Source organism: Mycetocola saprophilus (assembly GCF_000718085.1).
GTDB classification, from domain to species: domain Bacteria; phylum Actinomycetota; class Actinomycetes; order Actinomycetales; family Microbacteriaceae; genus Mycetocola; species Mycetocola saprophilus.
The window spans coordinates 629,287-744,629 of the sequence record NZ_JOEC01000001.1; the positions used below are offsets into that span (position 1 = coordinate 629,287).

The following is a 115,343-nucleotide window of genomic DNA, read 5'->3' on the forward strand; positions in this document are numbered from 1 at the left end:
GATCGAGGCCCAGGCCACCGATGCCGAACGTCGCGCGGTCGCGACCCACATCATCAACACCGGCGGGTCCCTGGGTGAAACCCTCGACGCGGTGGATGACTTCGCCGATGGGGTGCCGGGTCTCTCTCCCCGCCACTAGGAAGGCATGGCAAAGGCCGCCCGAGGTACCGGGCGGCCTTTGCCATGTGCGAGCTAGCGAGCCAGGGCGGCCTTTTCGTCCCTGTTGATCAGCGCGAGGAACACCACGGTGAGCAGTGCAATCGCGATCAGGGCGATGAAGGTGACGTTCCAGCCGAAGTTTTCCACCAGGAATCCCACCCCGCTCGAGGCCATGGTGGCCCCGATGACGTAGCCAAACAGTCCGGTGAAGCCGGCGGCGGTGCCGGCGACGTGGCGCGGGGAGAGATCCAGTGCCTGCAGGCCAATCAGCATGACCGGGCCGTAGATCAGGCCACCGATCAAGGTCACCGCGACCAGCGGCATCCAGATCGGGACGCCCTCGGGCAGCAGCCAGTAGATCGCGGTCATTCCGGCCACCGCGATCATGAAGGCGATTCCGGTCATCGAGCGGTTGCCGCGGAACACCTTATCCGAGAGCACACCACAGAGGATCGTGCCGCCGATCCCGGCGAGTTCAAAGAGCGAGAACCCGGCAATACCGCCGGTGACGCTGGCGCCACGCACCTGGGTGAGATAGATCGGTGCCCACACCAGGATGCCGTAGCGCAGCGCATAGACGCACACGTTCGCCAGTGCCAGCAGTACCATCGTGCGGTTCATCAGCACGTGTTCCTTGATCAGACTCCAGGCACTTCGGCTCGAATCGGCGCTTTCATCCACGGAGACCTTGGCCGGATCATCGCGGTACTCCTCGATCGGCGGGAGGCCCTGGGACTCGGGGGTATCCCGGATCAGCAGGAATGCAGCCAGCGCCACCACCAGCGCGACGATCGCCGGAAGCCAGAACGCCGAGGTCCAGTCATTACCCGTCAGCTGAAGCCCCAGCGCAACCAGCGCGCCGGCCCCGACGCCACCCACGTTGTGGGCCACGTTCCAAATCGAGGTCTTGATGCCACGCTCGCTGGTGGAGAACCAGTGCACCAGCACGCGTCCGCTGGGCGGCCACCCCATCCCCTGGAACCAGCCATTGATGAACATGACCGTGGCGAAGATCGCCAGCGAGGCCGTGACCGCGGGCACAAAGGCCACCGCCAGGTTGGCCACGGCCGAGAGGGCGAGGCCCAGCGGCAGGAAGTACCGGGCGTTTGAGCGGTCGGAGAGGATCGCCGAGAAGAACTTGGAGAACCCGTAGGAGATCAGGGTGGCGTTGGCGACCAGCCCGATTCCAAACTTGTTGATCTGTCCGTTGTCCTCCAGAATCGCGGCCACCAGGGGCAGGTTGTTTCGGATCAGGTAGAACCCGGCGTAGCCGATGAAGATCCCCACGAACACCTGGAGGCGCAGCCGCGGATATCGTGTGGCAATCACCTCAGGTGAGAGGCGCGGTGCGGGTGGCGGGGCCGCGAGCAGTCCCTTGGTTCGCGTATTTTGCGACATAGATCGTGTCCTTTGTTTGATGGCACGCCATCGCACTCGGGATCGGAGCCGGGCGGCGTTGCCGTCGCCAACTCTAGGCAGGATCGCTGCGGGTCCGGGGGAGCGGGTCGCACGCGGTACGTTTGTCTGTCTGACCAGACCTTTGGGGTGCGGTGCCAGCCCGGTATTACCGCGGATCTTTGCTCACGCTACGCGATAGCCGGGCATCAATGTCCGGGTGGACACCGCGGACACTGAACCGCGCTCGGGACTCCGAGACTAGCGGACCGGGGCCTCCAACAGCGCCACGCTCACCGAACCACCCTTGGTCGAGAGTTCACCCACCCGGGCGAAACCGAGCCGGGCGTGAAACGCCAGCGAACCGGGGTTTGGGGGATCGGTGTTGACCTCACAGGTGACCGTTCTCAGCCCGGCGGCGCGGGCCGCATCAAACACGGCCGCGTAGAGGACCGGTCCCAGGCCGCGGCCGCGCTCCCGTTCGGCCACCACGATCCGGTCCACATAGAGGAAGTTCTGCCCGCGGGCGGAGAACCAGGCATAGTTTTCGCTGGCGTAGGTGGCACCGGGGGCGAAGGTGATGATCGCCCCCAGAACGGTGTCCGGATCGGCGGGATCGACCACGGCAACCGCGAGATGGGCGGTGTCGATCAGCGTGCGCAGCTCGTCCAGGCTCAGCCGATTCACCGCGGGTACCGCCGCGTTGTTCAGCGCGAGCAGTGCCTCAAGCTCGCGCGGGTTGTGGGCATCCAGGAGGCGAGTCACGGCGGTCATTGGCCCAGTCTATCGGCCGTCGGGGGTGGCGAGAACTCGGCACTACCGGGAAGATCCGCGTCTCTAAAGGCCGTAATCTCGGCGTTCCCGGCTGCCCCTGGATCACAACCGAGTCGGTAGCCGAGGCTAGCGCGGTTGAGGGTCGAGTCCCGTGCGCGAGACGCTGAGGTCCCAGATCTCGCGGGCCAGTTCGAGCGTCCGCAGCTTCCGAGGGAGGCGTTCGCGCACCGGAGCGCCGCGACTGGAGAGGAACCGCGGCCCCCACATTTCGCCGCCATTGACCGTGGGATCGAGGGCGGCCCGTACGGCCGGCCAGGCACCGGCGTCCTTGCCCTGGGAGAACAGGCGCGCAGGAATCGCGCGAAAGGCGGGCCAGGGAACGTAGGGGAGCGCGGGGCGGCGATCCGGGGCCAGCTGGTCCATCGCCACACCGGGATGGGCAACAACCGAGGCAACCGGTGAGGTGGCCGCGCGCAGGCGGCGATCCAGCTCGAATGCCGTGAGCATCTGGGCGTATTTGGAGGCCGTATAGAAGGGGAGCGAGCGGTAGGGGCGGCCCACATGGTCCACGTCGCTCGGGTCGAGCCTGGCCAGCGTATAGCCGAGGCTGCCCATCGTCACCAGGCGCGATCCGGGTGTGCGCTCAAGGGCGTGGAGCGAGCGGGCGATCAGGGCGAAGTTTCCCAGCTGGTTGGTTCCGAACACCAGTTCGTCGCCGGCCACGGAGGTGTGGTGTTCAGTCTGGGGCTTGAGCCCGGCGTTGAGGACCAGTGCGTCGAGCCGGGGAAGCGCCCCGATTTCCGCCGCGGCGGATTCGATCGAGGCCGGATCAGCCAGATCCAACCGGATGAAACCCAGCCGGGCCTGCGGATCCCGCGCGGCCAGGGTTTCCAGGGCCCGGGTGGCCCGCTCCTCGCTGCGGGCGGCGATGACCACCTCGGCCCCGGTGGACGCCAGCTGTTCGGCGATAAAGAATCCGATCCCCGCGCCGCCGCCGGTCACCACAAAGGTTCGGTTGTCCTGGCGGGGGAGGCGGGCGGGATTCCACGTAGTCATGGGCTCACGTTAGCGGACATCGCGGCCAGCATGCGAGCGTTGCGGATCCGCCTCGGGCGAACGACGGGTTCGGTGTCGGTGGTGGTGCCTAGACTGGAGGCATGGAACCCACCCGCTCCGTTCGTCCGTTTGAGGTCATCAGCCAGTACACCCCGAGTGGTGATCAGCCCAACGCGATCGCCGACCTGGCCGCGCGTATTAACGCCGGTGAGGCCGATGTGGTGCTGCTGGGTGCCACCGGTACCGGTAAGTCCGCCACCACCGCGTGGCTGATTGAACAGGTTCAACGCCCCACCCTGGTTATGGCGCACAATAAGACCCTGGCGGCGCAGCTGGCCAATGAGTTCCGCGACCTGCTTCCCAATAACGCGGTCGAGTACTTCGTGTCCTACTACGACTACTACCAGCCCGAGGCCTACGTTCCGCAGACCGATACCTTCATCGAGAAGGACTCCTCGGTCAACGCCGAGGTCGAGCGCCTGCGTCACTCCACCACCAACTCGCTGCTCAGTCGGCGTGATGTTGTGGTGGTCTCCACCGTGTCCTGCATCTACGGCCTGGGTGCGGCCGAGGAGTACTTAGACGCCATGGTGGCGCTGCAGGTGGGCGAAAACGTGGGGCGGGATCGCCTGATCCGTCGCTTCGTGGGCATGCAGTACAACCGCAACGACATCGACTTCTCCCGCGGCAACTTCCGCGTGCGCGGCGACACCATCGAGATCATCCCGGTCTATGAGGAGCTCGCGGTGCGGATCGAGCTGTTTGGCGACGAGATCGAGGCGATCTACTCGCTGCATCCGCTCACCGGCGAGATTGTCAAGCAGCTGGATGCGGTCTCGATCTTCCCGGCCACCCACTATGCGGCCAGCCCCGAGACCATGCAGCGCGCGATGAAAACCATCGAGGAGGAGCTGGAAATTCGACTGGCCGAGCTCGAGGGTCAGGGCAAGCTGCTGGAGGCCCAGCGGCTGCGCATGCGCACCACCTTCGACCTGGAGATGATGCAGCAGATCGGGTTCTGCTCGGGCATCGAGAACTACTCCCGCCACATCGATCAGCGCCAGGCGGGGGAGGCCCCCAACTGTCTGCTCGACTACTTCCCCGACGACTTCCTCACCGTGATCGACGAGTCCCACGTGACCGTCCCGCAGATCGGCGCGATGTTCGAGGGTGATGCCTCGCGTAAGCGCACCCTGGTGGACCACGGCTTCCGTCTGCCCAGCGCGATGGATAACCGCCCGCTCACCTTCTCCGAGTTCAAGAACCGGGTGGGTCAGACCGTGTACCTCTCGGCCACCCCGGGCAAATACGAGATGGGCATTGCCGATGGCGTAGTTGAGCAGATCATCCGCCCCACCGGCCTGGTCGATCCGGAGATCGTGATCAAGCCCAGCGAGGGTCAGATCGACGACCTGCTCGAGGAGATCACCGCCCGCGCCGAACGAGACGAGCGCGTGCTGGTGACCACCCTGACCAAGAAGATGGCCGAGGAGCTTACCGACTTCCTCACCGAGGCCGGGGTGCGTGTGCGCTACCTGCACTCCGATGTGGACACCCTGCGCCGGGTCGAGCTGCTGACCGAGCTGCGCCAGGGTGTGTACGACGTCCTGGTGGGTATCAACCTGCTGCGTGAGGGCCTCGACCTCCCCGAGGTGTCTCTGGTCGCGATCCTCGATGCGGATAAGGAGGGCTTCCTGCGCTCGGCGACCTCGCTGATTCAGACCATTGGTCGTGCGGCGCGTAACGTCTCCGGTCAGGTGCACATGTACGCCGATAAGATCACCCCCTCGATGCGCCTGGCCATCGACGAAACCGATCGCCGCCGCGAAAAGCAGGTGGCGTACAACCTCGAGCACGGCATCGATCCGCAGCCGCTACGCAAGAAGATCGCCGATATCACCGATCAGCTGCTGCGTGAGGGTGCCGATACGGCCGAGCTGCTCGCCGGTAAGCAGGGCGATAAAAAGAAGTCGCCGACCCCGCGCCTGCGCCGGGAGGGCATCGCCGCCGAGGGTGCGGCCGAGCTGGAAACGCTCATCGCCGACCTTACCGAGCAGATGCTCGCCGCCGCCTCCGAGCTCAAGTTTGAGCTTGCCGGACGTCTGCGCGACGAGGTTCAGGACCTCAAAAAGGAGCTCCGGCAGATGGAAAAGGCCGGTCACATCTAGGTGTGAGTGCCGCCCACGAGGCCCCGCGTTTGAACACAACGTGGGGCCCCGTGTTTCCCCGGATTACGGGAAGCTGTGGGGTTAATTAGTATTGCGTGTCACCCGTTCGGGTGTCGGTCCGGGGAGGCGTAGGATGGCCCCATGTTGTCCGACTTCGACGCCGCAAAACCCTCGCGGCGTACACATGCAGATTCGCACTCCCCCAATCACGACGGTGATCCCGGCGTGATCGTGAGCCTGGATGCGAGCACCGGGCGACGCCGAGCACGGACAGCCCGGGCCTCCCGAAAAAACCGGGCGGTTTTTGCGTTGCTGGCGGGGATGATTCCGGTAGCGCTGATCGCCCTCCTCGCGCTTCCCGGTGATGACGGGGTACTCGGGTTTGTGGGGACCGATGCCCACAATCTCGAACTTTCGGTTGCCGGTGCGTTCGAGGCGAAATCCGCAGCCTCGGCGTCACCCAATCCAAAGGTCTATGTCCTCGGAGACTCCTATTCGCGAAGCAGCGGAGCCAGCGACCCTCAGCATGACAACATGCACCTGCTTGCCGCCCACTACGGGTGGACTGTGGACAACCTCTCCGAGGGGGGAGTGGGATATGGAACCTCGATTGAGGGAGACAGCAGTCAGAGCGAGTGCGGCCAGGACCGCTGCGCGTCCTATCTGGAGCAGATCGCCGCAATTCCCGCGTCCGCTCAGCGCATCCTGGTCAACGGCGGTAAGAACGAGGTCAACGTGGACGTCACCGACTCCGACTCGCACATTGACACGTTTTTTGCGCTGCTGCGCGCGGCGCACCCCTCCGCCGATATCGTGGCCACCAGCCCGATCTGGCAGAACACCGAGGAGCCCGACTCCATGGTCGCAATGCGTGAACGGGTGCAGCACGATGTGCGGACCATCGGTGGACACTACCTCGACATCGGACAGCCGTTGGTCTCGGCGCCGGACCTGCTCTATGAGGACGGTGAACACCCCAATGATGCGGGTCACGTGGCCGTCGCCGATGCGATGATCGCCGGATTTACTCGGCTGGGAGACAAGGCCTGGACCAGCGCCAAGGGCACGCCCGCGGCCACCGCGACGGCGCGTCCCTAGCGCATTGCGCCGCTGGCGGAATGCAATGTCGGTGGTCGCGCGTAGACTAATCGGGTGTCGATCCAACTGCCTGATTCCCTGAATTCGCTGAGTGTCCGTGGTGCCCGTGTGCACAACCTGCGTGACGTCAACCTGGAAATTCCCCGTAACTCGCTCGTGGTATTTACCGGCCTTTCGGGGTCGGGAAAGTCCTCGCTCGCGTTCGATACCATCTTCGCCGAGGGGCAGCGTCGCTACGTCGAGTCGCTCTCGGCCTATGCGCGCCAGTTCCTGGGCCAGGTGGATCGCCCCGACGTCGACTTCATCGAGGGCCTGAGCCCCGCGGTGTCGATCGACCAGAAGTCGACCAACCGCAACCCCCGCTCGACCGTGGGTACCATCACCGAGGTGTGGGACTACATGCGTCTGCTGTGGGCGCGTATCGGCATCGCGCACTGTCCCGAGTGTCATGAGCCGATCCAGAAGCAGACCGTGCAGCAGATCGCCGATCAGCTGATGGAGCTCGAGACGGGTACCCGCTACCTGATTATGAGCCCGGTGGTGGTGCAGAAAAAGGGCGAGTTTGTTGACCTGTTTGCCGAGCTGGTGGCCGCCGGATTCTCCCGCGCGCTGGTCGACGGCGAGCAGATCCAGCTGAGCAGCCCGCCCACCCTGAAGAAGAGCTATAAGCACGACATCTCGGTGGTGGTGGACCGTCTGGTCGCCGGTCCCGAGCTGCTGGGACGCCTGACCGACTCGCTGGAGACCGCGCTGCGCCTGACCGACGGCATCGTCCAGGTGAGCTTCGTGGATCGCGAGGGGGATGATGCCCTCCGCAGCTACAGCGAGAAGCTGTCCTGCCCGAATAACCACCCGATCTCGCTCACCGAGATCGAGCCGCGCACCTTCTCCTTCAACGCCCCGTTTGGTGCCTGCCCCGAGTGCTCGGGCCTGGGCACCCGGATGAGCGTGGACGAGGAACTCCTGGTGGGAGACCCGGAGGCGAGCATCAACGAGGGTGCGATCGTCCCCTGGTCCACCCAGGGCAAGGGCCTCTACCAGTACTACGAAAAGCTGCTGGTGGGCCTCGCCGACGACCTGGACTTCTCGCTCAATACCCCGTGGAATCAGCTGCCCAAGAAGATCCAGGAGGCCGTCCTCCGCGGCAATAACTTCTCGGTCAAGGTGCGCTATAAGAACCGCTTCGGGCGCGAGATGACCTACTCCTCGGGCTTCGAGGGTGTGATGCCGTATATCGAGCGTCAGTACCTGCAGGCCGAGACTGACACCCAGCGCCAGCGCTGGACCGAGTACCTGCGTGAGGTGCCCTGCCCGGTGTGTGCGGGTAAGCGGCTCAAGCCCGAGGTGCTCGCGGTGCTGATCAACGGCGAGAACATCTCCGATGTGGCCGAGCTCAGCCTGAGTGATGCCCGTGCCTTCATGGAGACCCTGACCCTCACCGAGCGCGAGGCGAAGATCGGTGCGCAGGTGCTGCGCGAGATCAAGGTGCGTCTCGACTTCCTGATTCAGGTGGGCCTGAACTATCTCAACCTGGCCCGCTCGGCCGGTTCGCTCTCCGGTGGTGAAGCTCAGCGCATCCGCCTGGCAACCCAGATCGGATCGGGCCTGACCGGCGTGCTGTATGTGCTGGATGAGCCGAGCATCGGCCTGCACCAGCGCGACAACCGCCGACTGATCGAAACCCTGGTGGCCCTGCGCGACCTCGGCAACACCCTGATCGTGGTGGAGCACGATGAGGACACCATCCGCACCGCCGACTGGATCGTCGACATCGGACCCGGCGCCGGCGTCAACGGCGGCCGCGTGGTCCACTCCGGTGGCTATAAGGAGCTGCTGGCAAACACCGAGTCGGTGACCGGAGACTACCTCTCCGGACGCCGGGCCATCGCGCCGCCGAGCGTGCGCCGCCCGATCGACAAGCAGCGCATGCTGCACGTGGTGGGTGCCACCGAGAACAACCTGAAGAACGTCAGCGCGGACTTCCCGCTGGGCGCCTTCGTCGCGGTGACCGGGGTGTCCGGCTCGGGCAAGTCCACCCTGGTCAACGACATCCTGTATCGGGTGCTGGCCAATAAGCTCAACGGTGCCCGCCGGGTCGCCGGTAAGCACACCCGGATCACCGGCCTAGAGCACCTGGACAAGGTCATCCACGTCGACCAGGCACCGATCGGCCGCACCCCGCGCTCGAACCCGGCCACCTACACCGGCGTGTTTGACAAGATCCGTAACCTCTTCGCCGAAACGCAGGAGGCCAAGGTTCGCGGCTACCTGGCCGGACGCTTCTCGTTCAACGTCAAGGGTGGGCGCTGCGAGGCGTGTGCCGGTGATGGAACCATCAAGATCGAGATGAACTTCCTGCCCGACGTCTACGTGGCCTGTGAGGTGTGCCAGGGTGCACGCTACAACCGCGACACCCTGGCCGTGCACTACAAGGGCAAGAACATCTCCGAGGTGCTGGACATGCCCATCGCCGAGGCCGCCGACTTCTTCGAGCCGATCTCGGCCATCCACCGCTACCTGAAGACCCTCGTGGAGGTGGGGCTGGGCTACGTCCGACTGGGGCAGAGCGCCACCACGCTCTCCGGCGGTGAGGCGCAGCGCGTGAAGCTCGCGACCGAGCTGCAGAAGCGCACCAACGGACGTTCGGTCTACGTGCTGGATGAGCCGACCACGGGTCTGCACTTTGAAGACGTGCGCAAGCTCCTGCTGGTGCTGGACGGCCTGGTGGACAAGGGCAACACGGTGATCACCATCGAGCACAACCTCGACGTGATCAAGTCCGCCGACTGGATCATCGACATGGGACCCGAGGGTGGTGCCGGCGGTGGAACCATCATCGCCACCGGAACCCCCGAGCAGGTGGCCGAGAACCCCGAGAGCTTCACCGGGATGTTCCTCAAGGAGATCTTTGAGCTGAACCCCGAGCGCTACCCGCGGGTGCTGCCCACCCCGATCGTGGTGGCCCCGGCCAAGGGTGCCGCCAAGAAGGCCACCGGGAAGCCGGCGGCCAAGACCGCGGCTGCCAAGACTGCGGCTGCCAAGACCGCGGCTGGGAAGGCGGCGGCGAAATCCTCCGCGGCCAAGGCGTCGGCGGGCGATGCCGCCGCCCCGGCCAAGCCCAAGCGGTCGCGCTCCTCCAAGGTTGTGACCACCCGGGTCGCCCCCACCAAGACCCGAAAGACGGGTTCCGATAACTAAATGAGCGACGTCCTCAGCTATCGACCAAAGGCGGGGGAGATTCCCACCAGCCCCGGCGTGTATCGGTTCTCCGACGCGTCGGGGCGGGTTCTCTATGTGGGCAAGGCCAAAAACCTGCGCCAGCGCCTGAGTAACTATTTTGCGCCGCTGCGCAGCCTGCATGAGCGCACCCGGCGGATGGTCACCAGCGCCGCCAAGGTGGACTGGACCGTGGTGGGCAGCGACATCGAGGCGTTGCAGCTGGAGTACACGTGGATCAAGGAGTTTGATCCACCCTTCAACGTCAAGTTCCGCGATGACAAGACCTACCCGTATCTCTGTGTGACCCTGGGGGAAGAGTCGCCCCGGGTCATGGTGACCCGCAATCATAAGATTCGTGGGGCGCGCTATTTCGGTCCGTATCCGAAGATCTGGGCCGTGCACGAGACGATGGATCTGATGGTCAAGGCCTTCCCGATCCGCACGTGCAACGACACCAACTACAAGCGCGCCATGCAGACCGGGAAGCCCTGTTTTGCCGGGCAGATCGGCAAGTGTGGTGGGCCGTGTTCAGGTCGGGTGACCATCGCCGAGCATCGCGAACGAGTCAACGACTTTGTCTCGTTCCTGGCCGGGGGAGACCGCCGGTTTGTGACCGAGTTCACCGCCAAGATGAAGCAGGCCTCGGCCGATCTCGACTTCGAAAACGCCGCCCGCTACCGCGACACCCTGCTCTCCCTGGAGGCCGTGCTGGAAAAGAGCGCGATGGTGCTGCGGGACTCCCTCGACGCCGACGTGTTCGGGGTTGTCCACGACGAGCTCTCGGCCGCGGTGCACCAGTTCATGGTGCGCGGAGGCCGTATTCGCGGTGTGATGAGCTGGACCGTGGACAAGGAGCTGGAGCTCTCGACCGGTGAGCTCGTGGACGGGCTGTTGCAGCGCGTCTACGCGAGCGCCGATCGGGTGGATATCCCGCGCGAGATCATCGTGCCCGAGCTGCCCGAGGACGTCAGCGAGATGGAGTCTGTGCTCGCCGAGCGGCGCGGGGCCAAGGTGCGGATCAAGACCCCGCAGCGCGGGGAGAAGGCCGCGCTGATGCAGACCGCGCAGATCAATGCGGCCGGCACGCTCAAGCTCTATAAGACCCGACGGACGGCCGACTTCGCCGCCCGATCGCAGGCCCTGGCCGATATCCAGGAGGCCATCGGGATGGACCAGGCCCCGCTGCGCATCGAGTGTTATGACGCCTCGCACCTGCAGGGCACAAACATCGTGGCCTCGATGGTGGTGTTCGAGGACGGCCTGCCGCGCAAGGACCAGTACCGCCGCTTCAACGTCGCCGAATCCACCGATGACACCGACTCGCTCTACCAGGTGCTCTCGCGCCGCCTGGCGTACCTGAGCGAGCCCGAGGAACCGGTACTGGAGGCGGCGTTGGCCGCGGGGGCGGACGAGTCCGCCAACACCGGCACCGACGCCGAGGGGGAGGCGCTGGCGCTGGCCTCGGAGATCGTGGCCAAACCCAAGAAGTTTGCCTATCCGCCGCAGCTGTTGATCGTGGACGGCGGGCAGCCCCAGGTGGCCGCCGCCAAGCGGGCGCTGGAGGACTCGGGACAGACCGGAATCCAGCTCGCCGGGATCGCCAAGCGCCTCGAGGAGCTGTGGCTGCCCGATAGCGATTACCCGGTGATTCTGCCCCGCAACAGCGAGGCGCTGTTCCTGATCCAGCGCCTCCGTGATGAGGCGCACCGCTTCGCCATCACCCACCAGCGCTCCCGGCGCAAGCGCGATATCACCACGATCCTGGGCGAGATTCCGGGCCTCGGCCCCGCGCGCATTTCGGCGCTGCTCAAGCACTTCGGTTCGGTCGCGCGGCTACGGGAGGCCGATGCCGTGGCCATCGCCGAGGTACCCGGGGTGGGGGAGAGCCTGGCCGAAACCATCGTTTCCACGCTGGCGGCGCCGCGCGAAGCATAAATTTCGACGGCAAATCCCTGGGAGTTTCCCCACGGTTTCTCCGGATTTCTCGGGCCCGCATCGATCCGATGCGGGCCCGAGACGTGTGTGCCCGGCCGGGCCTGATGGGTGCCGCCGGGCCCTGACCGGTGGTCAAGGACATCGCATTGCATCAGATATCCTGGGGTTTTTCCGGAAGCACCCCGCGTGGATGGCGAAGCCTTCCCTTCGTGCGTGGTCCGGGATAAGCTCGACGCCACGCCCGACACACACTTCCCCGGAAATCCGGGGCGACACGCCGTAACCGTGCTCGGGTGCGCGCTGTCCCTCGAACGGGGCACGTGGGATCCCACGGAAGTGCGCCGCGCCGGATATGCTAGACGATGCCCACGAACCAAGACGGGGCAGAAAGGGCAGGTCATGAACGTCCAAGCCGAAGGAACACCCCAGCAAGAGGTGCTCATCGTTACCGGTATGTCCGGTGCGGGGCGATCGACCGTGGCCAATGCTCTCGAAGACCTTTCCTGGTACGTGGTGGACAACCTCCCGCCGCAGATGCTGCGTCCGCTGATCGACCTGGCCGAACGGGCCGAGGGGGCGATCCCCAAGATCGCCGTGATCGTGGACGTGCGTGGCCGAGACTTCTTCGGCGACCTGCAATCGATGATCCAGAGCCTGCGCGAGGGCACGCTGTTGCGCGTTTTGTTCCTCGATGCGTCGGATGCGGTGCTGGTTCGACGCTTCGAAGCGGTCCGCCGGCCGCACCCGCTGCAGGGCGGCGGCACCACCCTGGACGGAATTGCATCCGAACGTGCACGTTTGGCCACAATTCGTGAATCCAGCGACCTGGTGATCGATACCTCGGAGCTCAACGTCCACCAATTGGGCGGCAAGGTCCGCGACTATTTCGCGGCCGAAGGCACCCCCGGCGTCACCCTCACGGTGATGAGTTTTGGTTTCAAATATGGATTACCGCCGGACGCCGATATGGTTGCAGATGCACGTTTTATTCCGAACCCCTTCTGGGTGCCGGAGCTACGCCCCCTTACCGGGCAGGATGCTGCGGTCAGCGAATACGTGCTCTCCCAGCCTGGAGTCGAGGAATTCGTCTCCGGCTACCTGAACGTGCTGGAGCCGGTACTTACCGGCTACCAGCGTGAAAACAAGCGGCACGCCATGCTCGCGATCGGCTGTACGGGTGGTAAACACCGTTCCGTCGCCATCGCGACCAAGATTGCCGCTGCCCTGGCCGCGTCTCCGGGCGTCGCAGTGAGCCTGTCTCACCGCGACCTGGGGCGCGAGTAGTACCGGGCAGAACTTACCCTTTCAGAGATTCAACGATTGGAACACGCGTGGCATTGACCGACGAGGTCAAGAAAGAACTCACCTCGGTTGTCTCACCCAAGACAACCGTGCGCGCTGCGGAGCTCACCAGCATCCTGCGCTTTAGTGGCGGACTTCACCTGATTAACCAGCGACTGGCCATTGAGGCCGAGGTTGACACCCCCGAGCTCGTACGCCGGGTCCGTAAGGACCTGGCCGAGCTCTTCGGCATCCGCAGCGAGGCCGGCCGGATGGCCCCCTCGGGATCGCGCCGGAATGAGTTCTTCCTCATCCGCGTGCTGGACGGCGAGACCCTCGCCCGTCAGACCGGACTCATGGACCAGCGTCGCCGTCCCGTACGCGGACTCCCCAACCGGCTGACCACCGGTGGCCGCGAGGAACTTGCCGCCATCTGGCGCGGTGCCTTCCTCGCCCGAGGAACCCTCACCGACCCGGGTCGCAGCGCGGCCCTGGAGATCACCTGCCCGACCGGCGAGTCCGCGATGGCCCTGGTGGGCGCCGCGGGTCGCCTCGGCATTCCCGCCAAGGCCCGCGAGGTGCGCGGCATCAACCGCGTGGTCATCCGCGACGGCGAGGCCATCGGTGCCATGCTGATCGCGATGGGTGCAGCGGGAACCGTGGCCGAGTGGGAGGCCCTGCGCCAGCGCCGCGAGGTGCGTGCCACCGCCAACCGCCTGGTGAACTTCGATGACGCCAACCTGCGCCGTTCGGCCCAGGCCGCCGTGGCCGCCTGTGCTCGCGTGGAGCGCGCAATCGAGATCCTCGGGGACGAGATCCCCGATCACCTCAAGTACGCGGGCCAGCTGCGTCTGAGCCACCGCGAGGCCAGCCTCGACGAGCTGGGTCAGCACGCCGAGCCGCCGATGACCAAGGACGCGATCGCCGGGCGTATTCGCCGCCTGCTGGCCATGGCCGACAAGCGCGCCTCGGACAAGGGCATTCCCGGTACCGAGGCCAACCTTCCGGTAGACATCGACGCGTAGTTTCGGCTTTTTTCTCGATATCGAGAAATATTCGGGGGCAACCGGCGGTTGCCCCCGATAGGCTGAGTATGTGACTCAGTGGTTCGTCACACTGAGCACGAACCCCACACAAGAGGAGATAGGTTTATGGCTATTTACACCCTTCCCGACCTGGGCTACGACTACGGCGCTCTGGAGCCCGCAATCAGCGGTGCCATCATGGAGCTCCACCACTCGAAGCACCACCAGGCGTATGTAACCGGCGCCAACACCGCCCTGGAGCAGCTCGCCGAAGCGCGTGACTCCGGCAACCTCGCGAACGTCAACAAGCTGCAGAAGGACCTCGCGTTCAACCTCGGCGGACACATCAACCACTCGATCTTCTGGACCAACCTGTCCAAGGACGGTGGCGACAAGCCCGTCGGCGAGCTGGAGAGCGCAATCAACGACTTCTTCGGATCGTTTGACAAGTTCCAGGCTCACTTCACCGCCGCCGCACTGGGTGTCCAGGGCTCCGGCTGGGCCGTTCTGGCCTGGGATGCAGTGGGCCAGCAGCTGATCGTTCAGCAGTTCTTCGACCAGCAGGCAAACTTCCCGGCCGGGATCATTCCGATCCTGATGCTCGACGTCTGGGAGCACGCTTACTACCTCGACTACCGCAACGTCCGCGCCGACTATGTCAAGGCGTTCTGGACCATCGTGGACTGGGAAAACGTGCAGCTGCGCTTCGAAAACGCACGCTCGAACGCAAACGGACTCCTGGTACTGTCTTAAGGGACAGAGAAGTCCCGGATAGCACTCGCTGTCCGGGACTTTTTCGTTTGCGCACTGTTCACCACAGAAAAATAGCAGCGCTTCGGCGCTCCAGCGACAGGAGAAATCCTTTGACCGTCAAGATCGGTATCAACGGCTTTGGCCGTATTGGCCGTAACTACTTCCGCGCCGCCCTCGCCAAGGGTAGCAACATCGAGATCGTCGCCGTGAACGACCTGACCGACAACAAGACCCTCGCGCACCTGCTGAAGTACGACTCCATCACCGGTCGCCTCGATGCAGAGGTTACCTACAACGAGAACGAAATCGTTGTCAACGGCAAGGCCATCAAGTCCTTCGCCGAGCGCGACCCCGCCAACCTGCCCTGGGGCGAGCTGGGCGTGGACATCGTGATCGAGTCCACCGGATTCTTCACCAAGGCCGAGCTGGCTCAGAAGCACATCGATGCCGGCGCCAAGAAGGTTCTGATCTCGGCTCCCGCCTCGGGCGACGCCGCGACCTTCGTGATGGGTGTCAACGAGCACGAGTACGACCCGGAGAACCACCACATCATCTCCAACGCGTCCTGCACCACCAACTGCCTGGCCCCGCTGGCGAAGGTCTTCAACGACAACTTCGGCATCGAGACCGGTCTGATGACCACCGTGCACGCGTACACCGCCGACCAGAACCTCCAGGACGGCCCGCACGGCGACCTGCGTCGCGCCCGCGCCGCAGCCGTCAACATCGTGCCGACCTCGACCGGTGCCGCCAAGGCTATCGGCCTGGTTCTGCCCGAGCTGAAGGGCAAGCTGGACGGCTTTGCTCTGCGCGTTCCGGTACCCACCGGTTCGATCACCGACCTGACCGTGACCACCTCGCGTGAGCTCACCATCGACGAGATCAAGGCCGCCTACAAGGCTGCCGCCGAGTCGGGTCCGCTCAAGGGCATCCTGAAGTACACCGAGGACGAGATCGTGTCCAGCGACATCGTGACCGACCCGCACTCCTCGATCTTTGACGCCGGTCTGCTGCGCGTCCAGGGCAAGCAGGTCAAGCTGTCGTCCTGGTACGACAACGAGTGGGGCTACTCCAACCGTCTGGTAGACCTCACGGTCTACGTCGCGGATAAGCTCTAACCACCACCTAGCAGCAAAGGAACCCCGCGAGCATGACGCTTCGTACTCTGGAATCCCTGGGAGATCTCGCCGGCAAGCGCGTGATCGTCCGCTGTGATCTGAACGTCCCCCTGTCGGAGGGCAAGATCACCGATGACGGCCGCATCCGTGCGTCCCTGCCCACGCTCAACACGCTCATCGAGCGTGGTGCGCGGGTTGTGATTGTTTCCCACCTCGGCCGCCCCAAGGGCGAGCCGGAGGACCGCTATAGCCTCGCGCCGGTGGCCGCTCGTCTGAGTGAGCTGCTGGGCCGTGAGGTGGCCTTCGCGTCGGACACCATCGGTGCCTCCGCCGCCGAGGCCGTCGCGGGCCTCGAGAACGGATCCGTTGCGCTGCTGGAAAACCTGCGCTTCAACGCCGGTGAGACCGCGAAGGACGACGCCGAGCGCGCCGCCTTCGCGGCCTCGCTGGCGCAGTTCGGGGACGCCTTCGTCTCCGATGGCTTCGGTGTTGTCCACCGTAAGCAGGCGAGCGTCTATGAGCTCGCCGGTCTGCTGCCCAGCGCGGCCGGACTGCTGATTGCCGCCGAGCTGGATGTGCTGGATCGCCTCACCGAAACCCCCGAGCGCCCCTACGCGGTGGTGCTGGGTGGTTCGAAGGTTTCCGACAAGCTCGGCGTGATCGGCCACCTGCTCCCGCGGGTCAACCGTCTGCTGATCGGTGGCGGCATGCTCTTCACCTTCCTGGCCGCCCGCGGCTACAAGGTCGGTTCGAGCCTGCTTGAGGCCGACCAGATCGACACCGTGCTGGGCTACCTGGCCGAGGCCGAGAAGCTCGGCGTTGAGATCGTGCTGCCCACCGATGTGATCGTCGCCGAGAAGTTCGCCGCCGACGCCGCACACGAGGTTCGCCCGGTCGAGTCCATCGAGGACACCGCCTTTGGTGCCGCCGGCATCGGACTGGACATCGGTCCGGACACCGCCGCCGCATTCGCCCAGGCAATCGCCGGTTCCAAGACCGTGTTCTGGAACGGCCCGATGGGCGTCTTTGAATTTGATGCGTTCGCCGGGGGAACCCGTGCGGTCGCCGAGGCTCTCACCCAGGTGGATGGCCTCAGCGTGGTGGGTGGTGGCGACTCCGCCGCCGCCGTCCGCGCACTCGGCTTTGCTGACGATCAGTTTGGCCACATTTCAACCGGCGGTGGCGCGAGCCTCGAATTCCTCGAGGGAAAGCGCCTGCCTGGACTGGAGGTCCTCGGATGGTAGCCACCCGTACCCCGCTCATCGCGGGTAACTGGAAGATGAACCTGGATCACCTCCAGGCCATCGCGTTTGTTCAGAAGCTCGCCTGGGCCCTGGACGACGCCAAGCACAACGAGGCCGACGCCGAGGTTGCGGTATTCCCGCCCTTCACCGACCTGCGTAGTGTCCAGACCCTGATCGCCGCCGACAAGCTGAAGATCGCTTTTGGCGCGCAGGATGTGTCGACCCAGGAGTCCGGCGCGTACACCGGCGAGATCTCGGCCGCCTTCCTGGCCAAGCTCGACGCACAGTACGTGATCATCGGTCACTCCGAGCGTCGTACCCTGCACAACGAGGGTGACGACGTGGTGGCGGCCAAGACCGCCGCCGCCCTCAAGCACAACCTGGTTCCCGTGATCTGCGTCGGTGAGACCGCCGAGGACCTCGAGAAGCACGGCCCGAGCGCCGTTCCGGTTGCTCAGTTGGAGGAGGCCCTGGCCTCCGTCTCGGCCGACTCGGACATCGTGGTGGCCTATGAGCCCGTCTGGGCCATCGGCTCGGGTAAGGCCGCGACCCCGGAGCAGGCCGAGCAGGTCTGTGCCGCGCTGCGCGAGAGCCTGCGCGCCCGCCTGGGTGACGCGATCGCCGATCGCACCCGCATCCTCTATGGTGGTTCGGTCAAGGCCGCCAACATTGCCGGGTTCATGCGTGAGCCCAACGTGGATGGTGCCCTGGTTGGCGGTGCCAGCCTGGACGTGGACGAGTTCGCCGGTATCGTGCGCTTCCGTCAGCACGTCGGAAGCTAGTTCCCCCACGAATTTTTCGGTCCCGGCAGAAATGCCGGGACCGATTCGTATGTGAAGCGCGTCGCCTGGTCCCGAAAGGGCTCCGGAAGCGATAAGCTGATTCCGTACGACCGCGAACCTGGTTTGCGGTCACGTTATACTTGACCGGTTCGCGTGGATGCGCGTTCGGCACATGAAAGGTCCTTCGTGGAGATTCTTCAGATCGTACTGCAGGTGCTGCTGGGCATTACCAGCCTCCTGCTCACCTTCCTCATCCTGCTGCACAAGGGTCGCGGAGGCGGTCTTTCCGACATGTTCGGTGGCGGTGTTTCGTCGAACCTCGGTGCATCCGGTGTGGCCGAGCGTAACCTGAACCGGATCACCGTGATCCTGGGTCTGGTCTGGTTTGTGTCGATCGTGGCCCTGGGCCTGATCACGAAGTTCCAGTCGGTTATCTAACTTTCCGCACTCTGCATTTCTAAGTCTGAGCGGCACAAGGAGTAAACATGGCTACCGGAGGTAGTGCAATTCGGGGTTCTCGCGTCGGTGCGGGCCCCATGGGTGAACAGGACCACGGCTTCCACGCCGACCGCGTGGCGGTGTCCTACTGGGACGCGCTGGGCAACCAGACGGTTCGGTACTTCGCGGCAAACCTGCCCGACGAGGAGATCCCCGAGACCATCGACAGCCCCACCAGCGGTCTGCCCGCCGGCCGGGACAAGGAAAACCCGCCGGCTCTGGCGAAGCTTGAGCCCTATAAAACCCACCTCGCGTATGTGAAGGAGCGTCGCACGGAGGAGGAGGCCGCCTCGCTGCTCGAGGACGCGCTGACCGCCCTGCGGGAGCGTCGCGGTACCGCGGCCCCTAAGAAGTAGTTTTATCGCCAGAAGCGCCCCGGGAGGAACCTCCCGGGGCGCTTCTGCATGCCCGCAAACGAGGCCGCCGGGCAGTACCTCAACGACCAGGTTAACGAGCGCCTGAAATCGGCGCTGGGGAGCGCACGGCCGCTGCCGATCGCCCGCCTGCACTTCAACCGCACCCAGAAGTACCTGGGTCTGGTGGACGCGGACAAGAACGAGACCCGCATCCCGATCGAACACCCCACCGAAATCTATGCCCACGCCGATGCGCTGCGCGAGACCGTGCGCCGCTACCACGAGGTCTAACAGCCCACACAAAAACACCGCGGCCCCCGTTCCCAAAGGAACGGGGGCCGCGGTGTTGGGGGCCCCTAGTAGGACTGAGCGATCAGGTCCTCGGGCACCTCCGAGGCGGCAGCCTCATCCACGAAGAAGACGGTGCGACGACGGCCCTTGACACCCGCGATCGGCACATCCGCATAGGAGGCACCGGCCAGGGCGAGACCCAGCGGCGACGCCTTCTCCGCACCGGCCAGCTCGACCCACACGCGGCGGGAGGTGTTGATCGCGGTACGGGTGAGAGTGAGCCGCTCGCTCGGCGGCTTCGGCGAGTTGCGTACCGGCAGGACCGTGTGGTCTTTGTCCAGTACCTCGGTGAAACCGGGGAACAGCGAGGCGGTGTGACCGTCGGGCCCGACACCCAGGAAGGTGATGTCGAAGCGGGGCAGGTTCGAGTCGCCATCGGCGAAACGAGCCAGCTCCTCGGCATAGGCCACGGCGGCGGCATCCAGGTCGAGTCCGGCATCCGATGCGGGCATCGGGTGAATGTTCTCGGCCGGGATGGTCAGGTGATCCAGCAGAGCCGAATACGCCTTCACGTCGTTGCGGTCCTCGTGGCCGGCGGGCACAAAGCGCTCGTCGCTCCACCAGAAGTGAACACGAGACCAGTCAACGCTGTCGCGCGCGGCGGAAGCATTGATGGATTCGAGCACCGCGATCCCCACACGGCCACCCTCCAGCACAACGTTTACACGATCGTATTCGTCGAGCAGGTCGAGGGTTTTGGTGAGGAAGCGTGCGGCCAGGGAGGCCGTCAGCGCTTCTGCATCCTTATGAATGAGGACGCGGCGTTCGTTGGTCATCGTTGATCCCTTACTTTACTTCGTGGTGGACTCGGCCAGCAGTTCGGCCAGTCCGGTGGTGATTACATCGCCGTACAGTGCGTCCGGGTCGAGCCGGCGCAGTTCCTCGGCGAGGCAGTCGCGCAGGCTGCGGCGGGGCAGAGCAATTTCGTGCTCGGGCTGACCCGGCAGCTTCAGCGTAGCCGACGTGCTGGTGAACGGACGAACGATCGACACCTCACCGCTGTCGCGCACGAGGGTCACCGAGTGAATTCCGGTGTCGTGCGAACCGCGCTCGGTCTCGACCTGCTCCACCGGAGCCTGCAGCGCACGGCGCAGCCAAGCGGCCAGCAGGATGGTCGAGGGGGAGTCGGAGGCACCCGAGACGATCACCTTGGTGACCGGCTCATACGGCGGCTGGTCCAGCGCCGCGGCGAGCTGAGCACGCCACAGGGTCAGACGGGTCCACGCGAAGTCGGTGTCACCGGCGGTGTAGGTGGTGGCACGCGTGTTCAGCGTGGCCAGCACGTCCTCACCGATCGAGGCGTCGGTGATCCGGCGCTGCGCCATGCGACCCAGCGCGGTGTGCGCCACGTCGGCCGGAGCCTTGCCGGGCCACCAGGCCACAACCGGAGCGTCCGGCAGCAGCAGGCCGGTGATCAGCGATTCCTCGCTGGTCGCGACCGCGCCGAAGACGCTGAGGATGATGACCTCGCTGGCACCGGCGTCGCCACCGACGCGGATCTCCGCGTCCAGACGATCAACGCTGCCGGGGGTGACCTCGTTGGAGACCACGATCACGCGCATCGGGTGCTCACGCGATGCCTCATTGGCGGCGTGAATTGCATCCTCTTCCTGACCGTGCTCGGAGCTGATCACCAGGGTCAGCACGCGACCCAGGGCGACGGCACCGCCGTCTTCGCGCAGGGTTACCAGGCGCTTGGCCACCGCACTGACGGTGGTGTCGGGCAGTTCGACGATCATGGGCGTCTCCAATTCCGGCCGTCACGCTGCAGGAGCTCGTCGGCCGAAGCCGGTCCCCAGGATCCGGGCTGATACTGATCAAGCGGGCCACCCTCTGCGGCCCAGAACTCCTCGATCGGGTCGAGGATCTTCCAGGAGAGCTCAACCTCCTCGTGGCGCGGGAACAGGGGCGGGTCGCCCAGGAGAACGTCGAGAATCAGACGCTCGTAGGCCTCGGGGCTCGCCTCGGTGAACGCGTGACCGTAACCGAAGTCCATGGTCACATCGCGCACCTGAGTGCTGGCACCGGGAACCTTCGAACCAAAACGGATCGTGACACCCTCGTCCGGCTGGACGCGGATCACGAGGGCGTTCTGGCCGAGCTCGGCGGTCTGGCTCTCCTCGAACAGGTACTGCGGTGCACGCTTGAAGACAACGGCGATCTCGGTCACACGACGACCCAGACGCTTACCCGCACGCAGGTAGAAGGGCACACCGGCCCAGCGACGGGTGTTGATGTCGAGGCGCATCGCGGCGTAGGTCTCGGTGATCGACTCGGGGTTCATGCCGTCCTCGTCGAGGAAACCGGGAACCTGCTCGCCACCCTGCCATCCGCCGGCGTACTGGCCGCGGGCGGTGGCGGTTGCCAGGTCTGCGGGCAGACGCACCGCGGCGAGAACCTTCTCCTTCTCGGCACGCAGATCCGCGGCGTCGAACGAGTTGGGCTCCTCCATCGCGGTCAGCGCGAGCAGCTGCAGCAGGTGGTTCTGGATCACGTCGCGGGCGGCACCGATACCGTCGTAGTATCCGGCACGACCACCCACGCCGATGTCCTCGGCCATGGTGATCTGGACGTGGTCTACGTGGTTGGCGTTCCACAGCGGCTCGAACATCTGGTTGGCGAAACGCAGCGCCAGGATGTTCTGAACGGTTTCCTTACCGAGGTAGTGGTCGATGCGGAAGACCGAGTCGGCGGGGAACACGGACTCGACCACGGCGTTGAGCTCGCGGGCGGTCTTCAGGTCCGAACCAAACGGCTTCTCGATGACCACACGACGCCAGGAGCCTTCCTTCTGGTCGGCCAGGCCCGAGCGGCGCAGCTGCTCGGTCACAACCGGGAAGGCCTTCGGCGGGATCGACAGGTAGAACGCGTAGTTACCCATGGTGCCGCGTTCGCGGTCCAGGGTCTCCACGGTCTGCTTGAGGCGGTCAAATGCCTCGTTGTCATCGAACTCTCCGGGAACGAAGCGGATACCCTGCGCAAGCTGGTCCCACACCTCTTCCCGGAACTCGGTCCGGGAGTGCTCCCGGACCGAGTCGTGCACTACCTGCATGAAGTCCTGGTCTTCCCAATCACGGCGGGCGAACCCGACCAGGGAGAAGCCCGGGGGCAACAGCCCACGGTTCGCCAGGTCGTAAACGGCCGGCATGAGTTTCTTACGTGACAGGTCTCCGGTAACACCAAAGATGACCAGTCCGCTCGGGCCGGCGATTCGGTTCAATCGCCGGTCCGAGCTCAGCCGGAGCGGATTAAACTCCGGCGTAATATCCACGGGGGACATGGGACTCCTAGAAGGTTTTGCGAGGGGTTGTTAGCGCGCGATGGCGGCGAACAGGGTTTCGATGGTGCTGGCCGGGTCGGTCAGGGTGAGGGTTACGACGGGACGACCGTGGTCGGCCAGTACGCTTGCGTCACCCTGCGCCTGAGCGGCAATCAGCTCACCGAAGGTGAACGGACGCTCCGGGATCTCGAGGTCCGCGGGGGCGGTCTCGGTGATCTGCAGGAACACGCCCACGGCCGGTCCGCCCTTGTGGAACTGACCGGTCGAGTGCAGGAAGCGCGGGCCCCAACCGAAGGTGACCGGACGACCGGTTACCGCGGCGAACTGGTCGCGGACACCCTGCAGCTGCGGGTTGGCGACACGGTCTACGTAGGCCTGCACGGAGAAGTAGCCATCCTCGGGCAGGGTGCCGATCAGGGCATCCAGAACCTCGCGGACGGTGGTGGCGGAGCCGATAATCTCGGCCGGGCCGCGCACCTCGATACCGGCGTCCACAAATGCGGGCGCGGTGGGCTCGGGGCGGGAGTCCAGCAGACCGCGGGTAGCGATCTTGGCGGACTCCACGTCGGGCTGGTCGAAGGGGTTGATCCCCAGCAGGCGACCGGCCACAACCACCGCGTACTCCCACACCAGCAGCTGAGCGCCGAGGCTTCCGCTGACGAGGATCTCGCCCTCGCGTGCGTGGTTGTCGAAGTGGGTGTGGGCGTTGTCCACCAGGCGCACGATCTGGGTGTCCGCGTAGTCCGCGGTTACCTCGGTCGAGAGCGGCTCGAGCACAACCGGCAGGACGCCGGTGCCGAGCTTTCCGGTGGACTCGGCGATCAGCTGCTCCACCCAGTCGCCGAAGCCGACGATGTGGCTGCCGTCGGTGACGATGCCCAGCTTGCTGCGGAATGCGATGGCCGCACCGAGCACCAGGCCCGGGTTGGTCTCGTTGTCCACGGCGAGCTCAACCGAGATGGCCTCGGCCTCGTTGAGCAGCTCGTCGATGTCCGCACCGGCGAGGCCCGAGGGGACCAGGCCGAACGCGGTCAGGGCCGAGTAGCGGCCACCCACGTTGGGGTCCGCGTTGAAGACGGTGTAACCGGCCTCACGTGCGGACTTGTCCAGCGGGGAACCCGGGTCGGTGACCACGATGATGCGCTCGGTCGGGTCGATGCCCGCCGCGGTGAACGCAGCCTCGTAGGCGCGACGCTGGCTGTCGGTCTCCACGGTCGACCCCGACTTGGAGGACACCACGAGGGCGCTGGTCTCCAGGCGGTCGTTCAGCGCGGCCAGGATCTGACCGGGAGCGGTCGAGTCCAGGATGGTCAGCGGGGCGTCCAGGGTGTTGGTGATGACCTCGGGGGCCAGCGAGGACCCGCCCATGCCACCCAGCACGATGTGGTTCACACCGGCCGCGCGCAGCTTGTCGCGCAGCTCGATGATCGGTGCCACCAGCGGACGCGAGACCGAAACGGCCTCGGTCCAGCCCAGACGGATGGAGGACTCGGCCTCGGCGTCCGCGCCCCACAGGGTGGGGTTCTGGGCGGTGATACCCGAGGCGACCAGGTCGGCTACCAGGGTGGGAACGGCTTCTTCTACGGCTGCCTTGACGGTGCCGGAGAGGTGGATTTCGAAGCTCACTTCGAAGCCTCCAGAGCTGCGTTCACGGTGTCCAGCAGTTCGTTCCAGGAGACGATGAACTTCTCAACGCCCTCCTTCTCGAGCTGAGCGGTGGCCTCGTCGTAGGACACGCCTGCGGCGGCTACTGCGTCCATGATCTCGTGAGCGGCGGCGTAGGCCACGGTCACGGTGTCACCGGTGATGACGCCGTGGTCGGCGGTAGCCTCGAGGGTCTTCTCCGGCATGGTGTTGACAACACCGGCGGCAACCAGCTCGGTCACGTACAGGGTGTCGGGCAGAGCGGCATCCTTGACACCGGTCGAAGCCCACAGCGGACGCTGCTTGTTGGCACCGGCGGCCAGCAGACCGGCGGCACGCTCGGAGGCGAACTCCTGCTCGAAGGCCTCATAGGCCAGCTGAGCGTTGGCAACGCCGGCCTTCGACTTCAGGGCCACGGCCTCGGGGGTGCCCACGGCGTCCAGGCGAGCGTTGATCTCGCTGTCCACGCGCGACACGAAGAACGAGGCAACCGAGTGGATGCCCGAGATGTCGATGCCCTTAGCCTTGGCCTGCTCGAGACCGGCCAGGTAGGCGTTGACCACGGCGCGGTAGCGCTCGAGCGAGAAGATCAGGGTCACGTTGACGCTGATGCCCTCGGCGATCACGGCGGTGATGGCCTCGAGGCCCTCAACGGTCGCGGGGATCTTGATCATGGCGTTGGGACGGTTGACCTTGGCCCACAGCTCCTTGGCCTGCGCGATGGTCGCGGCGGCGTCATGAGCGAAGCCCGGCTCGACCTCGATCGAGACGCGGCCATCGAAGCCCTTGGACGAGGCGTAGATGTCGGCAAAGATGTCGCTTGCGGCGGCAACGTCGTCGGTGGTGATCTCGAAGACAGCCTTCGATGCGTCAACACCGGCAGCCTTGAGCTCGGCAACCTGCTCGGCGTAGCTCTCACCGTTGCTCAGGGCACCGGCGAAGATGGTCGGGTTGGTGGTCACACCGACAACGTTCTTCTCGGCGATCAGAGCCTGCAGGCTGCCGGACTGGATGCGTCCGCGGGACAGGTCGTCGAGCCAGATGCTGACGCCGGCCTCGGACAGGGCGGCGGTACGTTCGTTAGTCATTGAATCTTCTTCTTTCCTGTTCAACGCCTACGCGTTGAGCGAGTCCTTGGCCGCGGCCACAACGGCCTCGGTCGTGATACCAAACTTGGTGTACAGGGTCTTCTCATCTGCCGAAGCACCGAAGTGCTCCAGGGAGATGGAACGTCCACGGTCGCCAACAATTCCCCGCCAGGTGAGGGCGATACCGGCCTCAACCGAAACGCGAGCGGTGATAGCTGCCGGGAGTACCGACTCCTGGTAGGCGGCGTCCTGCTCGGCGAACCACTCGAGCGAGGGGACCGAGACGACGCGGGCCTGGATGCCCTCGGCTGCCAGTGCGGTGCGAGCCTCAACGGCCAGCTGCACCTCGGAACCGGTGGCGATCAGCAGCACCTCGGGGGTACCGTTCGGAGCCTCCAGCAGCGTGTAGGCGCCGCGAGCGGTCAGCGATGCCGATGCGAAGGTTTCGCCTTCGGCAGCACCCTCGCCACGTGCGTACACGGGGAGGTTCTGACGCGACAGGGCGATACCCTGCGGTGCGGTGTGACGCTTGAGCATCTCGAGCCACGCGTGAGCGGTCTCGTTGGCGTCGGCCGGACGGATGATGTCCAGGTTCGGGATGGCGCGGAGCGCTGCGAGGTGCTCAACCGGCTGGTGGGTCGGACCGTCTTCGCCGAGGGCGATCGAGTCGTGGGTCCAGACGAAGATCGGGGCGATGTTCATCAGGGCGGCCAGACGGACGGCGGGACGCATGTAGTCGGCGAACTGCAGGAAGGTTCCACCGAAGACGCGGGTCTTACCGTGCAGGGCGATACCGTTCATGATTGCGCCCATGGCGTGCTCACGGATACCGAAGTGCAGGACGCGACCGTAGTCGTTACCGGTCCACGCGTTGGTGGAGTGCTCGGCGGGAACAAACGAGGGGGCACCCTCGATGGTGGTGTTGTTCGAACCGGCGAGGTCGGCCGAGCCACCCCACAGCTCGGGCAGAACCGAGGCGAGGCCGTTGATGACCTTACCCGAGGCAACACGGGTCGAAACCGAAGAGCCACCCTCGAAGACCGGCAGAGCGGACTCGATGTCGGCGGGCAGTTCGCCAGCCTCGAGGCGAGCCAGCAGTTCGGCGCGCCCGGGGTTTGCGGCGGCCCAGGCGTCAAAGCGAACCTGCCATGCTGCGTGCAGCTCGGCACCGCGTGCCACGGCACCGCGGGTGTGGTTGATGACGTCCTCGTCCACCTGGAAGCTCTGCTCCGGGTCGAAGCCCACAACGGTCTTCAGCGCGGCGAGCTCCTCGGCACCCAGCTTGGAGCCGTGGATACCACCGGAGTTCTGCTTCTTGGGGGAGGGGTAACCGATGATGGTCTTGAGGATGATCAGCGAGGGCTTCTTGGTCTCTGCCTTGGCAGCCTCGATGGTGTCGTTCAGTTCCTGAACGTCCTCGACGTACTCGCCGTTCTTCTTCCAGTCGACGATGCGCACATCCCAGCCGTAGGCCTCGTAGCGCTTGGCGACGTCCTCGGTGAAGGCGATGTTGGTGTCGTCCTCGATCGAGATCTGGTTGGAGTCGTAAATGGCAATCAGGTTGCCAAGCTCCTGGTGGCCGGCCAGTGAGGAAGCCTCGCTGGTCACGCCCTCCTGCAGGTCACCGTCTCCGGCAACGACGTAGACGAAGTGGTCGAAGGGGCTGGTGCCGGCTTCGGCCTCGGGGTCAAACAGGCCACGCTCGTAGCGGGCGGCGTAGGCGAAGCCCACGGCCGAGGCGAGACCCTGACCCAGCGGGCCGGTGGTGATCTCCACGTGGTCGGTGTGACCAAACTCGGGGTGACCCGGGGTCTTCGAGCCCCAGGTGCGCAGTGCCTCGATGTCGGCCTTTTCCAGGCCGAATCCGCCGAGGTACAGCTGGACGTACTGAGTGAGGGAGGAGTGGCCGACCGACAGCACGAAGCGGTCGCGTCCCAGCCAGTCCTGGTCGCTCGGGTCCTTGTGCATGACCTTCTGGAAGAGGAGGTAGGCGACCGGTGCGAGGCTCATTGCCGTTCCGGGGTGGCCGTTACCGACCTTTTCTACGGCATCCGCCGCGAGAACGCGAGCGGTGTTAACCGCCTTGTTGTCGATGGGATCCCACTTCAGAGCTGCCAAGATTATTGACCTTTCCTAATCGAACCCGGTGGCCTGGGTTGGCCGCCGTGGCTGAGCGAACTGCGTGTCGCGCACGGCGCCGCCCCCGAGGCGGGCACTACGACGGAGTGCGGGTCCGGGGGGAAGGGCGTCGCGTTATTGCGAGCGTCTACCAGTATAGGGAGTTCCGCTCCCGATAGCGGGGGAGTTCGGGCGCGCGTGCACGGTTGGTCGCCCGAAACCGATCCCGTAGGATGGGCGAGTCGAGTGAAGAGGTATATAGAACTAATGGACGTCGCAGAGTTGACCCCCGTCGCCACCGAGAAGATCGGTGCCAAGCGCAAGGTACGTGCCTACATCGCGCTCACAAAACCCCGTGTTATGGAGCTTCTGCTGGTGACCACGGTCCCGGTGATGATCCTCGCTCAGGGGGGTCTGCCGACCCTCGGGCTGGTCCTCGCCACGGTCATCGGCGGCGCGCTGAGTGCGGGTTCGGCCGGGGCGTTCAACTGCTATTTCGACCGCGATATCGACCGCGTGATGAACCGAACTCAGGGTCGACCGCTTGTGACCGGAGAGGTCAGCCCGCGCGAGGCGCTGGTCTTTTCCTGGGTCCTCGCGGTGGTTTCTACGGTGTGGCTGGCCCTGACCACCAACCTGCTGGCCGCCGCACTCTCGGTCGCGGCCATCGCCTTCTACGTGCTGATCTACACGCTGTGGCTCAAGCGTCGCACCGCTCAGAACATCATCTGGGGCGGAATTGCGGGCTGCTTCCCGGTGCTGATCGGGTGGTCCGCGGTCACCGGCTCGCTCTCCTGGGAGCCCTTCATCCTCTTCGGTGTGGTGTTCCTCTGGACCCCGCCGCACTACTGGCCGCTGTCGATGAAGTACCGCGAGGACTATCGCTCGGTGGGTGTCCCGATGCTCGCCGTGGTGCGCGGACGCGCGCAGGTGGGCCTGCAGGTCATCCTGTACGCATGGGCCACCGTGGCCTGCTCGCTGCTGCTGATTCCGGTGGGCAACATGGGTATCGTCTACAGCGTGGTGGCGGTGCTGGCCGGCGGCTGGTTTATCTTTGAGACACACCGTCTGTATAACCTCGCTATTCGTGGCGCGGCGGCGAGTCCGATGCGTGTGTTCCACGGTTCGATCTCGTATCTCACGCTGGTGTTCCTCGCGGTGGGTATCGACCCGCTGCTGCACTTCTAGGGCGAATCTGCACGTTCGTGCAGCACGTTTCGCGCTTTGGGTATCGGGCGGGTCGATTTTGCTGCACATACGTTCAGTGCTCCTGAACCAACGTGAGCCCGAATCGGGACCGTGGGTACCCAGACAAAAGGGCGGTGGCCCCCTCCGAAGAGGGGACCACCGCCCTTTATCGTTGCCGGGTTAGGCGCGTGCTGCCTGCGGCTCTGTTGACACCTGCTCGGGTTCGGGGATCGAGGAGCGGGTGTCCAGCATGACCCGGGTAGCCAGGGCGATCACGACGCCGGCCAGGACCATGTGGGTACCCACCATGATCTCCGGCAGTCCCAGGCGTGACTGGGCGATGCCCAGGACGATCTGGGCGACCTGTCCCACCAGCAGCCAGACGACCGGCTTCACCGGGTAGCGCAGGCGCAGTCCGATGATCAGGATCAGGACTGTCGAGGCAAACATCAGGTAGCCGGGCCAGGAGTGCAGGTGCTGCATGAACTCGGGGTTCAGGCCGTTGCGGGGCACGTTGGCGTCGCCGGCGTGCGGACCCGATCCGGTGGTCAGGATGCCCATGACCGCGGCCAGGGCCACCAGGAAGGTCATGATGTGGGTGAGGATCCGGTAGGGCGCCGCGCTGCGCTTGGGGCCGGCCGCTCCCTTATAGGCGCGGTAGACCAGCGCCGTGGTCAGGCCCACCAGCACCAGCGAGATCACGAAGTGGGCACCCACCAGGTAGGAGTTCAGGCCGGTCAGCACCACGATGCCGCCGAGCACCGCCTGCAGTGGGATGCTCATGCCCTGGGCGAAGGTCAGCCAGAACAGATCGCGGCGACGCTTACGCAGGTTCCACACCGACAGGAAGGCGCCGATGGCGATGATCACCAGCACGAATGTGAGCGTGCGGTTACCAAACTCGATGATCCCGTGGATGCCCATCTCCGGGGTCGAGGTCAGCGACTCGGGGGTGCACTTGGGCCAGGTGGGGCAGCCGAGGCCGGACCCGGTCAGGCGAACGGCGCCGCCGGTGCCGATCAGCACCGTCTGGAAGATCAGCGAGAGCCAGGCGAAAACACGAACCGGTCGGTTCACGCTCTGCGGCAGCCAGTTTGTGATCCGCTGATAGAGGCTTGGTGTCGGCCGGGAGGTCGTGGTCACGGGAATCGGTCCCCATCCTTAGTTAACGGTGCGGCTCGCGGTAATCACCCATGCGGAAATATGCCGGAACCTATAGAATACGAAGAGTTCGAGTAGTTGTCTGCGTCTGGCACGTTGCATGCCAGCCGCAGGCCAGGTACTGAAACCCCCTTGAACTAATTGTAGAGACGCCGGAGAGCGTCTCGCGCCACCCCCCTCTCATGCCCGCGCCTGATAGCGCATCACCGTGAGGGAATGCCAGGTACGGAAATTCTGTTACCGGCAGGTAGAAAAGAGGTAGAGACATGTCAGACGTGCTCATTGACCGTCCCGAATTGGACTCCCTGGGAGTTTACGAATTCGGATGGTCCGACTCGGATGCGGCGGGTCAATCCGCCAAACGAGGAATCTCCAAAGAGGTCGTTGCCAACATCTCGAACCTCAAGAACGAGCAGGACTGGATGCTGCAGCGACGCCTGAAGGCCCTGCAGATCTTCGAACGTAAGCCGATGCCCGCCTGGGGTGCCGACCTCTCGGCCATCGACTTCGACAACATCAAGTACTTCGTCCGCTCGACCGAGAAGCAGGCCCAGACCTGGGAAGACCTGCCCGAGGACATCAAGAACACCTACGAGAAGCTGGGTATCCCCGAGGCCGAGCGTCAGCGCCTGGTCGCCGGTGTGGCCGCCCAGTACGAGTCCGAGGTGGTGTACCACCAGATCCGCGAGGACCTCGAGCAGCAGGGTGTCATCTTCCTGGACACCGACACCGCGCTCCGCGAGCACCCCGAGTTCTTCGAGGAGTACTTCGGTACCGTGATCCCCTCGGGAGACAACAAGTTCGCCGCGCTGAACACCGCCGTGTGGTCGGGTGGCTCGTTTGTGTATGTCCCCAAGGGTGTCCACGTGGAGATCCCGCTGCAGGCCTACTTCCGGATCAACACCGAGAACATGGGTCAGTTCGAGCGCACGCTGATCATCGCCGACGAGGGCTCCTACGTCCACTACATCGAGGGCTGCACCGCCCCGATCTACAAGTCGGACTCGCTGCACTCGGCCGTGGTGGAGATCATCGTGAAGAAGAATGCCCGCGTTCGCTACACGACCATCCAGAACTGGTCGACCAACGTGTACAACCTGGTTACCAAGCGCGCCATCGCCGAAGAGGGTGCCACCATGGAGTGGATCGATGGCAACATCGGCTCCAAGGTCACCATGAAGTACCCGTCGATCTACCTCACCGGTGAGCACGCCAAGGGTGAGACCCTGTCGGTGGCCTTCGCCGGTCCCGGTCAGCACCAGGACACCGGTGCCAAGATGATCCACATGGCCCCGCACACCCAGTCGACCATTCTGTCGAAGTCCATCGCCCGTGGCGGCGGCCGCGCCGGATACCGCGGCGAGGTTCGGGTGGACGCCAACGCGCACCACTCGAAGAACACCGTGGCCTGTGACGCCCTGCTGGTAGACCGCATCTCCCGTTCGGACACCTACCCGGCGATCGACATTCGTGTGGATGACGCCGAGCTGGGTCACGAGGCCACGGTGACCAAGGTCTCCGAGGAGCAGCTGTTCTACCTGATGAGCCGCGGCCTCGAGCAGGATGAGGCCATGGCCATGATCGTGCGCGGCTTTATCGAGCCGATCGCCCGTGAGCTCCCGATGGAATACGCACTCGAACTCAACAAGCTCATCGAAATGGGCATGGAAGGATCCGTCGGCTAAATGACGACCACATCCCCTGCAACCAGCAGCACCGAAACCGAACAGCACGGGTTCAAGGCGCACAGCGATGGCGGCGACGCCTTCGTGCCGGTCCAGACCCGTTCCGAGCGCTTCGCCTCGACCGATGTGGCCGCCTTCCCGGCGGTCACCGGTCGCGAGCCCGCCTGGAAGTACACCCCGGTCGCGCAGCTTGCCGACCTGATTGATGGCGAGCTGGACGGATCCGAGTATTCGTTTGAGGCGCCCGCCGTCGACGGTGTCGCCGTGGCCTGGGTGGGCCGCGACGATAAGCGGATTGGCACCGCCGGTACTCCCGAAAACAAGGCCGCCGCCAACGCATGGACCGCGTTTGAGAAGGCCCTGGTCATCTCGGTCACCGGCGAGGAGGAGAAGACCTTCCGCCTGCACCGCACTGCGCTGGGTAACACCGCCCGCGCCGCGCACACCGTCATCGAGGCCGCGCCGCACTCGCGCGCCCTGGTCATCCTGGAAAACGCCGGCCAGGCCGCGCTGACCGAGAACATCGAGATCATCGTCGGCGACGGCGCTCAGCTCACCGTGGTGAGCGTTCAGGAGTGGGCGGAGGATGCCCGCCACCTGGCCGAGCACTTCGCCGAGATCGGTCGCGACGCCAAGCTGAAGCATGTGGCCGTGACTCTGGGTGGCAAGATCGTCCGGGTCAACCCCTCGACCCACCTGGGCAGCCAGGGAGCCGACATCGAGTCGCTCGGTGTGTACTTCGCCGACGCGCACCAGCACCTCGAGCAGCACGTCTACGTCGACCACGACGCCGAGAACACCCGCTCCCGCGTGAGCTATAAGGGTGCACTCCAGGGCGAGGGCGCGCACACCGTCTGGATCGGCGACGTGCTGATCCGCCAGACCGGAACCGCGACCGACTCCTATGAGGAGAACCGCAACCTCGTGCTCAGCGAGGGTACCCGCGCCGACTCGGTGCCGAACCTCGAGATCGAGACCGGCGACATCGCCGGCGCCGGTCACGCCAGCGCCACCGGTCGTTTCGACGACGAGCAGCTCTTCTACCTCATGGCACGCGGCATCGCCGAAGCCGATGCCCGTCGCCTCGTGGTGCACGGCTTCCTGGTGGAGATCATCCAGCGCATCGGCGACGCCGAGCTGGGTGAGCGCATCGAGGCCGCCATCGAGCGCGAGCTTGCGGCGGGTGACCTCCAGTCGTGAGTACCCGTGTTTGTGCCCTTGCCGATCTGACCCTCAACCAGGCCCAGCGCGTGGTGGTCGACGGCACTCCGATCGCACTCGTGTTGGACGCGCAGGGTGAGGTCCACGCAATCGGAGACACCTGCACCCACGGCGATATTTCCCTCGCCGAGGGGTTTGTTGAGGGGGAGACCCTCGAGTGCTGGGCCCACGGGTCCGCATTCTCGCTGAAGACCGGCAAGCCCCTGACCCTTCCCGCCTATGAGCCCGTCCCGGTATACGCCGTGGAGCTGCGCGATGGCGACATTTTTATCGACCCGACCGTAACGAAAGAGATCTAGCGCCATGTCAGTACTTGAGATTCGCGACCTGCACGTCAGCGTGGAAACCGACCAGGGCACCAAGCCGATCCTGCGCGGCGTAGACCTGACCCTCAACTCGAACGAGACCCACGCCATCATGGGCCCCAACGGCTCCGGTAAGTCGACCCTGGCGTACACCATCGCCGGTCACCCGAAGTACACCGTGGACTCCGGTTCGATCACCCTGGACGGCGAAGACGTCCTGGAGATGAGCGTGGATGAGCGTGCCCGTGCCGGCATCTTCCTCGCTATGCAGTACCCGGTGGAGATCCCCGGCGTGACCGTGTCGAACTTCCTGCGCACCGCCAAGACCGCCATCGATGGTGAGGCTCCGGCGATCCGTACCTGGATCAAGGACGTGCGCACCGCCATGGACAACCTGCGCATGGACAAGGTGTTCGCCGAGCGCAACGTCAACGAGGGTTTCTCCGGTGGAGAGAAGAAGCGTCACGAGATCCTTCAGCTTGAGCTGCTCAAGCCGAAGTTCGCCGTACTGGACGAGACCGACTCGGGCCTCGACGTTGACGCGTTGAAGATCGTCTCCGAGGGTGTCAACCGCGCCCAGGAGAACACCGACCTCGGCGTGCTGCTGATCACCCACTACACCCGCATCCTGCGCTACATCAAGCCGGACCACGTGCACGTGTTCGTGAACGGTAAGGTTGCCGAGCAGGGCGGCCCCGAGCTGGCCGACCGTCTGGAAAACGAGGGTTACGACCGCTACCTCCAGACCGCCGACCAGGCGTAGGCTAGACCCATGTCTACCACCCTGAGCCCGGCCCGTTACGACGAGGTCACCGAGGCGCTCAAGGACGTTATGGACCCCGAGCTCGGGGTGAACGTTGTTGACCTCGGCCTGATCTACGACCTCGGATGGGATGATGAGAACAACGCTCTCATCATCCACATGACCCTCACCTCGGCCGGCTGCCCGCTGACCGATGTGCTCGAAGAGCAGACCGGTGAGGCACTCGATGGCGTCGTGGAGGCGTTCCGGATCAACTGGGTCTGGATGCCGCCGTGGGGTCCGGAAAGAATCACCGATGACGGCCGCGACATGATGCGAGCCCTCGGCTTCGCGATGTAGTTTGCCCCTCAGAACCCCGCTCACCATGTGGTGGGCGGGGTTTTGTGCGCTCCTATGCCGGTAAGCTGGCAGCATGACTTCCCGTACCGGCCGCGAACAGCTGCACGATTCCATCCGCGACTATGAGGCCGGCGATTTTCCGGTGGACCGCATCATCGACTGCGTCTGTGCCTGCGGCAACGAGGTCTTCGCCCTCGGCTATGACGATGAGCAGGGCGTGGCCGTGCGGCTGTGCTCGAAGTGCGACACCGAGGTTGCGCTGCTCGACTCGGCCGACCTGCTGGACCGCGCCGACTCCGACATCGAACTCGATGCCGCCGAGTGCACCTGCGACGGCACCGACTTCACCGTGGCCGTGGGCTTCGCCATCGAGGGCGAGGACGTGCGCTGGGTCAGCGTGGGCCTGCGCTGCGAAGACTGCGCGATCGCCGGCGTCTACACCGACTGGGCGATCGACTACAGCCCGAGCCTGCACCTGCTCGAGCGGGTCTAAGCGCCCACAACGTCGCCACAACACAGCACAGCACGGCAACGGCGTTGGCCGTGTTCGAGTTGATCCCGGACACGGCCGACGCCGTTGGTATTGCGGTTGTCGCGTCTAGGCGGCCTTGCGCACCCAGTAGACCTCGGTGATCATGGTGTGCGAGACCTGCCCGTCCTCGGTGTTTGCGGCGATCGCCGCATCCAGTGCGGCCTCAAACGTGTCGCCCGCGGCGGCGAGGGCCGCCTGCATCTTGCTCGAGGACAGGGCGCGGCCCCGGGTGTCTTCGGGGGAGCGGGTGAGGGTCCACTCGGCCTGATAGACACCGTGATCCGAATCCGCCGGGGCGAAGGCCTCGGCCAGCTCCTGCGCGTAGGGGAAGTCGCGGTAGGTGCGGGTGTAGCCGGGGGAGTAGGCCTCGGCCAGCTCCTCCCACGCCTGGGCAAAGCCGCCGCGGGTGTAGTCGCGGTTGTTCTGGATGATTGCCAGCACACCGCCGGGCCGAAGCGCCTGGATGGCCGCCGCATAGAACCGCGGGCGATCAAACCAGTGGGCGGCCTGACCCACGGTGATCAGTGCGAGGTCACGGCGCTGCTCCAGATCCGGCTCGACCGGGGAGTGAACCCAGGTTGCCTCGGGCAGGCGCTCGGCGCCGGTGGCGACCATATCCGCGGAGATGTCCACGGCGGTGTAGTGGGCCAGCGGACCGAATGTGGGCAGCAGGTCTTCGAGGACCACGCCGGGCCCCGATCCCGCATCGAGAATGTTGAGCGGCGGCGTCGGATCCACCAGCTGCTCCAGCAGCGTGTACACGGCCCGTGGGTAGCGGGGGCGCTGCTCGTTGTAGATGGTAGCCAGACCGTCAAATACCTCGGACATGGTCAATTTCCTTCCGATAGGGGATCTGTGGCCAGTTTAGGTTTACGGGTGTGCGTCGCTCGGCGGCTCGCCCCAAATTCCCAGACATTCAATATCTATCTGGGTGGCGGATATTGCGGCGCGGGGTGGCTCGGATAGGTCTGGGGGATGCGAACGCGTAGACTGGGTGACTTACCTCGACTTTTATGGCGCTATTTGTGGTGCCTGGTTAGCAAAGGACACCCGCAGTGGCTCTCTCCGTTCAGGATCTCGAAATCCGTGTTGGCGCACGGCTACTCATGGAAAACGTGAGTTTCCAGGTTGCCGCGGGCGACAAGATCGGTCTGGTGGGACGTAACGGTGCCGGCAAGACCACCCTCACCAAGACCCTGGCCGGCGAGATTCCCGCCGCCGGGGGCACGATCAACAACCGTGGCGAACTCGGCTACCTGCCCCAGGACCCGCGCACCGGTAACCCCGAGGACCTCGCGCGTACCCGCATTCTGGACGCCCGTGGACTCGGTCAGATCGCGCTGAACATGGCCAAGGCCACCCAGGACATGGCGAGCACCGACCCTGCCGTGGCCGAGGCCGCGATGAAGAAGTACGGTAACCTCACCGACCGCTTCAACGCGCTGGGTGGGTACGCCGCCGAGGCCGAGGCCGCCTCGATCGCCAGCAACCTCAACCTGCCTGACCGCATCCTGGATCAGCCGCTCTCCACCCTCTCCGGTGGTCAGCGTCGCCGAATCGAGCTCGCGCGCATCCTGTTCTCCGACGCGCAGACGATGATCCTCGATGAGCCCACCAACCACCTCGACGCCGACTCGGTGGTGTGGCTGCGCGAGTTCCTGAAGAACTACCGCGGCGGCTTCATCGTGATCACCCACGACATCGAGCTCGTGGGCGAAACCGTGAACCGGGTGTTCTACCTCGACGCCAACCGCCAGGTCATCGACATCTACAACATGAACTGGAAGAACTACCTGCGTCAGCGCGAGGCAGACGAGGAGCGCCGCAAGAAGGAGCGCGCCAACGCCGAGAAGAAGGCCACGACCCTGCAGCTGCAGGCGGCCCGCTTCGGTGCCAAGGCCTCCAAGGCGGCGGCCGCCCACCAGATGGTCGCGCGCGCCGAGAAGCTGCTCGCGGGCCTCGACGAGGTGCGTCAGGTTGAGCGGGTGGCCAAGCTGCGCTTCCCGGATCCCGCGCCCTGTGGCAAGACCCCGATCATGGCCAAGAACCTTTCCAAGAGCTACGGTTCGCTGGAAATCTTCACCTCGGTGGACCTGGCCATCGACCGCGGCTCCAAGGTCGTGGTGCTGGGACTCAACGGTGCGGGAAAGACCACGCTGCTGCGCATGCTCGCCGGGGTGGACAAGCCCGACACCGGTGAGATCATCCCCGGTCACGGCCTCAAGGTGGGCTACTACGCCCAGGAGCATGAGAACCTGGACGTGAAGCGCACGGTGCTGGAGAACATGCTCTCCGCCTCCCCGAACATCGGCGAGACCGAGGCGCGCAAGGTGCTGGGTTCGTTCCTGTTCACCGGTGACGACGGTCACAAGCCCGCCGGCGTGCTCTCCGGTGGTGAGAAGACGCGTTTGTCGCTGGCGATGCTGGTGGTGTCCTCGGCCAACGTGCTGCTGCTCGATGAGCCCACCAACAACCTCGACCCCGCCAGCCGCCTGGAAATCCTGGATGCCCTGGCACACTTCACTGGTGCCGTGGTCCTGGTGTCCCACGACTCGGGTGCCGTGGAGGCGCTGAACCCCGAGCGCGTGCTCATTCTGCCCGACGGTGTGGAAGACCACTGGAACAAGGACTACAACGACCTGATCGAGCTCGCCTAACCGGCTCCTTGATTCACGGCCCCGGACACCTTTTTGGTGTCCGGGGCCGCGGCGTTTTCAGGTCCGGCATACTCAGCTGGATACACTGAATTCATGACTTCCGATCCCCGGCATCCCGAGAGTGCGCCCGCGCAGAAGGCCGAGTTCCACACCTGGTTTGTGGACGCGTTTGCCGGGTTCTGGCAGGGCGGCGGCGGCACCCGGATCGGCGGGCGAATCGCCGGTTACCTGCTGCTGAGTGATGCCGACGGGGTCAGTGCCGATGAGCTCGCCCGCGAACTCGATATCAGCCGCGGTTCGGTATCCTCGCACGTGCGCAAGCTTGAGCAGGGCGGCTTTGTGCACCGGGTACGCCGCCCGGGCGCGCGCACGCACTACTTTGCGATGGATGCCGATGTGTGGGGCGGATTCCTCAAGCAGGAGCAGACCTACCTCGCCAACCAGCGTGCGCTCGCCGAACGGGCCCTGGATCACGTGGCCGCCGGGGGCCTCGCCCACGAGCGCGTGCGCAACATGCGCGACTACATGGGCTGGATGGTTGATAACCGCGCGCTGGACACCGAGTGGGCGCGCTTCAAGGCTGAGCGGGACGCCCAGGCCTAGCCGCGCGCGAGCGGCACGATCAGCGGGGAACCGCTCTGCGGATCGGTGGTGATCTCGGCGGGCAGCGCAAACACCTCGCGCACCAGCTCGGCGCTGAGCACCTCCGCGGGGGCACCCTCGGCCACGATCGCGCCCTCGTGCATGACGATCAGGTGGTCGGCGTAGCGGGCCGCCTGGTTGAGGTCGTGCAGCACGGCGATCACGGTTTTCCCGGCTGTGCGCATGTCCTGGCAGCGGTGCAGGAGGTCGATCTGATGGGCAATGTCGAGAAACGAGGTTGGCTCATCCAGCAGCACGTATTCGGTGTCCTGGGCGAGGACCAGCGCGACCCAGGCACGCTGCCGCTGTCCACCGGAGAGCTCGGACACGAAGCGATCGGCAAGGTGCGCAACCCCGGTCTGTTCGAGCGCGCGGTCCACGGCCTCGGTGTCGCCCGGTGCCCACTGCCGCAGCACCGAGTGATACGGGTGGCGTCCGCGGGCCACCAGGTCACGCACCCGGATGGTGTCCGGGGCGATCGGATCCTGGGGGAGCAGGGCCAGGCGGCGCGCGATGGCCTTGGGGCGCATCCGGGCCAGATCGGTCCCGTCGAGGGTGACCGTGCCCGCGCGCGGGGTCATCGCCCGGCCCAGACTCTTCAGCAGGGTGGATTTGCCACATCCGTTGGGGCCGATAATCGCGGTGAATGCGCCGGTGGGCGGGGCCACCGAGAGGTCACCCAGGATCTCGCGTGAGCCGTAGCCCACACGCAGGTGTCGGGCGATCAGGCCGAGGGTGATTGTGGTCATAGTGTGCCTTTCCGCCATTCGCGAATCAGGAGTGCGCCCAGGTAGATGCCACCGACCCCGGCGGTGAGGATCCCCACCGGGAGCCCGCGCGCAAACGGTGCCTGCTGGGCCAGCAGGTCCGCGATCACCAGGATCAGCGCCCCGAGCAGGGCCGAGAGCCCGAGGGAGAGCGCGGCGGAGCGGGTGAGGCGCTGGGCGATCTGCGGCGCGGTGAGGGCCACAAACGAGATCGGTCCGGCCACGGTGACCGCCCCGGCCGCCGCGACCACGGCCACGACAATCGCCGCCGTACGGGTCGCGGTGATCCGGATGCCCAGCGAGTGCGCCAGCGCGTCCCCGAGCCCGATCTGGTTGAGTGAGGGGGCCAGGTTCCAGGCGGCGGGCAGGGTGATGGCCAGGGTGATCGCGATGATCCCCACCGCGCCCCAGCCCACCGAGTTGATCGATCCGGCGAGATATCCGGCGAGCTGGCTGGCCTCGTCGCGCAGCTTGACGCTGACCACGTACTGGGTCACCGCGTGGGCCATCGCCGAGACCCCGATCCCGGCGATGATGATGCGCGCCGGAGCGGCAAATCCGCGTCCGGTGGAGAAATACACCAGGGTGATGGCCAGGGTCGCGCCGATCAGTGCGCCCACCGGGGTGGGCAGGACGCCGGGCCAGAGCAGCGCGCAGATCGCCACGCCTGCCCCGGCTCCGGCCCCCAGGCCGATGACGTCGGGGCTGCCGAGCGGGTTACGGGTCACGGCCTGGAACAGCGCGCCGGAGATTCCCAGCGCCGCGCCCACGCCGATCGCGACCAGCAGGCGCGGGCCGCGCAGCGTGGTCAGGGTGAACCCGGCGGCACCCCGCGGCGGGTCAAACAGGGCCGCCGGGAGCGCCTGGGGAGCGATTCCCAGCTTTCCCATGCTCAGGGTCAGTACGGCCGCGATCAGGAGCAGGACGAGGGCGATGCCCGACCAGGCCAGCGTGCGCGGATGCACGGGGAGCGCGACCCACGGACCGATCCGAAAGAGACGCGGCGGCCGAACCGGGGTGGGGGTCGGCTTTTGCCCGGTCTGTCCGGTCTGCCGAGCTAGCCCGGCCTGTCCGGTCTGTCCGGTCTGTCCGGTCTGTCCGGTCTGCCCGGTCCGTCGAGGTTGCCTGGACTGCCGGTGCCATCGATCCAGCCGGGTCATCCGCGCACCGCCCGTCCGGCCCGCACGGCGATCAGCAGGAACGGGGCACCGACAAACGCGGTCACCACCCCCACCATCAGCTCGCCGGGACGCGCAATGATCCGCCCTACAATATCCGCGGCGATCAGGACCGAGGCCCCCAGCAGGATCGCCGCGGGCATCTGCCAGCGATGATCGGTTCCCACCAGGGCGCGCACGAGGTGCGGCACCGCGAGGCCCAGGAATGCGATCGGTCCCACCAGTGCGGTGGCTCCGGCACACAGCAGCGCGGCGGCCAGCAGGGCCCCGGCGCGTACCCGCGGTACCGAGACGCCGAGCGAGTGGGCGAGGTCATCGCCGAGGGCGAGGGCGTTGAGACCCGAGGCGAGGATCAGCGCGAGCACCAGGCCCAGGATCAGCGCGGGGGCGACTTCGGCGAGGGTGTCCAGACGGCGTCCGGCGAGGGAACCGATGACCCAGAAGCGGAACGAGTCGAACACGGCCGGGCGGGTGAGGATCATCGCCTGAATGTACGTGCCCAGCACCGCCGAGACCACGGCGCCGGCCAGGAGCAGCGGGACGATGCCGCCGCCGGTGGGGCGTCCGGCGACCAGGACCACCAGGATCACCGTCACCAGAGCGCCAACCAGCGCGACCCAGACGGTCCCGGCGCCGATTGCGGTCCCGGTGATCGCCGTCGCGGTGACCACGGCCGCGGAGGCTCCAACGCTTACGCCCAGCAGGCCCGGATCGCCCAGCGGATTGCGCGTCACGCCCTGCACGATGACCCCGGAGACCGCGAGACTTGCCCCCACCACCGCGCCGATAATTGTCCGTGGAATGCGTTCGGTGACCACGAGCCGTAGGTGTGGATCGCCGGCGCCGGTGAGTGCCTGCAGGACCTCGGCGATCCCGGTGACCCGACTGCCGGCAAAGAGCGACAGCACCGCAAGTGCGGCCAGGAGCAGGGCCAACCCCACGAGGATCAGCAGGTTGATCGGTGCCGAGCGAACGCCCAAGCGGCCGCGCCGGGAATCCCGGGCGGCCGCAGGCGTGGTGGAGACGGACGTCACTTACCGGCGTGCGCGAGCGCGGCGTCGATCAACGGAACGTAGCGCTCGAGTGCCCAGGGCACGGTGAGCGGGTTGATCATCGAGGATCCGGTGACAAACGGCTGGTCGGTCGGTGCCACCACGGCGCCCTTGGCGACCGCGGGAATTGCCGCGTAGAGCGGCTGCGCCTCGATCTCGGCGCGGGTCTCCTCATCGGAGTAGAAGGTGAAGATCAGGTCCGAGCCGGCGAGCTTATCGGCGTTTTCCAGGCCGATCAGCGCCGAGTCGGTGCCCTCGGTTTCCTCGAACGAGTTGACCACGGGGTCCACGGTGAGGCCGAGCGCCGAGGCCATGGCCACCCGCTGCTCGCCGGGGAAGAACACGCCCAGGGTACCGGGGCCGGTGGTGTAGACGTAGGAGAAGGTCACGCCCGCATACTCGGGCCGCTTGGCGTTTTCCAACTGGGTCTTGATGTCGCTCACCAGATCGGCGGCCTCGGTGGACTTGCCCATGGCCTTGCCGATCATGGTGATCTGGTCATCCCAGGTGATGGTCCAGGGCTGCTTCGGGTAGGCGATGGTCGGGGCGATCTTGGAGAGGACGTCGTACTGCTCCTGGGTCACGCCCGACCAGGGGGCGAGGATCAGGTCCGGGTCGAGGTCGGCGATGGTTTCCACGTCGAGCTCGGTGTTCCCGGTGAAGGTCTTGGGCAGCTTCCCGCCCTCCTTGGTCACGGCCTCGTGGACCCAGGGGAGGTAGCCGGTGTCGTCGCTACCCCAGGGGTATTCCTCCATGCCCACCGGGATGGTGCCGAGCGCGATGGCGGTTTCGGCGGATCCCTGCCCGAGGGTCACGAAGCGCTTGGGGGTGCCGGTGATCTCGGCGGTTCCCAGTGCGTGGGTGATCGTGACGGTGTCGGCGGAGCCGGCGGCATCGCCGGTGGTTCCCTGGGCGGAGCAGCCCGCGAGTACCAGGGTGGCCGCGGCGAGGGCGGCGGCGAAGAGCGTGCGGCGGGGCCGCTGGACGGGGCGTCGCATGTGGAGCCTTTCGGTGGGGGAGGGTGCACCTGATCGGTGACTCGGGGATCGACGCGCGCCTCGTTCCGTGTGGATGGGGCATCCGCGAACCGGGGCGTCGAACCGTGTAGTTAGTCTAGCCTTACCTCACCTGAACTTTCAAATATTTTGACACTTTGGGTGCGAGGGCAGCAAAAAACCGTGGACCCCCGACTCGGGAATCCACGGTTTTTCGGGATGGATCTAACGTTCGGCGTGAATGCGCACGTCCTCCACCTCGGCGTCCTCGACATCGGCATCGGTGAGCTTCGAGGCGCGCTTGGCCGCGCGCTTGGCGGCGCGCACCTTCTCGGCCGGATCGTCCGAGTTCACCCGGCGATACTCCTCCCGCACGGCCCAGCCGAGGAAGGTGAAGCCCATCAGCGCAAACAGGATCCACTGGAACGCATAGGACAGGTGCGGGCCCTCATCGGGCTCGGGCTTCTTCACCGCCGCCGGACGCTGCTCGCTCGGGGCCGGATCCTCGGTGTCCAGCAGACCATAAGCACCGGTGTAGATGCGCTCCTTGAGGATCGCCTCCGCCTCGGGCAGGTTGACCGTCGCCAGCTGGCCGGAGGGGGCGCCGCGTCCACGAATGGTGTCCTCGCTGGCCTTGAGGCGTGCCACCACGGTGACCTCTCCGCTCGGCGGGGCGGGCACGTGATCGGGACGCTCGGCGTTGTTACCCTGCGGGACCCAGCCGCGGTTCACCAGGAACACCTTGCCGTTATCCAGGCGCAGCGGGGTCAGGATTTCATAGCCCGGGGAGCCATCGTAGGGACGGTTGCGCACCAGGATCTGCTTATCCTCCTCATAGCGACCATGCATGGTCACCGGGAGCCAGCGATCGTTAATGTTGAACGCACTCTCCGAGGGGAGGGCCTGATCGATCTGCACCGGGGTCGCGTCGAAGTTCTTGGCCACGCGGGCGATCTCGTCCTCGCGCTCGCCGCGGCGATCCAGCTGCCAGTTGGAGAGCAGCACGCAGGCGATGGCAAACACGATCGCCACGCCCAGGTAGGCAAACCAGCGTTTTTCAAACACAAACCGCCAGCGGTTCACGGGGTCTCCTCGGGGATGAAGGGGGCCACCTCGGCCGGGAAGCCACGGGAGGTGAGGAATTCGGTCAGAAACTCGGCGTGCTCGGCGCAGGCCAGCCACACCTTGCGTCGGGTTTCATCGTGGATCTTGGGGTTGCGCCAGGAGATCTTCACGGTGGCCTCGGCGCGGCACCCGGCTCGGGAGCACTCGTGGACGCCGGGATCGCCAAACAGGCCGCCTAGCATGCGGCCCGCGCGGACGTGAGGGAGGGGATCATGCGGTCTCCGGTTTGGGGGTCGGGGTCTCCTCGGGGTGCTCATAGATGACCCAGCTGTCGGGCGTGCCCGGCTCGGGTTCCGTCGGCTGCTCGGCGGGAGCCTCCTCGGCGAAGACCGGCTGCGGCGCGGGCTCGGGGATGCGCACGGTCTCGGGCATCGAGGCGGTGGGAATCAGTCCGCCGGGGGATTCGCGGCGACCCTCGACCGCGGGCCCGGGCATATTGGCCACCAGTACCGCAAAGTAGGGGATGAACACCGCACCCAGGATGGGCACCAGCATCCACCAGCCGTGCACAAACATCAGGCTCACCAAACACACCATCCGGATAGCCATCGCGATGAAATATTGGCGCATGCGCCGGCGACGGTCTTCCTCGGGTGATCGCGGCAGTGTGGTGATCGAGGAGTCGTTCATGTCGGTCCTAAGCCTACGCTCTTTCCCGGGACACCCTAAGCTGGAAGCAGCGCGCGGCCACCGGGTGGCCCCGCCGACACGAACATTCCCTCGAATTCGCTCCGGATGCCCCCGCGCCGGCGCGGTCGAGGCCCAGGTTTCAGGAGAAAACATGACCGACCCTCGTACCGTCCTTGTCACCGGTGGAAACCGCGGAATCGGCTTTGCCATCGCCGAGGAATTCCTCGCCCAGGGCCACCGCGTCGCCGTGACCGCCCGCTCGGGCGAGGGCCCCGCGGGTTCGCTGACAGTGCGCGCCGATGTCACCGACGCCGCCTCGGTGGACGCCGCCTTCACCGAGATTGAGGCCGCCTACGGTCCGGTCGAGGTTCTGGTCGCCAACGCCGGCATCACCCGCGACACGCTGCTGATGCGCATGTCCGAGGAGGACTTCGACACCGTCATCGACACCAACCTGGGTGGATCCTTCCGCGTGGTTAAGCGTGCCTCCAAGGGGATGCTCAAGGCGCGCTATGGCCGCATCGTCCTGATCTCCAGTGTTGTGGGCCTCTACGGTGGTCCCGGCCAGGTCAACTACTCCGCCTCCAAGGCGGCCCTGGTGGGCATGGCCCGCTCGATCACCCGCGAGCTGGGTGCCCGCGGCATCACCGCCAACGTGGTGGCCCCCGGGTTCATCGAGACCGACATGACCGCGGCCCTGCCCGAGGACACCCAGAAGCAGTACAAGGCCAGCATTCCCGCCGCCCGCTTCGCCTCGCCCTCCGAGGTGGCCAAGGTTGTGGCGTGGATCGGCGGCGAGGACGCCGGGTACATCTCCGGTGCCGTGATCCCCGTCGATGGCGGTCTGGGCATGGGGCACTAGTCCCATACGCAAAAACGCGGGGCACCTCGAATCCGAGGTGCCCCGCGTTTTTCTGTGCCTAACCGCGCAGGCCCAGCAGCGGCAGAATGTCCGAGAGGTTGCGGCTACCCACGGCGACGCTCGCCTGGGCGCGCACGGCGGGCTTGGCGTCATAGGCCACCGAGAGCCCGGCGATCGCCATCATCTTCAGATCGTTGGCGCCGTCGCCCACGGCGATGGTGCGCTCAAGCGGCACCCCGAACTCGCCCGCCCACTCGCGCAGCGCCACGGCCTTAGCTTCGGCGTCGATGATGTCGCCGAGCACCTTGCCGGTCAGTGCGCCATCGATCACCTCGAGGCGGTTGGCACGCCAGCGGTTAAGTCCCAGCGAGTCCGCCAGCGGATCCAGCAGCTCATGGAACCCACCGGACACCACGGCCACCCGGCCGCCAGCCGCATGCACGCCGGCGATCAGATCGCGGGCACCATCGCTCAGCTCGATCCTTTCGCGCACCGCGTCAATCTCGGAAACACTCAGCCCTTTCAGGGTTGCGACACGCTCGCGCAGGCTCGCGGCAAAATCCAGCTCCCCGCGCATCGCCCGCTCGGTCACCGCGGCCACGTGCTCCAGGCTCCCGGCGCGCTCGGCGATCAGCTCAATCGCCTCATTTTTGATCAGGGTGGAATCCACATCCAGGATCACCAGGAAACGGGCGGGGGAGTCGCTCATGGGCTTCTGCTCTCTGTCGCAAAACGGCTATCGCCTCATTCTGGCATCAACTCGGCGACGGATGTGTCACGCACTCCCGGTGCGGAGCGATAGGCTTAGAACATGGCGAAGGTTCTGCACGTAGAAGACGTATCGGTGCTGCGAGATGGCAGCCCCATCCTGGATTCGGCGACCTGGACGGTCGGTTCCGATGAGCGCTGGGTCATCCTCGGACCCAACGGTGCCGGGAAAACCACCCTGCTGCAGCTTGCGGCCACCCAGCTGTACCCGACCCTCGGTACCGTGGACATCCTCGGCGACCGCCTGGGTCGCACCGACGTGTTCGAGCTGCGCCCGCGCATCGGATTCGCCTCCAGCGCGCTCTCCAAGCGTCTGCCGCAGGGCGAGACCGTGCTCAACGTCGTGATGACCGCCGCCTACTCGGTGACCGGTCGCTGGACCGAGGAGTACGAAAACATCGACGAGAAGCGCGCCCACCGCGTGCTGAACGAGTGGAAGCTCGACCACCTCGCCGACCGCGCGTTTGGCACCCTGAGCGACGGCGAGCAGAAGCGGGTGCAGATCGCCCGTGCGGTGATGACCGATCCCGAGCTGCTGCTGCTTGATGAGCCCGCCTCGAGCCTCGACCTCGGTGCCCGCGAAGAGCTGGTCGCCCTGCTCGGCGGCTTCGCGCGCTCGACCGAGGCCCCGGCCATCGTCATGGTGACCCACCACGTGGAGGAGATCCCCGTGGGCTTCACCCACGCACTGCTCATCCGCGAGGGTCGCATCGTGGCACAGGGTCCGCTCGCGGACACCGTGACCTCGGACAACCTCTCCACCACGTTTGGTCTGCCGATCAACGTGACCGAAACCGGCGGGCGCTACAACGCCCGCGCGGTCTAGGCCCAAGACCCGCCGGGGCGTGTTCGCACACCCCGGTATGAAGTCTGCTAAAGTTAGTAGCTGACTTAGCTGCGCAGGTTTCGCGCCGCGCGGCCAAATCCCAAGACGTTTATCGTTACCACCATCCACTATCAAGGAAGTCCTCATGAAGACCGACATCCACCCCACCTACGAAGCAGTTGTGTTCCGCGACCTCGCATCGGGTGAAACCTTCCTGACCCGTACCACGGTCAGCAGCGACAAGACCATCGAGCTCGACGGCGTGACCTACCCGGTCATCGACGTCGAAATCTCCTCGGCTTCGCACCCCTTCTACACCGGCAAGCAGCGCATCATGGACTCCGCCGGCCGCGTGGAGAAGTTCAACCAGCGTTTCGCAGGTTTCGGCGCGTAACCCGCACCCAACCTCAACCGGGTTCCTCTTTCGGGAGGGGCCCGGTTTTGTTTTGGTACGCCATTGCCGAACCGGCCCCCGCGAGGCAGGATAAGGCTATGGAAACTGCCGACCTGCTCGATGCGATTCTCGCGGCCCGCCCGCCGCTCGCGAGTGGCGAGGCCGCGCCCGCGGATGGGGATCCCGGGTCGGCCGCGACACGCCTGGGTCTCGGCGATCCCGAAACCCCCGCCGATCTGCTCGACAACCTCGCGGCCGCCACCTTCGCCGCCGCCCAGATCGCCGCGGCCGACCTGATCGCCCCCGCCGCACACACGCCCGTGACCGTCTCGCGGATGGGCGCATCCGCCTGGTTCCACGGCACCCTGCGCCCGCTGGGGTGGCTCCCCGGAAACCCCTGGAGCCCGCTCTCGGGTGGCATCCGGACCGCCGACGGATGGATCCGCACCCACGCCAACGCGCCCGCACACCGAATCGCGATGCTGGATGCGCTGGGCCTCGCCCACGACACCACCCGCGCACGCCTGGAAGCACGCCTGGCGCAGCTGGGCTCGATCGAGGCCGAGGACCGCATCGTCGGCTTCGGGGGAGCGGCCGCCCGGTTGCAGACCCGGGAGGAATGGCGACACTCGGCGCCCGGACGTGCCATCGCGTCCGAACCGTTGATCGCCTGGGAATCCACCGGCTTCCCCGCCCGCCGACAGGGTGCCCCGGACCCCGAACGGCCCCTACGCGGGGTCCGTGTGCTCGATCTGACCCGGGTCATCGCCGGCCCGGTTGCGACCCGCACCCTGGCGTTGCTGGGTGCCGACGTGCTCCGGATCGACCCACCGGACTGGTCCGAGCCCACCCTGGAATCCGAGATGCTCTGGGGCAAGCGCACGGCCCGGCTCGATCTGCGTCACCGGATCGACCGGGAGCGCTTCCTCAACCTGCTGGCCGAGGCGGACATCCTGGTCCACGGCTACCGCGCCGACGCCCTGGAGCGCCTGGGATTTGGTGAGCGAGAGCGCGCCCGAATCCGCCCGGGACTCACCGAGGTGGCCCTCAACGCCTACGGGTGGAGCGGCCCCTGGCGAGGCCGCCGCGGGTTCGATTCGATCGTGCAGTTCAGCACCGGCGTCGCGGCCATCCCCGAGGAAGGAACTGCGCCGGTCTCGCTGCCCGTGCAGGCCCTCGATCATGCAACCGGGATGCTTGCGGCAACCGCCGCCCTGCGCGGCTGGGCGCAGTCGGTACATCACGGCGAGGGGGTGCGGGCGCGCCTCTCGCTGGCCAAGACCGCGAGCCTGCTGGATTCGCGGATCGGCACCGATCCACTCACCATCGTCACGGAGTCACCGGCCCCCACAACCCGGATCGAACACACATCCTGGGGGCTCGCACAGCGCCTGCCCTGGCCAGCCGCGTCCGCGGGCATTCGGGTGGATTCGGATCATCCGGCGCGGGCGCTGGGCGCCGACGCGCCACGCTGGGGACAGCGCTAACAGGCAGGGGCAGCCCTAGCGGACTGGCCACTCCCCGGAGGCCACAAAGTTCGGGTTCTTCGAGCGGCGCATGTATTCCTGGAAGGACGCGGCCTGCTCGGCGCACCAGTCCACCTGCTTGGCGTGCAGCTCGGCGGCGCTGAGCCCCTCCAGCTTGTCGGCATGGGCGCGGATCAGGGCCTGGGCCACATGGCCGGCGGCGATCGCGTCGGAGGCGGCGTCGTGGGCATCCAGCAGCGAGACGCCGTAAAACTCGGCCGAGGCCTCGAGGGTGCGCTTGCCCTTGCGGAAGCGGTCCACGGCCTTATCGATGACCAGCGGATCCACGATCGGGGACGGGTTTTCCAGCGGCGGGTAGCCATAGCGCAGCGCCTCATGGTGCAGCAGACTGAGGTCGTAGGGGGCGTTGTAGATGACCACCGGCACGTTGGCCGTCAGTAGCTCGCGCAGCGCGGAGATGATCTCGGCAACCACCAGGGCGGCGGGCTGACCCTCGGCGCGGGCGCGCTCGGTGGTGATGCCGTGGACCGCGGTGGCCTGCTCGGGAATCTCGACCCCGGGATCCGCCAGCCAGTCGTGGTTGCGGATCACCTCGCCTCGCGCATCGAGAATGCCCACGTGCGCGCTCACAATGCGGCTCGTGGTGACGTCGATCCCGGTGGTTTCCAGGTCGAAGACGGCGATCGGCTGGGTCCAGATGCTCGTGGTGGTATTCACGTTTCTAAGCTTAGGCCGGACCACCGATACCGGTGTGGAACACGCGCCGCCCACAACGCAAACGCGGACATCCCGGGGGACATCCGCGTGTGCGTTGTGGGCCGATATGGTTAGGCGCTGGGCCGGCTCACGTGCAGCCAGAAGAAGCTCTGTGAGCCCATGGTGAGGTTCAGCGTGCCGTCCTCGTCGAAGGAGGGGAAGGTCGCCCCACCAAACAGGTCGCGGACGCGGCGACCGGCCAGGGAGGGATCGGTGATCGTGACCGGGGTCGGGTGGTGCGCGAAGCTAAACACGCACAGCACGTCTTCGGCGGGTTCGAGCTGCGGCCCCACCTTGCCCTCATAGCTGCGACGGAAGGCGAGGACCGAACCGTGGTTGGTGTCGACCACCTCGAGGGTTCCCAGGCCGAAGACCGGATGCGACTTGCGGGTGTGGATCACGTTGCGGATCCAGTGCAGCAGCGAGGCCGACTGCGCCAGCTGCGACTCGACGTTCACGCTCTGGTAGTTGTACACCAGCGACTGCACCACCGGCAGGTAGAGCTTGCCGGGGTCGGCGGCCGAGAATCCCGCGTTGCGGTCGGGGGTCCACTGCATCGGCGTGCGGGAGGAATCGCGGTCATCCAGCCAGACGTTATCGCCCATGCCAATCTCGTCCCCGTAATAGAGGAACGGGCTGCCACCCAGCGAGAAGAGCAGCGCGTGGGCAAGCTCCAGCTCGGCACGCGAATTATCCAGCAGCGGCGCCAGGCGTCGCCGGATGCCCACGTTGACCCGCATCCGCGGATCGTAGGCATACCATCCGTACATCGCCTGACGGTAGTCCTCGCTCACCATCTCCAGGGTGAGCTCGTCGTGGTTGCGCAGGAACACGCCCCAACCGGCCCAGTCGGGGATGTGGGTAACCTCGCGCAGCACCCGCTCTAGCTCCTCGGACTGCTGCGAACGCAGCGCGTAGAAGATCCGTGGCATGACCGGGAAGTCGAAGGCCATATGGCACTCGGGCTCCTCGTCGGTGCCGAAGAATGCGGCGGTTTCCTTGGGCCACTGGTTCGCCTCGGCGAGCATGATGCGGCCCGGATACTCCTCGTCCAGCATTGCGCGCAGCTTCACCAGGAACTCGTGGGTCTCCGGTTCGCCCTCGCCGTTGCCCTCATCGGACTCAAAGAGGTAGGGGACCGCGTCCAGTCGGAAGCCGTCCACCCCGAGGTCCAGCCAGAACCGGACCACGTCAAAGATGGCCTCGTGAACCGCGGGCTCGCCGTAGTTCAGGTCCGGCTGGTGGGAGAAGAAGCGGTGGAAATAGTACTGCTTGCGCACCGAATCAAACGCCCAGTTGGACTCCTCGGTGTCGGTGAAGATGATCCGGATGTTCGGGAACTTCTCATTGTCATCACTCCAGACATAGAAGTTGCCGTAGGGTCCCTCGGGGTCCTCGCGGGAGGCCTGGAACCAGGGGTGCTGATCCGAGGTGTGGTTCAGCGGGATGTCGATGATGACCCGCATGTTGCGCTCGTGGGCGCGGGTTACCAGCTCGCGGAACTCCTCGATCGTGCCAAACTCCGGCAGGATACTGCGGTAGTCGGCCACATCGTAACCGCCATCACGCAGGGGAGAGGTGAAAAACGGGGGGAGCCAGAGGGCGTCGATTCCCAGCCACTGCAGGTAGTCGAGTTTGCTGATCAGACCCTTCATATCGCCGGTTCCATCGGCGTTACTATCCACGTAGGAGCGGACCATCACCTCATAGAACACCGCGCGGCGATACCAGAGCGGTTCGCGTGCGAGGCCGGGGAGCTGGATGGGCGCAGTAAAGGTCACACTGTTCCAATCTGTGGTGCACGGGCACGATCCAGAAGGCGGATCGAACTGTCTTCCGAACGAGTCTAGGGGCAGCGGGCGGGAATGTGTTGTGCACAACACCTAAACTGAGGATGTGACTGCACCGATCTCCCCGTACCAGCCCCGACTCGACCAGATTGCGACCCGCCGCGGCGAGGTGACCCTGGAGGGGGCGCGCACCGCGTACTGGGAATATGGCGACCGGGACGCCGCGGTGACGATGGTGTTTGTGCACGGATTCCGCGGGGATCATCACGGGCTCGAGCCGATCGTTGCCCAGTTCCCCGACGCCCACATCATCGCCCCCGACCTGCCCGGGTTTGGTGAGTCCGCGGCATTTGTCAGCGGCCGTCACGATATCGAGGGCTACGTGCGCTGGCTGCGCGGTTTCATCGCCGCACTCAATCTGGACGCGCCGCCGGTGATCCTCGGCCACTCGTTCGGCTCAATTTTGGTGTCGGCCGCGGTGGCCGATGGGCAGCCGGTGTCCACCCTGATCCTGGTCAACCCGATCGCCGCCCCGGCCCTCTCGGGACCGCGCGGCATCCTCACCCGACTCGCGGTCTTCTACTATTGGGCCGGAAAGACGCTGCCCGAGGGGATGGGCTTTGCGCTGCTGCGCTCGCGAATCATCACCCGGGTCTCCAGCATCGCAATGGCGAAGACCAAGGATCCCGAGCGTCGGGCCTGGATCCACGATCAGCATGATCGCTACTTCAGCGCGTTTGCCGACCGGGCCAGCGTGATGGACGCGTTTGACACCTCGGTGCGCTACGACGTGAGCCAGTATGCCAACCGCATTCCCGTGCGCACCCTGCTGATCGCCGCCGAAAACGATGACATCACCTCGGTGCCCAAGCAGCGCGAGCTCGCCGAGAAGCTCGCGGATGCCCGCCTGGAGGTCATCCCCGAGGTGGGGCACCTGATCCACTATGAGACCCCCGAGCAGGCGGCTGCCCTCATCCGCGACGAACTGGGTCGATAAATCATGAAACGGTGCCCCCGCTCATCCCGATCAGGAGAAGCAGGGGCACCGCGCTCTTCAGGCCCGAACGTTATGCGTTGGGATTGAACGAGATACCGGCGGGCTTTGCCGCACCGAGGTGCCAGTTGAAGTTCTGGTCGTTAATCTTGATGGTTGCCGCGCCGAAGTTGGCGTTCATCAGACGGTTGCGGTAGTCCGACGGGTAGCCGTTCCAGCCCACCAGACGCGGGTAGAACCAGTTTCCGGTAACGTTTTCCACGCGGTCATCCGAGGCGTTGGCCAGACGGAAGTAGTGCGTGAAGCCGCCCTCCTTGTGGTAAACCACCTTGGCGTGGGTGCCATCGAATCGCACCTTGGAGGCGGGATCAACCTGCCAGCCGTTGTGAACCGAACGGGAGACATACTTCACCTGGTTGTTCTGTACCCAGACAACCACGTGCTCCCAGTCGTTTCGGTGCCCATTGGTGCCACCGGCGATTTCCCCGACTCCGTTGGACGCCTGGTCCTTTTCAAAGTAGCTGGCGTACATAATCGCGCACCAGCCGTTGTTGCACTTCTCCCGAGAGTAGGTGTTCGAGTTCTGCAGCTGCGGAGCGTCGTGGCAGTGGCCATTGACCGCACCGCCCAGGCCGAGTCCCGGGTTGATTTTTCCGCTGGCGCTGATCGCGGCGGTTGCGTAGCAGCCGTCGGTGTCGTAGTCATAGGCGGGTGAGAAGGTCTGTTCCAGGCCGTCCGCGTTCTGCGGAAGCGGCTGGAAAACCTCTGCCTGAGCGGTCAGCGGTGCGCCGATCGTCAGGGCCAATGCACAGGCTGCTCCCAGCAGCACGCCTGCGATCTTGTGAGCTCGGCGGGCTGAACGCGGAGCGGTGGTGGTGGCCGAAGCCGAGCCATCCAGGGTGATGGACATGTTTCTCCTTGAAGGTCGCGATGGGTGTCAGCTCGAGACTCATGCCGTCGCGACCCGCGACATTTCCCCCAGAGCCGGGGAAGACTCTTCGTCCCCCCGGGCCCAGTAAAGTGCACCCCCAAAATGCGGGTCAAGAAGTACAAAAGTGATTGTTATCTCGGGCGTGGCTATGTGCCCGCTGTGCCCAGCATTTGTATGGGCTATGAGATTTCTATGCGGCAAGTGTTAACCTGCCGGAAATATAACCGGCCGGTCAGGCGGGTGTTTTATGGCACCCGACCCACCGGCCGCAGGGGGAGAGAATGACTATCCGGCGAGGCGCTCGTCCAGCGCATGGAGGGCCGGTGCCACCGAGCCCTCGAGGACGAGGGTCGCGCGGGAGGCACCGCCGGTGGTGCCTCGGTTGATCGTGATGATCGGGGAGCCGTCGCGCCGCGCCTGATCCAGCAGGCGAATTCCGGTGTTTACGGTGAGCGAGGATCCCAGCACCAGTAGCGCGTCGGCACGGTGCACGATCGAGCGGGCGCGCGCAAAGCGGGCCGAGGGGACCGTCTCCCCGAAGAAGACCACGTCGGGCTTGAGTGGGCCGCCACAGACCGTGCACACGGGCACGGTGAAGCCGTCCAGCTCGGGCACCTCGGCATCGCCGTCGGGGTTTAGCCGGTCGGCATCCTCGGGACCCAGCTGGGCCAGCCACGGGTTTTCCCGGGCGATCTGCTCGGTGATCGCCTGCCGGGCAAAGCCCTGCTCACAGGCCAGGCACACCACCCGGTCCAGGCCACCGTGCAGCTCCACGAGTTTGCGGGTGCCCGCCTGTCGGTGGAGTCCGTCCACATTCTGGGTCGCGATGCCCAGCGCCCGGCCCGAGCGCTCCCAGTCGGCTAGCAGTCGGTGGGTCGGATTGGGTGCGGCCGCCTGCATCAGGCGTCCGCCCAGGAAAGCCCCGGCCCAGTAGCGGCGACGGCGCTCGGCCGAGGCGCGAAACTCGGGCCCGGTCATCGGCTTGCGCACGGGGGCACCGGGTCCGCGATAGTCGGGGATCCCGGAGTCGGTGGAGACGCCGGCCCCGGTCAGAATCGCCAGGCTGCGGCCCCGTAGAATATCCGCCGCGCGGTCGAGGTCTACCGAATCGGGAATGGGCACGTGACGCCTCCAGGGGCCGGGGATGGAATGATGGTCTAGCGGGGGACCAGATGATCCCCTCGTGGTGTTACATAACCACCGTAGTGAGTACAGGAGTATTTGGGTGCGCGTTATTCCCCTGGGTCCGGACGGACTCGATGAACTGGCCGATTATGCACGGCTCACGGACGTCGCCCTGCGCCGGGTGACCGAGCCCGAGGGTGGGCTCTACATCGCCGAGTCGAGCAAGGTCATCACGCGTGCCATCGCCGCCGGTCACGTGCCGCGTTCGGTCCTGCTGGCCGAGAAGTGGCTGGCCGAGATGGAACCCATCCTGGCCGACTTCCCCGAGGTTCCGGTTTACGTGGGGGATGCCGCCACGCTGGAAGCCCTCACTGGATTTCACATGCACCGGGGTGCGCTCGCCGCGATGCACCGGCCCGAACTGCCGGATATGGCCGAGCTGATTCGGGATGCCCGACGCATCGTGATCCTGGAGGACATCGTGGACCACACCAACGTGGGCGCGATCTTCCGTGCGGTGGCCGGTCTCGGTGCCGACGCCGTGCTGGTGTCGCCGCGCTGCGCCGACCCCCTCTATCGCCGCAGCGTCCGGGTGAGCATGGGCACGGTGCTGCAGGTGCCGTGGACCCGGATGCCCGAGTGGGACGACGCGCGCGAGATCCTCAGCGCCGCGGGATTCCATGTGGCAGCGCTGGCCCTCGATGAGCGCGCGGTGACCCTGGACGCGTTCTCGGCCGCGGCCCCCGAAAAGATCGCGCTGATGCTCGGCAGCGAGGGGGACGGACTCAGCCGTCAGGCCCTGCACCACGCCGACAGCACGGTGATTATCCCGATGCTGCACGGGGTGGATTCACTCAATGTTGCCGCGGCCAGCGCGGTCGCACTCTGGGAGCTGCGGATTCGCGAATAGTTTGCTGTGGCGCGCACGAAACGCTCAGGGGATGCCACATAAACTGTTTCGGTGACCCAATTCCCCCTCCGCCGAGACCGAAAATCCCGGGCTCGCAGCCGCGCCCTGCTCCGCGCACCCCTCGCGATTGCCATCGTTGTAGCGGTACTGGCCGCCTGCTACGGCGGCTATGCGATGCTTCGCCCGTTGCCCGCCTCGGCCGCGACCCCCGCGGCCACCCTAGCCACCCCCACGAGTGCGAAGGAGCCCATCGCCTGGCCCGCCAACGGCGTGGCCGCGGTCGGCGAGGTGGGATACGACGGCGTCCTGGCCAGTCACGGCTCGCAGGAGCGCACCTCGATCGCCAGCATGACCAAAACCATCACCGCCCTGGTGGTGCTGGAAAAGCTTCCGCTGGCCAAGGGGGAGTCGGGTCCGACCTATACGTTTACCGAAACCGATCAGAAGATCTACCAGGACACCGTGGCCGAGGGCGGATCCCGGGCTCCGGTAGTGGTGGGTGCCCAGGTAACCGAGCGTCAGCTGCTCGAGGGGCTGATGCTTCCCAGCGGTAACAACTACGCGATCACCCTGGCGAACTGGGCCTATGGCTCGATGGAGAACTTCCTCCCGGCCGCCCGCGCCTGGCTGGATAAGCACGGCCTGACCGATACGGTTCTGGCCGATGCCAGCGGCATTAACCCGGCCAGCCAGTCCTCCCCGCCGAACCTGGTGGAGATCGCCAAGCTGGTGCTGGCACACCCCGTACTCAGCACCGTGGTCTCCGAGAAGTCCGCCTCGATCCCCGCGCTGGGCGAGGCCGGAAACCTCAAGAACACCAACGATCTGCTGGGAACCGGCGGGGTGATCGGGATCAAGACCGGCACCACGATCGTGGCCGGAGCCTGCCTGATGTTTGCGGCCGAGCGAGAGGTCGCCGGCAAGAAGACCACGGTGGTGGGTGTGGTCATCGGCGCGGCGACCCATGAGGAACTCTTCGCCTCGGTGAGCAAGCTGCTCGATAGCACCTATGCGGCATTTGGCAAGGCCACCCTGATCAAAAAGGGTGACCCGGTGGGCTACATTCAGACCCCCTGGGGCAGCCACGCCAACGTGGTGGCCACGAAGGATGCGACCGCCGTGGTTTGGCGTGATTCCCCGATCACCCGTAAGGCCAGCATCGATCCGCTGGCCTCGGGCAAGCAGGGCGACCCGGCCGGAAAGATCACCGTGACCGAAAACGGCGTGTCCGCCGAGGTTCCGGTGGCTCTCGCGGATGACCTGGACGGGGCCTCGATCTGGTGGCGTCTGACCAACCCGATGTAGTCGGGTACAAACAACACCCCGGATTCCGTCATCGAGTGGCGGAATCCGGGGTGTTTTTTGTTGCGCGTCGGGCGGGAGTTTAGCGCTCGGGGAAGATGATCGGGGCGGCCTCGGGGCGCTTGGCGCTCACGTTATCACCCGAGCTCTGGTGGCGCAGGCGACGAATCACCCAGGGCACCAGGTGCTCGCGGGCCCAGGCCAGATCCTCGGAGCGGGCCTGCCGCCAGGAGGACTCGGGCATGGCCTCGGGACGCAGCGGCTGCAGGTCGTTGGGCACGTTCAGCGCGTCCAGCACCATCCGGGCCACGGTGTGGTGGCCGAGGGGGTTGAGGTGCAGGCGATCCGGGGCCCACATGCCGGGATCCTGAATCTCGGAGAGGGCCCACTGGTCGGCGACGATGCAGTCGTAGCGCTGGGCGACTGCACGCACGTTTTCGTTGTAGATCGCGACCTTGCCACGCAGGGCCCGCATGACCGGGGAGAAGCCGGTGTCCACCCCGGTGAACAGGACGATCGTCGCCCCGTCGCGGGAGAGGGTGCGCACGGCACCGTCGAGCTTCTCGGCGATCTCGTCGGGATCGGTTCCGGGGCGGATGACGTCGTTGCCGCCGGCGCACAGGGTGATCAGGTCCGGGTGCAGGCCGAGGGCGGGTTCGAGCTGATCGTTGATGATCTGACCGATCAGCTTTCCGCGCACGGCCAGGTTGGCGTAGGCAAAGTCCGGACAGTCGCGGGCGAGCACCTCGGCCACCCGGTCGGCCCAGCCGCGGTTGCCACCGGGGGATCCGGGCTCGGGATCGCCGATGCCCTCGGTGAAGGAGTCACCAATGGAGACCATTCGCCGCCACGGGTGAAGCTGTGATTCGGTCGCGGGTTCGGGGGTGGTCACGGGGTTCCTTCCGGTCGCTAACGAGGGTCGCCTCTAATGTACCCGGCTCGCCCGGGAAATTCCGGAGGCGGGCGCAAACTCGCTCCGGGCTCGGCAGTGTCGGAGGGTATCCGGTAGTGTCTAGTTCAGTGAGCGAAGAGTTGATGACACCGGATTCTGGTTCCGGTCCACGCATCGGAACCTCCGCCGCCGAACACCTCTCACCCTCCTTCCCGGAGCGTGCGGCGTGGGGTACGGTCAGCAAGTTGCGGGCCTGGCAGGCCGAGGCGATCGAGAAGTATTTTGAAACCGAGCCGCGCGATTTTCTCGCCGCGGCTACCCCGGGCGCGGGCAAAACCACCTTCGCCCTGCGTCTGGCGGCCGAGCTGTTGGCGCGGCGCACGGTCGAGCGGGTCACCGTGGTGGCCCCGACCGAGCACCTGAAAAAGCAGTGGGCCGATGCGGCCGCGCGCGCCGGTATCCGGCTCGACCCGAACTTCTCCAATGCCGAGCGTCGCTATGCCTCGCACTATCACGGGGCCGCGGTGACCTACGCGCAGGTGGCCGTACGGGCCTCCCTGCACCGCGAGATCACCGAGTCGCGCAAGACCCTGGTCATCCTGGACGAGGTCCATCACGGCGGCGACGCGCTGAGCTGGGGCGATGCGATCCGCGACGCCTTCGAGCCCGCGACCCGCAGACTCTCGCTCACCGGAACCCCGTTCCGCTCGGACACCGCCCCGATCCCCTTTGTGCTCTACGCCCCGGACAATAAGGGCATCCGCACCTCGGTCACCGACTATAACTACGGCTATGGCCGCGCGCTCCAAGACGGCGTCGTGCGCCCGGTGATGTTCATGGTGTACGCCGGGCACATGCGCTGGCGTACCAAGGCCGGCGACGAGATGGAAGCGCGCCTGGGCGAGGGCAATACCAAGGACATCACCTCCCAGGCCTGGCGCACCGCGCTGGATCCCAAGGGAGAGTGGGTGCCGCAGGTGCTCGACTCGGCTAATAAGCGACTGACCGAGGTTCGGCACGCGATCCCCGATGCCGGCGGGCTGGTGATCGCGACCGATCACTACACCGCGCGCGCCTATGCGGCACTGTTGAAGGAGATCACCGGCGAGGAGGTCACCGTGGTGCTCTCCGATGATGCCGGAGCCTCCGACCGGATCGATGAGTTCTCCCACGGCACCAGTCGCTGGATGGTGGCCGTACGGATGGTATCCGAGGGGGTGGACGTGCCCCGCCTCGCGGTGGGGGTCTACGCAACCTCCTCATCCACCCCGCTGTTTTTTGCCCAGGCGATTGGCCGCTTCGTGCGGGCTCGGCGTCGAGGCGAGACCGCCTCGGTGTTCCTGCCGAACGTGCCGCCGCTGATGAATCTGGCCGCCGCGCTGGAGCTCGAGCGCGACCACGCGCTGGATCGTCCCTCAAGCGACGAGGGCGACTTCTACAATCCCGAAGACGCGATGGTGGCCGCCGCCAATAAGGAGGATCGCGCCTCCGAGGAGCTCGGCCAGGAGCTGTTCTCGTTTGAGGCGATGGGGTCCTCGGCCAACTTTGATCGCGTGGTCTTTGACGGTCAGGAGTTCGGGGGCTACGCCGAACCCGGGACCGATGAGGAGCTCGATTTCATCGGGCTGCCGGGCATCCTCGAACCCGAGCAGGTTCACGAGCTGCTGACCCAGCGTCAGCAGCGTCAGCAGCGGCGTCAGGATGATCGCGAGGCCGCGGGAATCGCGCCGCCGGAGACCACTCCCGAGCCGCTGTATCGAACCCTCAAGGAGCAGCGCTCGCTGCTGAACTCGCTGGTGGGCCTCTACGCCAAGCAGAGCGGCCAGCCGCACGGACTGGTCCACGCCGAGCTGCGCCGCGTGTGTGGCGGCCCGGCGGTGCCGCAGGCCAGTGTGACCCAGCTGCAGTCGCGGATCCAGTATCTGCGGCGTCAGCTGGGGAGCCAGCGCTAATCAACTCCGACGTCCCGAAGGGAAGTCGGCGCTATGCAACTCCGGAGTCCCGCAGGGGAGTCGGACGCTAACCCTTCCCGGCATCCGCGATACCGGAAAGATGACGCGCAGGGTTGCCGCTATGCTCGATCTGTGCCGTCCACCGTCCCCTCACCCAGACCCTGGTGGCGTCGTGTCCTGACCAGCCCCGCGTTCTGGGCGCTGGTGAGTCTGTCTGCCGCGCTTCCCTGGGTGCTCACCGAGCGGGGGATGGGCCTGCCGCCGATGATACTCTCGCTCCTGGGCGGCTGGCTTCTCGGCATCGACCTCGTGAATCGAACCTTCCGGGCTCGTTCCGCCCGGGTTGGGCTCTGGATCCACGTGGCGCTCGCTGTGGCGTGTAGTGGGCTGATGATCTACCTGGTGGAGTCGGGGAGCGCCGGGCTCCGGATGCTACCCGAGCCCCTCCGTGCCCCGGCGATCATGGTGCAGTTTGCGCTCATTCCGGCCACCGGCTGGATGGTGCTGGGGGTACTCGGACGGATCACCACGGTCGCGCGACGCCCCGCCAGGAACCCGCGCACGGTACCCGAATGGGTGCAGGATAAGACCGGATTCAGCGTGGGCTTTCGCGCCGTGAGGATGCCGGTGGCCGCGCTGGTCTGGTGGGGTGTGGCGCTGGGCGTGATGGTCGCTACCGTCCTGTCGGTGCTGATCGTGACCGACGCCCTACCTCGCTGGGTCTCCACCTCGCCCATGGTGTTTCTGCTGCTCGCCGCGCTGATCGCCCTGCCCCCGTTTCTCGTTTTTCGTGGAGTCTGCGCGCTGCGCACGGTGCCTGCCTCGGTGCGATTCACCCGGGGTGCGCTGCTGATCGCCTGGGATGGGCAGGAGCGCAGTGTGCCCCTGCAGCGAATCACCCGTCTCGTCTGGTGCTCCGCCGGTGAATCGGCCCGGGTGGAGATTGCCTCCCCGGAGCTCAGCCTGTCGCTCCTGGTGAGTGTGGCCCGGCCCGGTGCCGGCGAGCTGGCTCAGCTGCCGCCGCTGCCGCGTCGCACCGAGGCGGCGCTCGTCGAGGCGGGCCTGATGCCCGTGATTCAGCGGAAATCCCGGCCCAGGCGCTCGCCGATTTCGGTATTCGAACGTGTGTTCGAATCGAATTCGAGCGCCGCTACTCCGACTCGATAGTCGGCTCGGTCCGCCGCTCCAGAAACGTGTAAACATCCGTTTCATCCACCCCGGGAAACACCCCGGTGGGCAGCGCATGGAGGAGCGTATCGGGAACCCGCGCCGCCGGGAACGTGCGGTGGGCCCAACGGGCGTGGAGAGCTTCCGGGGGTGTGCGACAGCATGCGGGATCCGGGCACCGCGAGGTAAAACGGTGGGAGGTCTCGCGCCCGCGGAACCAGCGGGTGTACTCAAACCGGGTGCCCACGCTCAGCGAGAAGCGTCCGCGTTCGGTCACCCGGATATGCGAGGTGCACCAAAACGTGCCGGCGGGTTTATCGGTGTACTGGGCGTAGGGGCTGACCTGATCATCCGCCAGGAACACCCGCCGCGCGCTCCACCAGCGGCACACGCTCTGCCCCTCGACCGCGCCCAGAACATCGCTGGGCAGAGCCGCCCCATCATTTTCATACGCCTTGACGAGTACCCCGGACTCATGGGTGCGGAGGAAGTGCACGGGAATCTGGGTGTGCCGGGTGATCAGGTTGGTGAAGCGGTGAGCGGCGGTTTCATACCCCACCCCGAAGGCATCGCGCAGATCCTCGACCGAGAGCTCACGCGCGGCCTTGGCCGCCAGCAGGCGGGGGACGGCATCGGCTTCGGGAATCAGCAGGGCCCCGGTCAGGTAGTTGGCCTCCACGCGCTGGCGCAAAAACTCGGCGTAGTCGCGCGGCGGGGTGTGGCCAAGGGCTCGGGAGGCGAGGGCCTGGAGGATGAGCGTACGCGGGTCGGTTGTGCTGGAACGCGTTATCGGGATGAAGATGCGTCCGTCCTCCAGATCTGTGATCGAGAGCGCCCCGGCGGGGATTTCCGCGTCGGTATGCAGACTAAACCCCAGGTGTCTGGCCAGCTCGCCGGTCAGGCGCTGGGAGAGTGGGCCGGAGTCGTGGTTGACGGAGGCGAGCAGCTCCCGGGCCACCAGTTCGATGTCGGGATAGTAGTTTCCGCGCGCCCGCATGTCCCCGCGCAGGGCGGCATTAGCCCGCCGCGCCTCCTCGGGGGTGGCCGCGCGCTCGGTGTGGAGTCGTTCCAACTCGCGGTGGAGACCGAGGATCGCGTCGATTGCAGCATCGCTCAGGGACGCCCGGACCGGCACCGCCGGGAGCCTCAGGTTCGCATACAGCGGCGAGCGCTGCACACGTTCCAGCCGGATCTCGCGTTCGGCCCGAGCCGAGGGTGAGTCCTCGCGCAGGAGTTCGGCGGTGGTGGTCTCCAGCGCGGCCGCGATGCGGTCCAGTTCGGCCATGCCCAGGTCGCGTCCACCGTGTTCGATCACGCTCACCCGCGAGGCGGCCCGGTCGATGCGTACTCCAAGCTCGCGGAGGGTGAGGCCGAGCGCGCGGCGGCGCTGGCGAATGCGGTGTCCTACGGTCAGTGCGTCGTACACGATGGTCCCCCGAACCCTTGGTGCCCCGAGTACACAGGGCGTTTCTGTCGTTTTCCAGAAATTTGACCGTATTTCTGCTGGGTATCCGGGATTGACCGGCCGACACCGAGCGCAAGCTGGGGACATATCCACCGGGTCGCACCGACGCGATCCAGAACAGGAGAACCTCATGACCAGCTATCCCGGCGATCAGCATCAGAGTGCCGCCGACCTTTCCGCCGACTGGGAGATCAACCCGCGCTGGGCGGGTATCCACCGCGACTACACCGCCGAGGACGTACTCGCCCTGCGTGGCAGCGTCCTCGAAGAACACACCCTGGCCGCCCGCGGTGCCCGCCGCCTGTGGGACCTGCTGCACTCCGAACGCTACGTGCCCGCGCTGGGGGCGCTCACCGGAAACCAGGCGGTGCAGCAGGTGCGCGGCGGGCTCAACGCGATCTACCTGTCGGGCTGGCAGGTGGCTGCCGATGCCAACTCCGCCGGGCAGACCTACCCGGACCAGAGCCTGTATCCGGCCGACTCGGTGCCCAAGGTTGTCCGGCGCATAAACAATGCCCTGGCTCGGGCCGATCAGGTGTCGGGCACCACCGACGGGGTGAGCGACTGGTTTGCCCCCATCGTGGCCGACGCCGAAGCGGGTTTCGGGGGCGTCCTCAACGCCTACGAGCTGATGAGCGCGATGATCGGTGCGGGGGCGGCCGGGGTGCATTGGGAGGATCAGTTGGCGAGTGAGAAGAAGTGTGGGCACATGGGTGGGAAGGTGCTGGTTCCCACCGGGCAGCATATTCGCACGCTCAACGCGGCACGGCTCGCGGCGGATGTGGCCGGGGTTCCCTCGATCATCATCGCCCGGACCGACGCCCTGGCCGCCAACCTGATCACCAGCGATGTGGATCCGCGCGATCGCCCCTTTGTATCCGGTGAGCGCACCTCCGAGGGGTTCTCGCCCACCACGCCGGGGATCGACGCGGTTCTCGCCCGCGGACACGCCTACGCCCCCTACGCCGACCTGCTGTGGGTGGAATCCGCCGAGCCCGACATCGAGCTGGCCAGGCGCTTCGCCGAGAGCATTCACGCGGCATTCCCCGGCAAGCTGCTCGCCTATAACTGCTCGCCGTCCTTCAACTGGAAGCGGCACCTGAGTGACGCCCAGATTGCCACCTTCCAGCACGACCTGGCCGATCTGGGCTACGCGTTCCAGTTCATCACCCTGGCCGGATTCCACGCGCTCAACCACTCGATGTTTGACCTGGCCCGCGGGTATCGGGACCGCCAGATGAGCGCCTATGTGGACCTTCAGGAGGCCGAGTTTGCTTCCGAGGCCCACGGATACAGCGCGACGCGGCATCAGCGTGAGGTGGGTACCGGCTACTTCGATCTGATTACCACCACACTCAATCCGGAGAGCCAGACGCTGGCGCTCGCCGGATCCACCGAGTCCGAACAGTTCCACTAGGGGGAGTCGTCATGTCCACATCCAACCGTATTCTGCTGCGCGGGGCGCGCTCGGCCGACACCGATCTGATCCTCACGCCCGAGGCGCTGAACTTCCTCGCCGACCTCCACGATCGTTTTGCGGGACCCCGGCATGCCCGGCTGTGGGCCAGGCAGGAATCTCGGGCGACCATTGATAACGGCCGCAACCTCAATTTCCTGCCCGAGACCGCGGCCATTCGGGCGGATCCCACCTGGCGGGTGGCCGGGCCGGGGCCGGGGCTCGAGGACCGTCGGGTGGAGATCACCGGACCGATCGATCCCAAACTCGCGATCAACGCGTTGAACTCCGGCGCAAAGGTGTGGCTTGCCGATCTGGAGGACGCCACGAGTCCCACCTGGGCGAATATCATCGGCGGGCAGGCGACCCTGTACCGTGCGATCCGTGGCACCCTCGACCACGTGGACCCGGCAACCGGTCGGCGCTACACGGTGGGGGATGACACTCCCACCATCGTGCTCCGCCCGCGGGGATGGCACCTGGTGGAGCGTCACCTGTCCCTGACGGATCCGGCGGGCATGCGGGTTCCCGCCGTCGGTGCCCTAGTGGATGCGGGCCTGTATCTCTTCCACAACGCCCACGCGCTGATTGCCGCCGGGCGCGGCCCCTACCTCTACCTACCCAAGATTGAAAACCACCTGGAGGCACGGCTCTGGAACGAGGTATTTGATTTTGCCGAGGAGGCGCTGAGACTCGAGGCCGGCAGGATCCGCGCCACGGTCCTGATCGAGACGATCGGTGCGGCCTTCGAGATGGAGGAGATCCTCTATGAGCTGCGCGAGCACTGCGCGGGGCTCAACGCCGGCCGCTGGGACTATATTTTCAGTCTCATCAAGACGCACCGGGAACGCGGGGTCCGCTTTGTCCTGCCGGATCGTGCCCTGGTCACGATGGATGTCCCCTTCCTGCGCGACTACTCCAACCTGTTGGTGGCGACCTGCCACCGCCGGGGTGCCTCGGCCATCGGCGGAATGAGCGCGTTTATCCCCAGCCGTCACAACCCGGTGGCAAACGAACGAGCATTCGCCGCGGTGCGGGCGGATAAGGCGCGCGAGGCGGCGGCCGGGTTTGACGGGACCTGGGTCGCGCATCCGGGCCTGGTCTCGATCGCCCGGGCCGAGTTCGACGCGGTGCTGGGAGCTAGGCCGGATCAGCGCTCCCGACTACGCCCCGATGTGAGCGTGAGCGCGAGCGACCTGCTGAACCTGGATGGGCTCACCGGCGAGGTCACCGAGGCCGGGGTGCGTGGCAACATTCGTGCGGCCGTGCACTACCTGGAATCCTGGCTTCGTGGACGCGGTGCGGTGGCGATCGACAACCTGATGGAGGATGCGGCGACCGCCGAGATTGCCCGGGCGCAGCTGTGGCAGTGGGTGCGCTATCGGGTTCGCACGAGTTCGGGGGAGACCATCAGTCCCGCGCTGATTCGTGCGGGGATTGCGGCCGAGGTCGGCGCAGGGTCGGCGCTTCCGGGGAATCGATTCGCCGAGGCGGCCGCGCTGATCGAGGAGAGCGTGCTGGGGGAGGAGTTTCCGACCTTTATCACCCTCTCCGCCTATCGTCAGTATCTGGTGGAGGAGGTCCCGCTGGCGGCCATCGAGGCGTAGCGTCCGTGGAGGAATGGCCACGTCACATTCCTGGCGTGGCCATTCAGCATAATGCCCGTGGATTACAAGGCATGTTTAGAAATGTAACGAATTGCTTGAGATTCTAATGGGCGATGCTTTCGAAGCAACCTTACTCTAGGCCATATTCACGGACCATTAATCCGCGACTGGCCCCCGCCGTTTCTCTGCCAATGTTGGACCAATAGTTCCAGCGTTCTAGTAGGTATGCTTTGCGTTCTTCAGTCATCATAACCGTGCGTTCGAACGCTGCATCAGGACTATTCAGCGCTTCGATGCCTAGTGATGGTATTGGCCCGGTGCTGTACACAGGCGAAAAAGCAAACGGGACAATTCCCTTGGTGGTTAGCTTGGCTGTGATTGATTGGCTGTGATTGTAATTTGGACTGAGCGAATCAAAACTCCGCGCGGTCTCGTCTGCCGCAAGTTGACTGTTTCGTTTAAAACGAAGTTGTTTCGGATTGTTATGCGTGCTATTCGGTCCAAACTCAGACTCGCGTCCATAGACCAAGAGGAATTGTGGAACTATAGGCCGGTCTTCGTACTTATCAACAGTAAAGAGATATTTTCTTCTGAAAATGTCTCTATTTCCTTCAGTGTTAAACCATGCGCGCCAATTGTTTAATTGGTCTCGGGCTTGGGAAAAATCTGCGGTAGGCGTGCCTTTTTTGGTGAACCAGAGCTTCGAAGGCTTCTCGATTTCAATCAGAATCGGAGTTATGAGACCGGAGCTGCGGGTCACCCACATGAAATCGGGAACGTACGAATCGCCCGCACCTACTAGAGCAGGTTGAGTGAAAAGTAGCCCCAAATCTGATCCATGATGTCCACCAGGCCCTACGTCTCCGCTGCCTCCAGGAACCATTGCTGGGTGTAACTCGAGGAATTGCTGCACTTGATTCTCTTCCGGATCAGATCCCAAAAGTTCTCTCCACTCCTCCCTTGCTTTTGTCTCATAGGTCTGCCAATCGAGAGGTAAGGGGCGCGCGGAATTATTGTCCGGTTTGAGTGATTCGAACTTGTGGGGTGCAAGGTTGTGTTCCAAAGACATGGCAAAGACAGTATCAGTGCCTAAGACAAAGAATGTTCGCGCTTGACGTCATGGACGAGTGACTGCTACCGAGGGTGCCTGGAGTTAGAGCACGACCGGTTCGGTTTCCGGATGCGCGTTCTGCTCGGTTGCCGCCGCCTCAAGCCGGCGGTCGCGACGGGAGAATAGCTGGGCGAGTAGGGCGATGAGCGCGCTCGCCGCCATCAGGATGCCGTATAGGGTCGCGACGGTGGCCAGTCCGAGCATGGGTTCCAGCGCCCCGCCCACCAGGACCGGCACGCCGAAGGAGAGGTAGCTGATCGTGTAGATCGCCGAGAGTAGACCCGCACGGTGGTGCGGTTCCACCGTGGTTGTGAGCATACGAAGCGGCGCCTGGAAGCCCGCGCCGAAGCCGATTCCGCCCACCACGCTAGCGACCAGCACCAGGGCAAACACCTCGGTGTCCACGGCGATGATGATCAGCGCCGACCCGGCAATGAGCGCCACCAGCCCGGCCAGCAGCGCGCGTCGCGGGGCAACATTGCGGGTCAGAATTCCGGTGAGCGCACCGATCAGGGTGAAGAGGCCGATCAGCAGGCCCGAGAGGAGGTGGTCGGTGAGACCGAATCGAACAACCAAAATCGAAGGAAGCAGGGCTAGGAAGAGTCCGCCCAGTCCCCAGCTGGCGGCGAAGGCACCGGCGAGTGCCCCGAAGAGCGGGCGCGAGTCGCGCGGGATCGCCAGGGCGGGACGTAGTGATGCGAGTCCGCCGGGGCGTCGGGTGACGGTCTCCGGAACCCACAGCAGGGCGATCGCGAGCAGGACCAGCAGGGTCGCGAAGGATGCGTAGACGGTCACCTCGGGATTGGGCGCCCAGCGTGCCAACATACCCGATGCCACCGCGCCGAAAGCCAGTCCGATGCCGGGAACCGCGCCGTTGAGGGTCGCGGCGAGGGCGGTGTTTCCCCGAGGTGCATTATCCAGCATGGCCGCGCCGAGGGTGCCCATCATCAAGCCCACCGAGGCACCCTGCACCACGCGCGCCAGGATGAGGGTCTCGAACCCGCTGGCAAAGATGAAAAACCCCATCGCAATCAGCAGACCGGCCAAGCCGATCGCGATCAGCGGCTTGCGGCCGATGTAGTCCGAGAGCGCTCCGGCTGTCAGCAGCGTGATCAGGAGCCCGCCCACATACACCGCAAAGACCGCGGTGGTCTGCAGCGGGGTGAGGTGCCATTCGGCGCTGTAGATCGGGTAGAGGGGAGACGGAGCGGAGCCGGTGGCGATGGCGGTGAGGAGGATCCCGGCGAGGATCCAGATCCCGCCTCGCCGCGAAGAAACCGAGGAATTCATCGAGTTTGCCTTCCTGGGGAAATAAGTACGAGAATTTTCGTACTCGAAAAGAGTACTACCAAACTCGTACTAAGGGGCAAACGGAGTATGCTGGTCGCCATGACTACGCAGATTGACCAGGTACCGAGCCTGGAGGAGCGTCTAGAGCAGCCCGAGCCGCGCGACATGAGGGCCGACGTGGTGTTTGCGGCGCTGTCGGATCCGCTGCGCATCTCGATTGTCCAGCGGCTGATGAGCGAGGGTGATGACGCCTTCCGCTCCTGCACGTGGGTCGGAATCGACCGCCCCAAATCCACCCTGACCCATCACTTCCGGGTGCTACGGGAGGCCGGTATCATCGAGCAGCGCCGATACGGGACCGAGCGTCGCAGCCGCGTTCGGATGGACGACCTGGCAGCCCGCTTCCCGGGGCTCCTGGAGATGGTGCTCGCCGCACCCCTGGGATAGCCCACCCTCCCCGCATGCAACAGGCCGACCCGACGTACTCGGGTCGGCCTGTTGCATGCGGGACGTGAACCCCTAAAGCGAGGAAAGGCCCGAACCTTGCGGTTCGAGCCTTTCAGTACTGTCTCAACACAGTGTGCGCGGAAGGGGACTTGAACCCCTACGCCCTAATACGGGCACCGACCGTTTCATCGCAACCGTGAGTGTACCCAGGGGTGAATTTCCGCGAAATTACCGGTGTTTTGCGGGGTTGTGTGATGGTGGTCCGGAGCGATCTGGTGCACATTTTGTTGACGCTTTTGCTGTACGCCGCGAGTGTCGCGGTCGCTTTACCCGAACCAGTTGAGGTGCTCTCGGCGCGCCCGCCGATTGAGCATGTATTCAAAATCGAGCGTCCTGTCTCGTTCCCCAAAACGAGGAAAGGCCCAGATCCGAAGATCTGAGCCTTTCAGTACTGTCTCAACATGGTGTGCTGCTGTAAATGGTACTGCGGGACGTGAACCCCTAAAACGAGGAAAGGCCCGAACCTTGCGGTTCGAGCCTTTCAGTACTGTCTCAACACAGTGTGCGCGGAAGGGGACTTGAACCCCTACGCCCTAATACGGGCACGCCATTCCGCCACCCGCGCGGGTAACTTCCGATTTCTCGGCTTGATCACTTTCGTGACCGGCGTTTGTTGTCCGGGCCGTGGCCGTTCCAACAGTTCCGGCATTCGGTTTGGATGCACGATAGCCTTGTGGTCATGACCGAGGCCCAGAATGACGCGGAATTTGCGCTCGATGAGACTGCAATTATCACGCGCGAACTTATCCAGATGAACACAACAAACTACGGCGACGGTGTGTCGAACGGGGAGACGGAGGCCGCCGAATACGTGGAGGCGAAGCTGCGGGCGCTCGGGCTTAAGCCGCAGTTGTTTGACGCCGCGCCGGGGCGTACGAGCGTGGTTGCGCGTGTCGCCGGTCGCAACCGGGACAAGGGTGCTCTCGTGGTGCACGGACACCTCGATGTGGTGCCAGCCGAGCCGGAGAACTGGTCGGTGGATCCGTTTGGTGGCGTGATCAAGGACGGCATGATCTGGGGCCGCGGTGCCGTGGACATGAAAAACATGGATGCGATGATCCTGACCTCCCTCGCCGATGTGCTGGAGCGGGGTGGTCCCGAACGCGACCTGGTTATCGCCTTCTTCTCCGATGAGGAAAACGGCGGCATCTTCGGGTCCCATTACCTGGTGGACAACCACCCGCACCTCTTCGCCGGTGCCACCGAGGCGATCAGCGAGGTCGGTGGATACTCGGTCACCGTGAACGATAAGCGGGCCTACCTGCTGCAGACGGGGGAGAAGGCACTGGTTTGGGCCAAGCTCGTGGCCACAGGAACGGCCGCCCACGGGTCGCGGGTGCTTGAAGACAATGCGGTGACCAAGCTCGCCCGGGCGGTCGCCGCGATCGGGTCGATCCAGTGGCCCGTGCGCCTGACCGATACCACCGAGGCGCTGATCGCCTCGCTCGCGGGCATGCTCGGGGTGGATCCGCAGCGGGTGGGTCCGGAAGAGATCGCGCTGGCCACCGGCCCGGCCGGGGCATTTATTCATGCCTCGCTGCGTACCACCAGCAATCCGACCATGCTCTCCGCGGGATATAAGCACAACGTGATTCCCGACCGGGCCGAGGCTCGGATCGACATTCGCTGCTTCCCCGGGGAGGAGGCCGAAGTCGTGGCGCAGCTGCAGGCGCTGATCGGTGACGACGTCCGGATCGAGATCTCCCACCAGGATGTGGGCATCGAAAACCCGGCCACCGGAACGCTGGTGGACGCGGTCACCGCGGCCCTCGGCAAGCACGATCCGGGTGCTCCGGTGCTCCCGTATCTGCTCGCCGCGGGCACGGACAACAAGGCACTGTCTAAACTTGACATTGCCGGTTATGGTTTTGCTCCGTTGAAGCTCCCGGCCGATCTTGATTTCCCGGCGATGTTCCACGGCGTCGACGAGCGTGTTCCCCTGGACGCCCTCGTGTTTGGCCGCGCGGTTCTCACCGATCTGCTTCTTGACTACTAATCCCCACAGAAGAAAGTACCCCTCGCGTGGAATTTATTAACGCCATAATTTTGGGCCTGGTGCAGGGCCTGACGGAGTTCCTCCCGGTCTCCTCAAGTGCCCACATTCGCATCGTGGGTGCCTTCCTCGGCACCGGTGAGGACCCCGGCGCCCGGTTTACCGCGATCATCCAGATCGGTACCGAGCTCGCGGTGATCCTGTACTTCTGGAAGGACATCGTTCGCATCATCGGTGCCTGGTGCAAGGGCCTGGTGGGGAAGGTGCCGCGCACCGATCCCGACGTGAAGATGGGCTGGCTGATCATCCTCGGCTCGATCCCGATCGTGGTGCTTGGACTGCTGTTCAAGGACGACATCGAGACCACCTTCCGCTCGCTGTGGTTCACCGCCACGACCCTGATCGTGTTCGGTATCATCCTGGGTGTCGCCGACTGGCTGGGGCGCAAGCGCCTCGAGGTCAAGGACCTCACCTACGGTCACGGCATTATCTATGGTCTGGCCCAGTCGCTGGCCCTGATCCCGGGCGTCTCGCGTTCGGGCGGCACGATCACCGCGGGCCTCGCCCTCGGATACACCCGGGCCGCCGCCGCTCGCTATGCATTCCTGCTGGCCATCCCCGCCGTGATGGGCGCCGGCTTCTACCAGGTGTACAAGGCCTTCACCGACACCTCGGGAGCTCACGAACCCTTCGGTGTGGCCGCGACCATCGTGGCGACCATCGTCGCCTTCGTGGTGGGCCTCGTGGTCATCGTGTTCTTCATGAACTACATCTCCAAGCGCAGCTACCTGCCGTTCGTGATCTACCGGATCGCGCTCGGACTGGTGCTGTTTGTGCTGCTGGGAACCGGGGTGCTGTCGGCATATGGCAACTAGCCTCGGGACCATCCCCTCGTGGACCGCACCGCGGGTACCGGCACTGCCCGGTGTCGGCGGCGCGCCGCGCATCATGAACACCGCAACCGGGGCGTCGGCGCTGGCCGAAACCGACGGGGTCGCGGGCCTCTACGTGTGCGGCATCACCCCGTATGACGCAACCCACCTGGGCCATGCCTCGACCTACCTGGCCTTTGACACGCTGCAGCGCGTCTGGCTGGATGCCGGCTACGAGGTGCACTACGTCCAGAACGTGACCGACGTGGATGACCCGCTACTCGAGCGAGCCGCCGCAACCGGCGTGGATTGGCGCGCGCTGGCCGCCGACCAGATTGAACTGTTCCGCACGGACATGGCGGCCCTCAGTATCCTGCCGCCGCGCGAGTATGTGCCGGTCACGGACACCATCGATGCGGTGGCGCTGGCCGTGGCCGAACTTCTGGAGTCGGGCCTCGCATACCGGGTCGAAACCGCCGATGCCGAGGGTGAGGACATCTACTTTGATGTCGCAGCCGCCGCCTCCAAGGGTCCCTGGACCCTGGGATCGGTGAGCGGGTACACCCGCGAGCTGATGCTGACCCTGTCCGCCGAGCGCGGCGGGGATCCCGAGCGTCCGGGCAAGCGGGACGCCCTGGATCCGCTGCTGTGGCGCGCCGAGCGGCCGAACGATCCGTCCTGGCCGGCGGCAATTGGAGCGGGCCGTCCGGGCTGGCACATTGAGTGCAGCGTGATCGCCACCGGCCTGCTGGGGGAGGACTTCACCGTGCAGGCCGGCGGGGGAGACCTGCCGTTCCCGCACCACGAGTTCAGCGCCGCCCACGCGTCGGCGCTGACCGGGGAGCCGCTGGCTCGCATCTACAGCCACGCGGGTCTGGTGGCCTTCGAGGGCGAGAAGATGTCGAAGTCGCTGGGCAACCTGGTGCTGGTCTCCAAACTGCGTGCGGCGGGAACCGAGCCCGCGGCGATTCGCCTCGCGGTGCTCGCCCACCACTACCGCAGCGACTGGGAGTGGTTCGACGCCGACCTGAGCGGTGCCGAGCGCCGCCTGGAATCCTGGCGTGACGCCGGATCGAACCCGGTAGCCGGATCGACTCTGGCGCTGTTGGAGCGCGTGCGTGCAGCCCTGCAGGACGACCTGGATACCCCGGCCGCCCTCGCGGCGATCGATGAGACCCTGGCCACGATCGATGACACCGAGCTGTTCGCCGATCTGGTGTCGGCACTGCTGGGAATCACGCTCTAAACCGATTCCCGCTCACACAAAACGCCGCCCGCAATCTGCGGGCGGCGTTTTGTGTTGGGGTGTCTTAGGCGGTGGGGGAGCCCGGGAGTCCGGGACCATCGGGGTTGTCCTGACCCGAGCCCGAGCCAGAATCGGACCCGGAGCCCGATTCAGCGCCTGAGCCGGACCCGGAATCAGAACCATCGCCGGTGCCAGAACCAGGGTCAGACTCCGGCACGGAACTGGGCTCCGCCTCCGGCACGGAACCGGACTCCGCCTCCGGCACGGAACCGGACTCCGCCTCCGGGGCGCTGTCCAGGAACCGGCGGAACTCCCGGGCGATCGCCTCGCCCGAGGCCTCGGGATCCTCAACCGTGTCGCGGGCCTGCTCCAGCTGGGTGATGTAGTTCACCATGTCGGGGTCCTCGGCGGTCAGCGCGGACACCGTCTGCTCCCACTCGGCGGCCTCGGCCAGCAGATTGCCACGCGGAATCACCACCCCCACGAGCTCCTCGATCCGATCGATCAGGGCCAGAATCGCCTTGGGTGAGGGGGTATTGTGCACGTAGTGCGGGACCGAGGCCCACACCGACAGGGTGGGAATTCCCACGGCCTCGGCGGCCACACACAGCACGTTCAGGATGCCCACCGGGCCCTCGTACTGACTGCGCTCCAGCTCAAGCTCCCCGCGAATCTCGGCGTTGTCGCTCGAGCATTCGATCTGGATCGGCCGGGTGTGCGGGGCGTCGGCCAGGACCGATCCCATCACGATGATGCGGCCGATATCGTGCACCAGCGCGGTGTCCAGCACCTCGGAGACAAACGCCTGCCAGCTTCGGCTGGGCTCGGTGCCCAGGAGCAGATAGACCTGGGACTCGTTGCTGGTGCTGGTGCGCGCGCCGAGCGATTCGGGGATGAATGCGGGCTGCGCCTCGATGCTGTCGGCGTCGCCGGTTGCCTCGCCCGGCGCATAAAACACGGTTTCGGGCCAGCGCAGCGCGCGGCGTCCCGACTCGTCGAAATAGATCGTCGGACGGGTGAATTGGAAATCGTAATAGGGTTCGGGATCGATGCGTTTCACCGGGGTCGCCGCCAGGTGTTCGCGCAGCACCTTGGCCGCCCCGGATGCCGCCTCACCGGCGTCATTCCACCCCTCGAAGGCCACCACTAGAATTCGCTCAGTCACCAGATTCTCTCCTGCATGCTCGTGCCCGTGATCGCGTCCGAGGGACGCGCGGGCGTGATTACACCCTACTGCCCGGGCCGGACCAGGTAACATGGGACCCCGTGACCACTCAGCTTCCCGCCGCAGTCCTCTGGGACATGGACGGCACCCTCGTAGACACCGAACCGTACTGGATTGCCACCGAACGGGAGCTTGTGGGCTCCTATGGTGGCACATGGACCGAGGAGGACGCCCTGCAGATGGTGGGCTCGGGCCTCTGGGAGTGTGCCGCGGTCCTGCAGAGCAAGGGCGTGGCGCTGGAACTGGATGAGATCGTGTCCACCATGACCGGCCGCGTGATCGCCAAGATCGAGGAGCACGGCGTGCCCTTCCGCCCCGGCGCGCTGGAGCTGCTGCGCGAGCTGCGGGAAAACAACATCCCCACCGCCCTGGTCACCATGTCGATTCGAACGATGGCCGAAAAGGTCATCGACATGATCGACTTTCCCGCCTTTGATGCGCTGGTGACCGGAGACTCGGTCACCCACGCCAAGCCCCATCCCGAGCCCTATCTGCTGGGTGCCGAGGCGCTGGGTGTGGACATCCGTGCGTGCGTGGCCCTGGAGGACTCGCTCCCGGGCATCACCTCGGCGGCCGCCGCCGGCACCACCGCGATCGTGGTTCCCCACGCCACGCAGGTCGCCGAAACCCCCGACTTTACCGTTTGGCCCACCCTGGAAGGGGTGACGCTGGATGATCTGAGCGCGCTTGTTTGGCGTCGCACCACCCTCAATAACACCCAGGAGATTTCTTCGTGAGCATTGTCCCCGGCACCGAGCGGGCCCTCAACTCCGGCCCCTTCCGCCTTGGCGACCGCGTCCAGCTGACCGGCCCCAAGGGCCGCAAGAACACCTTTGCGCTGGAGGAGGGTGGCGAGTTCCACTCGCACCGCGGCGTGATTCAGCACAGCGCGATCATCGGCCTGCCCGACGGTTCGGTAGTGGTGAACTCCGCCGAGGAGGAGTACCTGGCGCTGCGCCCGCTGCTGATCGACTTCGTGATGTCGATGCCGCGTGGCGCCGCGATCATCTACCCCAAGGATGCAGCCGCCATCGTCGGCGACGCCGACATCTTCCCCGGTGCCACCGTGGTGGAGGCCGGCGTGGGTTCGGGCGCGCTGTCGCTCTGGCTGCTGCGCGCGATCGGTCCGCAGGGCACCCTGAAGTCCTATGAGCGTCGCGAGGAATTCGCCGATGTCGCCCGGGCAAACGTCACCACCTTCTTTGGCTACACCCCGGAGAACTGGTCGATCACCGCCGGCGACCTCGCCGAGACCCTTCCGCAGACCACCGAGCCCGGCACCGTGGACCGCATCGTCCTGGACATGCTCGCCCCCTGGGAGTGCATCGACGCCTGCCTGGATGCCCTGGTGCCCGGCGGCGTGCTGCTGTGCTACGTCGCCACAGTGACCCAGCTGTCCCGCGTGGCCGAGGCCATGCGCGCCACCGGACGGGTCACCAACCCCAGCTCGAGCGAGAGCATGGTGCGTGGCTGGCACGTCGAGGGTCTGGCTGTGCGTCCGGATCACCGAATGATCGCGCACACCGGATTCCTGATCACCGCCCGCAAGCTTGCCGACGGCACGATCATGCCCGAGCTCAAGCGTCGAGCCTCCAAGACCGAGTTCAGCGCCGAGGACGTCGAGGCCTGGACTCCCGGTTCGCTCGGCGTGCGCGAGGCCAGCGACAAGTCGCTGCGCAAGCGTGTGCGCGAGGCCCAGGCCGCGGCCGAGTCCTCGCTGAGCCGCGATTTTGATGCGGATGCCGCACGGGACTAATCCCTCCGGTTGCACGCGGCGACGACTCGCCGCGTGCAACCTTTCCCCCTCGCGTTCAATCCTCAGCATCCGGTCACCTAGACTGGTCTGACGATCGCGTTGACTTTTCAACCGCTTCCTATTCCTGACCCAAAGTGAGGTACCGTGCGCACCACCCCCGCACTCATCGTCGCCGCAGCGCTGCTGGTTGGCGGCGGCTTGACCGCGTGTTCCACCGTTGCCCCGTCGGCCGCAGACTGCAAGCCCGCGATGTCCTCGGGGAAGGCCTCGGATGACATCAAGACCAGCGGGAAGGCCGGGTCGGTCGCCAAGGTGGAGATCCCGACCCCGCTGTACGTGGACAAGGGCAAGGGGCAGCGCACGGTTGTGCGTGAGGGCACCGGCATTCCGATCACCGGCAACCAGGTGATCACCATGAACTTCTCCCTCTACAACGGCGAGAACGGCGAGCTGCTGCAGTCCAGCGAGCAGACCGGTCCGCAGCCGTACCTGGTGAACAGTCTGCCCGAGCAGTTCCGTCCGGCGCTGGAGTGCGCTCAGGCCGGTTCTCGGATCGCATCGGCCGTGGGTTCGGAGCAGTCCGAGGGTAAGTCGCCGGCCATCGTGTTTGTGGCCGACATCACCTCGGTTCTGCCGGACCGCGCCTACGGGCGCGACGTCCCGGTTGTGGGATCGGGCTTCCCGAGCGTCGTGAGCGCGCCGGATGGTACTCCGGGTCTGACCATCCCCAAGAGCAAGGCACCCGAGGAGCTCAAGGTCGCCACCCTGATCAAGGGTGACGGTAAGGAGCTCGGCGCCAAGGACACGTTCGCGATGAACTCGACCGTGGCCAGCTGGAACGAGCGCTCGATCATCTCGACCACCTGGACCTCGAAGACCCCGCAGGTTGCCGCGCTGGACAAGCTGGGCAAGGGGCTCGCCGAGGCACTGAAGGGCCAGACCATCGGCTCGCGCGTGCTGGTGGTTGTGCCGCCGAAGCTGCAGGACCCCGCCGAGCAGGGCAACGGAAGCGCCATCATCTACGTGGTGGACATTCTGGGCACCGTCTCGGTCTAGTTCGAACTCTCGAATACGCCGCATCCCCGCACGGGGGTGCGGCGTATTTTTGTCTCGAAAACCCACCGCGCGCCGCGCCCGACACGAATCAACCACCGGCCGCCACAACACGCTAAACTGAATACGTGTTCGAATCTACTCGCGCCACCCCGCCCCGCGTTCCCGTCGAGGAACGGCTCTTCAGCCTGGTTCTTGCGCTGCTCGCAAGTGAACAGGGGCTGACCAAAGCCGAAATTCTCTCCACCGTGCAGGGATATCGCCAGCGCTTCGTGCGCGGCGGGGATAACACGTCACTCGAACGTCAGTTCGAACGCGATAAAGATGACGTACGTGAGTTGGGTATCCCGCTGGAGACCGTGGAGCCTCCGGGGGAGAGTGGCAACAACCAGCTGCTGCGCTACCGCATCCCCAAGGGTGAATACGATCTGCCTGCCGAGGTCACCTTCTCGCCGGCCGAGATCGGGGTGCTCTCCCTGGCCGGCACCGTGTGGCGTGAGGGATCGCTCTCGGATGAGTCGCAGCGTGCGCTGCATAAGCTCCGGGCGCTGGGGGTGGAGTCCTCGGATCCGCTGATCGGCTACGCGCCGCGGCTGCGCACCCGGGAGAGCGCGTTCGCGCCGCTGAACACCGCGATGGATCGCAAGCTCGAGGTTGCCTTCGACTACCTCAAGCCCGGCGACGAACACGCGCGCCGTCGCCGCGTGGCCCCGCTGGCCCTGGTGCAGCATGAGGGTCGCTGGCACGTGCACGGCATCGACCGAGACGCCGAAGAGCCGCGCACCTTCCTGCTCTCGCGCATCCTGGGCGCGGTGACCACCACGCGTCGCTCCTTTACCGAAGACAACGCGGGGAGCGCCGAGCGCGCCCTGACCGACCTCCGGGGCCTCTATGAGAGCCAGTGTGCGCTGCTGGATGTGCGCCCGAACACCGAAGCTGCCCGCCGCCTGCTCACCCGCGCCCTGGATCGCGAAGACGCCCCGCTGCGGGTGCACTATACCGATGTCAACGTGTTTGCCGACGAGCTCGCCGGCTACGGGCCCGAGGTTCTGGTGCGCGAACCCGCGGCCCTGCGCGACGCGGTCATCGAGCGACTGCGGCGGACGCTGCGCAATCATACGGCCGAGGCCGTATCCGATCGATCCGAGGGGGAGTCCCGATGACCAAGTCCACCGCCCGAGCCGGTGCCGGGCTGCAGGGGCGCGATCGACTGGCGTTTCTGCTGGTCCTGGTGCCGTATCTGATCGAGCATGAGCAGGTCAGCGTGGCCACCGCCGCCGAGCACTTCGGGGTGGGGGAGGCGCTGATCCGTGAGTCGGTCGCGCTGATCGCCGTGTCCGGCGTCCCCGGCGAGACCAGCGCCTATCAGCATGAGGACCTCTTCGACATCGACTGGGACCTGTTTGAACAGCGTGATCAGATCGTGCTTACCCGGCTGGTGGTCATCGACGATTCCCCGCGCTTCTCGGCGCGGGAGGCGGCCGCGTTGATCGCCGGGCTGCAGTATCTCTCGGCGCTCCCGGGGTCGGCCGACGACGAGGTAATCGGTTCGCTCATGTCCAAGCTGGCGATCGGCTCCTCGGGCCGCCCGACCGAGGTGGCCGTGGCCGCGAGTCCCGCCACCGCCGCCCTGGTGCCCGTGCGGGATGCCCTCGCCCAGCGCCGCGAGCTGAGCTTTGACTACCTGTCGGCCGACGGCCGGACCGAGCACCGAACCGTCGATCCACTCCGGGTGGAATCGCTGGATCGGGACTGGTATCTGCGGGGCTGGTGCCACCTGCGCCAGGCCGTGCGTACCTTCCGCATCGATCGAATGAACAGCGTCGAGATCGGCGAAAACCAGGCCCAGCACGGTGCCGACGACCTCAGCGTTCCCTCGGATTTCTTCCAGCCCTCGGCCACCGATCTGACCGTCACGATCAACATCGACACCGCCGCCCTGCCGATGATCGCCGAGTTTTTTACCGCCGACTCTCAGGTGCGCGAGGTGGGCAACCGCTCACTGGTGAACCTGCGGCTGGGGCACGTACACGGCTTCAAGCGCGTGGTGGCGGGACTGGGAGGCCTCGCCGAGGTGACCGATCCGGGAACCGCCCGCGAGGAGGTTGCGGCCTGGTCCCGGGAAGCACTGGCCGGATACGGCCTGTAATCGACCTCCCTGCGGTTCGAACGGATTCGCGGTAGACTCGAAGTGTACGTACGTGTACACCAACCAGAGGATTTCCCATGCAAAACCTGCTCGCCGGATGGCACCTGCCCGTCCTGCTGTTCATCATTCTGCTGATCTGGGGCGCGCCGAAGCTTCCCGGCCTGGCTCGCAGCCTGGGGCAGTCGATGAACATCTTTAAGAGCGAAATCCGTGCCGGCAAGAAGCCCGAGGGTGACTCCACCCCGGCTGAGCCGACCGCGGACGACGCCCCGACCAAGAACTAAGCCCGTCGTGGCGGTTAGCGCCAAGCCGGTGAAAAACCGGGAGGGACGTATGTCCCTCGGCGCGCACCTCAGAGAGTTCCGCAAGCGTCTCTTTATCAGCGCCCTCGGCATCGTCCTGGCGATGATTGTTGGGTTCATCTTCTCCCGGCAGGCGATTGCGGCAATCTCCCAACCGATCAAGCAGCTCAGCACCACCGGTACCGCGCTGCTGAACTTTGATACGGTCACCTCACCGTTTGACCTGCAAATGAAGGTGGCACTCACCATCGGTGTGGTGCTCTCCTCTCCGGTGTGGCTCTCGCAGATCTGGGCGTTCTTTATGCCCGCGCTGACCCGCAAGGAGAAGCTCTACGCGGCCGGCTTTGTGGGCGCGGCGATTCCGCTGTTCCTCGCCGGCTGTGTTGCCGGGTGGCTGGTGTTCCCGCATATAGTCGAGGTGATGGCGTGGTTTACCCCCGAGGGTGCCGCGAACATCTACCAGGCGGGCTACTACTACGACTTTGTGCTCCGGCTGATCCTGGCCGTGGGTATCGCCTTCGTGTTGCCGGTGCTGCTGGTGCTCCTCAACTTTGTGGGGGTACTGAGCGCACAGGGCATCATCGGTGGATGGCGCTGGGCCATCCTGATCATCGCGCTGTTCTGTGCCGCGGCAACCCCGGCCGCGGACATCGCCTCGATGTTCCTGCTGGCGATCCCGATGGTTGTGCTTTACTTTGGCGCCTGGGCAGTTGCCTGGATGCATGATCGACGGGTGGCCAAGCGTGATGCGGCCGCCGCCCTGGACCCGGAAGGCGCAAAATGACCACCTCGCCCCCTGAGCCCGCGGCAACCCCGATTACCGATCAGGTGTTTGATGCCGGGCTCTCGGCCGAGGTCGCCCCGGTGGTTGCCCCCGAGCGTCCCGATGTGGTCGGGCCGGTCGCGACCGCCTTCATGAAGGGTCAGAAGTTTGCGCTGGATCCGTTCCAGCGTGCCGCGGCGATCAGCGTCGAGGCGGGGAACGGCGTTCTGGTCGCCGCCCCCACCGGTGCCGGTAAAACGGTGGTGGCCGAGTTCGCGATCTTCGCGGCGATGCAGACCGCATCGCAGAAGGTATTTTACACCGCGCCGATGAAGGCGCTGAGCAATCAGAAGTATTCCGAGCTGGTGGAAACCTATGGGGCGGACCAGGTGGGTCTGCTCACCGGCGACGCCAACATCAACTCCGGTGCCCGCATCGTGGTGATGACCACCGAGGTGCTGCGCAACATGCTGTACGCGGGCTCGTCCCTGCTGAACCACCTGGCCTATGTGGTCATGGATGAGGTGCACTATCTGGCCGACCGCTTCCGCGGCGCGGTGTGGGAGGAGGTCATCATCCACCTGCCGCGCTCGGTGCGGCTGATCGCGTTATCGGCCACGGTGTCCAACGCCGAGGAGTTTGGTGACTGGCTGCAGGCCGTGCGCGGCAACACCGAAGTCATCGTCTCCGAGGCGCGCCCGGTCCCGCTGGATCAGCACGTGCTGGTGCGCGGCAAGCTCGTGGACATGTTCGAAACCGAGTTCCGCGGCGATACCCGCACCGTCAATCCCGAGTTCATTCGGATGGCGCACGGCGGGTTCCAGGGATCCTCCCGCGGCCGTGGCCGTCGGGAACGCGACCGCCGTCCGCGCCGCCCCCTGCCCGGGAGCGGCCAGCTGGATCGCGCGGGTCTGGTGGAGCTGCTGGGCGAAAGTGACCTGCTGCCGGCCATCTTCTTTGTGTTCAGCCGCAACGGCTGTGATCAGGCGGTGCGCCAGGTGCTGCGTACCGGTGTCCGGCTGACCACGGCCGAGGAACGCCGGGAGATCCGCTCGATCGTCAACGATCGCACCCGGACGCTGCGTGACGAGGATCTCGCGGTGCTCGACTTTTGGCGCTGGCGCGACGGCCTGGAGCGCGGCGTCGCCGCCCACCATGCGGGTCTGCTGCCAGCCTTCAAGGAGGTCGTGGAGGAGCTCTTTCGGCGCAAGCTGGTCAAGGTTGTCTTCGCGACCGAGACCCTGGCACTGGGCATCAACATGCCCGCGCGTACCGTGGTGCTGGAAAAGCTGGAGAAGTTCAACGGCGAGGCCCGCGTGCCGATCACGCCGGGGGAGTACACCCAGCTGACCGGTCGTGCCGGGCGGCGCGGGATCGACGTCGAGGGTCACGCGGTGATCCACTGGCGCGAGGAGCTCAACGCCGAGGCCGTGGCCTCGCTGGCCTCCAAGCGCACGTATCCGCTGCGCTCAAGCTTCCGGCCGACCTACAACATGGCCGTCAACCTGATCGATCAGTTTGGTCGCAACCGGACCCGCAACATTCTGGAGTCCTCCTTTGCGCAGTTCCAGGCCGATCGTGCGGTCCTGGGGCTTGCCCGTCAGGTCCAGGAGCAGCGTGCCTCGCTCGCGGGCTACGCCGAGTCGATGGCCTGTCACCTGGGCGATTTTGCCGAGTACTCGCGCATTCGTCGCGAGCTCACCGATATCGAACGCAAGTCCAATGAGCACGGCTCCAAGGCTACCCAGCGCCGCCGTCAGGAACGCCTGACCGAGCTGCGCGGGCAGATGCGTGAGCACCCCTGCCACCGCTGTCCCGAGCGGGAGCAGCACGCACGCTGGGCCGAGCGCTGGTGGAAGCTGAAGCGCTCCACCGACTCGCTGACCCGACAGATCAACGAGCGCACCGGCGCGGTGGCCCGGGTCTTTGACCGGGTGACCGACGTGCTCAAGGACCGCGAGTACCTGGTGAAGGACGATAACGGGGCCCTGGTGCTCAGCGAGAGCGGGCGAATCCTCAAGCGCATCTACGGCGAACGCGACCTGCTGGTTGCCGAGTCGCTGCGCCGCGGACTCTGGCGTGAGCTGGATGCGCCGCAGCTGGCGGCGATGGCCTGCGCGCTGGTGTACGAGCCGCGCCGGGACGAGGGCAACCTCGACGAGCGTGACCTGCCGGGTGGCGCGTTCCGCGATGCGCTGCGCGCGACCGAGGAGCTGTGGTCCGTGCTCGATGATACCGAGCGAGCCCATCAGCTCCCCGGCAGCGAGCCGCCGTCCACCGGTCTCTCCCACGCGATGTTTGAGTGGGTGCGCGGACGCGACCTGGATCAGGTGCTGCGCGAGGCCGATATGGCCGCGGGAGACTTTGTGCGCTGGTCGAAGCAGACCATCGATCTGCTGGATCAGCTGGCCAATGTCGCGGATCCCGAGGTTGCGACGGTCGCCCGTCGTGCGCTGAACGGTGTGCGTCGCGGCATCGTTGCATACAGCTCGGTCTGATAGAAGTTGAGGGACCCGCGCACCGCGCGGGCAGGAAGATGCGTGAATGACACAGCGGTTTATCCCCGATTTTTCCGGCGCGAGCGTGCTCGCCGACGGCCGCTGGCGGCGCTTCCTGCGCCCCGCCCCGCTGCCGGGTGAGGCCTCCCGGCTGAGCGCCGAAACACCCTGGGTGCGCTGGCCGCTGGCATTGCTGCTGGCGCTCGGTACCGGTCCGGTCCTCGCCTCGGCGTTTCCCGCGCTGGGATGGTGGCCGCTGACCTTTGTTGGCGTGATCATGATTGTGCTCGCGGTAATCGGCCGCGGGTTCTGGGCGGCCACCGGGCTGGGGATCCTCGCCGGTGTCGGCTTCTATCTGACCCTGGTGTCCTGGACCGCGCTGTATCTGGGTCCGGTGCCGTGGCTTGCGCTCTCGGTCCTGGAGGGCATCATCTTCGGACTGGGCGCCGGGTTTATCGCCGTGGTGGCCCGCCGAATCCCGCGGATTTTCTCGCCGCGGGTCGCCTGGGTTTTGACACCGCTGGCCATCGCGACCGTGTGGATCACCCGCGAGGAGGTGGCCGGCAACTGGCCCTATGGCGGATTTGCCTGGGGCCGGTTGATCCTCGCCCACGCCGAGAGTCCGTTCGGAACCCTGGTGAGCTGGGTGGGCTTCACCGGAACCTCGTTTGTGCTGGCACTGCTGCCGGTGGTATTCCTCTACCTCTGGCGCTCGGGAATCGCCCACCGACCGGCGCGTGCCCTGCTGCCCGCGATGATCGTGGCCGCGCTGCTCGCGGTGCCGCTCGCGCAGACCGAGCAGATTGGTACCAGCCGGATCGCCGCGGTGCAGGGCAACGGCCCCGCCGGGTACTTCGATAAGCGTGAACCGGGGGATGTGCTGCAGAGTCAGCTCAAGGCCTCCCTGTCGTTGCTGGATAAGCGCCCGGACATGGTGGTCTGGCCCGAGAACGGTTCGGATCTGAACCCGATGCTGGATCCGCGCGCCTCGCAGGCGCTCAATTCTCTGGGTCAGCTGCTGGACGCGCCGATCATCACCGGCACCATCACCCAGCGGGACGGCAGCTACTACAACACCTCGCTGATGTGGGAGGCGGGCCAGGGGCCGCTGGATGGCTATGACAAGGTGCGCCCGATTCCCTTTGGCGAGTATGTGCCCGACCGCTCCTTCTGGGAGCCTCTGGCACCGGACCTGATCGGGCTGATCGGGCGAGACTACACCCCGGGTACTCGGGACAACGTGTTTGACGTGCGCGGGACCATCGCGGCCATTTCGATCTGCTTCGACATCGTGGACGATAACCTGCTGCGCGAGGGGGTCGAGCGCGGTGCCCAGGTGATTCTGGCGCAGACCAATAACGCGGACTTCGGCAAGACCGCCGAGAACGAGCAGCAGCTGGCCATCGCAAGACTGCGCGCGCTGGAAACCGGGCGGGCCCTGGTGAATATTTCCACCGTGGGCACCAGTCAGACCGTGGACGCCAACGGACACACGCTGGCCGAGATTGCGCCGTATAAGCCCGGGTACATGATCGCCGACGTGCCGCTGTACCGGGGGATTACCCCGGGCGTCTCGTGGGGGCAGACCCTGCAGATCATCCTGGGCTGGAGCGGCGCGATGATGATTGCCGGCGCGCTGATCTTCGGCACCCGGCGTCGCACCCGCCCGAGCGCGACACGCGTACCCCCACTCGATTAGGAATGCGCCCGGGCCATCAGATAAAGTATTGATGTGCCCGGGAACGGGTTCACAACTCAAAAGGGCGATTGGCGCAGTTGGTAGCGCGCTTCCTTCACACGGAAGAGGTCATCGGTTCGAGTCCGGTATCGCCCACAAATTACACCCTCGAAGCTCGTTGAGACTTCGGGGGTTTTTGTTTTGACGGTGCAGATTGCGACGACGCTCGCGACCGTGAACCCCTCGCTCGGTAGAGTTTTTGAGGAGGTCAGAACGCGAGTGAAGCATCCACGGATGCCCGCGGTGTGGCCGCGAGTCTTTCCGCCCGGGTGGCGGATTGAGCCGGCGGTGGGGGCGGGCCGAGGTGCGCAACCCCGGCCCCCACCGCCTTTACCCCCGTGGAAAACAGCGTGATTCCGCGACGAAACGCCGAGGGGCCGCCGGAATTTGCGCCCCATTACCAATTGCGGATAGAGTAATGACGTACCCGGGAACGGGGACAAAAACAAAATATGCGGATGTGGCGCAGTGGTAGCGCATAACCTTGCCAAGGTTAGGGTCGCGAGTTCGAATCTCGTCATCCGCTCAGATCAAACACCGGATCGGGTTTCCCGATCCGGTGTTTTTGTGTGTGCGGACGGGGGAGCGGAGCGCTTGTTCCGTGACGCATGGGGAGTGGAGCCCGCCCGAAATCCCGGGGTGCGCACGCGCGAAACGCCCAAAATTGCCCTCGATTTGCAACCCCGCGACGGGCTTCGGTAATGTCTAAGACGTAGCCGGAGACGGCAAACAAAATGCGGATGTGGCGCAGTGGTAGCGCATAACCTTGCCAAGGTTAGGGTCGCGAGTTCGAATCTCGTCATCCGCTCGGAATAAGCCTTCGGGCCGGTCTTGCACCGACCAAGCTTTTCTCCCTACACCCTCGGGTGTAGAATAGTTTCACATTTGAGCGATTGGCGCAGCGGTAGCGCGCTTCCCTGACACGGAAGAGGTCGCTGGTTCGATCCCAGTATCGCTCACCAAGAAAAGCCCCGGATAAAGTCTTCATGACTTCTCCGGGGCTTTTTGTGTTGTGTTCGGTGGCGCCCGCGTGGCTCGGTGCGGGCTGCGTCCAGCCGGGGTGGCCGGTGGGGGAGGGGAGCCGAGATTCCTCCGTGTAAAAGACCTCTTCCGTGGGAAGGATGCGCCGTGCAGTCGAAGACACGCCCGATGCTGTTCTCGTATGACGGACCAGAAATCCGCGTAATTCCGGGGGCTGTGGGGGTATTGGGTGAGTGGATTTTGGAAAAACAACGGTGTAATTCGCTTCGGCCCCATCGTTTCCTGTATTCTATTGATGTAGCCGGAAACGGAAACAAAATGCGGATGTGGCGCAGTGGTAGCGCATAACCTTGCCAAGGTTAGGGTCGCGAGTTCGAATCTCGTCATCCGCTCGAGTGTTGGGAAGCGATCGAAAGATCGGTTACGGCACGCGGGTTTTACCCGCATGCGGTGGCGTGGCCGAGAGGCGAGGCAGCGGCCTGCAAAGCCGTCCACACGGGTTCGAATCCCGTCGCCACCTCCACTCAATAATTCAATACCTGAGCGATTGGCGCAGCGGTAGCGCGCTTCCCTGACACGGAAGAGGTCGCTGGTTCGATCCCAGTATCGCTCACAAAGAAAAAGCCCCTGAGAAATCAGGGGCTTTTTGCTTGTATTGGTACCCTGGACGTTCGTTGGCCCCCGTTCGGGTCGAGGGCTGTCGCGTGCTCAGCCGGGCCAGTACGCTGCCTGCATGAGTGAATCCACGCCGAGTCTTCTCAACCGTACGGTCCTTCCCGCGCCCTGGTCCCTGTCGATTCGGACTGTGGGGATCGGGCTCCTGGGTGGCCTGCTCTATGGGCTGCTGGGGATCTTCAGCTACACGCTGCCACACAGCGACTATGTGACGATCCGTCCGGCCATCGCGATCCTGGTGTTCCTGGGTATCCGGTTTGGACCGATCGCCGGGGGCGTGGCCGGACTGATCGGGAACCCGATCGTGGACCTGCTGCAGGGTGCCTCGATCTGGACGTTCTGGGACTGGCACCTGGCCAATGCCCTGGTCGGGGTCATCGCCGGCCTTGCTGCCCACTTTCTGCGGCCAGCCACGAGCGCGCGCGGGCGAATCATCCGGCTCAGCGTGATCTCGGTTGTTGCGCTGGTATTCGGGTTCGCCCTGACCTTCCTCGATCTCCTGCGCGGCGAGAGCGGCTCGACCTGGTGGGCGGGTTCCTATCTGCCCACCGTGGGGTGGAGCCTCGTGGTGTGCCTGCCGCTGGTTCCGGTCCTGGATAGCGGATGGCGGCCGCCATCGCCGCTCACCCGCGAGGGGCCCTCTGCGCCTTCCTCGCCCTCCGCGGCGTCCTCGCCGGCCTCCGATATGCCGGAGTAATTCACTCGCGAGTCCTTCGCGAAAACGGGTAATAGATGATTCGAAAAAAACTTTCGGAAAGCGCGACATGTTTTGTCGGCGTCTACGTCGTCTTGATCAGCAGCAACCTGAATCACGCTGCCGACCCTACCCGTTAGCTCGACGATGTGCCGGGGGCCATGTGCCCCAGGCGGGTCGAGCGCTCCCGAAGGACCCGTTATGCCCCTAAACGCTTCCGAAACCGATATCTCGACGACAACGCAGTCAACCGACGCGGCTCCCGCGCCCTCGCGGGGGTACCGTCACCGCTCCACCGGCCGGGTGATGGCCGGCGGTGCGCTGATGACCGCACTCCTGGCCGGATCACTCATCGCCGCCCTTCCTGCTCAGGCCGCCCCGATTCCCGATCCTTCCGTTTCGGCGACACCGTCCGCCGACGAGACTCCCCAGGGCCAGCCCTCACCGGCGGTTGTGAGTCCCGAGTCGACCGTGGCGCCCTCCTCCGCGCCGGAGCCGCAGGCCGCCCGGGCCGAGACGCCGATCCAGATTCCCGATGCCGCGCTGCGTGCCTGCATCAACGCGGCCATCGGTCAGCCCGCCGGCGCGGCGATTGTGCTCTCCCAGGTCTCCGACCCGAACCTGCGGCTTTCGCTGAAATGTTTGTACAGCGGGATCAGCGACCTCACCGGAATCGAAGCGGTGACCGGTGCCCGATTCATCGACGTCTCGGGGAACAACGTCTCCGATGTCAGTGCGCTGGGGGCACTGGGTCGAAATCTCACGGCCATCGGACGCACCCTCAGCGATATCCACGTGGAAAACAACCACATCGCCGACCTCAGCACGCTCAAGGACCTGGTGGTCCAGTACTACTTCTTCACCGAGCCGCAGCTGAAGGCGCTGCCGGTTGCGGCACCGCTGACCAAGATTGCCAACCCGATTCGCAACCAGGATGGGACGGTGATCGTTCCCACCTCGACCGATCCCGGGTTTGTGTATGACGCGGCCACCAACACGTTCACCTTTGCAACGCCCGGTCCCAAGACCCTGACCTGGACCAGTCCGCTCACCCCGGGCAGCCAGAACTACCCGTACAACTATTCGGGGACCCTCACCGTGATGATCCAGAAGCCCGCGGGGAACCCCGGGGACGGCGGCACCACCGCGCCCACCGATCCGACCCCGCCGGCCACGCCGGGAACGAGTGGCACCCCGGTGCCCGTGCTGCCCGTGTCGGCCGGGGGAGTGCACCCGGGATCGTCGCTGGCCTCGACCGGTCTGGATACCAGCGTGCCGCTGTTTGCCACGGCAATCGCCGCCCTGCTGGGCCTGGGTGGCCTCGCCCTGGGGCTGAACCGTCGGCGGAGGGCCGCGGTCCGGAAATAGCGTGCCTCCGACCGCGTGATCAACGGCGATCACGACACACAACCCGGGAGCGTCCCTCGCGCTCCCGGGTTGTGCGCTGTCTACGGCGTCAGTGCATACGCTCACACGGCGCGTGACGGTCGGCGGCGCGGGCCCGGAACCGATAGAATGGGCGAATCTATTTACAAGAGGAGCACAACAGGTGTCTGACGGATTCGAACGATTCCCCGACCGCAACGTTGTCGCCATGCGCGTCAACGGTGAACTGAAGGACCTCGCCACCACCCTGGAGACTACCGACGTGGCCGAGCCGGTCACGATCGATTCCGAGGACGGCCTCAACATCCTTCGCCATTCGGCCGCCCACGTGCTGGCCCAGGCGGTTCAGAAGGTCAACCCCGACGCCAAGCTCGGCATCGGTCCGCCCGTCACCGACGGTTTCTACTACGACTTCGACGTGGCCGAATCCTTCACCCCCGAGGACCTCAAGGCCCTCCAGAAGGAGATGGAACGCATCATCAAGCAGGGCCAGCGCTTCGTGCGCCGCGTCGTGACCGACGAGGAGGCTCAGGCCGAGCTCGCGGACGAGCCCTACAAGATCGAGCTGATCGGTCTCAAGGGTGGTGCCGAAAACGGTGGCGACAACGAGTCCGTCGAGGTGGGGGCCGGCGAGCTGACCATCTACGACAACGTCGACCCCAAGACCGGCGAGACCGTCTGGAAGGACCTCTGCCGCGGACCTCACCTGCCCTCGACCCGCCTGATCGGCAACGGTTTCGCCCTCATGCGCGTGGCCGCCGCCTACTGGCGCGGATCCGAGAAGAACAAGCAGCTGCAGCGCATCTACGGCACCGCCTGGCCCACCAAGGATGAGCTGCGCGCCTACCAGACCCGTCTGGAGGAGGCCGCCAAGCGCGACCACCGCAAGCTCGGTGCCGAGATGGACCTCTTCAGCTTCCCCGACGAGATCGGCTCCGGCCTGCCCGTGTTCCACCCCAAGGGCGGCATCATCCGCCAGGAGATGGAAAACTACTCGCGCAAGCGCCACACCGAGTCCGGCTACTCGTTTGTGAATACCCCGCACATCACCAAGGGCGACCTCTTCATGACCTCCGGTCACCTGCAGTGGTACGCGGACGGCATGTTCCCCCCGATGCACCTCGACGAGGTGTGCGATGAGCACGGTCACGTGACCCGTCAGGGCGCCGACTACTACCTCAAGCCGATGAACTGCCCGTTCCACAACCTGATCTTCCGCTCGCGTGGACGCTCCTACCGTGAGCTCCCGCTGCGCCTGTTCGAGTTCGGTTCGGTGTACCGCTACGAGAAGTCCGGCACCCTGCAGGGCCTGACCCGCGTGCGCGGCATGACCCAGGACGACGCCCACATCTACGCGACACCGGACCAGGTGAAGTCCGAGCTGACCTCCACCCTGGAGTTTGTGCTCGGCCTGCTCAAGGACTACGGCCTCGACGACTTCTACCTGGAGCTGTCGACCCGCGATCCCGAGAGCGAAAAGTTCGTGGGCAGCCCCGAGATGTGGGATGACGCCACCGAGACCCTGCGTCAGGTGGCCGTGGAGTCCGGCCTCGAACTCGTACCCGACCCGGGTGGGGCCGCGTTCTACGGCCCGAAGATCTCAGTTCAGGCACGCGACGCGATCGGCCGCACCTGGCAGATGTCGACCATCCAGCTCGACTTCAACCTGCCCGAGCGTTTCGACCTCGAGTACACCGCCGCGGACGGCACCAAGCAGCGTCCGGTGATGATTCACCGCGCCCTGTTCGGGTCGATCGAGCGCTTCTTCGGCGTGCTGCTGGAGCACTACGCCGGTGCGTTCCCCGTGTGGCTGGCCCCCGAGCAGGTTGTGGGTATCCCGGTTGCCGAGGAGTACGCCGAGTACCTCGAGGAGATCTTCGACCGCCTGCGTGCCCGCGGTGTCCGCGCCTACGTGGACCACAGCGATGACCGCATGCCCAAGAAGATCCGCACCCACACCAAGGCCAAGATCCCCTTCCAGCTGATCGCTGGTGAGGATGACCGCGTGGCCGGCGCCGTGAGCTTCCGGTTCCGTGACGGCAGCCAGCTCAACGGTGTTCCGGTGGACGAGGCGATCGCCAAGATCGTGGACGCCATCGAAACCCACGCCCAGGTCAACACCGCATGGCAGGACTAGTTCCCGAGAATCCGGCGGCGGAGCCCGGCATGGGCTTCGTCGCCGAACCGGACGGCAACGTGCTGGCCGGTGTTCCCGACGAGTTCCAGCGCCTGTGGACCCCGCACCGGATGGTCTACATCCAGAACGGGCAGCAGCCCGCCAAGGATGACTGCCCGTTCTGTGTGGCCCCCTCGATGAGCGATGAGGATGGCCTGATCGTGGCCCGGGGAAAGTACGCCTATGTGCTGCTGAACCTGTTCCCGTACAACAGCGGTCACCTGCTGGTGTGCCCGTACCGTCACATCTCGACCTACGATCTGGCCACGGCCGAGGAGGTCGCCGAGATCGGTGCGCTGACCCAGACCGCGATGCGCGTGATCAAGGACGTCTCCCACAACGACGGCTTCAACCTGGGGATGAACCAGGGTGAGGTTGCCGGGGCCGGGATCGCCGCCCACCTGCACCAGCACATCGTGCCGCGCTGGCGTTCGGATGCGAACTTCTTCCCGATCATCGCCAAGACCAAGGCGCTGCCGCAGCTGCTCGGCGAGGTTCGCGCCTCGATCGCCGAGGCCTGGCCGAAGGCCTAGTCCACACCCCGAACCGCCCGCTTCCTCGGAAGCGGGCGGTTTTGTGTTGCCGAAACAGTCCAAACAGCCACTTGCTTTATATTGGACTGCAATCTTCACGGGTATTGGCCTGGTTAATGCCATAGCGTAGGCGCATGACCTCAGAAAACCCCACCCAGACCACCGCCACCACCCGCGTCAAGCGCGGCCTCGCCGACATGCTGAAGGGCGGGGTAATCATGGACGTGGTGACCCCCGAGCAGGCCCGCATCGCCGAGGACGCCGGCGCCGTTGCCGTGATGGCGCTCGAGCGGGTTCCCGCCGACATTCGCGCCCAGGGTGGCGTAGCCCGGATGAGTGACCCGGACCTGATCGACGCGATCCGCGCCGAGGTGTCCATCCCGGTCATGGCCAAGGCCCGCATCGGCCACTTCGTCGAGGCCCAGGTGCTCGGCGCGCTCGAGGTGGACTTCATCGACGAGTCCGAGGTGCTGAGCCCCGCCGACTACATCAACCACATCAATAAGTGGGACTTCGACGTGCCCTTCGTGTGTGGCGCCACCAACCTGGGTGAGGCCCTGCGCCGCATCACCGAGGGTGCGGCCATGATCCGCTCCAAGGGCGAGGCCGGGACCGGCGACGTGTCCGAGGCCACCAAGCACATCCGCACCATCAAGTCGCAGATCCGCGCGCTGTCGGCTCTCAACGAGGACGAACTGTACGTGGCGGCTAAGGACCTGCAGGCCCCGTTTGACCTGGTGGTTGAGGTTGCCCGCACCGGCACCCTGCCGGTTGTTCTGTTCACCGCCGGGGGAGTGGCCACCCCGGCCGACGCCGCGATGATGATGCAGCTCGGCGCCGACGGCGTGTTTGTCGGCTCTGGAATCTTCAAGTCCGGCAACCCCGAGGCTCGCGCGGCCGCCGTGGTCAAGGCCACCGCCGCGTTCAACGACCCGGCCGTGATCGCCCAGGCCTCGCGCGGACTCGGTGAGGCGATGGTGGGCATCAACGTGTCCGACCTGGCCGCCCCGCACCGCCTGGCCGAGCGCGGCTGGTAGGACTCCGCACCGCCTGGCCGAGCGCGGCTGGTAAATCGTTTCCCGGTTCGCGTGTGTGCCCGCCTCGGGTGCACACGCGAACCCGTTTTTTGAAGGAGTGGTGACCATGACAGCACGCGTCGGAGTCCTCGCGCTCCAGGGCGGCGTATCCGAACACCTGGAGGCGCTGGGCCGGGTGGGGGCGGAAACCGTCCCCGTGCGCACACCCGCGGATCTGATCGGGCTGGACGGCATCGTCCTGCCCGGCGGCGAGTCCTCGGTGCTGGACAAGCTGATGCGTCTGTTCGAGGTGCGCGATCCGCTGATCGCCCTGCTGCGCGCCGGCCTGCCCGCCTATGGGACGTGCGCCGGCCTGATCCTCCTCGCCGATACCGTGCTGGATGCGGCGCCCGGCCAGCAAAGCCTCGGCGGTCTGCCGGTGACGGTGCGGCGCAACGCGTTTGGCTCCCAGGCCCACTCCTTTGATACCACCCTTGAGTTTTCGGGGATCGATCATCTCGTGGCCGCGACCTTCATCCGTGCCCCGCTGATTGTTGCGGTGTCGCCGGGGACGGAGGTTGTGGCAACCCTGGACGACGGATCGATCGTCGCCGCCCGCCACGGAAACCTACTGGGAACCTCGTTTCATCCCGAGCTGACCGGGGACGATTCGGTGCATCGGTACTTCCTCGAGATGGTACTTGCGGCCAAAAACGGCTGAGCGCGCCAGTCCGGATGCGAGAAGATCCCGGTCGGACCCGTAGAATAGAGGGGATATACGACGAAACGGGAGCATATGTCCGGACACTCCAAGTGGGCAACAACCAAGCACAAGAAGGCGATCATCGATCAGCGCCGTGCGAAGTCGTTTGCCAAACTGATTAAGAACATCGAGGTTGCTGCGAAGATCGGTGGTGCCGATCTGTCCGGAAACCCCACCCTGGTTGACGCGGTTCAGAAGGCAAAGAAGACCTCCGTTCCCAACGACAACATCGACCGCGCGATCAAGCGTGGCGCGGGTCTGACCGGTGAGGTCATCAACTACACCACGATCATCTACGAGGGCTACGCGCAGAACGGCGTCGCGCTCATGATCGAGTGTCTGACCGACAACAAGAACCGTGCCGCCGCCGACGTGCGTGCGGCGATGACCCGCAACGGCGGCACCATGGCCGACCCCGGTAGCGTGGCCTACAACTTCAACCGCAAGGGACTGATCGTTGTCTCGGCCGAGAACACCACCGAGGACGACGTCATGGAGGCCGTGCTTGAGGCCGGTGCCGAGGAGGTTCTCAACGAGGGTGACACCTTCGAGATCATCACCGATGTGAGCGACCTGGTGACCGTGCGTAAGGCCCTGCAGGATGCCGGTATCGACTATGAGTCGGCCGATGTCGCGATGATCCCGAACCTCAAGGTTGACGTGGACGCCGAGACCGCCCGCAAGGTGTTCCGCCTGATCGATGCGCTGGAAGAGTCCGACGACGTCCAGAACATCTACGGCAACTACGGCCTGAGCGCCGAGGTGCAGGCCGAGCTCGAGCAGGACTAGGCATCGTGAGCACTCGGGTACTGGGTGTTGACCCGGGGCTCACCCGGTGCGGCATCGGCATTGTCGATGTCGCACCGAACCGTCGGGCCACCCTCGTGCACTACGGGGTGATCCGCACCAGCCCAGATATGAGTATCGACGCGCGTCTGCTGGCCATCGCCGAGGGGATCGACGCGGCGATTGTGGAGCACGCCCCCACCGCGATGGCGGTCGAGCGTGTGTTTGCGCAGCAGAACCTCAGCACGGTGATGGGGACCGCGCAGGCCAGCGGCCTGGCGCTGTACTCAGCCGCCAAGCACGGCATCCCGATTGGGATGCACACCCCCTCCGAGGTCAAGGCCTCGGTGACCGGGTACGGTAACGCCGAGAAGAAGCAGGTGCAGCAGATGGTTGCCCGCATCCTCGGCCTGGCCGAACTGCCCCAGCCCGCGGACGCCGCGGACGCCCTAGCCCTGGCGCTCTGCCACGCCTGGGGCGGCCTGGTTCCGGTGGGCGCCCGCCCGCACGGATCCCGCACCCCGGTGAGCGCCCCCACCTCGGGCAATCTGACGCCCGCGCAGCAGGCCTGGCGCAACGCCGAACAGGCCGGGGTCGCCTCGCCGCGCAACACCCGCACCGGCCGCTTCGGGAAGTAGCGGCGACCACGCCCGCCGGAAGTTATCGCCGAGCCCGCGAGCTTTGGGTTCGATCTGCCCGCTTCCTGCGTAATATCGGGCGTGGCAGTGAGCCCGTGTCGCAGGCGGGGCATAGGCTAGGGGCGTGATTGTAAGTCTTCGCGGGACCGTGCTCAGCACCACCGCCGGCCGAGTGGCCATCGAGGTAGGCGGCGTTGGTTACGCCGTACAGATTACGCCCGAACACGCGGTACGCCTGCGTGTGGGCGCCGAGGCGTTTGTGCACATTTCGCACATCATTCGTGAGGATGCGCAGCTCCTGTTTGGATTCGAAACGGTTGAGCAGCTCGACGTTTTCGAGGTCCTCCTCGGCGTCAACGGGGTGGGCCCCAAGTCAGCGCTCGGTGTGCTCGCCTCGATGAGCCCCGATCAGATCGCCGACGCGGTGGCCTCCGAGGATGATTCCGCGTTCCGCAAGGTCACCGGCATCGGCCCCAAGACGGCCAAGCTGATTATCGTGTCCCTCGCCGGCAAGCTCGTGGCCACCCGCCGGGTGAGCGCCACCGCGACCGGATCCGCCGCCGTCAAGGCCAGCGTGATTGAGGCGTTGCTGGGCCTGGGCTGGAACGAACGCCAGGCCGTGCCCGCGGTCGAGGCCGCCCTCGCCGCGAGCGGTGACCCCGCCTCCGCTACCGTGCCCGCGCTGCTGCGCGCGACCCTGGCGGCCCTCGGACCCCAGCCGGGGAGCGGACGATGAGCGTCGAATTCGACGATGTCGCCGAAACCCTGAGCGCCACCGCGTCGGGGGACGCCGAGCTGGCCTTCGAGGGTGCGCTGCGCCCGAGTACGCTGAGCGAGTTTGTGGGCCAGCAGAAGGTGCGCGGGCAGCTGGAACTGCTGCTGCGGGCGGCCGCCCTGCAGGAGCGCACTCCCGACCACATCCTGCTGGCCGGTCCTCCCGGGCTGGGAAAAACCACCCTGGCGATGATCGTGGCCCAGGAGAGCGAGCGTCCGCTCCGGATGTCGAGTGGCCCCGCCATCCAGCACGCCGGTGACCTCGCGGCGCTGCTCTCCAGCCTGGTGCCCGGCGAGGTCCTCTTCATCGACGAGATTCACCGGATGGCGCGCTCCGCCGAGGAGATGCTCTACCTGGCGATGGAGGACTTCCGGATCGACATCATGGTGGGCAAGGGTGCCGGTGCGACCTCGGTCCCGTTGGAACTCGCCCCGTTCACCCTGGTGGGCGCGACGACCCGCGCCGGTCTGCTCCCCAACCCGCTGCGTGACCGCTTTGGGTTCACCGCACACCTGGAGTTTTACGCCGATAACGAACTCGAACAGGTGCTCGCTCGGGCCGCCGGACTGCTGGATTTGGACATCGATCGGGCGGCGCTGGCCGAAATTGCCGGTCGCTGTCGCGGGACCCCGCGTATCGCCAACCGACTGCTGCGCCGCGTACGCGACTATGCGCTGGTGCACAATTCTCGGGCCGATCTCACCGCCGTGAGTGCCGCCCTGGAGCTGTATGACGTGGATCCGCTGGGGCTGGACCGCCTGGACCGGGCCGTCATGGAGATCCTGCTTAAACGCTTCGGCGGGGGACCGGTGGGCCTCAATACCCTGGCGGTATCCGTCGGCGAAGAGGCCGAAACCATCGAAAGTGTGGTGGAACCCTTCCTGGTACGGATAGGTTTGATCATGCGCACCCCACGCGGTCGAATGGCGACCAATGAGGCCTACGCACACTTCGGGATCCAGCATCCCCACGCCCCTCAACAGGGCAATGACCTATAATTCAAGCGAACAACACACCCGAAACTTTGATCCCCGGCGCTCGCGCCGCGAAAGGCTCTGCGTAAAATCATGGACTTCATGACCGTCATCATGCTCGCCGTTATGGCACTGCTCATTTTCTTTATGTTCCGTAACGGTCAGAAGCGCAAGCGCGACCTGGCAGCCCTGCAGGAGCAGGTTGTTCCCGGCGCCGAGGTAATGACCAACGGTGGCATCTTCGGCACCATCATCTCGATCGACGATGAGAACAACAAGGTGCTGCTGGAGACCAGCCCCGGCACCATCCTCACCGTGCACCGTCAGATCGTCTCGCGCGTGGTTCCCACCGAGGAGCCGGCCGTCGAGGACGAGACCGCCGAGACTCAGCTGAACGAGGACAACGCCACCTTCGTGGGCGAGCCCGAGTTCGGTGAGCGTGCCGAGACCGCCAAGCCCAAGACCGACGAGAAGTAACGCGCCTCTCCCATCGCACGCGCCGGGGTAGTTCTGGCGCGTCCCTCCATAGAAAGCTGAGTAGCCCATTGGCACAATCACGACAGGCTCCCGTCCGCCACGGTAGGCGGGCGCTCATCTGGTTGGCGGTGATTCTCATTGCCATGTTTGGCGGTCTCGCCGCGGGAACGATGTTTGGGGACGCCTCCTGGCAGCCCAAGCTCGCCCTCGACCTGGAGGGTGGAACGCAGATCATCCTCGAGCCCAAGCTTGAGGGCGGACAGCAGGTTTCCTCGGAGCAGCTGAACCAGGCCGTGTCGATCATCCGTCAGCGTGTGAACGCGACCGGTGTGACCGAGGCCGAGGTCAACACCCAGGGTGGACGCAACATCGTTGTGTCGATCCCGGGCAAGGTCGATGAGGACACCCGGAAGCGGATCGAGTCCAGTGCTCAGCTGCAGTTCCGTTCGGTTCTGGTGGCGTCGGCTCCGACCACCACCACAACCGGCGAGGACGGCAAGGAGACGCCGAACCCCAAGCCGACCGATGACCTGTCCAAGACTCCGGCTACCAAGCCCACCGACGGGAGCGACCTGGCCTGGGTCACCCCGTACCTGAGCGCCGAGTTCCTGGCAACCGACTGCAAGACCCCGACCGGTGCCGAGAACGCACCCAAGGATCAGCCGGTGGTGGCCTGCTCGGATGACGGTACCGTGCGCTACCTGCTGGGTCCGGTTGAGCTCAACGGTGACTCGATCACCGACGCTTCGGCCGGCATCAAGACCACCTCCTCCGGTGCCAGCACCGGAGAGTGGGCCGTGAACATCACCCTCGCCGGCAAGGGCAAGGACGCGTTCACCGACGTGAGCAAGCGCCTGTTCAAGCTGTACTCGGCCAACCCCAACGACGCCCGCGCGGCCTTCGCGTTTGTGCTCGATGGCAAGGTCATCTCGGCCCCGGTGATGCAGGGTGTCATCACCGATGGTCGCCCCAGCATCTCCGGTAACTTCAACGAGCAGAGTGCCAAGGCCCTCGCCGACCAGCTGAAGTACGGTGCGCTGCCGCTGTCCTTCGGTGTGCAGTCCAGCTCGGAGATCTCCGCGACCCTGGGTGCCACTCAGCTTTCCGGCGGTATGCTCGCCGGTCTGATCGGTCTGATCCTGGTGGTCATCTACACGCTGTTCCAGTACCGTCTGCTGGGCTTTGTGACCATCTTCTCGCTCGTGGTGGCGGGAGCCCTCACCTACGCGGCCCTGGCGCTCCTCTCGTGGGGGCAGGGCTACCGACTGTCGTTGGCAGGTGTGGCGGGTATTATCGTCGCGATCGGATTCACGGCGGACTCGTTCATCGTGTACTTCGAACGTATTCGAGACGAGCTCCGTGACGGCCGTGGCCTGGAATCCGCCGTGGAGGCCGGATGGAAGCGCGCCAAGCGCACCATCTATGCGTCCAAGGGTGTGAACCTGTTGGCCGCCGTCGTGCTCTACCTGCTGGCCGTGGGTAACGTGCAGGGCTTCGCGTTCACGCTGGGTCTGACCACCGTGATCGACGTCATCGTGGTGGTGCTCTTCACCCACCCGATGCTCCAGCTGCTTGCTCGTAACCGATTCTTTGCCAGCGGTCACCCGCTGACGGGTCTGGATCCCAACGCCCTCGGTGCGATCTACCGTGGACGCGCTCAGTTCCGTACCCCCGAAATGACCGGTTCCAAGAAGGCCCTCGGGGCCAGCCGTGAGGCCCAGAAGCGTCAGACCATCGCCGAGCGTAAGCTCGCCGAGGCTCAGGCCGCCAACGGTTCGACCTCTTCGAAGGAGAGCTAATGCCCAGCCTCAACCTGACGTCGTTTGGTAACGACCTCTACACCGGCAAGCGTTCGATCAACTTCGTTGGTCGCCGCAAGCTGTGGTTCACGATCGCGATCCTGCTGGTGATCGGTTCGATCATGGTTCCCGTGGTGCGTGGCATCACGACCGGTGCACCGTTCAACTTCTCGATCGAGTTCACCGGTGGATCTGAGTTCACCGTGAGTGGTGTCACCGATGCCAACCAGACCAAGGCCGCGGACGCGGTCTCCTCGGTGGTTCCCTCCGCCGTCTCGAAGGTCAGCGAGGTGGGCGACCACGCGATTCGTGTGCAGACCGACCAGATGACCTCGGATGAGTCCAGCCAGGTAGCCAAGGCGCTGGCCAGTACCTTCAAGGTCAACGAGAGCGAGGTGACCTCGTCCTTCATCGGCCCCTCCTGGGGTGCGGATGTGAGCCGGCAGGCCCTCACCGGTCTGGTCATCTTCCTGGTACTGACCTTCATCATCATGGCCCTGTACTTCCGCACCTGGAAGATGTCGGCCGCGGCGATTATCGCCCTGGTGGACGTGCTGGTGATCACCCTGGGGGTTTATGCCCTCAGTGGATTCCAGATCAGCCCGGCCGCGGTGATCGGATTCCTGACGATCCTCGGCTACTCGCTGTATGACACGGTGGTGGTCTTCGACAAGATTCGAGAGAACACCACCGAGGCGGGGGAGCACTCGCCCCGCACGTTCGGCGAGTCGGTCAACCTGGCGGTCAACCAGACCCTGGTGCGTTCGATCAACACCTCGGTTGTGGCGGCCCTGCCGGTGGCTTCGATCCTGGTGATCGGTGACCTCTTCCTGGGAGCCGAGACCCTGCGGGACATCTCGCTGTCGCTGCTGGTGGGTATCCTCGTGGCTACCTACTCGACCATCTTCGTGGCGGCGCCGCTGTACTCGCTGCTGCGCGAGAAGGAGCCGGCGATTGCCAAGCACGACCGCAAGGTGCTCGCCGACCGCGAGCGTGCGGCCGTTCAGGGCTCGACCTCCGAGGCCTAAACAGCTCAGCAACACCCTGGACCGGGGCCCCGTCGCGATTGCGGCGGGCCCCGGTTTTTTGGTGGTGGCGGTGGGTACAGTGTGGTGTTCGCGGTTAGCGGTGGGGTGTGTTGGGTGGAGGGAGAGACGGTGTGTGTGGTGGGCACCGTGTGGTGTTCGCGGTTAGCGGTGGGCCGTGGTCTTTTTGGGGGCGGAGAGCGGGCATAATAGGGAGCAGAGACATGAGGTGGTGAATCGACGATGACCGATACAAATACGGCGAATGCGTCGCTGCGGCGGCTGGTTCCGCGCATTTTTTCCAAGGCTCAGCCGGCGGGTGCCGTGGACCGATTGGTTCGGACCGCCCGCACTCACCACCCGCGCGCCGACCTATCGGTGATCGAGCGGGCCTACACCGTCGCCGAGCGTGCCCACCGCGGACAGAAGCGTCAGAGCGGCGAGCCCTACATCACCCACCCGGTGGCGGTCGCGCAGATCCTCGCCGATCTGGGCCTGGGCCCGCGCACCCTCGCCGGTGCCCTGCTGCATGACACCGTCGAGGACACCGACTACACCCTGGACCAGCTGCGCGCCGATTTCGGTGATGAGATCGCGATGCTGGTAGACGGTGTCACCAAGCTCGACAAGGTGAAGTACGGAGACGCCGCCCAGGCCGAAACCGTGCGCAAGATGATCGTGGCGATGTCCAAGGACATTCGTGTGCTGATCATCAAGCTGGCCGACCGCCTCCACAATGCCCGCACGTGGGGCTTCGTGCCGCCGGAGAAGTCGACCCGCAAGGCCACCGAGACGCTGGAAATCTACGCGCCGCTGGCCCACCGCCTGGGAATTCAGACCATCAAGTGGGAGCTGGAAGATCTCTCCTTCGCGGTGCTGTATCCGAAGATCTATGCCGAGATCGAGTCGCTGGTTAAGGAGCGCACGCCCAAGCGTGAGGAGTTCGTCCAGCAGGTGATCCAGGAGGTCACCACGGATCTGCGCGCGGCGAAGATCCGCGGCAAGGTCATGGGCCGGCCCAAGCAGTACTACTCGATCTACCAGAAGATGATCCTGCGGGGTCGCGAGTTTGATGACATCTATGACCTGGTGGGCATTCGGGTGATCGTCAACTCGGTGCGCGACTGCTACGCGGTCCTCGGCGCGATCCATGCCCGCTGGACCCCGATCCCCGGACGTTTCAAGGACTACATCGCGACCCCGAAGTTCAACCTGTATCAGTCGTTGCACACCACGGTGATCGGCCCCGGTGGCAAGTCGGTGGAGATCCAGATTCGCACCCAGGAGATGCACGAGCACGCCGAGTACGGTGTGGCCGCACACTGGGCGTATAAGGAGCGCAACGCGGGCAATAAGGTCGAGGTTTCGCGCTCGACCGGGACCGATATGGCCTGGCTCAAGCACATCTCCGACTGGCAGGCCGAGACCGCCGATCCGGGGGAGTTCCTGGACTCGCTGCGCTTCGAAATCGGTGCCAAGGAAGTGTATGTGTTCACCCCCAAGGGGCGCGTGGTGGGCCTGCCCGCCGGGGCGACCCCGGTGGACTTTGCCTATGCTGTGCACACCGAGGTGGGTCACCGCACGATGGGTTCCAAGGTCAACGGCCGCCTGGTGCCGCTGGAGACCGAGCTGAACTCCGGGGACGTGGTCGAGGTCTTTACCTCGAAGAACCCCGACTCGGGACCCAGCCAGGACTGGCTGGCGTTTGTGAAGAGCACCCGGGCGCGTAATAAGATCCGCCAGTGGTTCACCAAGGAGCGCCGCGACGAGGCCATCGAGCAGGGCAAGGACGCGATCGCCCGGGCGATGCGGAAGCAGAACCTGCCGCTGCAGAAGCTCATGGACCGCGACAGCTTCGCCGAGGTCGCCGCGCAGATGCGCTACGAGGACGTCTCGGCCCTCTACGCCGCCGTGGGCGAGGGACACGTCTCGACCCAGTCGGTCCTGGAGAAGGTGGTTTCGCTACTCCAGGGCGATCAGGAGGCCGAGGAGCACGCGATCGAGTTCCCGATGCGCGGCCGCGTCCGCCCGCAGGAACACAGCGACTCCGGCGTGCTGGTGCGTGGGGCCGCGGACATCCTGGTCAAGCTGGCCAAGTGCTGCACCCCGGTGCCCGGGGATGAGATCGTCGGGTTTGTGACCCGCGGGTCGGGTGTCTCCGTGCACCGCGCCGACTGCCACAACGTGCAGGGCCTGATGCAGGAACCCGACCGGATGATCGAGGTGGCCTGGGCGGCCTCGTCGAAGAGCGTGTTCATGGTGCAGATCCAGGTGGAAGCCCTGGATCGCGCGGGCCTGCTCAGCGATGTGACCCGGGTGCTCAGCGAGCACCACGTCAACATCCTCTCGGCGAATGTCTCGACCTCGAGCAACCGCCTGGCGATATCCCGTTTCGTCTTCGAGATGGGGGACACCACGCACCTGGATCGTGTCCTCAACGCCGTGCGGCGGATCGACGCGGTCTACGATGTCTACCGGGTGACCGGCGGCTAGTCGCGCCCAGATCCTCCGTGGAGGCGTGGCTTTCTGGTCGCGAATCTCCGCCCGCTCACGCCCGTCCACTCACCGCGAGTGGGCGGGTGTGTGTGGTGTGGACTCGGTGATTTCGGTCCAGAGGCCCGCGACGCGGGTGCGCCGTTCCTCGGCAATCGACCCGGGAAGCACGGTGGCCCCGAGGATGCTCCAGCGGTGTGTGCGGTGACGCTGGGTGCCCCGGAAGGTGTGGCGGGCGGGCCGGGGGACATCGAGATCCCGGATCCAGCGGGCGGTCTCGCCCACCGCACACAGCCGCTGTAGATCCGCGGGTTCGGGAAACAGCAGCGCGAGTGCGCGGGCCCGCAGCGCCGAGGTTTCGGGGATATCGATGGGGACAAAACCCGGCTCCAACGCATACACCTCGCCGCGCAGACGCGCCCCCATCAGCTGGGCCAGCGGCATATCCGCGATGGTGAGCAGGTCCGGGAGGTGCGCCCCCGGACCCGGGAAGAGTCGAGCCAGATCTACCGGGGTCATCACCCCAGCCTGTCCACCTTTGGGGGAAATGTCCAGGGCCCGGACGCCCCGGACAGACAGAACGGCCACGGAACCCGAGGGTTCCGTGGCCGTTCGTGTGAAGGAAGCCTAGCCGAGGACGTTGAGCCACGCCTTGCGTGCCTCGAGAGCCTCGTTGGCCTTGGCGATCTTCTTGGCATCTCCGGTGGCCTCGGCCGCCGCGAGCTCCTGCTCGAGCTTCTCGATGGCCGCGTTCAGCTGACCGGCAAGACCCTCGGTACGGGCCTTGGTCTCGGGGTTGTTCTTGCTCCAGTGCTCATCGTCCAGCGCACGGAGGTGATTTTCCACGGCGCGCAGGCCGTCTTCGACCTCGCGGATCTTGTCGCGCGGAACCTTGCCCACTTCGTCCCACTGACGCTGAACGTTCAGCAGGGCCGCCCGCAGCTTCTCGCGGTCGTTCTCCTGCAGCAGCGGGGTGGCCTGGTCCAGAAGCTCACGCTTCTTCTCGTAGTTGGCCTGGAACTCGGCGTTGTCGATCGCGTCCAGCTCGGCCTTGGCCTGGTAGATCGCGTCACCGGCGGCCTTGAAGCGGGCCCACAGGTTGTCGTCCTGGCGCTTGCCGGCACGGCCCGAGAGCTTCCACTCGTCCAGCAGACGGCGGTAGTCCGAGGTGGCCTCGGCACCGCGGGGGATCAGGGCCTCGGCGGCCTCGATCAGCTTCTGCTTGCGGGTACGGGCTTCCTTGTGGACCGAATCCAGCTCGGCGAAGAACGCACGACGGTTGGCATCCACGGTGCCGCGGGCGGTACGGAACCGCTTCCACAGGTCGTTGGCCACACCCTTGGAGAGCTTGGGGCCCTCCTGCTGGTGCTTCTGCCAGGCCGCAAACAGCTCGGCCATCTGCTCGGTGGCCTGCTTCCACTGCGTCTTGGCGGGGTCCTGGCCGGCGACGGCCTCGGCCTGCTCGACGATGCGGGTGCGCTCGGCCACGGCCTCCTCGAGTTCGGCCTTGGCCGCCTCGGTCTGCTGCTCGGTGAGCTCACCCACGGTGGCGTCCAGGGCCCCCACGCGGGAAACCAGCGAGGCGATGTCGCCCACGGCCTTGGCGTCGGTCAGCTCCTCGTGGAGCTTGGCGACCGCCTTGGAGATGTCGCTCGCGGGAGCACCGCGCTTGGCGCGCTGCTCCAGCAGGGTGACCTGACCGGCCAGATCGAGGAACTTGCGCTCGAAGTAGGCGAGTGCCTCTTCGGCGGTGCCGTCGGGGTACTGACCAACCTCACGCCACTGCTCGCCCTCGCGGACAAAAACGGTACCGGAGTCGTCGACGCGACCCCACGGTTGCTGTTCGGAAGTAGACACGTGCCTCACCTTGCTGATGTTTACGCTCGATGCTCTCGAGATCTCTCGATAAGCCTAGTATGGACGACGAATGCCGGGCAGCCCCAACATACGTCTTGATTCTATTTGACGGTAATGGAGTCCAGCTTAATGGGCTGTTGTGGTGTGGAGCTATCCGCACCGCCCACCGGGATCCTGGTCACCGACTCGTTGAGCTTATCCAGACCGCTCGTGATTTTGCCGAGTACGGTGTATCCACCGGCGCTGTCCGAGGGGATCTTGGTGTCGCCGAAGACGATGAAGAACTGGCTGCCGTTGGAATTTGCGTCGTTTCCGACGCGCGCCATGGCCAGGGTGCCCGCCGGGTAGATGTTGTCGGCCGGGGCGTTTTCGATCGGGCCGAAGCTGTAGCCGGGGCCGCCGGAGCCGTCACCCTTGGGGTCGCCGCACTGCAGGATTTGGAATCCGGGCTCGCCCGACGCTCCGGGAGTGTTCACCATGCGGTGGCAGGACAGCCCGTTGTAGAAGCCCTGCTTGCTGAGCGACACAAACGAGGCGACGGCCTGGGGTGCCTTCTGGCCCTCGAGCTCGATGCCCAGGTCGACACCGTTCACGGTGAGGTCTCCGGTCCAGGTCCGATCCTCGGCCACCGAGGGGTCCGGTGCCTTGGCCGTGGGTGACGGGGAGGAGGATGCGCTCGGCGAGGGGGATGCGCCGGCCTCGGGCGCGTTGCCCGCGTTCTGGGCGATCACGCCCCAGGTGATCGCTCCGGCCACCAGGACGAATGCCACGCCGCCGGCAATCCAGGCGTTGCGGGTGCGCGTCTTGCGCTTTTTCTCCCACGCCTCCTTGCGTGCCTCGTACTGCTGCAGGCGGGCACGGGCCTCGCGAGCGGCTTTTTCGTCCTTTTTCTGGGCTGCCACGGATGCGGTCCTTTCCAGGGAGTTCAGGTGTTCGAGACGATACTAGCGGCACGGCCGATGAATATGTGTGCGTATGGCGCGTGCCGACGGCGAATTCGCAGCCGGTGCCGGTGGTACCCGATAGCCTGGAGACATGGTTTCCTCGTCCTCCGCCCTTCAGTCCGGGAGCGTTCCGCTCGCGGTACGCATGCGCCCGCGCACCCTCGATGAGGTAGCCGGACAGCGGCACCTGCTGCGCCCGGGTTCGCCGCTGGTGAGCCTGGCCACGGGGAAATCCGGGGATCAGGGCACGGTCTCGGTCATTCTCTGGGGGCCGCCCGGGACCGGGAAGACCACGATCGCGCAGACCATCGCGCACTCCTCCAATCGGCGTTTTGTGGAGCTTTCGGCGGTTACGGCCGGGGTCAAGGACGTGCGCGAGGTGATGGCCGAGGCCATGACCAGCCGCGATCTGTACGGCCTCTCCACCGTGTTGTTCCTCGACGAGATCCACCGCTTCACCAAGGCGCAGCAGGATGCACTGCTGCCCGGGGTCGAGAACGGCTGGGTCATCCTGGTGGCCGCGACCACCGAGAACCCCTCATTCTCGGTGATCTCCCCGCTGCTCTCGCGCTCCCTGCTGCTCACCCTGGAGCAGCTCTCGGATGACGATCTGGGGGTCCTGATCGATCGTGCGGTCACCGACCCGCGCGGCCTGGGGGATCGCTACCGCCTGGATCCCGAGGCTCGCGCGACCATTATTCGTCTGGCGTCGGGGGATGCGCGGCGTGCGCTTACCGCGCTCGAGGCGGCCGCGGTGTCCGCCGATTCACTGGTCGCTTCGGCACTGTCCGAGGACGGGGTGCTCGACTTTGGTGCCCCCGCGGGGCGAACCGAGGATCGCGACCGGGATGACGACGAAGATGACAACGAGGAGTTAGCGGAAGACGTTGCCGTCGGTGAACCCTCGCCGGAGAACAGCGATACGGCGAAGCCGGCGGGGACGGGCACCGGAGGGTCGGATGATGCCGATGCCGATGCCGAAGCCGACGAGCCCGCCGATACCCGTCCGGTCATCACCAAGGAGATCGTCGCCGGTGCCGTGGACCGCGCGCTGCTGCGCTATGACCGCAACGGCGACGAACACTACGACGTCATCAGCGCGTTCATTAAGTCGATCCGCGGCTCGGACCCCGACGCGGCTCTGCACTACCTGGCCCGGATGATCGAGGCGGGGGAGGACCCGCGCTTCATCGCCCGTCGAATCATCGTTTCGGCCTCGGAGGATATCGGCCTGGCCGACCCGCAAGCCCTGGTGATCGCGGTGGCCGCCGCCGATGCCGTGCAGATGATCGGTATGCCCGAGGGACGCATCCCGCTGGCCGAGGCCGTGGTCTACCTGGCCACTGCCGCCAAGTCCAATGCCGCCTATCTGGGCATCAACGATGCGATCGCCGATGTGCGGGCGGGGGCGTTCGGGCGTGTCCCCAAGCACCTGCGCGACGCGCACTACGCCGGCGCCAAACGCCTGGGTCACGGCAAGGGCTACCGCTATCCGCACGACACCGAACTCGGCGTGGTGGAACAGCAGTACCTGCCGGATGAGCTGACCGGCCGCACCTACTATCGCCCCACCACCCACGGCAACGAGCGCGAGGTGGGTGGGCGCCTGGCCAAGATCCTGCGTATCGTCCGCGGGCGCTAGGGTCCGGGATTCTTCGCATCGTGGGGAACACCGCACCGAGCCTCACAACTCCCCGGCAAAACGCCCCGCGCGCGGGTGCTTTCGGGGAGGGTGCATGCTAGGCTAGCGGGGACCTAGATCGAGTCTTGACGTACGGCTGCGCAGAGACTCATCGATCGACGGGATGGATTCTGTAGCCGAATCGCCCTGGTCACTCCCTCTAACTCCTTTCCACACCGCGTTTTGTGGTGCGGGAAATCTGTTTATGGAAACCATTTGAAAGGAAACCGTGTCTACTAAGTCACGTACCCGTAGCAAGACGCGCCTCTCGCGCGCACTCGGCATTGCCCTCACCCCGAAGGCTGCCAAGTACCTCGAGAAGCGTCCCTACGCTCCCGGTGAGCACGGCCGCACCAAGCGCAAGGCTGACTCCGACTATGCCGTTCGTCTGCGCGAGAAGCAGCGTCTTCGCGCCCAGTACGGTATTCGCGAGAAGCAGCTGAAGATTGCGTTCGAAGAGGCTCGTCGTACCTCCGGTCTGACCGGTGAGAACCTGGTTGAGCTCCTCGAGCTGCGTCTTGACGCACTCGTGGTCCGCGCCGGTTTCGCCCGCACCACCGCCCAGGCTCGTCAGCTGGTTGTGCACCGTCACATCCTCGTTGACGGTCAGCTGGTGGACCGCCCGTCCTTCCGCGTGAAGCCGGGTCAGACCATCCACGTCAAGGAGAAGTCCGAGGCTCTTGAGGTCTTCCAGGTTGCTGCCGCTGGCGGTCACCAGGATGTCCTGCCCAAGGTTCCGGCTTACCTGGACGTAGAGATCGACAAGCTGCAGGCTCGCCTGGAGCGTCGTCCGAAGCGTGCCGAGGTCCCCGTGACCTGTGAAGTACAGCTCGTTGTTGAGTACTACGCAGCCCGCTAACTAGTACCCATACACCTCTTGCGGGGTCACGGTTTTCCGTGGCCCCGCTTTTGGTACCCGGGTTTTTGGATCGCCACACGCGGGTGAAGCGTGCGACGTGCACCGCAAGATCCACCTTTTACCACCTCAGCGCACTAAGATTGTGGGGTGGTTGCCCACTCACCCTCATGATTTCGGAGACTCCAGTGAAAAACTTCCTCATTTTCCTCGCGGGTATTGCCGCGGGATTTGTTGTCGCCCACGAGGTGAACAAGACCACCCGCGGTCGCCGGTTCTTCAGCGAACTCGACGGACGCATGCGCGAGTTTGGTGACATCGTTGCCGACTCGTACAAGCTGCGCGAAGCCGAGCTTCGCGAGGATAGCGACATCAGTACCACCACCAAGTAAGTCGTCGGACTCTTCCCCTCCCCAACGACAGTAGAACGGACCCATGAAAACCGCCGAAATTCGCAAGCGCTGGCTCAACTTCTTCGCCGAGCGCGGCCACACCGTAGTTCCCTCCGCCTCGCTGATCAGCGACGATCCGACGCTGATGTTCACGGTGGCCGGCATGGTTCCGTTTGTGCCCTACTTCACCGGGCTGATTCCCGCCCCGTTCCACCGCGCGACCAGCGTGCAGAAGTGCATCCGCACCTCGGACATCGAGGAGGTGGGCAAGACCCCGCGTCACGGTACCTTCTTCCAGATGAACGGCAACTTCTCCTTCGGTGACTACTTCAAGAAGGACGCGATCACCTTCGCCTGGGAATTCCTGACCGGCAGCGAGGAAGACGGCAAGCTCGGGTTTGACCCCAAGGACCTCTGGGTCACCGTCTACAAGGATGACGACGAGGCCATCCAGTACTGGACCGAGATCGCCGGCCTGCCCGCCGAGCGCATCCAGCGTCTGGACGCCGACACCAACTACTGGTCCACCGGTCAGCCCGGCCCCGCCGGTCCCTGCTCGGAGATCTTCTTCGACCGTGGCCCCGCCTACGGCATCGACGGCGGCCCGGCCACCGATGATGACCGCTACGTCGAGATCTGGAACCTGGTGTTCATGCAGTACCTGGTCTCGGACGTGAAGTCCAAGACCGACTTCACCATCAAGGGTGAGCTGCCCAAGAAGAACATCGACACCGGTATGGGCCTGGAGCGCGTGGCGTTCATCAAGCAGGGTGTCGAGAACATGTACGAGATCGACGAGGTGCGCCCGGTCCTGGACCGCGCCGCCGAGCTCTCGGGTCGCGCCTACGGTGCCAACCACGAGGATGACGTGCGCCTGCGCGTCATCGCCGACCACGTGCGCTCCTCGCTGATGCTGATCACCGACGGGGTGACCCCGTCCAACGAGGGTCGCGGCTACATCCTGCGCCGCCTGCTGCGCCGGGTGGTGCGTGCCATGCGTCTGCTGGGCTACGAGGCCGCGAGCTTCCCCGAGCTGTTCGCCATCTCGCGCGACGCGATGAAGGCGTCCTACCCCGAGGTGGAGGCCGACTGGTCGCGCGTCTCGCGGGTGGCCTTCGCCGAGGAGGAGACCTTCCTCCGCACCCTCGCCGGGGGCACCGAGATCCTCGATGCTGCCGTGGCCGAGACCAAGGCCGCCGGCAACTCGACCCTGAGTGGCAAGACCGCGTTCCTGCTGCACGACACCTTCGGCTTCCCGATCGACCTGACCCTGGAGATCGCCGAGGAGGCGGGTCTCCGCGTGGATCGCGCGGTCTTCGACCAGGCGATGAGCGAGCAGCGCTCGCGCGCCAAGGCCGACGCCAAGAACAAGAAGGGCCACCTGGCCGACCTCTCCGTCTACAGCGACTTCCGTGCGCTGGGCGAGACCGACTTCCGCGGCTATGACGAGCTGATCACCGGCTCGAAGGTCATCGGTGTGATCGTGAACGGCGCCTCGGTGCCCGCCGCGAAGGCCGGCGAGACCGCCGAGCTGATCCTCGCCGAGACCACCCTGTACGCCGAGTCCGGTGGTCAGGACTCCGACCAGGGCCGCATCGTGGGTTCGAGCTTCGAGGCCGAGGTCCTGGATGTCCAGCGTCCGGTCAAGGGCCTGGTGAGCCACACCGTGCTGATCGATCAGGGCACCGTCGCCGTGGGTGACGAGGCCACCACGATCGTGGACGCCGACTACCGTCAGAGCGCCGCCCGCGCACACTCCAGTACCCACCTCGTGCACGCCGCGCTGCGCCAGACCCTCGGTCAGGACGCCCACCAGTCCGGTTCCTACAACAAGGCCGGCTACATGCGTCTCGACTTCTCCTGGAACCAGGCCCTCTCGGCCGAGACCAAGAGCGAGATCGAAGACATCGCCAACGACGCGATCCTCGGTAACCACGAGGTCATCACCCGCGTGCTCGGCCTCGACGAGGCGCGCGAGCTCGGGGCGATGGCGCTGTTCGGTGAGAAGTACGGCGACCGCGTGCGGATGGTGGACATCAACGGTGCCTGGTCGCGCGAGCTGTGTGCGGGAACGCACGTGCGCTCCTCGGCCGAGATCGGACTGGTCAGCCTGATCAGCGAGTCCTCGGTGGGATCGACCAACCGTCGTGTCGAGGCCCTGGTGGGTCGCGAGGCCTTCCGTGAGCTGGCCGCCGAGCGCGCGCTGGTGCAGCAGATCACCGGCAGCCTGAAGACCCCGCGGGAGCAGCTGCCGGAGAAAATCCAGGAGCTCGTCACCGGTCTGAAGGCCGCCGAGAAGAAGATCGCCGGATTCGAGGCCAAGGCCCTCGCCGAGAAGATCCCCGCGCTGATCGAGACCGCCCAGGTTGCCGGTCAGGTGCGCGTGATCGCCCAGAACCTCGGTTCGGTTGCCTCGGGCGACGACGTGCGTTCGCTGGTGACCGGTGTGCGTGAGCGCCTGGGTGCCGAGGCCGCCGTGGTGGCCCTGGCCGCCGAGGTCTCCGGTCGTCCGGTCATCATCGTGGGTACCAACCAGGCCGCACGCGATGCCGGTGTGGCCGCCGGTGCGCTGGTCAAGCTCGCCAGCGGTGTGCTCGGCGGTGGCGGTGGCGGCAAGCCGGATCTCGCTCAGGGTGGCGGTCAGGATGTGACGGCGATTCCCGCCGCGCTGACCGCGATCACCGAGCAGATCGGGCGCGCGTGACCCACGAGGGTTTCCGCCGCGGTGTACGCATCGGTATCGACGTGGGCAAAGCCCGCATCGGGGTAGCTCGCAGCGACCGTGATGGTCTGCTGGCTACCCCGATCGAAACCGTGGCGCGCGCCGAGGACGGCAGTGATCTGGCGGCAATTCGCCAGCACATTGCCGAGCTGGAACCGGTGGAAATTATTGTGGGGTTGCCGCTCTCGCTGAGCGGCGACCGCACCCCCTCAACCGAGGACGCCGTGGGATTTGCCGAGGCGATCGCTCGCCTCGGCACTCCGGTGCGCCTGGTTGATGAGCGTCTGTCCACCGTGACCGCCCACCAGGCGATGCGCGGCGTGGGGCGCTCCCAGAAGAAGTCGCGCGGTGTGATCGATCAGGTCGCCGCGGTTATCATCCTCCAACACGCCCTGGACACCGAGCGCGGCCGGGGGATCGCGCCCGGTGAACCGGTGCTCACCGACGAAGGAGCCTGAGTGTGACCGACCCTCAGAACGGACGTTTCCCCGAACGCCTGACCCCCGGAGGTTCCTCCGGCCCCGTCGATCCGGCCGCCGCTTCGGCACCGGGTGCCTCCTCCGCGCAGGGATCTGCCGCACGGGACGCCTCGGTGTCGGGGGAGACTTCGGCACCGGGCGCGACTCCCGCGTCGGGGGAGACCTCGGTGCCGAGCGAGTCGATTGTGCGAGGCGAGGCCTCCGGTCCGGTGGGATCCTCTCACCCCGAGGAGCCCGTGGAGGACGTCCTCAACCACGTGTTTTCCGAGCTGACCGGCGAGCTTCCCCGGGATGTCCTGGAGGCTCACGAACGGGCACTCCAGGAGCCCGATCCCGTGCTGCCCACGCCGACCAGTCGGCGCGAGGCGCGCGAACAGGCCCAGATTGCCGAGACCCGGGCGCAGCGCCGCGCCGAGGCCGAGGCGGCGCTGGCCCAGCACACGGAGGCCCTGCGCTCCACGACCAAGCCCAAAAAGCGCCGTCGGCGCGGGTTCGTGGTCGCGGGCATCAGCGTGCTCGTGGTGGCGGCCCTGGTCGGGGTGGGCGCATTGACGCTGGGCCCGGTCATCCCCAAGCTGATCGAACGGATCTCCTCGATGGAAGTGAAGGACTTTGAGGGCGAGGGTACCGGTCAGATCACCGTGACCATCGCCGACGGGGACGACGGAACCGCGGTCGCGCGCACGCTCTTCAAAGCCGGCGTGACCGCCTCGGTCGAGTCGTTCTACCAGCTCCTGGTGGGAAGCAGCAGCGAACCGGTATTCCACCCGGGCATGTACTCGCTGCGCAAGGAGATGAGTGCCCAGGCCGCGCTGAACGCGCTGCTGAAGCCCGGCAACCGCCTCGAGGGCGGCCTGCTCATTCGCGAGGGTGAAACCGGACGCACGATCCTTCCCGCGCTGGCCGCGGCGATCGGCGTGCCCGAGGCCGATGTTCAGGCGGTCGCGGCATCCCCGGCAAACTTCGGTCTGCCGCCCGAAGCCGTCACGATGGAGGGCTGGTTGTTCCCGGCCACCTACACGTTCCCCAAGGGCACCACCGCAGCCCAGGCACTACAGACAATGGTGGATCGCACCAAGCGCGCCCTGACCGATGCGGGCGTGCCCGCCGATCAGTACGAGCGCATCCTCAACGTGGCTTCAATCGTGCAGCGTGAAGCGCGGGCCACCGACGACTTCGCCAAGGTTTCCCGGGTCATCGAAAACCGCCTGGCCGCGGGGATGAAGCTACAGATGGACTCGACCGCCCAGTACGGCAAGGGGCAGGCCGATGGTTCGGTGTGGTCCTCGGCCGAGTCCCTCCGGGACAAAAACGACTGGAACACGTACGAGCGCGACGGGCTTCCGGTTGGGCCGATCAGCAACCCCGGTGACGATGCGATCAAGGCTGCCATGGCCCCCGCCAACGGCGACTGGTTGTTCTTTGTCACGGTGAACCTCACCACCGGTGAGACCGTCTTCACCAACAACAATGCCGATCACGAGGCCGCGGTCAAGCAGCTGCGAGACTGGTGCTCGGCGAACCCCGGTAAGGGCTGCTAGTGGCCACCACACACCTCGCGGTCTTCGGTTCGCCGATTGATCACTCCCGTTCCCCCGACCTGCATCGGGCCGCCTACGCGCGCCTGGGGCTGGAGGACTGGGACTACGGTCGCCGCGAGGTGGGTGAGGCCGAACTGGCCGGGATTTTGGCCGGGCTGGATGAGTCCTGGCGTGGTCTCTCGCTGACGATGCCGCTCAAGGGGGAATCGTTCCGGATCGCCGCCGAGCGCGACGAGAACGCGATCCTGACCGGTGCCGTCAACACGCTGCTGCTCGTGCCCGGGGAGGCGCCCCGCGGATTCAACACCGATATCGCCGGGATTGCCGACGCGGTGCGCGGTTTGGTGGGGGAGAACCCCCTGCCGCGCGGGGGCGTCGACATTCTGGGCGGAGGTGCAACCGCCGCCAGCGCGCTGGTGGCCGCCGCCCGCCTCGGTGCCCACGCGGTGCGGGTCTTTGCGCGCACCCCGGATCGGGCTGCGCACCTCGAACCCATCGCCGATGCCCTGGGGATCACCCTGGAAATCCGCCGGTTTGATCAGTATGTGGTGGCCGCCGATACCGACCTGGTGATCTCTACCCTGCCCGGCGGGGCCTCCTCGGGCATCGTGTTCCCGGCGGATCTGCGGGCACGCACGATCCTGTTTGACGTGGCCTATTCGCCCTGGCCCAGCGCGCTGGCGAGCGAGTGGGTTGCCGAAGGCGGTATCGTGGTCAGTGGACTGGAGATGCTGGTCCGCCAGGCGCTTATCCAGGTGCGGATCTTTGTGGGGCACAACCCCGCTCTGCCTCTGCCCGATGAGCACGCGGTCCTCGCCGACATGTATGCGGCGGTGGGGCTGCAGCTGCCCGCAACACCCACCCCCAGTTAGCGGTTTTTCGCCGGATGCCCCGTGCACGCCGGCCTCAGATGTTCATGCGCGGGTCACCGCGACGAGGGAAAGATAGGTGCCATGCTTCGTTGGCTCACCGCCGGAGAATCTCACGGCCCGGAACTGATCGCAATCGTTGAGGGGCTGCCGTCGGGCGTCCCGGTGTCGATGGACGCCATCCGTGAGGACCTCGCCCGCCGCAAGCTCGGTTATGGTCGCGGATCGCGGATGAAGTTCGAGGCCGACGAGCTGCACATCTCCGGTGGCGTGCGTCACGGATTCACCCTGGGTGGTCCGGTCGCGCTGCGCGTGGGTAACACCGAGTGGCCCAAGTGGACCGAGGTCATGAGCCCGGAGCCGGTGGAGCTGTCGGACATGTCTCGTGGTCGCGGCGCGCCGCTGACCCGTCCGCGTCCCGGTCACGCCGACCTGGTGGGCATGCAGAAGTACAACTTTGACGAGGCTCGTCCGATCCTCGAGCGCGCCAGCGCCCGCGAGACCGCGGCCCGCGTGGCCCTCGGCGCCGTGGCCAAGTCGTTCCTGAACGAGCTGAGTGTCGAGCTGGTCTCGCACACCATCGCGATCGGACCGATCCGCGTTCCCGACGGCACCGCCCTGCCGCTGCCCGGCGACGTGGACGCGCTGGACGCCGATCCGCTGCGCTGCTTCGACGCCGAGACCTCGGCCAAGATGGTCGCCGAGGTGGATGACACCAAGAAGAACGGCGACACCATCGGTGGCGTGGTTGAGGTGCTCGCCTACAACCTGCCGCCCGGACTGGGTTCGCACGTGCACTGGGATCGTCGCCTCGACGCCCAGCTGGCGCAGGCGATCATGGGTATCCAGGCCATCAAGGGTGTCGAGATCGGTGACGGTTTCGAGACCACCCGTCGTCGCGGTTCGGCCGCCCACGATGAACTGTTCATCGAGGACGGCGTGATCGTACGTTCGAGCGACCGCGCGGGCGGCATCGAGGGCGGCATGAGCACCGGTACCGTGCTGCGCGTGCGCGCCGGCATGAAGCCGATCGCCACCGTGCCACACTCGCTGCGCACCGTGGACACCGCAACCGGCGAGGCCGCCGGTGCCCACCACCAGCGCTCGGATGTCTGTGCCGTGCCCGCCGCCGGCGTGGTGGCCGAGGCCATGGTTGCGCTCGTGCTGGCCAATTCTGTGCTGGAGAAGTTCGGGGGCGACTCGATCGTGGAGACCCGTCGCAACCTCGACGCCTACCGCGCGCACCTGGCCGCCAACCTGCACACCGCCGAGGCCTCCAACCCGGAGCTCGCCGCCGGTGAGTAATCAGCACGTCCCCAAGACGATCGCGATGGTCGGTCCGATGGGTTCGGGAAAAACGAAGATTGGTCGCCGGCTCGCCCGCGACCTGGATCGCCCGTTCATCGACACCGACCAGCGCATCGTCGCCGAGCACGGCGAGATCGCCGGAATCTTCGAGCGGGTGGGCGAGGCCGGTTTCCGCGCCATCGAACGCGAGGTGGTGGCCCAGGCCCTCACCGAACCCGCCGTGGTTTCGCTCGGTGGGGGATCGGTGCTGGATGCCGATACCCGCGCTACCCTGCGCGAATTGCCCACCATCTACCTGACCGTGTCGGAGCGGGTGGTGCGCGGACGCCTGCGTGGCGGCAAGCGCCCGCTGGTGCAGAACGACCCCGACGCCTGGCTGCGCATCTTCACCGAGCGTCGCGCCTTGTACGAGGAGGTTGCCAGCGTTCGCTTTGACACCTCCGCCGGACACATCACCGCCCTCGGTGGCAAGATTGCCGCGTGGGCTAAGGAGAACTCATGAGTACCCCCGAACCCACCGTCGTTCCCGTTTCCTCCCCGCAGGGTGACTATGAGGTCATCATCGGCCGAGACATCTATGGCGGCATCCCCGCCGTGCTCGGCGAGGGTGTGCAGAAGGTGCTGATCGTGCACCCGCCGACCCTGGGGGCACGCGCAGCCGCGCTGCGTGAAACCCTGGCCGAGCACTATCAGGTGCTGCTGGCCGAGGTCCCCGATGCCGAGGCCGCTAAGCGCGTGGAGGTCGCCGCATTCTGCTGGCAGATCCTCGGACAGGCCGACTTTGCCCGCACCGATGCCGTGATTGGCTTCGGTGGCGGCGCCATCACCGATCTCGCCGGCTTCGTGGCGGCCACCTGGCTGCGCGGGGTTAAGCTCATCTCGCTGCCCACCTCGGTGCTGGCAATGGTCGACGCCGCCGTGGGTGGCAAGACCGGCATCAACACCAACGAGGGCAAGAACCTGGTGGGTGTGTTCCACGCCCCCTCGGCCGTCTTCGCCGACCTCTCGGTGCTCGACACCCTGCCGCGCAACGAGATCCTCACCGGCTTCGCCGAGATCGTCAAGGCTGGGTTCATCTACTACCCGGAGATCCTCGACATCATCGAGGCCGATGTTGCCGTGGCCACCAACCCGGAAACCGATGAGTTCCGCCGGGTGATCGAGCTCTCGATCGACATGAAGGCCCGGGTCGTGGGCGAGGACTTCCGCGAGGCGGGTCTGCGCGAAATCCTCAACTACGGGCACACCCTGGGGCACGCGATCGAACACGCCGAGCGCTACCAGTGGCGTCACGGTGCCGCGGTTGCGGTGGGCATGGTGTTTGCCGCCGAACTCTCGCGCCTGGCCGGACGCCTCTCCGATGAGGCCGTGGACCGCACCCGCGCGATCCTCGACTCGCTGGATCTGCCCACCAGCTATCCGGTGGGCCGCTGGAACACGCTGCTGGCCACCATGCAGCGCGATAAGAAGGTGCGCGCGGGCATGCTCCGCTTCATCGTGCTGGACGATATCGGCAAGCCCAGCGTGCTGACCGCCCCGGAAACCTCGCTGCTGTTTGCCGCATATCAGGAGATCGGGTCCTAGGATCCGGTAGTCTGCGATCATGACCCGCATCCTTGTCCTCAACGGCCCGAACCTCAACCGCCTGGGCTCCCGCCAGCCCGAGGTGTACGGCTCGGGGACCCTCGACGACCTCAAGCGCATCCTCCAGGAAGACGCCTCCGAGGGAGTCGAGATCGACCTGCGTCAGAGCAACTATGAGGGGCAGCTGGTGGAGTGGATCCACGAGGCCGCCGATGCGGGCACCCCGGTGATCCTCAACGCGGGTGCCCTGACCCACTACAGCTATGCGCTGCGGGACGCGATCGCGCTGCTCCATGAGCCCGGGGTTCCGCTGATCGAGGTGCACATCTCCAACGTGCACGCCCGCGAGGAGTTCCGGCACACCAGCGTCATCTCGGCCGTTTCCACCGGGGTGATCGCCGGATTTGGATTCGATTCCTACCGTCTCGCCCTGGTTCAGCTGACCGGATTCTCCGGCCGCTAGGCGGGCCCGCGCGCGCCGTTCTTTGAAGGTTCACGGCGCGTCTACTAAGATGGGTGGGTCGGTCGCACCCGATCGTACCTTTTTTAACTGAACGGAACCGCTTTTCATGGCATCTACCGCTGACATCAAGAACGGCGTTGTCCTCAAGATTGACGGACAGCTCTGGACCGTAATCGACTTCCAGCACGTCAAGCCGGGCAAGGGTGGCGCATTCGTGCGCACCAAGATGAAGAACGTCGTCTCCGGCAAGACCGTAGACAAGACCTACAACGCCGGCACCAAGATCGAGCTTGAGAGCGTCGACCGCCGCGACTTCACCTACCTCTACGCCGATGGCGATGCCTATGTCTTCATGGACGCCACCGACTACGACCAGATCAACGTTCCCGCCGCCGTCGTTGGCGACGCCGCGAACTTCCTGCTGGAGAACCAGGCCGTCACCATCGCCCTGAACAACGGCAACCCGCTGTACGTGGACCTGCCCGCCTCGGTGGTTATCACCATCACCCACACCGACCCGGGCCTGCAGGGCGACCGTTCCACCGGTGGCACCAAGCCGGCAACCATCGAGACCGGATACGAGATCCAGGTCCCGCTGTTTGTTGAGAGCGGCACCCGCGTCAAGGTAGACACCCGCACCGGTGACTACCTGGGCCGCGTGAACGACTAGTAGTGAGCGCCAGAACT

General features: G+C 65.7%; 105 protein-coding genes and 8 tRNA genes (2 of these 113 only partly in view). 81 read left to right on the forward strand and 32 right to left on the reverse strand.

Annotated elements, in window-relative coordinates; genetic code table 11:
* Positions 1–139: the final stretch of a dephospho-CoA kinase gene (gene coaE / locus IE92_RS0102820; protein WP_051701517.1), read on the forward strand. Its footprint begins 473 nt before the window's first position; the window shows 139 of its 612 coding nt (coding positions 474–612); the start codon falls outside the window, past its left edge; it ends in the stop codon at positions 137–139.
* A gap of 53 nt (positions 140–192) precedes the next feature.
* Here coaE and IE92_RS0102825 read toward each other — a convergent pair whose 3' ends face one another.
* From IE92_RS0102825 to IE92_RS0102835, 3 genes are all read right to left on the reverse strand, one after another.
* A complete protein-coding gene (locus IE92_RS0102825) occupies positions 193–1,557 on the reverse strand; it encodes an MFS transporter (RefSeq protein WP_030143362.1) in 1,365 nt (454 codons plus the stop codon).
* Positions 1,558–1,815: 258 nt separating this feature from the next.
* Positions 1,816–2,328 (reverse strand): GNAT family N-acetyltransferase, encoded by a 513-nt coding sequence (locus IE92_RS0102830; RefSeq protein ID WP_030143363.1) that lies wholly within the window; start codon positions 2,326–2,328, stop codon positions 1,816–1,818.
* Between the two features lie 126 nt (positions 2,329–2,454).
* Positions 2,455–3,384, reverse strand: a complete 930-nt coding sequence (locus IE92_RS0102835; protein ID WP_043321310.1) for an SDR family NAD(P)-dependent oxidoreductase — start codon at positions 3,382–3,384, stop codon at positions 2,455–2,457.
* A gap of 101 nt (positions 3,385–3,485) precedes the next feature.
* Between IE92_RS0102835 and uvrB the strand changes: the two genes are divergently transcribed.
* The 13 genes from uvrB (at position 3,486) to IE92_RS0102900 (ending at position 19,152) form a co-directional block, all read left to right on the forward strand.
* Positions 3,486–5,552, forward strand: a complete 2,067-nt coding sequence (uvrB, locus tag IE92_RS0102840) for an excinuclease ABC subunit UvrB (RefSeq protein WP_030143365.1) — start codon at positions 3,486–3,488, stop codon at positions 5,550–5,552.
* A 141-nt stretch (positions 5,553–5,693) separates the two neighbouring features.
* Positions 5,694–6,650: an SGNH/GDSL hydrolase family protein gene (locus IE92_RS0102845; RefSeq protein ID WP_030143366.1), complete on the forward strand. Its 957-nt coding sequence runs from the start codon at positions 5,694–5,696 to the stop codon at positions 6,648–6,650.
* 54 nt (positions 6,651–6,704) lie between these two features.
* On the forward strand, positions 6,705–9,848 hold the full coding sequence (gene uvrA, locus IE92_RS0102850; RefSeq protein ID WP_081863821.1) for an excinuclease ABC subunit UvrA: 3,144 nt from the start codon (positions 6,705–6,707) through the stop codon (positions 9,846–9,848).
* On the forward strand, positions 9,849–11,804 hold the full coding sequence (gene uvrC / locus IE92_RS0102855; RefSeq protein WP_030143368.1) for an excinuclease ABC subunit UvrC: 1,956 nt from the start codon (positions 9,849–9,851) through the stop codon (positions 11,802–11,804). It begins immediately after the preceding gene.
* A 399-nt stretch (positions 11,805–12,203) separates the two neighbouring features.
* Complete coding sequence (gene rapZ / locus IE92_RS0102860) at positions 12,204–13,088, forward strand: RNase adapter RapZ (RefSeq protein ID WP_030143369.1); 885 nt, start codon at positions 12,204–12,206, stop codon at positions 13,086–13,088.
* A 47-nt stretch (positions 13,089–13,135) separates the two neighbouring features.
* Positions 13,136–14,110, forward strand: a complete 975-nt coding sequence (whiA, locus tag IE92_RS0102865) for a DNA-binding protein WhiA (protein ID WP_030143370.1) — start codon at positions 13,136–13,138, stop codon at positions 14,108–14,110.
* A 126-nt stretch (positions 14,111–14,236) separates the two neighbouring features.
* Positions 14,237–14,863, forward strand: a complete 627-nt coding sequence (locus IE92_RS0102870) for a superoxide dismutase (protein ID WP_030143371.1) — start codon at positions 14,237–14,239, stop codon at positions 14,861–14,863.
* A gap of 110 nt (positions 14,864–14,973) precedes the next feature.
* Positions 14,974–15,981 (forward strand): type I glyceraldehyde-3-phosphate dehydrogenase, encoded by a 1,008-nt coding sequence (gene gap, locus IE92_RS0102875; RefSeq protein ID WP_030143372.1) that lies wholly within the window; start codon positions 14,974–14,976, stop codon positions 15,979–15,981.
* A 32-nt stretch (positions 15,982–16,013) separates the two neighbouring features.
* Positions 16,014–17,225, forward strand: coding sequence for a phosphoglycerate kinase (locus tag IE92_RS0102880; RefSeq protein WP_030143373.1), 1,212 nt, complete (start codon positions 16,014–16,016; stop codon positions 17,223–17,225).
* Positions 17,219–18,007, forward strand: a complete 789-nt coding sequence (gene tpiA / locus IE92_RS0102885) for a triose-phosphate isomerase (protein WP_030143374.1) — start codon at positions 17,219–17,221, stop codon at positions 18,005–18,007. Before IE92_RS0102880 ends, tpiA begins: the two co-directional genes overlap by 7 nt.
* Positions 18,008–18,193: 186 nt before the next feature.
* Positions 18,194–18,445 carry a preprotein translocase subunit SecG gene (gene secG / locus IE92_RS0102890; protein WP_030143375.1) on the forward strand — a complete coding sequence of 84 codons (252 nt, stop codon included), beginning with the start codon at positions 18,194–18,196 and terminating at the stop codon, positions 18,443–18,445.
* Positions 18,446–18,492: 47 nt separating this feature from the next.
* Positions 18,493–18,861 carry an RNA polymerase-binding protein RbpA gene (locus IE92_RS0102895; RefSeq protein ID WP_030143376.1) on the forward strand — a complete coding sequence of 123 codons (369 nt, stop codon included), beginning with the start codon at positions 18,493–18,495 and terminating at the stop codon, positions 18,859–18,861.
* 48 nt (positions 18,862–18,909) lie between these two features.
* Positions 18,910–19,152: a hypothetical protein gene (locus IE92_RS0102900; protein WP_030143377.1), complete on the forward strand. Its 243-nt coding sequence runs from the start codon at positions 18,910–18,912 to the stop codon at positions 19,150–19,152.
* Positions 19,153–19,217: 65 nt separating this feature from the next.
* Here the strand turns inward: IE92_RS0102900 and pgl are convergent, their stop codons facing one another.
* The 6 genes from pgl to tkt are packed head-to-tail and all read right to left on the reverse strand — an operon-like array spanning position 19,218 to position 27,342.
* Positions 19,218–19,988 carry a 6-phosphogluconolactonase gene (gene pgl, locus IE92_RS0102905; RefSeq protein WP_030143378.1) on the reverse strand — a complete coding sequence of 257 codons (771 nt, stop codon included), beginning with the start codon at positions 19,986–19,988 and terminating at the stop codon, positions 19,218–19,220.
* A 15-nt stretch (positions 19,989–20,003) separates the two neighbouring features.
* Positions 20,004–20,951 (reverse strand): glucose-6-phosphate dehydrogenase assembly protein OpcA, encoded by a 948-nt coding sequence (locus IE92_RS0102910; RefSeq protein ID WP_030143379.1) that lies wholly within the window; start codon positions 20,949–20,951, stop codon positions 20,004–20,006.
* Positions 20,948–22,492, reverse strand: coding sequence for a glucose-6-phosphate dehydrogenase (gene zwf / locus IE92_RS0102915; RefSeq protein WP_030143380.1), 1,545 nt, complete (start codon positions 22,490–22,492; stop codon positions 20,948–20,950). Before zwf ends, IE92_RS0102910 begins: the two co-directional genes overlap by 4 nt.
* A 30-nt stretch (positions 22,493–22,522) precedes the next feature.
* Positions 22,523–24,118, reverse strand: a complete 1,596-nt coding sequence (locus IE92_RS0102920; protein WP_030143381.1) for a glucose-6-phosphate isomerase — start codon at positions 24,116–24,118, stop codon at positions 22,523–22,525.
* Complete coding sequence (tal, locus tag IE92_RS0102925; protein ID WP_030143382.1) at positions 24,115–25,224, reverse strand: transaldolase; 1,110 nt, start codon at positions 25,222–25,224, stop codon at positions 24,115–24,117. Before tal ends, IE92_RS0102920 begins: the two co-directional genes overlap by 4 nt.
* 27 nt (positions 25,225–25,251) lie before the next feature.
* Entirely contained in the window at positions 25,252–27,342 is a 2,091-nt protein-coding gene (gene tkt, locus IE92_RS0102930; RefSeq protein ID WP_030143383.1) for a transketolase, read from the reverse strand.
* Positions 27,343–27,609: 267 nt separating this feature from the next.
* Between tkt and IE92_RS0102935 the strand changes: the two genes are divergently transcribed.
* Positions 27,610–28,530 carry a heme o synthase gene (locus tag IE92_RS0102935; protein WP_030143384.1) on the forward strand — a complete coding sequence of 307 codons (921 nt, stop codon included), beginning with the start codon at positions 27,610–27,612 and terminating at the stop codon, positions 28,528–28,530.
* Between the two features lie 180 nt (positions 28,531–28,710).
* Here IE92_RS0102935 and IE92_RS0102940 read toward each other — a convergent pair whose 3' ends face one another.
* On the reverse strand, positions 28,711–29,673 hold the full coding sequence (locus IE92_RS0102940) for a COX15/CtaA family protein (RefSeq protein WP_051701518.1): 963 nt from the start codon (positions 29,671–29,673) through the stop codon (positions 28,711–28,713).
* Positions 29,674–29,957: 284 nt separating this feature from the next.
* On the opposite strand from IE92_RS0102940, the gene sufB reads away from it, so the two are divergent.
* The 6 genes from sufB to IE92_RS0102970 all read left to right on the forward strand — a co-directional run bounded on the left by sufB (position 29,958) and on the right by IE92_RS0102970 (position 34,497).
* The gene (gene sufB / locus IE92_RS0102945) at positions 29,958–31,376 is read left to right on the forward strand and encodes a Fe-S cluster assembly protein SufB (protein WP_030143386.1); all 1,419 of its coding nucleotides are present in this window, start codon (positions 29,958–29,960) and stop codon (positions 31,374–31,376) included.
* Positions 31,377–32,576 (forward strand): Fe-S cluster assembly protein SufD, encoded by a 1,200-nt coding sequence (gene sufD, locus IE92_RS0102950; RefSeq protein WP_030143387.1) that lies wholly within the window; start codon positions 31,377–31,379, stop codon positions 32,574–32,576. It begins immediately after the preceding gene.
* Positions 32,573–32,896, forward strand: a complete 324-nt coding sequence (locus tag IE92_RS0102955) for a non-heme iron oxygenase ferredoxin subunit (RefSeq protein WP_030143388.1) — start codon at positions 32,573–32,575, stop codon at positions 32,894–32,896. The genes sufD and IE92_RS0102955 overlap by 4 nt, the downstream gene beginning before the upstream one ends.
* Positions 32,897–32,900: 4 nt before the next feature.
* Positions 32,901–33,665, forward strand: coding sequence for a Fe-S cluster assembly ATPase SufC (gene sufC / locus IE92_RS0102960; RefSeq protein ID WP_030143389.1), 765 nt, complete (start codon positions 32,901–32,903; stop codon positions 33,663–33,665).
* A 9-nt stretch (positions 33,666–33,674) separates the two neighbouring features.
* Complete coding sequence (locus tag IE92_RS0102965) at positions 33,675–34,004, forward strand: metal-sulfur cluster assembly factor (protein ID WP_030143390.1); 330 nt, start codon at positions 33,675–33,677, stop codon at positions 34,002–34,004.
* A gap of 73 nt (positions 34,005–34,077) precedes the next feature.
* Positions 34,078–34,497 (forward strand): hypothetical protein, encoded by a 420-nt coding sequence (locus tag IE92_RS0102970; RefSeq protein WP_030143391.1) that lies wholly within the window; start codon positions 34,078–34,080, stop codon positions 34,495–34,497.
* 105 nt (positions 34,498–34,602) lie between these two features.
* Here IE92_RS0102970 and IE92_RS0102975 read toward each other — a convergent pair whose 3' ends face one another.
* Positions 34,603–35,364: a class I SAM-dependent methyltransferase gene (locus tag IE92_RS0102975; protein ID WP_051701519.1), complete on the reverse strand. Its 762-nt coding sequence runs from the start codon at positions 35,362–35,364 to the stop codon at positions 34,603–34,605.
* Between the two features lie 278 nt (positions 35,365–35,642).
* Here IE92_RS0102975 and abc-f point away from each other — a divergent pair, with 278 nt between their 5' ends.
* Together abc-f and IE92_RS0102985 are read left to right on the forward strand one after the other, a co-directional pair.
* The gene (gene abc-f, locus IE92_RS0102980) at positions 35,643–37,193 is read left to right on the forward strand and encodes a ribosomal protection-like ABC-F family protein (protein WP_051701520.1); all 1,551 of its coding nucleotides are present in this window, start codon (positions 35,643–35,645) and stop codon (positions 37,191–37,193) included.
* Positions 37,194–37,286: 93 nt separating this feature from the next.
* Positions 37,287–37,796, forward strand: a complete 510-nt coding sequence (locus tag IE92_RS0102985) for a GbsR/MarR family transcriptional regulator (RefSeq protein WP_030143394.1) — start codon at positions 37,287–37,289, stop codon at positions 37,794–37,796.
* On the opposite strand, the gene IE92_RS0102990 is transcribed toward IE92_RS0102985, so the two are convergent.
* The 7 genes from IE92_RS0102990 to IE92_RS17105 all read right to left on the reverse strand — a co-directional run bounded on the left by IE92_RS0102990 (position 37,793) and on the right by IE92_RS17105 (position 43,582).
* Positions 37,793–38,584 (reverse strand): ABC transporter ATP-binding protein, encoded by a 792-nt coding sequence (locus IE92_RS0102990; RefSeq protein WP_245601204.1) that lies wholly within the window; start codon positions 38,582–38,584, stop codon positions 37,793–37,795. The two genes, IE92_RS0102985 and IE92_RS0102990, sit on opposite strands and share 4 nt — an antisense overlap.
* Complete coding sequence (locus tag IE92_RS0102995; RefSeq protein ID WP_081863822.1) at positions 38,581–39,762, reverse strand: FecCD family ABC transporter permease; 1,182 nt, start codon at positions 39,760–39,762, stop codon at positions 38,581–38,583. The genes IE92_RS0102990 and IE92_RS0102995 overlap by 4 nt, the downstream gene beginning before the upstream one ends.
* Positions 39,759–40,814, reverse strand: a complete 1,056-nt coding sequence (locus tag IE92_RS0103000) for a FecCD family ABC transporter permease (RefSeq protein ID WP_030143397.1) — start codon at positions 40,812–40,814, stop codon at positions 39,759–39,761. The genes IE92_RS0102995 and IE92_RS0103000 overlap by 4 nt, the downstream gene beginning before the upstream one ends.
* Entirely contained in the window at positions 40,811–41,830 is a 1,020-nt protein-coding gene (locus tag IE92_RS0103005) for an iron-siderophore ABC transporter substrate-binding protein (protein ID WP_030143398.1), read from the reverse strand. The genes IE92_RS0103000 and IE92_RS0103005 overlap by 4 nt, the downstream gene beginning before the upstream one ends.
* A 222-nt stretch (positions 41,831–42,052) precedes the next feature.
* Entirely contained in the window at positions 42,053–42,910 is an 858-nt protein-coding gene (locus IE92_RS0103010; protein ID WP_030143399.1) for an SURF1 family cytochrome oxidase biogenesis protein, read from the reverse strand.
* Entirely contained in the window at positions 42,907–43,134 is a 228-nt protein-coding gene (locus IE92_RS0103015) for a hypothetical protein (protein ID WP_030143915.1), read from the reverse strand. Before IE92_RS0103015 ends, IE92_RS0103010 begins: the two co-directional genes overlap by 4 nt.
* A 28-nt stretch (positions 43,135–43,162) precedes the next feature.
* Positions 43,163–43,582, reverse strand: coding sequence for a DUF3099 domain-containing protein (locus tag IE92_RS17105; protein ID WP_051701521.1), 420 nt, complete (start codon positions 43,580–43,582; stop codon positions 43,163–43,165).
* Positions 43,583–43,733: 151 nt separating this feature from the next.
* Between IE92_RS17105 and fabG the strand changes: the two genes are divergently transcribed.
* Positions 43,734–44,444 carry a 3-oxoacyl-ACP reductase FabG gene (gene fabG / locus IE92_RS0103025; RefSeq protein WP_030143402.1) on the forward strand — a complete coding sequence of 237 codons (711 nt, stop codon included), beginning with the start codon at positions 43,734–43,736 and terminating at the stop codon, positions 44,442–44,444.
* 58 nt (positions 44,445–44,502) lie between these two features.
* Here fabG and serB read toward each other — a convergent pair whose 3' ends face one another.
* Positions 44,503–45,153, reverse strand: coding sequence for a phosphoserine phosphatase SerB (gene serB / locus IE92_RS0103030; RefSeq protein ID WP_030143403.1), 651 nt, complete (start codon positions 45,151–45,153; stop codon positions 44,503–44,505).
* A gap of 102 nt (positions 45,154–45,255) precedes the next feature.
* Here serB and IE92_RS0103035 point away from each other — a divergent pair, with 102 nt between their 5' ends.
* The 3 genes from IE92_RS0103035 (at position 45,256) to IE92_RS0103045 (ending at position 47,919) form a co-directional block, all read left to right on the forward strand.
* Positions 45,256–46,038 carry an ABC transporter ATP-binding protein gene (locus IE92_RS0103035; protein WP_030143404.1) on the forward strand — a complete coding sequence of 261 codons (783 nt, stop codon included), beginning with the start codon at positions 45,256–45,258 and terminating at the stop codon, positions 46,036–46,038.
* Between the two features lie 145 nt (positions 46,039–46,183).
* Positions 46,184–46,432 (forward strand): type B 50S ribosomal protein L31, encoded by a 249-nt coding sequence (locus IE92_RS0103040; RefSeq protein ID WP_030143405.1) that lies wholly within the window; start codon positions 46,184–46,186, stop codon positions 46,430–46,432.
* Positions 46,433–46,530: 98 nt separating this feature from the next.
* Entirely contained in the window at positions 46,531–47,919 is a 1,389-nt protein-coding gene (locus tag IE92_RS0103045; RefSeq protein ID WP_051701522.1) for a CoA transferase, read from the forward strand.
* Positions 47,920–47,934: 15 nt separating this feature from the next.
* Here the strand turns inward: IE92_RS0103045 and IE92_RS0103050 are convergent, their stop codons facing one another.
* Together IE92_RS0103050 and treS are read right to left on the reverse strand one after the other, a co-directional pair.
* Positions 47,935–48,636 (reverse strand): 3'-5' exonuclease, encoded by a 702-nt coding sequence (locus IE92_RS0103050; protein WP_030143407.1) that lies wholly within the window; start codon positions 48,634–48,636, stop codon positions 47,935–47,937.
* A 110-nt stretch (positions 48,637–48,746) separates the two neighbouring features.
* On the reverse strand, positions 48,747–50,456 hold the full coding sequence (gene treS, locus IE92_RS0103055; protein WP_030143408.1) for a maltose alpha-D-glucosyltransferase: 1,710 nt from the start codon (positions 50,454–50,456) through the stop codon (positions 48,747–48,749).
* 115 nt (positions 50,457–50,571) lie between these two features.
* On the opposite strand from treS, the gene IE92_RS0103060 reads away from it, so the two are divergent.
* Positions 50,572–51,462: an alpha/beta fold hydrolase gene (locus IE92_RS0103060; RefSeq protein WP_030143409.1), complete on the forward strand. Its 891-nt coding sequence runs from the start codon at positions 50,572–50,574 to the stop codon at positions 51,460–51,462.
* A 70-nt stretch (positions 51,463–51,532) separates the two neighbouring features.
* Here IE92_RS0103060 and IE92_RS0103065 read toward each other — a convergent pair whose 3' ends face one another.
* Both IE92_RS0103065 and IE92_RS0103070 read right to left on the reverse strand, forming a co-directional pair.
* Entirely contained in the window at positions 51,533–52,369 is an 837-nt protein-coding gene (locus tag IE92_RS0103065) for an NPP1 family protein (RefSeq protein ID WP_081863825.1), read from the reverse strand.
* A gap of 306 nt (positions 52,370–52,675) precedes the next feature.
* A complete protein-coding gene (locus tag IE92_RS0103070; RefSeq protein WP_030143411.1) occupies positions 52,676–53,512 on the reverse strand; it encodes a Sir2 family NAD-dependent protein deacetylase in 837 nt (278 codons plus the stop codon).
* A 103-nt stretch (positions 53,513–53,615) separates the two neighbouring features.
* On the opposite strand from IE92_RS0103070, the gene IE92_RS0103075 reads away from it, so the two are divergent.
* A complete protein-coding gene (locus tag IE92_RS0103075) occupies positions 53,616–54,425 on the forward strand; it encodes a TrmH family RNA methyltransferase (protein WP_051701524.1) in 810 nt (269 codons plus the stop codon).
* 51 nt (positions 54,426–54,476) lie between these two features.
* On the forward strand, positions 54,477–55,730 hold the full coding sequence (locus tag IE92_RS0103080) for a D-alanyl-D-alanine carboxypeptidase family protein (protein WP_081863826.1): 1,254 nt from the start codon (positions 54,477–54,479) through the stop codon (positions 55,728–55,730).
* A gap of 79 nt (positions 55,731–55,809) precedes the next feature.
* On the opposite strand, the gene IE92_RS0103085 is transcribed toward IE92_RS0103080, so the two are convergent.
* On the reverse strand, positions 55,810–56,568 hold the full coding sequence (locus IE92_RS0103085; protein ID WP_030143414.1) for an SGNH/GDSL hydrolase family protein: 759 nt from the start codon (positions 56,566–56,568) through the stop codon (positions 55,810–55,812).
* 194 nt (positions 56,569–56,762) lie between these two features.
* Here IE92_RS0103085 and IE92_RS0103090 point away from each other — a divergent pair, with 194 nt between their 5' ends.
* Together IE92_RS0103090 and IE92_RS0103095 are read left to right on the forward strand one after the other, a co-directional pair.
* Entirely contained in the window at positions 56,763–58,571 is a 1,809-nt protein-coding gene (locus IE92_RS0103090; RefSeq protein ID WP_030143415.1) for a DEAD/DEAH box helicase, read from the forward strand.
* A 132-nt stretch (positions 58,572–58,703) separates the two neighbouring features.
* Entirely contained in the window at positions 58,704–59,738 is a 1,035-nt protein-coding gene (locus tag IE92_RS0103095; protein WP_030143916.1) for a hypothetical protein, read from the forward strand.
* Here the strand turns inward: IE92_RS0103095 and IE92_RS0103100 are convergent.
* A complete protein-coding gene (locus tag IE92_RS0103100) occupies positions 59,722–61,164 on the reverse strand; it encodes a helix-turn-helix transcriptional regulator (RefSeq protein ID WP_245601205.1) in 1,443 nt (480 codons plus the stop codon). The two genes, IE92_RS0103095 and IE92_RS0103100, sit on opposite strands and share 17 nt — an antisense overlap.
* A gap of 169 nt (positions 61,165–61,333) precedes the next feature.
* Between IE92_RS0103100 and aceA the strand changes: the two genes are divergently transcribed.
* The gene (aceA, locus tag IE92_RS0103105) at positions 61,334–62,620 is read left to right on the forward strand and encodes an isocitrate lyase (RefSeq protein WP_030143418.1); all 1,287 of its coding nucleotides are present in this window, start codon (positions 61,334–61,336) and stop codon (positions 62,618–62,620) included.
* A gap of 11 nt (positions 62,621–62,631) precedes the next feature.
* A complete protein-coding gene (gene aceB / locus IE92_RS0103110) occupies positions 62,632–64,266 on the forward strand; it encodes a malate synthase A (RefSeq protein ID WP_030143419.1) in 1,635 nt (544 codons plus the stop codon).
* 130 nt (positions 64,267–64,396) lie between these two features.
* On the opposite strand, the gene IE92_RS17695 is transcribed toward aceB, so the two are convergent.
* Together IE92_RS17695 and IE92_RS0103115 are read right to left on the reverse strand one after the other, a co-directional pair.
* Positions 64,397–65,335 carry a Shedu anti-phage system protein SduA domain-containing protein gene (locus tag IE92_RS17695; RefSeq protein ID WP_081863827.1) on the reverse strand — a complete coding sequence of 313 codons (939 nt, stop codon included), beginning with the start codon at positions 65,333–65,335 and terminating at the stop codon, positions 64,397–64,399.
* A gap of 84 nt (positions 65,336–65,419) precedes the next feature.
* A complete protein-coding gene (locus IE92_RS0103115) occupies positions 65,420–66,667 on the reverse strand; it encodes an MFS transporter (RefSeq protein ID WP_051701525.1) in 1,248 nt (415 codons plus the stop codon).
* 99 nt (positions 66,668–66,766) lie between these two features.
* Between IE92_RS0103115 and IE92_RS0103120 the strand changes: the two genes are divergently transcribed.
* Positions 66,767–67,114, forward strand: a complete 348-nt coding sequence (locus tag IE92_RS0103120; protein ID WP_030143421.1) for an ArsR/SmtB family transcription factor — start codon at positions 66,767–66,769, stop codon at positions 67,112–67,114.
* Positions 67,115–67,677: 563 nt separating this feature from the next.
* Here the strand turns inward: IE92_RS0103120 and IE92_RS18130 are convergent.
* Positions 67,678–67,739: transfer RNA gene (locus IE92_RS18130), tRNA-Asn, on the reverse strand.
* Between the two features lie 114 nt (positions 67,740–67,853).
* Between IE92_RS18130 and IE92_RS0103130 the strand changes: the two genes are divergently transcribed.
* The 3 genes from IE92_RS0103130 to mshC are packed head-to-tail and all read left to right on the forward strand — an operon-like array spanning position 67,854 to position 71,285.
* On the forward strand, positions 67,854–69,170 hold the full coding sequence (locus IE92_RS0103130; RefSeq protein WP_030143423.1) for a M20/M25/M40 family metallo-hydrolase: 1,317 nt from the start codon (positions 67,854–67,856) through the stop codon (positions 69,168–69,170).
* A 26-nt stretch (positions 69,171–69,196) separates the two neighbouring features.
* A complete protein-coding gene (locus IE92_RS0103135) occupies positions 69,197–70,042 on the forward strand; it encodes an undecaprenyl-diphosphate phosphatase (protein ID WP_030143424.1) in 846 nt (281 codons plus the stop codon).
* Positions 70,043–70,052: 10 nt separating this feature from the next.
* Positions 70,053–71,285: a cysteine--1-D-myo-inosityl 2-amino-2-deoxy-alpha-D-glucopyranoside ligase gene (gene mshC / locus IE92_RS0103140; protein ID WP_030143425.1), complete on the forward strand. Its 1,233-nt coding sequence runs from the start codon at positions 70,053–70,055 to the stop codon at positions 71,283–71,285.
* Positions 71,286–71,349: 64 nt separating this feature from the next.
* Here the strand turns inward: mshC and IE92_RS0103145 are convergent, their stop codons facing one another.
* Positions 71,350–72,450, reverse strand: coding sequence for a PAC2 family protein (locus IE92_RS0103145; protein WP_245601206.1), 1,101 nt, complete (start codon positions 72,448–72,450; stop codon positions 71,350–71,352).
* Between the two features lie 101 nt (positions 72,451–72,551).
* Between IE92_RS0103145 and IE92_RS0103150 the strand changes: the two genes are divergently transcribed.
* The 30 genes from IE92_RS0103150 to IE92_RS0103295 all read left to right on the forward strand — a co-directional run bounded on the left by IE92_RS0103150 (position 72,552) and on the right by IE92_RS0103295 (position 99,960).
* Entirely contained in the window at positions 72,552–73,247 is a 696-nt protein-coding gene (locus tag IE92_RS0103150; RefSeq protein ID WP_030143427.1) for an HAD family hydrolase, read from the forward strand.
* Positions 73,248–73,249: 2 nt separating this feature from the next.
* A complete protein-coding gene (locus IE92_RS0103155; RefSeq protein WP_030143428.1) occupies positions 73,250–74,266 on the forward strand; it encodes a tRNA (adenine-N1)-methyltransferase in 1,017 nt (338 codons plus the stop codon).
* 144 nt (positions 74,267–74,410) lie between these two features.
* Positions 74,411–75,322, forward strand: a complete 912-nt coding sequence (locus IE92_RS0103160) for an FKBP-type peptidyl-prolyl cis-trans isomerase (protein ID WP_030143429.1) — start codon at positions 74,411–74,413, stop codon at positions 75,320–75,322.
* Positions 75,323–75,447: 125 nt separating this feature from the next.
* The gene (locus IE92_RS0103165) at positions 75,448–76,482 is read left to right on the forward strand and encodes a helix-turn-helix transcriptional regulator (protein ID WP_030143430.1); all 1,035 of its coding nucleotides are present in this window, start codon (positions 75,448–75,450) and stop codon (positions 76,480–76,482) included.
* Positions 76,479–77,468 carry a helix-turn-helix transcriptional regulator gene (locus IE92_RS0103170; RefSeq protein ID WP_030143431.1) on the forward strand — a complete coding sequence of 330 codons (990 nt, stop codon included), beginning with the start codon at positions 76,479–76,481 and terminating at the stop codon, positions 77,466–77,468. Before IE92_RS0103165 ends, IE92_RS0103170 begins: the two co-directional genes overlap by 4 nt.
* Before the next feature lie 77 nt (positions 77,469–77,545).
* Positions 77,546–77,752 carry a twin-arginine translocase TatA/TatE family subunit gene (locus IE92_RS0103175; RefSeq protein WP_030143432.1) on the forward strand — a complete coding sequence of 69 codons (207 nt, stop codon included), beginning with the start codon at positions 77,546–77,548 and terminating at the stop codon, positions 77,750–77,752.
* Between the two features lie 49 nt (positions 77,753–77,801).
* Entirely contained in the window at positions 77,802–78,554 is a 753-nt protein-coding gene (tatC, locus tag IE92_RS0103180) for a twin-arginine translocase subunit TatC (protein WP_030143433.1), read from the forward strand.
* Positions 78,555–78,685: 131 nt separating this feature from the next.
* Positions 78,686–81,031, forward strand: coding sequence for a DEAD/DEAH box helicase (locus tag IE92_RS0103185; RefSeq protein WP_156027422.1), 2,346 nt, complete (start codon positions 78,686–78,688; stop codon positions 81,029–81,031).
* 46 nt (positions 81,032–81,077) lie between these two features.
* Positions 81,078–82,730, forward strand: a complete 1,653-nt coding sequence (gene lnt, locus IE92_RS0103190; protein WP_081864094.1) for an apolipoprotein N-acyltransferase — start codon at positions 81,078–81,080, stop codon at positions 82,728–82,730.
* Positions 82,731–82,792: 62 nt separating this feature from the next.
* Positions 82,793–82,865: transfer RNA gene (locus IE92_RS0103195), tRNA-Val, on the forward strand.
* 358 nt (positions 82,866–83,223) lie between these two features.
* Positions 83,224–83,295, forward strand: a tRNA-Gly gene (locus IE92_RS0103200).
* Between the two features lie 210 nt (positions 83,296–83,505).
* Positions 83,506–83,577, forward strand: a tRNA-Gly gene (locus tag IE92_RS0103205).
* A 79-nt stretch (positions 83,578–83,656) separates the two neighbouring features.
* A tRNA-Val gene (locus IE92_RS0103210) sits at positions 83,657–83,731 on the forward strand.
* A gap of 339 nt (positions 83,732–84,070) precedes the next feature.
* Positions 84,071–84,142: transfer RNA gene (locus IE92_RS0103215), tRNA-Gly, on the forward strand.
* A 57-nt stretch (positions 84,143–84,199) separates the two neighbouring features.
* Positions 84,200–84,273: transfer RNA gene (locus IE92_RS0103220), tRNA-Cys, on the forward strand.
* Positions 84,274–84,291: 18 nt separating this feature from the next.
* A tRNA-Val gene (locus IE92_RS0103225) sits at positions 84,292–84,363 on the forward strand.
* 120 nt (positions 84,364–84,483) lie between these two features.
* Positions 84,484–85,122: an ECF transporter S component gene (locus IE92_RS17110; protein ID WP_081864093.1), complete on the forward strand. Its 639-nt coding sequence runs from the start codon at positions 84,484–84,486 to the stop codon at positions 85,120–85,122.
* Between the two features lie 198 nt (positions 85,123–85,320).
* A complete protein-coding gene (locus IE92_RS0103235; protein ID WP_030143437.1) occupies positions 85,321–86,487 on the forward strand; it encodes an LPXTG cell wall anchor domain-containing protein in 1,167 nt (388 codons plus the stop codon).
* 226 nt (positions 86,488–86,713) lie between these two features.
* On the forward strand, positions 86,714–88,642 hold the full coding sequence (gene thrS / locus IE92_RS0103240; protein WP_245601225.1) for a threonine--tRNA ligase: 1,929 nt from the start codon (positions 86,714–86,716) through the stop codon (positions 88,640–88,642).
* 29 nt (positions 88,643–88,671) lie between these two features.
* Positions 88,672–89,214, forward strand: coding sequence for an HIT family protein (locus IE92_RS0103245; protein WP_030143439.1), 543 nt, complete (start codon positions 88,672–88,674; stop codon positions 89,212–89,214).
* A gap of 134 nt (positions 89,215–89,348) precedes the next feature.
* Complete coding sequence (pdxS, locus tag IE92_RS0103250) at positions 89,349–90,251, forward strand: pyridoxal 5'-phosphate synthase lyase subunit PdxS (RefSeq protein ID WP_030143440.1); 903 nt, start codon at positions 89,349–89,351, stop codon at positions 90,249–90,251.
* Between the two features lie 106 nt (positions 90,252–90,357).
* Positions 90,358–90,951, forward strand: coding sequence for a pyridoxal 5'-phosphate synthase glutaminase subunit PdxT (gene pdxT / locus IE92_RS0103255; protein WP_030143441.1), 594 nt, complete (start codon positions 90,358–90,360; stop codon positions 90,949–90,951).
* 75 nt (positions 90,952–91,026) lie between these two features.
* Positions 91,027–91,782, forward strand: coding sequence for a YebC/PmpR family DNA-binding transcriptional regulator (locus IE92_RS0103260; protein ID WP_030143442.1), 756 nt, complete (start codon positions 91,027–91,029; stop codon positions 91,780–91,782).
* Between the two features lie 5 nt (positions 91,783–91,787).
* Entirely contained in the window at positions 91,788–92,417 is a 630-nt protein-coding gene (gene ruvC, locus IE92_RS0103265) for a crossover junction endodeoxyribonuclease RuvC (RefSeq protein ID WP_030143443.1), read from the forward strand.
* A 124-nt stretch (positions 92,418–92,541) separates the two neighbouring features.
* Positions 92,542–93,153 (forward strand): Holliday junction branch migration protein RuvA, encoded by a 612-nt coding sequence (gene ruvA / locus IE92_RS0103270; RefSeq protein WP_030143444.1) that lies wholly within the window; start codon positions 92,542–92,544, stop codon positions 93,151–93,153.
* A complete protein-coding gene (ruvB, locus tag IE92_RS0103275) occupies positions 93,150–94,190 on the forward strand; it encodes a Holliday junction branch migration DNA helicase RuvB (RefSeq protein WP_030143445.1) in 1,041 nt (346 codons plus the stop codon). Before ruvA ends, ruvB begins: the two co-directional genes overlap by 4 nt.
* Before the next feature lie 78 nt (positions 94,191–94,268).
* Positions 94,269–94,643 (forward strand): preprotein translocase subunit YajC, encoded by a 375-nt coding sequence (yajC, locus tag IE92_RS16370; protein WP_245601207.1) that lies wholly within the window; start codon positions 94,269–94,271, stop codon positions 94,641–94,643.
* 143 nt (positions 94,644–94,786) lie between these two features.
* Positions 94,787–96,442, forward strand: a complete 1,656-nt coding sequence (secD, locus tag IE92_RS0103285; protein ID WP_081864113.1) for a protein translocase subunit SecD — start codon at positions 94,787–94,789, stop codon at positions 96,440–96,442.
* Complete coding sequence (secF, locus tag IE92_RS0103290; RefSeq protein WP_030143448.1) at positions 96,442–97,470, forward strand: protein translocase subunit SecF; 1,029 nt, start codon at positions 96,442–96,444, stop codon at positions 97,468–97,470. Before secD ends, secF begins: the two co-directional genes overlap by 1 nt.
* 240 nt (positions 97,471–97,710) lie before the next feature.
* Positions 97,711–99,960, forward strand: coding sequence for a RelA/SpoT family protein (locus IE92_RS0103295; protein ID WP_030143449.1), 2,250 nt, complete (start codon positions 97,711–97,713; stop codon positions 99,958–99,960).
* A gap of 69 nt (positions 99,961–100,029) precedes the next feature.
* On the opposite strand, the gene IE92_RS17115 is transcribed toward IE92_RS0103295, so the two are convergent.
* The 3 genes from IE92_RS17115 to IE92_RS0103310 form a co-directional block, all read right to left on the reverse strand.
* Complete coding sequence (locus IE92_RS17115) at positions 100,030–100,479, reverse strand: hypothetical protein (protein WP_030143450.1); 450 nt, start codon at positions 100,477–100,479, stop codon at positions 100,030–100,032.
* A gap of 108 nt (positions 100,480–100,587) precedes the next feature.
* A complete protein-coding gene (locus IE92_RS0103305) occupies positions 100,588–101,817 on the reverse strand; it encodes a DUF349 domain-containing protein (RefSeq protein WP_030143451.1) in 1,230 nt (409 codons plus the stop codon).
* A 101-nt stretch (positions 101,818–101,918) separates the two neighbouring features.
* On the reverse strand, positions 101,919–102,719 hold the full coding sequence (locus IE92_RS0103310; RefSeq protein WP_030143452.1) for a peptidylprolyl isomerase: 801 nt from the start codon (positions 102,717–102,719) through the stop codon (positions 101,919–101,921).
* Positions 102,720–102,852: 133 nt separating this feature from the next.
* Here IE92_RS0103310 and IE92_RS0103315 point away from each other — a divergent pair, with 133 nt between their 5' ends.
* The 13 genes from IE92_RS0103315 to nusB all read left to right on the forward strand — a co-directional run.
* Positions 102,853–104,403 (forward strand): replication-associated recombination protein A, encoded by a 1,551-nt coding sequence (locus tag IE92_RS0103315; RefSeq protein ID WP_030143453.1) that lies wholly within the window; start codon positions 102,853–102,855, stop codon positions 104,401–104,403.
* Between the two features lie 268 nt (positions 104,404–104,671).
* Positions 104,672–105,301: a 30S ribosomal protein S4 gene (gene rpsD, locus IE92_RS0103320; protein WP_030143454.1), complete on the forward strand. Its 630-nt coding sequence runs from the start codon at positions 104,672–104,674 to the stop codon at positions 105,299–105,301.
* A gap of 185 nt (positions 105,302–105,486) precedes the next feature.
* Positions 105,487–105,690, forward strand: a complete 204-nt coding sequence (locus IE92_RS0103325; protein ID WP_030143455.1) for a hypothetical protein — start codon at positions 105,487–105,489, stop codon at positions 105,688–105,690.
* Between the two features lie 43 nt (positions 105,691–105,733).
* Positions 105,734–108,394, forward strand: coding sequence for an alanine--tRNA ligase (gene alaS / locus IE92_RS0103330; protein ID WP_030143456.1), 2,661 nt, complete (start codon positions 105,734–105,736; stop codon positions 108,392–108,394).
* Complete coding sequence (gene ruvX, locus IE92_RS0103335; RefSeq protein ID WP_030143457.1) at positions 108,391–108,870, forward strand: Holliday junction resolvase RuvX; 480 nt, start codon at positions 108,391–108,393, stop codon at positions 108,868–108,870. The genes alaS and ruvX overlap by 4 nt, the downstream gene beginning before the upstream one ends.
* 2 nt (positions 108,871–108,872) lie before the next feature.
* A complete protein-coding gene (gene mltG, locus IE92_RS0103340) occupies positions 108,873–110,432 on the forward strand; it encodes an endolytic transglycosylase MltG (RefSeq protein ID WP_051701898.1) in 1,560 nt (519 codons plus the stop codon).
* On the forward strand, positions 110,432–111,304 hold the full coding sequence (locus tag IE92_RS0103345; protein ID WP_030143459.1) for a shikimate dehydrogenase: 873 nt from the start codon (positions 110,432–110,434) through the stop codon (positions 111,302–111,304). The genes mltG and IE92_RS0103345 overlap by 1 nt, the downstream gene beginning before the upstream one ends.
* Before the next feature lie 81 nt (positions 111,305–111,385).
* The gene (gene aroC / locus IE92_RS0103350) at positions 111,386–112,606 is read left to right on the forward strand and encodes a chorismate synthase (protein ID WP_030143460.1); all 1,221 of its coding nucleotides are present in this window, start codon (positions 111,386–111,388) and stop codon (positions 112,604–112,606) included.
* Positions 112,599–113,111 carry a shikimate kinase gene (locus IE92_RS0103355; protein WP_081864092.1) on the forward strand — a complete coding sequence of 171 codons (513 nt, stop codon included), beginning with the start codon at positions 112,599–112,601 and terminating at the stop codon, positions 113,109–113,111. The genes aroC and IE92_RS0103355 overlap by 8 nt, the downstream gene beginning before the upstream one ends.
* Entirely contained in the window at positions 113,108–114,193 is a 1,086-nt protein-coding gene (aroB, locus tag IE92_RS0103360) for a 3-dehydroquinate synthase (protein WP_030143462.1), read from the forward strand. The genes IE92_RS0103355 and aroB overlap by 4 nt, the downstream gene beginning before the upstream one ends.
* A 19-nt stretch (positions 114,194–114,212) precedes the next feature.
* Positions 114,213–114,656 carry a type II 3-dehydroquinate dehydratase gene (gene aroQ / locus IE92_RS0103365; protein WP_030143463.1) on the forward strand — a complete coding sequence of 148 codons (444 nt, stop codon included), beginning with the start codon at positions 114,213–114,215 and terminating at the stop codon, positions 114,654–114,656.
* Positions 114,657–114,762: 106 nt separating this feature from the next.
* Positions 114,763–115,326, forward strand: coding sequence for an elongation factor P (efp, locus tag IE92_RS0103370; protein ID WP_030143464.1), 564 nt, complete (start codon positions 114,763–114,765; stop codon positions 115,324–115,326).
* Between the two features lie 2 nt (positions 115,327–115,328).
* A protein-coding gene (gene nusB / locus IE92_RS0103375) for a transcription antitermination factor NusB (protein ID WP_030143465.1) crosses the window boundary here: on the forward strand, positions 115,329–115,343 show its 5' portion. Its footprint extends 405 nt past the window's final position; 15 of the gene's 420 nt are visible here — the first part of the coding sequence; its start codon is at positions 115,329–115,331; its stop codon lies off the right edge, out of view.

Bases quoted from the DNA above. Each gene is read 5' to 3' on its own strand.
- IE92_RS0102825 (WP_030143362.1), bottom strand. From the start codon at position 1,557: ATGTCGCAAAATACGCGAACCAAGGGACTGCTCGCGGCCCCGCCACCC.
- IE92_RS0102830 (WP_030143363.1), bottom strand. From the start codon at position 2,328: ATGACCGCCGTGACTCGCCTCCTGGATGCCCACAACCCGCGCGAGCTT.
- IE92_RS0102835 (WP_043321310.1), bottom strand. From the start codon at position 3,384: ATGACTACGTGGAATCCCGCCCGCCTCCCCCGCCAGGACAACCGAACC.
- uvrB (WP_030143365.1), top strand. From the start codon at position 3,486: ATGGAACCCACCCGCTCCGTTCGTCCGTTTGAGGTCATCAGCCAGTAC.
- IE92_RS0102845 (WP_030143366.1), top strand. From the start codon at position 5,694: ATGTTGTCCGACTTCGACGCCGCAAAACCCTCGCGGCGTACACATGCA.
- uvrC (WP_030143368.1), top strand. From the start codon at position 9,849: ATGAGCGACGTCCTCAGCTATCGACCAAAGGCGGGGGAGATTCCCACC.
- rapZ (WP_030143369.1), top strand. From the start codon at position 12,204: ATGAACGTCCAAGCCGAAGGAACACCCCAGCAAGAGGTGCTCATCGTT.
- IE92_RS0102870 (WP_030143371.1), top strand. From the start codon at position 14,237: ATGGCTATTTACACCCTTCCCGACCTGGGCTACGACTACGGCGCTCTG.
- IE92_RS0102880 (WP_030143373.1), top strand. From the start codon at position 16,014: ATGACGCTTCGTACTCTGGAATCCCTGGGAGATCTCGCCGGCAAGCGC.
- tpiA (WP_030143374.1), top strand. From the start codon at position 17,219: ATGGTAGCCACCCGTACCCCGCTCATCGCGGGTAACTGGAAGATGAAC.
- IE92_RS0102895 (WP_030143376.1), top strand. From the start codon at position 18,493: ATGGCTACCGGAGGTAGTGCAATTCGGGGTTCTCGCGTCGGTGCGGGC.
- IE92_RS0102900 (WP_030143377.1), top strand. From the start codon at position 18,910: ATGCCCGCAAACGAGGCCGCCGGGCAGTACCTCAACGACCAGGTTAAC.
- pgl (WP_030143378.1), bottom strand. From the start codon at position 19,988: ATGACCAACGAACGCCGCGTCCTCATTCATAAGGATGCAGAAGCGCTG.
- IE92_RS0102910 (WP_030143379.1), bottom strand. From the start codon at position 20,951: ATGATCGTCGAACTGCCCGACACCACCGTCAGTGCGGTGGCCAAGCGC.
- zwf (WP_030143380.1), bottom strand. From the start codon at position 22,492: ATGTCCCCCGTGGATATTACGCCGGAGTTTAATCCGCTCCGGCTGAGC.
- tal (WP_030143382.1), bottom strand. From the start codon at position 25,224: ATGACTAACGAACGTACCGCCGCCCTGTCCGAGGCCGGCGTCAGCATC.
- IE92_RS0102935 (WP_030143384.1), top strand. From the start codon at position 27,610: ATGGACGTCGCAGAGTTGACCCCCGTCGCCACCGAGAAGATCGGTGCC.
- sufB (WP_030143386.1), top strand. From the start codon at position 29,958: ATGTCAGACGTGCTCATTGACCGTCCCGAATTGGACTCCCTGGGAGTT.
- sufD (WP_030143387.1), top strand. From the start codon at position 31,377: ATGACGACCACATCCCCTGCAACCAGCAGCACCGAAACCGAACAGCAC.
- sufC (WP_030143389.1), top strand. From the start codon at position 32,901: ATGTCAGTACTTGAGATTCGCGACCTGCACGTCAGCGTGGAAACCGAC.
- IE92_RS0102965 (WP_030143390.1), top strand. From the start codon at position 33,675: ATGTCTACCACCCTGAGCCCGGCCCGTTACGACGAGGTCACCGAGGCG.
- IE92_RS0102970 (WP_030143391.1), top strand. From the start codon at position 34,078: ATGACTTCCCGTACCGGCCGCGAACAGCTGCACGATTCCATCCGCGAC.
- IE92_RS0102975 (WP_051701519.1), bottom strand. From the start codon at position 35,364: ATGTCCGAGGTATTTGACGGTCTGGCTACCATCTACAACGAGCAGCGC.
- abc-f (WP_051701520.1), top strand. From the start codon at position 35,643: ATGGAAAACGTGAGTTTCCAGGTTGCCGCGGGCGACAAGATCGGTCTG.
- IE92_RS0102985 (WP_030143394.1), top strand. From the start codon at position 37,287: ATGACTTCCGATCCCCGGCATCCCGAGAGTGCGCCCGCGCAGAAGGCC.
- IE92_RS0102990 (WP_245601204.1), bottom strand. From the start codon at position 38,584: ATGACCACAATCACCCTCGGCCTGATCGCCCGACACCTGCGTGTGGGC.
- IE92_RS0102995 (WP_081863822.1), bottom strand. From the start codon at position 39,762: ATGACCCGGCTGGATCGATGGCACCGGCAGTCCAGGCAACCTCGACGG.
- IE92_RS0103005 (WP_030143398.1), bottom strand. From the start codon at position 41,830: ATGCGACGCCCCGTCCAGCGGCCCCGCCGCACGCTCTTCGCCGCCGCC.
- IE92_RS0103015 (WP_030143915.1), bottom strand. From the start codon at position 43,134: ATGCTAGGCGGCCTGTTTGGCGATCCCGGCGTCCACGAGTGCTCCCGA.
- IE92_RS17105 (WP_051701521.1), bottom strand. From the start codon at position 43,582: ATGAACGACTCCTCGATCACCACACTGCCGCGATCACCCGAGGAAGAC.
- fabG (WP_030143402.1), top strand. From the start codon at position 43,734: ATGACCGACCCTCGTACCGTCCTTGTCACCGGTGGAAACCGCGGAATC.
- serB (WP_030143403.1), bottom strand. From the start codon at position 45,153: ATGAGCGACTCCCCCGCCCGTTTCCTGGTGATCCTGGATGTGGATTCC.
- IE92_RS0103035 (WP_030143404.1), top strand. From the start codon at position 45,256: ATGGCGAAGGTTCTGCACGTAGAAGACGTATCGGTGCTGCGAGATGGC.
- IE92_RS0103040 (WP_030143405.1), top strand. From the start codon at position 46,184: ATGAAGACCGACATCCACCCCACCTACGAAGCAGTTGTGTTCCGCGAC.
- IE92_RS0103045 (WP_051701522.1), top strand. From the start codon at position 46,531: ATGGAAACTGCCGACCTGCTCGATGCGATTCTCGCGGCCCGCCCGCCG.
- IE92_RS0103065 (WP_081863825.1), bottom strand. From the start codon at position 52,369: ATGTCCATCACCCTGGATGGCTCGGCTTCGGCCACCACCACCGCTCCG.
- IE92_RS0103085 (WP_030143414.1), bottom strand. From the start codon at position 56,568: ATGGTCTCCATTGGTGACTCCTTCACCGAGGGCATCGGCGATCCCGAG.
- IE92_RS0103090 (WP_030143415.1), top strand. From the start codon at position 56,763: ATGACACCGGATTCTGGTTCCGGTCCACGCATCGGAACCTCCGCCGCC.
- aceA (WP_030143418.1), top strand. From the start codon at position 61,334: ATGACCAGCTATCCCGGCGATCAGCATCAGAGTGCCGCCGACCTTTCC.
- aceB (WP_030143419.1), top strand. From the start codon at position 62,632: ATGTCCACATCCAACCGTATTCTGCTGCGCGGGGCGCGCTCGGCCGAC.
- IE92_RS17695 (WP_081863827.1), bottom strand. From the start codon at position 65,335: ATGTCTTTGGAACACAACCTTGCACCCCACAAGTTCGAATCACTCAAA.
- IE92_RS0103115 (WP_051701525.1), bottom strand. From the start codon at position 66,667: ATGAATTCCTCGGTTTCTTCGCGGCGAGGCGGGATCTGGATCCTCGCC.
- IE92_RS0103120 (WP_030143421.1), top strand. From the start codon at position 66,767: ATGACTACGCAGATTGACCAGGTACCGAGCCTGGAGGAGCGTCTAGAG.
- IE92_RS0103130 (WP_030143423.1), top strand. From the start codon at position 67,854: ATGACCGAGGCCCAGAATGACGCGGAATTTGCGCTCGATGAGACTGCA.
- IE92_RS0103170 (WP_030143431.1), top strand. From the start codon at position 76,479: ATGACCAAGTCCACCGCCCGAGCCGGTGCCGGGCTGCAGGGGCGCGAT.
- IE92_RS0103175 (WP_030143432.1), top strand. From the start codon at position 77,546: ATGCAAAACCTGCTCGCCGGATGGCACCTGCCCGTCCTGCTGTTCATC.
- tatC (WP_030143433.1), top strand. From the start codon at position 77,802: ATGTCCCTCGGCGCGCACCTCAGAGAGTTCCGCAAGCGTCTCTTTATC.
- IE92_RS0103185 (WP_156027422.1), top strand. From the start codon at position 78,686: ATGAAGGGTCAGAAGTTTGCGCTGGATCCGTTCCAGCGTGCCGCGGCG.
- lnt (WP_081864094.1), top strand. From the start codon at position 81,078: ATGACACAGCGGTTTATCCCCGATTTTTCCGGCGCGAGCGTGCTCGCC.
- IE92_RS17110 (WP_081864093.1), top strand. From the start codon at position 84,484: ATGAGTGAATCCACGCCGAGTCTTCTCAACCGTACGGTCCTTCCCGCG.
- IE92_RS0103235 (WP_030143437.1), top strand. From the start codon at position 85,321: ATGCCCCTAAACGCTTCCGAAACCGATATCTCGACGACAACGCAGTCA.
- thrS (WP_245601225.1), top strand. From the start codon at position 86,714: ATGCGCGTCAACGGTGAACTGAAGGACCTCGCCACCACCCTGGAGACT.
- IE92_RS0103245 (WP_030143439.1), top strand. From the start codon at position 88,672: ATGGGCTTCGTCGCCGAACCGGACGGCAACGTGCTGGCCGGTGTTCCC.
- pdxS (WP_030143440.1), top strand. From the start codon at position 89,349: ATGACCTCAGAAAACCCCACCCAGACCACCGCCACCACCCGCGTCAAG.
- pdxT (WP_030143441.1), top strand. From the start codon at position 90,358: ATGACAGCACGCGTCGGAGTCCTCGCGCTCCAGGGCGGCGTATCCGAA.
- IE92_RS0103260 (WP_030143442.1), top strand. From the start codon at position 91,027: ATGTCCGGACACTCCAAGTGGGCAACAACCAAGCACAAGAAGGCGATC.
- ruvB (WP_030143445.1), top strand. From the start codon at position 93,150: ATGAGCGTCGAATTCGACGATGTCGCCGAAACCCTGAGCGCCACCGCG.
- yajC (WP_245601207.1), top strand. From the start codon at position 94,269: ATGACCGTCATCATGCTCGCCGTTATGGCACTGCTCATTTTCTTTATG.
- secD (WP_081864113.1), top strand. From the start codon at position 94,787: ATGTTTGGCGGTCTCGCCGCGGGAACGATGTTTGGGGACGCCTCCTGG.
- secF (WP_030143448.1), top strand. From the start codon at position 96,442: ATGCCCAGCCTCAACCTGACGTCGTTTGGTAACGACCTCTACACCGGC.
- IE92_RS0103295 (WP_030143449.1), top strand. From the start codon at position 97,711: ATGACCGATACAAATACGGCGAATGCGTCGCTGCGGCGGCTGGTTCCG.
- IE92_RS17115 (WP_030143450.1), bottom strand. From the start codon at position 100,479: ATGACCCCGGTAGATCTGGCTCGACTCTTCCCGGGTCCGGGGGCGCAC.
- IE92_RS0103315 (WP_030143453.1), top strand. From the start codon at position 102,853: ATGGTTTCCTCGTCCTCCGCCCTTCAGTCCGGGAGCGTTCCGCTCGCG.
- alaS (WP_030143456.1), top strand. From the start codon at position 105,734: ATGAAAACCGCCGAAATTCGCAAGCGCTGGCTCAACTTCTTCGCCGAG.
- aroC (WP_030143460.1), top strand. From the start codon at position 111,386: ATGCTTCGTTGGCTCACCGCCGGAGAATCTCACGGCCCGGAACTGATC.
- aroB (WP_030143462.1), top strand. From the start codon at position 113,108: ATGAGTACCCCCGAACCCACCGTCGTTCCCGTTTCCTCCCCGCAGGGT.
- aroQ (WP_030143463.1), top strand. From the start codon at position 114,213: ATGACCCGCATCCTTGTCCTCAACGGCCCGAACCTCAACCGCCTGGGC.
- efp (WP_030143464.1), top strand. From the start codon at position 114,763: ATGGCATCTACCGCTGACATCAAGAACGGCGTTGTCCTCAAGATTGAC.